General features: G+C 73.1%; 86 protein-coding genes and 1 pseudogene. 40 read left to right on the top strand and 47 right to left on the bottom strand.

The window, feature by feature from the left end:
- Positions 1–50 precede the first annotated feature (50 nt).
- Positions 51–989, top strand: a complete 939-nt coding sequence (locus tag WME96_RS46290) for a hypothetical protein (RefSeq protein WP_437287933.1) — start codon at positions 51–53, stop codon at positions 987–989.
- Between the two features lie 11 nt (positions 990–1000).
- Positions 1001–2920, top strand: coding sequence for an NAD(+) synthase (gene nadE, locus WME96_RS46285; RefSeq protein WP_061618956.1), 1920 nt, complete (start codon positions 1001–1003; stop codon positions 2918–2920).
- A gap of 42 nt (positions 2921–2962) precedes the next feature.
- Here the strand turns inward: nadE and add are convergent, their stop codons facing one another.
- Both add and WME96_RS46275 read right to left on the bottom strand, forming a co-directional pair.
- The gene (gene add / locus WME96_RS46280; RefSeq protein WP_437287932.1) at positions 2963–4138 is read right to left on the bottom strand and encodes an adenosine deaminase; all 1176 of its coding nucleotides are present in this window, start codon (positions 4136–4138) and stop codon (positions 2963–2965) included.
- Positions 4139–4214: 76 nt separating this feature from the next.
- Positions 4215–5597, bottom strand: a complete 1383-nt coding sequence (locus WME96_RS46275; RefSeq protein ID WP_437287931.1) for a vitamin K epoxide reductase family protein — start codon at positions 5595–5597, stop codon at positions 4215–4217.
- 91 nt (positions 5598–5688) lie between these two features.
- Here WME96_RS46275 and rnr point away from each other — a divergent pair, with 91 nt between their 5' ends.
- The 9 genes from rnr (at position 5689) to WME96_RS46230 (ending at position 15128) form a co-directional block, all read left to right on the top strand.
- Complete coding sequence (gene rnr, locus WME96_RS46270; protein WP_437287930.1) at positions 5689–8079, top strand: ribonuclease R; 2391 nt, start codon at positions 5689–5691, stop codon at positions 8077–8079.
- Positions 8080–8442: 363 nt separating this feature from the next.
- A complete protein-coding gene (locus WME96_RS46265; RefSeq protein WP_012241614.1) occupies positions 8443–8925 on the top strand; it encodes an MSMEG_0572/Sll0783 family nitrogen starvation response protein in 483 nt (160 codons plus the stop codon).
- A 14-nt stretch (positions 8926–8939) separates the two neighbouring features.
- Entirely contained in the window at positions 8940–9977 is a 1038-nt protein-coding gene (locus WME96_RS46260; RefSeq protein ID WP_437287929.1) for a Nit6803 family nitrilase, read from the top strand.
- Entirely contained in the window at positions 9922–11229 is a 1308-nt protein-coding gene (locus tag WME96_RS46255) for an MSMEG_0568 family radical SAM protein (protein WP_437287928.1), read from the top strand. Before WME96_RS46260 ends, WME96_RS46255 begins: the two co-directional genes overlap by 56 nt.
- Positions 11126–11632, top strand: a complete 507-nt coding sequence (locus WME96_RS46250; protein ID WP_433932232.1) for an MSMEG_0567/Sll0786 family nitrogen starvation N-acetyltransferase — start codon at positions 11126–11128, stop codon at positions 11630–11632. Before WME96_RS46255 ends, WME96_RS46250 begins: the two co-directional genes overlap by 104 nt.
- Positions 11632–12630 carry a sll0787 family AIR synthase-like protein gene (locus WME96_RS46245; protein WP_437287927.1) on the top strand — a complete coding sequence of 333 codons (999 nt, stop codon included), beginning with the start codon at positions 11632–11634 and terminating at the stop codon, positions 12628–12630. Before WME96_RS46250 ends, WME96_RS46245 begins: the two co-directional genes overlap by 1 nt.
- Positions 12627–13895: an MSMEG_0565 family glycosyltransferase gene (locus WME96_RS46240; RefSeq protein ID WP_437287926.1), complete on the top strand. Its 1269-nt coding sequence runs from the start codon at positions 12627–12629 to the stop codon at positions 13893–13895. Before WME96_RS46245 ends, WME96_RS46240 begins: the two co-directional genes overlap by 4 nt.
- A gap of 8 nt (positions 13896–13903) precedes the next feature.
- Positions 13904–14191: an MSMEG_0570 family nitrogen starvation response protein gene (locus WME96_RS46235; RefSeq protein ID WP_061615634.1), complete on the top strand. Its 288-nt coding sequence runs from the start codon at positions 13904–13906 to the stop codon at positions 14189–14191.
- Positions 14192–14216: 25 nt separating this feature from the next.
- Positions 14217–15128, top strand: coding sequence for a methylenetetrahydrofolate reductase (locus WME96_RS46230; protein WP_437287925.1), 912 nt, complete (start codon positions 14217–14219; stop codon positions 15126–15128).
- 64 nt (positions 15129–15192) lie between these two features.
- Here the strand turns inward: WME96_RS46230 and WME96_RS46225 are convergent, their stop codons facing one another.
- The 5 genes from WME96_RS46225 to WME96_RS46205 all read right to left on the bottom strand — a co-directional run bounded on the left by WME96_RS46225 (position 15193) and on the right by WME96_RS46205 (position 20353).
- Positions 15193–16356 carry a flavin reductase gene (locus WME96_RS46225; RefSeq protein WP_437287924.1) on the bottom strand — a complete coding sequence of 388 codons (1164 nt, stop codon included), beginning with the start codon at positions 16354–16356 and terminating at the stop codon, positions 15193–15195.
- An 85-nt stretch (positions 16357–16441) separates the two neighbouring features.
- Positions 16442–16810 carry a cupin domain-containing protein gene (locus tag WME96_RS46220; RefSeq protein WP_437287923.1) on the bottom strand — a complete coding sequence of 123 codons (369 nt, stop codon included), beginning with the start codon at positions 16808–16810 and terminating at the stop codon, positions 16442–16444.
- A gap of 13 nt (positions 16811–16823) precedes the next feature.
- The gene (locus tag WME96_RS46215) at positions 16824–17273 is read right to left on the bottom strand and encodes a 1,2-dihydroxy-3-keto-5-methylthiopentene dioxygenase (protein WP_437287922.1); all 450 of its coding nucleotides are present in this window, start codon (positions 17271–17273) and stop codon (positions 16824–16826) included.
- A gap of 70 nt (positions 17274–17343) precedes the next feature.
- Complete coding sequence (locus tag WME96_RS46210) at positions 17344–18336, bottom strand: FHA domain-containing protein (protein ID WP_437287921.1); 993 nt, start codon at positions 18334–18336, stop codon at positions 17344–17346.
- 34 nt (positions 18337–18370) lie between these two features.
- Entirely contained in the window at positions 18371–20353 is a 1983-nt protein-coding gene (locus WME96_RS46205; protein WP_437287920.1) for a methyl-accepting chemotaxis protein, read from the bottom strand.
- 408 nt (positions 20354–20761) lie between these two features.
- Here WME96_RS46205 and WME96_RS46200 point away from each other — a divergent pair, with 408 nt between their 5' ends.
- Positions 20762–22516, top strand: coding sequence for a sensor histidine kinase (locus tag WME96_RS46200; RefSeq protein WP_437287919.1), 1755 nt, complete (start codon positions 20762–20764; stop codon positions 22514–22516).
- 85 nt (positions 22517–22601) lie between these two features.
- Here the strand turns inward: WME96_RS46200 and WME96_RS46195 are convergent, their stop codons facing one another.
- Positions 22602–26486 carry a DUF4215 domain-containing protein gene (locus WME96_RS46195; RefSeq protein WP_437287918.1) on the bottom strand — a complete coding sequence of 1295 codons (3885 nt, stop codon included), beginning with the start codon at positions 26484–26486 and terminating at the stop codon, positions 22602–22604.
- Between the two features lie 453 nt (positions 26487–26939).
- On the opposite strand from WME96_RS46195, the gene WME96_RS46190 reads away from it, so the two are divergent.
- On the top strand, positions 26940–28415 hold the full coding sequence (locus tag WME96_RS46190) for a Do family serine endopeptidase (RefSeq protein ID WP_437287917.1): 1476 nt from the start codon (positions 26940–26942) through the stop codon (positions 28413–28415).
- A 52-nt stretch (positions 28416–28467) separates the two neighbouring features.
- Here the strand turns inward: WME96_RS46190 and WME96_RS46185 are convergent, their stop codons facing one another.
- From WME96_RS46185 to WME96_RS46115, 15 genes are all read right to left on the bottom strand, one after another.
- Positions 28468–29394, bottom strand: coding sequence for a phosphatase PAP2 family protein (locus WME96_RS46185; protein WP_437287916.1), 927 nt, complete (start codon positions 29392–29394; stop codon positions 28468–28470).
- Between the two features lie 57 nt (positions 29395–29451).
- Positions 29452–31656: a beta-propeller domain-containing protein gene (locus tag WME96_RS46180; RefSeq protein WP_437287915.1), complete on the bottom strand. Its 2205-nt coding sequence runs from the start codon at positions 31654–31656 to the stop codon at positions 29452–29454.
- A 289-nt stretch (positions 31657–31945) separates the two neighbouring features.
- Positions 31946–33145: a lanthionine synthetase C family protein gene (locus tag WME96_RS46175; RefSeq protein ID WP_437287914.1), complete on the bottom strand. Its 1200-nt coding sequence runs from the start codon at positions 33143–33145 to the stop codon at positions 31946–31948.
- Positions 33142–33975, bottom strand: a complete 834-nt coding sequence (locus WME96_RS46170) for a DUF4328 domain-containing protein (protein ID WP_437287913.1) — start codon at positions 33973–33975, stop codon at positions 33142–33144. The genes WME96_RS46175 and WME96_RS46170 overlap by 4 nt, the downstream gene beginning before the upstream one ends.
- Positions 33976–34036: 61 nt before the next feature.
- Positions 34037–35662 (bottom strand): carboxylesterase/lipase family protein, encoded by a 1626-nt coding sequence (locus WME96_RS46165; RefSeq protein WP_437287912.1) that lies wholly within the window; start codon positions 35660–35662, stop codon positions 34037–34039.
- Positions 35663–35740: 78 nt separating this feature from the next.
- The gene (locus WME96_RS46160) at positions 35741–36751 is read right to left on the bottom strand and encodes a UDP-glucuronic acid decarboxylase family protein (RefSeq protein WP_437287911.1); all 1011 of its coding nucleotides are present in this window, start codon (positions 36749–36751) and stop codon (positions 35741–35743) included.
- The gene (locus WME96_RS46155; RefSeq protein ID WP_437287910.1) at positions 36744–37895 is read right to left on the bottom strand and encodes a CgeB family protein; all 1152 of its coding nucleotides are present in this window, start codon (positions 37893–37895) and stop codon (positions 36744–36746) included. Before WME96_RS46155 ends, WME96_RS46160 begins: the two co-directional genes overlap by 8 nt.
- The gene (locus WME96_RS46150) at positions 37892–39106 is read right to left on the bottom strand and encodes a CgeB family protein (RefSeq protein ID WP_437287909.1); all 1215 of its coding nucleotides are present in this window, start codon (positions 39104–39106) and stop codon (positions 37892–37894) included. Before WME96_RS46150 ends, WME96_RS46155 begins: the two co-directional genes overlap by 4 nt.
- Positions 39097–40287, bottom strand: coding sequence for a glycosyltransferase family 4 protein (locus tag WME96_RS46145; RefSeq protein WP_437287908.1), 1191 nt, complete (start codon positions 40285–40287; stop codon positions 39097–39099). The genes WME96_RS46150 and WME96_RS46145 overlap by 10 nt, the downstream gene beginning before the upstream one ends.
- Entirely contained in the window at positions 40274–41566 is a 1293-nt protein-coding gene (locus tag WME96_RS46140; RefSeq protein ID WP_437287907.1) for a TIGR04295 family B12-binding domain-containing radical SAM protein, read from the bottom strand. Before WME96_RS46140 ends, WME96_RS46145 begins: the two co-directional genes overlap by 14 nt.
- Positions 41563–42660, bottom strand: coding sequence for an SDR family NAD(P)-dependent oxidoreductase (locus tag WME96_RS46135; protein WP_437287906.1), 1098 nt, complete (start codon positions 42658–42660; stop codon positions 41563–41565). The genes WME96_RS46140 and WME96_RS46135 overlap by 4 nt, the downstream gene beginning before the upstream one ends.
- Positions 42661–43104: 444 nt before the next feature.
- Entirely contained in the window at positions 43105–44460 is a 1356-nt protein-coding gene (locus WME96_RS46130; RefSeq protein WP_437287905.1) for a hypothetical protein, read from the bottom strand.
- 208 nt (positions 44461–44668) lie between these two features.
- A complete protein-coding gene (locus tag WME96_RS46125; protein ID WP_437287904.1) occupies positions 44669–45769 on the bottom strand; it encodes a hypothetical protein in 1101 nt (366 codons plus the stop codon).
- A gap of 33 nt (positions 45770–45802) precedes the next feature.
- A complete protein-coding gene (locus tag WME96_RS46120; RefSeq protein WP_437287903.1) occupies positions 45803–48058 on the bottom strand; it encodes a substrate-binding domain-containing protein in 2256 nt (751 codons plus the stop codon).
- A 110-nt stretch (positions 48059–48168) separates the two neighbouring features.
- Entirely contained in the window at positions 48169–50415 is a 2247-nt protein-coding gene (locus tag WME96_RS46115; protein WP_437287902.1) for a substrate-binding domain-containing protein, read from the bottom strand.
- A gap of 258 nt (positions 50416–50673) precedes the next feature.
- On the opposite strand from WME96_RS46115, the gene WME96_RS46110 reads away from it, so the two are divergent.
- The 3 genes from WME96_RS46110 (at position 50674) to WME96_RS46100 (ending at position 53234) form a co-directional block, all read left to right on the top strand.
- Positions 50674–51867 (top strand): hypothetical protein, encoded by a 1194-nt coding sequence (locus WME96_RS46110; protein ID WP_437287901.1) that lies wholly within the window; start codon positions 50674–50676, stop codon positions 51865–51867.
- A 299-nt stretch (positions 51868–52166) separates the two neighbouring features.
- Complete coding sequence (locus tag WME96_RS46105; RefSeq protein ID WP_437287900.1) at positions 52167–52679, top strand: DoxX family protein; 513 nt, start codon at positions 52167–52169, stop codon at positions 52677–52679.
- A gap of 111 nt (positions 52680–52790) precedes the next feature.
- Complete coding sequence (locus WME96_RS46100) at positions 52791–53234, top strand: VOC family protein (RefSeq protein WP_437287899.1); 444 nt, start codon at positions 52791–52793, stop codon at positions 53232–53234.
- A 127-nt stretch (positions 53235–53361) separates the two neighbouring features.
- Here WME96_RS46100 and WME96_RS46095 read toward each other — a convergent pair whose 3' ends face one another.
- The 5 genes from WME96_RS46095 to WME96_RS46075 all read right to left on the bottom strand — a co-directional run bounded on the left by WME96_RS46095 (position 53362) and on the right by WME96_RS46075 (position 61413).
- Positions 53362–53697: a hypothetical protein gene (locus WME96_RS46095; RefSeq protein ID WP_437287898.1), complete on the bottom strand. Its 336-nt coding sequence runs from the start codon at positions 53695–53697 to the stop codon at positions 53362–53364.
- On the bottom strand, positions 53694–54077 hold the full coding sequence (locus tag WME96_RS46090) for a phage holin family protein (protein WP_437287897.1): 384 nt from the start codon (positions 54075–54077) through the stop codon (positions 53694–53696). Before WME96_RS46090 ends, WME96_RS46095 begins: the two co-directional genes overlap by 4 nt.
- 383 nt (positions 54078–54460) lie before the next feature.
- Complete coding sequence (locus WME96_RS46085) at positions 54461–55657, bottom strand: glycosyltransferase family 4 protein (protein ID WP_437287896.1); 1197 nt, start codon at positions 55655–55657, stop codon at positions 54461–54463.
- The gene (locus WME96_RS46080) at positions 55654–56955 is read right to left on the bottom strand and encodes a phenylacetate--CoA ligase family protein (protein WP_437287895.1); all 1302 of its coding nucleotides are present in this window, start codon (positions 56953–56955) and stop codon (positions 55654–55656) included. The genes WME96_RS46085 and WME96_RS46080 overlap by 4 nt, the downstream gene beginning before the upstream one ends.
- Before the next feature lie 468 nt (positions 56956–57423).
- Positions 57424–61413, bottom strand: coding sequence for a protein kinase domain-containing protein (locus WME96_RS46075; protein WP_437287894.1), 3990 nt, complete (start codon positions 61411–61413; stop codon positions 57424–57426).
- A gap of 673 nt (positions 61414–62086) precedes the next feature.
- Here WME96_RS46075 and WME96_RS46070 point away from each other — a divergent pair.
- The 3 genes from WME96_RS46070 to hisC (WME96_RS46060) are packed head-to-tail and all read left to right on the top strand — an operon-like array spanning position 62087 to position 65173.
- A complete protein-coding gene (locus tag WME96_RS46070) occupies positions 62087–63199 on the top strand; it encodes an AAA family ATPase (RefSeq protein ID WP_437287893.1) in 1113 nt (370 codons plus the stop codon).
- A complete protein-coding gene (locus WME96_RS46065) occupies positions 63196–64044 on the top strand; it encodes a hypothetical protein (protein WP_437287892.1) in 849 nt (282 codons plus the stop codon). Before WME96_RS46070 ends, WME96_RS46065 begins: the two co-directional genes overlap by 4 nt.
- Positions 64045–64090: 46 nt before the next feature.
- Complete coding sequence (gene hisC, locus WME96_RS46060) at positions 64091–65173, top strand: histidinol-phosphate transaminase (RefSeq protein WP_437287891.1); 1083 nt, start codon at positions 64091–64093, stop codon at positions 65171–65173.
- A gap of 18 nt (positions 65174–65191) precedes the next feature.
- Here hisC (WME96_RS46060) and WME96_RS46055 read toward each other — a convergent pair whose 3' ends face one another.
- Positions 65192–65944 carry a hypothetical protein gene (locus tag WME96_RS46055; RefSeq protein WP_437287890.1) on the bottom strand — a complete coding sequence of 251 codons (753 nt, stop codon included), beginning with the start codon at positions 65942–65944 and terminating at the stop codon, positions 65192–65194.
- A 297-nt stretch (positions 65945–66241) separates the two neighbouring features.
- Positions 66242–67426, bottom strand: coding sequence for a cytochrome P450 (locus WME96_RS46050; protein WP_437287889.1), 1185 nt, complete (start codon positions 67424–67426; stop codon positions 66242–66244).
- Positions 67427–67468: 42 nt separating this feature from the next.
- Here WME96_RS46050 and WME96_RS46045 point away from each other — a divergent pair, with 42 nt between their 5' ends.
- The 4 genes from WME96_RS46045 (at position 67469) to WME96_RS46030 (ending at position 71116) form a co-directional block, all read left to right on the top strand.
- On the top strand, positions 67469–68224 hold the full coding sequence (locus WME96_RS46045) for a helix-turn-helix domain-containing protein (RefSeq protein WP_437287888.1): 756 nt from the start codon (positions 67469–67471) through the stop codon (positions 68222–68224).
- Positions 68225–68282: 58 nt separating this feature from the next.
- Positions 68283–69455: an aminotransferase class V-fold PLP-dependent enzyme gene (locus WME96_RS46040; protein WP_437287887.1), complete on the top strand. Its 1173-nt coding sequence runs from the start codon at positions 68283–68285 to the stop codon at positions 69453–69455.
- A gap of 86 nt (positions 69456–69541) precedes the next feature.
- Positions 69542–70225, top strand: coding sequence for a hypothetical protein (locus tag WME96_RS46035; protein WP_437287886.1), 684 nt, complete (start codon positions 69542–69544; stop codon positions 70223–70225).
- Between the two features lie 261 nt (positions 70226–70486).
- Positions 70487–71116 (top strand): hypothetical protein, encoded by a 630-nt coding sequence (locus WME96_RS46030; RefSeq protein WP_437287885.1) that lies wholly within the window; start codon positions 70487–70489, stop codon positions 71114–71116.
- A gap of 81 nt (positions 71117–71197) precedes the next feature.
- Here WME96_RS46030 and WME96_RS46025 read toward each other — a convergent pair whose 3' ends face one another.
- Together WME96_RS46025 and WME96_RS46020 are read right to left on the bottom strand one after the other, a co-directional pair.
- Positions 71198–72442: a phosphatase domain-containing protein gene (locus WME96_RS46025; RefSeq protein WP_437287884.1), complete on the bottom strand. Its 1245-nt coding sequence runs from the start codon at positions 72440–72442 to the stop codon at positions 71198–71200.
- Between the two features lie 106 nt (positions 72443–72548).
- A complete protein-coding gene (locus tag WME96_RS46020) occupies positions 72549–73628 on the bottom strand; it encodes a hypothetical protein (RefSeq protein WP_437287883.1) in 1080 nt (359 codons plus the stop codon).
- 174 nt (positions 73629–73802) lie between these two features.
- Here WME96_RS46020 and WME96_RS46015 point away from each other — a divergent pair, with 174 nt between their 5' ends.
- The gene (locus tag WME96_RS46015) at positions 73803–74498 is read left to right on the top strand and encodes an HAD family hydrolase (RefSeq protein ID WP_437287882.1); all 696 of its coding nucleotides are present in this window, start codon (positions 73803–73805) and stop codon (positions 74496–74498) included.
- A 21-nt stretch (positions 74499–74519) separates the two neighbouring features.
- Here WME96_RS46015 and WME96_RS46010 read toward each other — a convergent pair whose 3' ends face one another.
- Positions 74520–75239, bottom strand: a complete 720-nt coding sequence (locus tag WME96_RS46010; protein WP_437287881.1) for a sigma-70 family RNA polymerase sigma factor — start codon at positions 75237–75239, stop codon at positions 74520–74522.
- Between the two features lie 207 nt (positions 75240–75446).
- On the opposite strand from WME96_RS46010, the gene hisZ reads away from it, so the two are divergent.
- On the top strand, positions 75447–76811 hold the full coding sequence (gene hisZ / locus WME96_RS46005; RefSeq protein ID WP_437287880.1) for an ATP phosphoribosyltransferase regulatory subunit: 1365 nt from the start codon (positions 75447–75449) through the stop codon (positions 76809–76811).
- 112 nt (positions 76812–76923) lie between these two features.
- Positions 76924–78207, top strand: a complete 1284-nt coding sequence (locus WME96_RS46000; RefSeq protein ID WP_437287879.1) for an adenylosuccinate synthase — start codon at positions 76924–76926, stop codon at positions 78205–78207.
- A 112-nt stretch (positions 78208–78319) separates the two neighbouring features.
- Here the strand turns inward: WME96_RS46000 and WME96_RS45995 are convergent, their stop codons facing one another.
- The 5 genes from WME96_RS45995 to WME96_RS45975 all read right to left on the bottom strand — a co-directional run bounded on the left by WME96_RS45995 (position 78320) and on the right by WME96_RS45975 (position 86078).
- The gene (locus WME96_RS45995; RefSeq protein WP_437287878.1) at positions 78320–80722 is read right to left on the bottom strand and encodes an FAD-dependent oxidoreductase; all 2403 of its coding nucleotides are present in this window, start codon (positions 80720–80722) and stop codon (positions 78320–78322) included.
- Between the two features lie 8 nt (positions 80723–80730).
- Positions 80731–82293 carry a patatin-like phospholipase family protein gene (locus WME96_RS45990; protein ID WP_437287877.1) on the bottom strand — a complete coding sequence of 521 codons (1563 nt, stop codon included), beginning with the start codon at positions 82291–82293 and terminating at the stop codon, positions 80731–80733.
- Positions 82290–83666, bottom strand: a complete 1377-nt coding sequence (locus WME96_RS45985; protein WP_437287876.1) for an esterase/lipase family protein — start codon at positions 83664–83666, stop codon at positions 82290–82292. Before WME96_RS45985 ends, WME96_RS45990 begins: the two co-directional genes overlap by 4 nt.
- 76 nt (positions 83667–83742) lie before the next feature.
- Positions 83743–85245: an MBL fold metallo-hydrolase gene (locus WME96_RS45980; RefSeq protein ID WP_437287875.1), complete on the bottom strand. Its 1503-nt coding sequence runs from the start codon at positions 85243–85245 to the stop codon at positions 83743–83745.
- 500 nt (positions 85246–85745) lie between these two features.
- Positions 85746–86078, bottom strand: coding sequence for a hypothetical protein (locus WME96_RS45975; RefSeq protein WP_437287874.1), 333 nt, complete (start codon positions 86076–86078; stop codon positions 85746–85748).
- Positions 86079–86704: 626 nt separating this feature from the next.
- Between WME96_RS45975 and WME96_RS45970 the strand changes: the two genes are divergently transcribed.
- The 4 genes from WME96_RS45970 to WME96_RS45955 all read left to right on the top strand — a co-directional run bounded on the left by WME96_RS45970 (position 86705) and on the right by WME96_RS45955 (position 91117).
- Positions 86705–87703: an SDR family oxidoreductase gene (locus tag WME96_RS45970; protein WP_437287873.1), complete on the top strand. Its 999-nt coding sequence runs from the start codon at positions 86705–86707 to the stop codon at positions 87701–87703.
- Positions 87704–88023: 320 nt separating this feature from the next.
- Positions 88024–88764, top strand: coding sequence for a type 1 glutamine amidotransferase domain-containing protein (locus WME96_RS45965; RefSeq protein ID WP_437287872.1), 741 nt, complete (start codon positions 88024–88026; stop codon positions 88762–88764).
- 342 nt (positions 88765–89106) lie between these two features.
- Complete coding sequence (locus tag WME96_RS45960) at positions 89107–89892, top strand: methyltransferase domain-containing protein (RefSeq protein WP_437287871.1); 786 nt, start codon at positions 89107–89109, stop codon at positions 89890–89892.
- 448 nt (positions 89893–90340) lie between these two features.
- Positions 90341–91117: a DUF4142 domain-containing protein gene (locus WME96_RS45955; RefSeq protein WP_437287870.1), complete on the top strand. Its 777-nt coding sequence runs from the start codon at positions 90341–90343 to the stop codon at positions 91115–91117.
- Positions 91118–91264: 147 nt separating this feature from the next.
- Here WME96_RS45955 and WME96_RS45950 read toward each other — a convergent pair whose 3' ends face one another.
- Positions 91265–91933: a hypothetical protein gene (locus WME96_RS45950; RefSeq protein WP_061619356.1), complete on the bottom strand. Its 669-nt coding sequence runs from the start codon at positions 91931–91933 to the stop codon at positions 91265–91267.
- Between the two features lie 194 nt (positions 91934–92127).
- Between WME96_RS45950 and WME96_RS45945 the strand changes: the two genes are divergently transcribed.
- From WME96_RS45945 to WME96_RS45935, 3 genes are all read left to right on the top strand, one after another.
- Positions 92128–93366 (top strand): hypothetical protein, encoded by a 1239-nt coding sequence (locus WME96_RS45945; RefSeq protein ID WP_437287869.1) that lies wholly within the window; start codon positions 92128–92130, stop codon positions 93364–93366.
- Positions 93363–94379: a tetratricopeptide repeat protein gene (locus WME96_RS45940; protein WP_437287868.1), complete on the top strand. Its 1017-nt coding sequence runs from the start codon at positions 93363–93365 to the stop codon at positions 94377–94379. Before WME96_RS45945 ends, WME96_RS45940 begins: the two co-directional genes overlap by 4 nt.
- A 127-nt stretch (positions 94380–94506) precedes the next feature.
- Positions 94507–95601, top strand: a complete 1095-nt coding sequence (locus WME96_RS45935) for a hypothetical protein (protein WP_437287867.1) — start codon at positions 94507–94509, stop codon at positions 95599–95601.
- Positions 95602–95614: 13 nt separating this feature from the next.
- Here the strand turns inward: WME96_RS45935 and WME96_RS45930 are convergent, their stop codons facing one another.
- Positions 95615–96457 carry a Uma2 family endonuclease gene (locus tag WME96_RS45930; RefSeq protein WP_437287866.1) on the bottom strand — a complete coding sequence of 281 codons (843 nt, stop codon included), beginning with the start codon at positions 96455–96457 and terminating at the stop codon, positions 95615–95617.
- A gap of 456 nt (positions 96458–96913) precedes the next feature.
- Between WME96_RS45930 and WME96_RS45925 the strand changes: the two genes are divergently transcribed.
- A complete protein-coding gene (locus WME96_RS45925) occupies positions 96914–98752 on the top strand; it encodes a TolB family protein (protein WP_437287865.1) in 1839 nt (612 codons plus the stop codon).
- A gap of 278 nt (positions 98753–99030) precedes the next feature.
- Positions 99031–101514 (top strand): beta-propeller domain-containing protein, encoded by a 2484-nt coding sequence (locus tag WME96_RS45920; RefSeq protein WP_437287864.1) that lies wholly within the window; start codon positions 99031–99033, stop codon positions 101512–101514.
- A 60-nt stretch (positions 101515–101574) separates the two neighbouring features.
- Here the strand turns inward: WME96_RS45920 and WME96_RS45915 are convergent, their stop codons facing one another.
- A complete protein-coding gene (locus WME96_RS45915) occupies positions 101575–102312 on the bottom strand; it encodes a glutathione S-transferase family protein (protein WP_437287863.1) in 738 nt (245 codons plus the stop codon).
- An 85-nt stretch (positions 102313–102397) separates the two neighbouring features.
- Here WME96_RS45915 and WME96_RS45910 point away from each other — a divergent pair.
- Together WME96_RS45910 and WME96_RS45905 are read left to right on the top strand one after the other, a co-directional pair.
- Positions 102398–102505: pseudogene (locus WME96_RS45910) on the top strand (HTH domain-containing protein); the annotation flags it as partial.
- A gap of 137 nt (positions 102506–102642) precedes the next feature.
- Entirely contained in the window at positions 102643–105111 is a 2469-nt protein-coding gene (locus WME96_RS45905) for a substrate-binding domain-containing protein (RefSeq protein ID WP_437287862.1), read from the top strand.
- 57 nt (positions 105112–105168) lie between these two features.
- On the opposite strand, the gene WME96_RS45900 is transcribed toward WME96_RS45905, so the two are convergent.
- The 3 genes from WME96_RS45900 to WME96_RS45890 all read right to left on the bottom strand — a co-directional run bounded on the left by WME96_RS45900 (position 105169) and on the right by WME96_RS45890 (position 106750).
- Positions 105169–105600: a Uma2 family endonuclease gene (locus WME96_RS45900; RefSeq protein ID WP_437287861.1), complete on the bottom strand. Its 432-nt coding sequence runs from the start codon at positions 105598–105600 to the stop codon at positions 105169–105171.
- 6 nt (positions 105601–105606) lie between these two features.
- The gene (locus tag WME96_RS45895; RefSeq protein WP_433932124.1) at positions 105607–105876 is read right to left on the bottom strand and encodes a DUF2277 domain-containing protein; all 270 of its coding nucleotides are present in this window, start codon (positions 105874–105876) and stop codon (positions 105607–105609) included.
- A gap of 85 nt (positions 105877–105961) precedes the next feature.
- Positions 105962–106750 carry a Uma2 family endonuclease gene (locus tag WME96_RS45890; RefSeq protein WP_437287860.1) on the bottom strand — a complete coding sequence of 263 codons (789 nt, stop codon included), beginning with the start codon at positions 106748–106750 and terminating at the stop codon, positions 105962–105964.
- A 178-nt stretch (positions 106751–106928) separates the two neighbouring features.
- Here WME96_RS45890 and WME96_RS45885 point away from each other — a divergent pair, with 178 nt between their 5' ends.
- Positions 106929–107711: an HAD family hydrolase gene (locus WME96_RS45885; RefSeq protein ID WP_437287859.1), complete on the top strand. Its 783-nt coding sequence runs from the start codon at positions 106929–106931 to the stop codon at positions 107709–107711.
- A gap of 121 nt (positions 107712–107832) precedes the next feature.
- On the opposite strand, the gene WME96_RS45880 is transcribed toward WME96_RS45885, so the two are convergent.
- Both WME96_RS45880 and WME96_RS45875 read right to left on the bottom strand, forming a co-directional pair.
- Positions 107833–108771 (bottom strand): hypothetical protein, encoded by a 939-nt coding sequence (locus WME96_RS45880; RefSeq protein WP_437287858.1) that lies wholly within the window; start codon positions 108769–108771, stop codon positions 107833–107835.
- Between the two features lie 108 nt (positions 108772–108879).
- Entirely contained in the window at positions 108880–109437 is a 558-nt protein-coding gene (locus WME96_RS45875) for a glycine cleavage system protein R (RefSeq protein ID WP_433932117.1), read from the bottom strand.
- A gap of 217 nt (positions 109438–109654) precedes the next feature.
- On the opposite strand from WME96_RS45875, the gene hisC (WME96_RS45870) reads away from it, so the two are divergent.
- A complete protein-coding gene (gene hisC / locus WME96_RS45870; protein WP_437287857.1) occupies positions 109655–110743 on the top strand; it encodes a histidinol-phosphate transaminase in 1089 nt (362 codons plus the stop codon).
- A gap of 266 nt (positions 110744–111009) precedes the next feature.
- Positions 111010–113049: a DUF4832 domain-containing protein gene (locus WME96_RS45865; RefSeq protein WP_437287856.1), complete on the top strand. Its 2040-nt coding sequence runs from the start codon at positions 111010–111012 to the stop codon at positions 113047–113049.
- A 69-nt stretch (positions 113050–113118) separates the two neighbouring features.
- On the opposite strand, the gene eutB is transcribed toward WME96_RS45865, so the two are convergent.
- On the bottom strand, positions 113119–115338 hold the full coding sequence (gene eutB, locus WME96_RS45860) for an ethanolamine ammonia-lyase subunit EutB (RefSeq protein WP_437287855.1): 2220 nt from the start codon (positions 115336–115338) through the stop codon (positions 113119–113121).
- Positions 115339–115343: the final 5 nt, after the last annotated feature.

Genomic DNA, 115343 nt, shown 5'->3' with positions numbered 1-115343 from the left:
GTAACGTCGCCCGGGTGATGCGGTCCGTTCGCCAAGGACTCTCCGCCGCGATGCGCCGGGCGCCGCTCGGGCTCCTCGTCATCGCCCTCGCCCTCCTCGTCGTCTCGTGCGGCTCCGCGTCGTCGGGGACGCCGGTCGACGCGGAGATGCCGCCGCCGCCGAAGCCGCGCAACGCGGCGGCGATCGCGCAGTCGATCGCCGGGGGGAAGGTCTCGGTGCTCGTCTTCGCCGACAGGACCCGGGGCCACCCCATCATGGCGCGGCTCGCGGCGCTCGATCTGTGGGGGCCCGTGCTCGGCGGCACGGGGCTCGATCCGGAGCGGGACCTCGAGCGCGCCTTCGTCACCGCGCCGCGCGCGGACGCGGCGGGCGAGGCGGTGATCGTCCTGGAGCACAACGTGCCGCCCGAACGGCTGGCGTCGGGGCTCGACGCGCTGCTGTCGCGCAGCCAGCCGCCGGGCTCCCGGGAGGAGGGGCTCGGCGTCCCCGCGGTGCGCGTGACCATCAAGGGGCACACCCGCGTGGTGGCGACCGTGGAGCCAAACTTCCTCGTGGTGCTGCCGGTCTCGAGGGCGCGCGAGGCGCGGCGCTTCGTCGGGACCGGGGGCTTCCCGGACCCGACCGGCGACGAGGCCGCGATCGCCGCGGCGGTCGACCCGGCGCGGACCCTGAAAGGGCCGCGAGAGGCGCCCCGCGTGCCGCCGACGCTGAGGTCGCTCGAGGCCACCGTGACGCTGGCCAAGGACGGCGGCGCCCTCCTGGCGCTCGACGGGCCGAGCGAGAGCCCCGAACAGGCCGCCCGCGACGCGGAGTTCCTCAACGACGAGGTCGAGCGCACGACCTCGTTCCGCATCGCCATCGTCACCGTCCGCGTCGTCGACCCGATCGGGTTCTTCGCCGCGGGCGACCGGGTGAAGGCGAAGCGGCGCGTGACGCCGGGGGAGCTCGACAAGCTCTTCGGCCTGCTCAGCGCCGTGCTGCCGCGCTAGGCTGCTGCGCGATGCGACTCGTCAAGATCGGAATCGCCAACGTCAACGCGACCGTCGGCGCCGTCCGCTCGAACACCGACCGGTGCCTCTCGCTCGCCCACGCCATGGCGCGCGACGACGTCACGCTGGCGGTCTTCCCGGAGCAGGTGATCGGCGGATACGCCTCCGAGGACCTCGTGCAGTGGCCGGCGTTCGTCGCGAGCCAGCAGCGCGAGCTCCGCCGGTTCGCCGAGGAGACGGCGGCGCTCCGCACCGCGTTCGTCATCGGCGTGACCGTCGGCGTGGGGGGCGACCTCTTCAACGCCGGCGCGATCGTCCACGCCGGCCGGGTGCTCGCCTTCTCCCCCAAGGAGAAGCTGCCGACGTACAACATCTTCTACGAGGCGCGGACGTTCTCGCGCGGCATGCCGTTCATGGAGCTCGACGCCGACGGCGTGATCTGCGGCGACCGCATCCTCGCGTTCGACTTCGGGACGATCGCGGTCGAGGTGTGCGAGGACATCTGGTCGCCCGACGGCCCGATGCGGCGGCGCTGCTACGCGGGCGCGGAGATCATCTGCAACATCTCGGCGTCGCCGTTCCGCGCGGGGGTGACGGGCACCCGGCGCGAGATGATCGCGACCCGCGCGGCGGACAACCAGTGCACGATCGCGTACGCGAACCTCGTCGGCGGCAACGACGGGCTCGTCTTCGACGGCGGCGGGTTCATCAACCAGAACGGCCGGCCGATGCTGGAGGCGCCGCGCTTCCGCGAGGGGTTCTCCGCGGCCGTCGTCGACCTCGACCGGACGACGCGCTGCCGACGCGAGGCGAGCACCTGGCGCAGCGACCTCGAGGAGTTCCGGCGCGCCTCGCCGCACATGGTAGAGGTCCTCCGCGTCGACGGGGAGACAGCGGACCGCTCGCGCCTCGCCTACCCCGCCCCGCCGCCCGGCACGACGCCGTTCCTGCCGTCGGCCGCGCTGCCGGCGATCTCCCCGCGCGACGAGCTGCTCGACGACTTCTACGAGGTGCTCGCGCTCGGCGTCGCCGACTACTACCGCAAGATCGGCGCGTTCAAGAGCATCGGCCTCGCGCTCTCGGGCGGCCGCGACTCGCTGCTCACGCTGCTCGTCGCCTGGCGCGCGGTGCGGCTCCTCTACCCGGATCTCGAGGGCCAGGCGCTGCGCGACCGGATGAAGACCTCGCTCCACGCGTTCTTCATGCCGTCGCGCTACTCCAGCGACGCGACGCACCGGGCGGCGGCGCAGATCGCCGACGATCTCGGGGTGTCGTTCGCGGTGATCCCGATCGAGGACGCGTTCCTGCGGGAGATGGAGGCCGCCCAGGCGATGGTGGGCGGGGACCGGCAGCTCACCGAGCTCACGAAGCAGAACGTGCAGGCGCGCATCCGCGGCGGGCGCATGTGGAACTGGTCGAACACGAGCGGCGCGCTGTTCCTGCAGACCGGGAACATGAGCGAGAAGGCGCTCGGCTACACCACCGTGGGCGGCGACCTCGAGGGGGCGTTCAGCGTGATCGCCAACCTGCCGAAGACGGTGGTCATCGCGCTGATCGAGCGCCTCTCGCAGCGCTTCGGGTTCAAGGGGATCCAGCAGACGCTCGCCACCACCGCGGGGCCGGAGCTCGCCGAGAACCAATCGGGCGAGGCCGAGCTCATGCCGTTCGAGGTCCTCGACGCGTGCCTCTACCTCTACGGCGCGGAGAAGCTCGCCGCCGACGAGCTGGCCGCGGCGCTCCCCAGCCTGTTCCCCGACAAGGACCCCGCCGCGCTGCGGTCCTGGGCCGAGAAGTTCGCGACGCTGTTCACGCGATCGATCTTCAAGTGGGTGCAGTCGCCGATCGCCATCCACCTCGGCTCGCTCGATCTGGACCGGGAGCGCGCGCTGCAGCTCCCCGTGGTGCAGCGGACCGAGTGGAAGGGCGGCTGAGCGCCGCCTGGTCTCCAACCAGCGCCCCAGCGCGCCAGCGCGTCAGTTGGCGGCCTCCTCGACCGACGCCGGGGTCCTGCCGTCCTTCCCGTCCCTCGGGGCGAGCTCGAGGACCTCGTGGCCAGGCGCCGCGGGGGGCGGGGCGGGCCGGATCGCGCCGTCGGCGGAGAAGCGCTCGAGCTCCTCGGTCACGCGGCGGAGGTACGCCTGCTTGATGTGGAACGGCAGGAAGGCGCTCTTGAAGCCGGCCACGATGGTCGACTTGATCTCCTTCAGGCCGAATCCCATCTTCGTGTGGCAGTGCCAGAGCTCGTGCGACACCGTCGTGTCGGTGACGAGCCGGTTGTCGGTGTTGACCGTCACCCGCAGGCCGAGGCTCTGGTAGAGCTTGAGCGGGTGCGACGCGAGATCGCGCACGGCGCCGGTCTGCACGTTCGATGACGGGCAGCACTCGAGCGGGATGCGGTGATCGTTGATGTAGTGGAGCAGGCCGCCGTCCTCGCGCAGGCGACAGCCGTGGCCGATCCGGTGCGCGCCGCAGACGTGGAGCGCCTGGGCGATCGACTCGGGGCCGTACGCCTCGCCGGCGTGGATGGTGCAGTTGATGTTGTTCTGCCGCACGAGCTGGAAGGCGGCCCTGTGGTGCTTCGCCGGGTGGTCGTACTCGGCGCCGGCGAGGTCGAACCCGACGACGCCGCGGCTCTTGTAGGCCACCGCGAGCTCCGCCATCTCCAGCGACGACTCGGGCGAGATGTTGCGGATGCCGCAGACGATGACGTTGCTCTCGATGCCCAGCGCGTCGCGCGCCGCCCTGAGCCCCGAGAGCACCGCCTCGACCACGCTCGTGAGGCGCAGCCCGAGGCGGGTGTGCAGCATCGGCGAGTAGCGGACCTCCATGTACCGGACGTTCTCGCGCGCGGCGTCCTCCGCGAGCTCGTAGGCGACGCGGTGGAGCGCCTCCTCCGTCTGCAGGACGCGCAGCGTGATGTCGAACGCCTTGAGGTACTCGACGAGCGAGCCGCAGTTCTGCCCCAGGTTCATCACCTTGCGCAGCTCGCTCGGCTCGTAGGTCGGGAGCTCGACGCGGTGGCTGCGGGCGAGCTCGATGATCGTCTCGAGGCGCAGCGAGCCGTCGAGGTGGACGTGCAGGTCGGTCTTGGGAAGCTGGCGGAAGAACTCCAGGGGGAGCTTGCCAGCTAGCTCGGGATGATCAGTCATGAGCTATTCTGTCACCCGCTGACCAGCCGCGAAAGGCAGCGGCGGGCGCGATGTGGCTCACCCTCACGGGCCGCCCCTACGAGGACGGCGCGGACGACGAGGGCGGCGAGGCGGATGACGGAGACGCGCCGCCGCCGTCGTCCACGGCGCCGCCGCGCGAGCGATCCCGGCCGCCCACGAGCACGGCCGCCGCGGCCACGCCGAAGAGCGCGACGAACAGCCACGGGAGCGGCAAGCTCAGGGGATCGCCGGCGACCTCGCGGCGCAGCCCATCGCGGATGCGCTCGGGGTTGTACCCGACCACGAGCCGCCGCCCGACGTAGGTCAAGGGGAGCCCGCGCGCCTCCATCCGCCCATAGAGCGCGACGTCGGCGTCGATGGCGGCCTGCGTCGACGGCGCGGCGAGGCACGCCTCGAGCTCCGTGGCCGAGAGCCCGAGCGGCGCGAGGACCGACGCGACGCGCCCTCCGGTGAGCCTGCCGGGGTGCGCGCTGTAGAGCAGCGCCGCGGCCTGCTCGCGCCTGTCCTCGGGGGTGCAGACATAGGCCTTCGCCGCGGGGAGCGCGCCGGGGTGGTTCGGGAGCGGCATCATCTTGCGCACGTGGCGCACCCGGTCGCCGTGGGCCTCCTCGATCTTGCTCAGCTCGGGGTGCAGCTTGCGGCAGAACGGGCACTCGAAGTCGGTGAAGGCGACGATCGTGACCTTGCCCGGCTCCTGCATCGCCGCGATCTCCGGCGGGAGCGGCGGGATCACCGGGTGGCTGCCCCAGAGGAACGGCAGGCCGATCGCGGCCACCGACGCCGCGCCCCACACCGTGGTGGTCGGCAGGCCTCCCTGGGCGGCGCGATCGAAGGCCGCGCGCGGCATGCGCCACGCCTGCCACGCGACGAGGGCCGCCGTGACCGCCGCGGTGAGCGCCGCGAGGTCGACCGCGATGCACCACGCGCAGAACGCGCCGATCGCGAACGCCTGCAGCCCGAGGAGCACCGTGGCGCCGAGGCCGCCGAGCGCCGAGGCGGCCGCGATGGCGACGTGGTGCCAGCGCTCGCGCGCGAGCAGCGACGCGGCGATGAGCGTCGTGTAGGCGGCGAGGCCGAGGTTCGGCAGCGGGACGCCGAAGAGCCGGCTGTACGGCGATACCCGGACGGCGAAGCAGCCCGAGCCGACGCCGCAGAACGCCGGGTCGCCCGCGTTCTGGTACTCGACCACGAGCGCCGCGCTCGCGGTGATCGCGACGAAGAGCGCGAGCCGGAAGAGCGTGACGAAGAACCGGGCGCGCCCGGCCTGCCTGTCTCCGGTCGACGGCGCAGCCGCCTCGGGGCTCGCCCGAGGCGCGTCCGATGTTCCTCGCCCAGCCTGTCTGTCGCTGGACGGACGCACCGCGAAGAGGTTGCCCCTCGCGGCGAGGGCGACGAGGAAGATCAGCGCGAGGAGCAGGGCGATCGAGTTCAGCAGCATCGGTCGTGGCGGCTCGAGTGGCGTGGGCTCGAGGCATACCGGACCCGGGCGGAGACAGCCAGCGAGAGGATACTCGTGCTAGTCGAGTTTCATGCGTTCTTCATCCCGCGGAGATTCTCCGACGACCGGCTCCGGCGCGCGCCGCCGGGAGGCCGTGGTCGACCTGCTGTCCTCCTTCAAGCGCGCCCTGCACGCGAACGAGATCGCGGAGCGCCTCGGCGTCGAGCCGAGCCGCTACGCGAAGCTGCAGCGGCTGCTCGAGGAGCTGTCGACGGAGGGCAGCATCGTCGCGCTCCCCGGCCAGCGGTTCCGCATGAGCGCCCAGCAGGTCGAGGCGCGCGGCGCCGAGCGCGATGGGACGCTCACCGTGCACCCGCGCGGCTTCGGCTTCGTGTCGCTCGGCGGGGCGGCCGAGGACGTCTACATCTCGCCCGAGGCGATGGGCGGCGCGCTCCACGGCGACACCGTCGCGGTGCGCATCGCGGCGCGCTCGCGGCGCGGCGTGGAGGGGGAGGTCGTCCGCGTCATCAAGCGGCGCCACGCGCGCGTGGCCGGCGTGCTGCGGCGCCGCGGCAAGAGCGCGTGGCTCGAGCCCGACGACGGGCGCGTCCGGGGGCCCATCGTGATCGTGCCGCGCGAGAAGGGCGGGCCGCTCGCGCCGGCCGACGCCGAGGACGGCGCCGCGGCGGTCGTGTCGATCTCCCGCTTCCCGGACCTGCCCGAGGAGAACCCGGAGGGCGTGCTCGAGGCCGTGCTCGGGACGCCCGGCGATCCGAACGTGGAGGTCGCCAAGATCCTGATGCGCGAGGGGATCGAGGAGGAGCACGCGCCGGAGGCGATCGCCGAGGCCGAGGCGTTCGGGGGCGAGGTGCCGGCCGAGGCGCTCGAGGGGCGCACCGACCTCACCCACCTGCCCATGCCCACGATCGACCCGGAGGACGCGCGCGACCACGACGACGCGGTCTGGGTGATCCGCGAGGAGGACGGCTCGTACCGCGCCTGGATCGCGATCGCCGACGTGTCGCACTACGTGCGGCCGGGCAGCGCGCTCGACCAGGCGGCGCTCGCGCGCGGCAACTCGATCTACCTGCCCGACAGGGCGATCCCGATGCTGCCGCGGGCGCTGTCGTCGAACCTCTGCTCGCTCCTGCCGGGGGTGATCCGGCTCTGCCTGTGCGTGGAGGTCGAGCTCGACGCGGCGGCGACAGTGCGGCGCGCCCGCGTCATCGAGGGCTACATCCGCTCGGCGGCGAAGCTCACCTACCCCGGCGTGGCGCGCGCGCTCGGCTTCACCGCCGAGCCGCCGCGCAGCCCCGAGGCCGAGGCGTACAGGAACGACCTCCAGGTGATGTGGGATCTCGCGCGGCTGCTCCGCGGCAAGCGGATGCGGCGGGGCGCGCTCGACCTCGACCTGCCCGAGGCGAAGGTGGTGCTCGACCCGGAGACGGGCGCGCCCGTCGACGTGCAGAAGCGCAGCCACGACCCGGGCGTGGCGAAGGCTTACCAGCTCATCGAGGAGCTGATGCTCCTCGCGAACGAGACCTGCGCGCAGTTCGTTGTCGACCAGAGCATCCCGACCGTGTTCCGGTACCACGCGCCTCCGGACCAGGCGAAGCTCGAGCGCTTCGCGACGATGTGCGGAGAGCTCGGGCTCGCGTTCGATCCCGAGGACGCGGCCGACCCGAAGAAGCTGTCGGTGTTCCTGAAGAAGCTCGACGCGCACCCGCAGAAGCACGTGCTGCACATGCTCCTGCTCCGCGCGATGAAGCAGGCGGTGTACGACGTCGCCAACGTGGGCCACTTCGGCCTCGCATCGAGCGCGTACCTGCACTTCACCTCGCCCATCCGGCGGTACCCGGACATCACCGCGCACCGGGCGATCCGCGCGGTGCTGCGCGGCGAGCGCATCGACCGCAGCGAGGCGGCCATCGAGCGGCTGCGCGAGGCGGCGATCACGGCGTCCGAGCGCGAGCGCAAGGCGATGGAGGTGGAGCGCGAGGTGGTCGATCTGCACCGCGCGCTCCTCATGCGCTCGCGGCTCGGGGACATCTTCGAGGGGACCGTGACGGGCCTCGTGGGCACGGGCGTCTTCGTCAACGTCGAGGATCCGTTCGTCGACGTGCTCGTCCGCATGGAGTCGCTCGGGCCGGATCAGTACGAGATCGACGACGAGGGGCTGCGCGTCATCGGCCTCCGGTCGGGGGACCGCATCGCGATCGGCGACGCGATGCTCGTGCAGATCGAGGACGTGGCCATCCTGCGGCGCACCATCTACGGCCGGCGGCTCGCGGGCGCCGATGTGTCGGATGAGCCCAAGCCGCGCCGGCAGCGGCGCGACGCGGCGGACGCACGGGGCAAACGTCGTGTCAAGAGCAGCAAGAGCACCATGACCGCCAAGGGCGGCAAGGCGATCAAGGGCGGCAAGGGCGGCAAGGCCAGCAAGGGCGGCAAGAGCACCAAGGTGCGAAAGAAGCAGCGGTAGCCGTCGCCGCGACGACGGCGCGCCCCGGCGCGCGATCCGCTTGCCTGCAGTCGCCGCTCGGCCCCGCGAGCGCGCCCCCTCCCGGGCCACACTCCCTCTCGCCAGACGCGCGAAACATCTCGGAATCATCGAGGAATCACCCTCGAATAACCGGGGACATAACCTCGAAACGATCGACGTGAGTCGCGCCGATTGGCGATCGACCTCGGCGCGACCTGCTCGTGGCGCGCGTCGGCGCGAGATCCGCAATCGCACCTTCTCCGCAACGGACTCCAGATCAAAAAAAGGAGCGCGCCTGCATTTTTGTTGCGCTCAGAAAATCGCTATGGTCTCAACTAATCCATTCTAGGAGAGAGGTAGCCAATGCCGAAGCCGACGTATCCCGCCTACAACGCTGGTGACTTCCTGGTCGATTACGAGGAGAAGGTCTTCGAAGACGTCAAGGCGAAGCCAGGAGAGAAGGCGCTGGTCACCTTTCACACGGTGGCCTTCGAGGGTTCGATCGGCCTCGTCAACGTGCTGACGGCGATCCGCCTCCAGCGTAAGGGGTTTGAGACATCGATCCTGCTCTACGGGCCGGGCGTCACGCTCGGGCTGCAGCGCGGCTTTCCGAAGCTCGGCAGCGAGGCGTTCTCCGGGCACCTCGCGGTCAACCAGCAGATCGGCCGGTTCATGGAGGAGGGCGGCAAGGTATACGCGTGCCGGTTCGCGCTGCAGGCGCTCTACGGCCACGGCGAGCACGCGCTGATCCCCGGTATCAAGCCCATCAGCCCGCTCGACGTGCTCGATATCCAGCTCATCCACCGCCGGGACAACGCGTTCATGGTCCACTCCTGGACGCTCTGAACCCGGCGCCGGCGATGGACTATACGCGCAGAGTCAGGGCGGCCGCGGTGCAGGCCAGTCCCGTCCTCGGCAGCAGGGACGGGACGACCGAGCGCGTCATCGCCGCGATCGCCAGGGCCGCGAAGGAGGGCGCCGAGCTCTGCGTCTTCCCCGAGGCGTTCGTCCCGTATTACCCGTACTTCTCCTTCGTGCTCCCGCCGCCCGCCATGGGCAAGGAGCACATGCGCCTTTACGACGAGGCGGTCACCGTCCCCGGCCCGGTGACGCAGGCCGTGGCGGCCGCCGCGCGCGCGCACGGGGTGGTCGTGGTGCTCGGCGTGAACGAGCGCGATCACGGGACGCTGTACAATGCGCAGCTCGTCTTCGACAAGGACGGCACCCTCGCGCTCCATCGGCGCAAGCTCACGCCGACCTACCACGAGCGGATGATCTGGGGGCAGGGCGACGGCTCGGGGCTCAGGACCGTGGACACCGCGGTCGGGAGGATCGGGGCGCTCGCCTGCTGGGAGCACTACAACCCGCTCGCGCGGTTCGCGCTCATCGCGCAGCACGAGCAGATCCATTGCAGCCAGTTCCCCGGCTCGCTGGTCGGGTCGATCTTCGCCGAGCAGATGGAGGTGACGATCCGGCACCACGCGCTGGAGTCGGGCTGCTTCGTGGTGAACGCCACGGCCTTCCTGACGCCGGAGCAGGTGCGGGAGGTCGCGCCGAGCGAGCAGATGCAGGGCGTGCTGCGCGGCGGGTGCATGACGGCCATCGTGACGCCGGAGGGCATGCACGCGTGCCCGCCGGTGACCGACGGCGAGGGGATGGCCGTCGCGGATCTCGACTTCGCCCTGATCACGAAGCGAAAGCGGATGATGGATGCCGCCGGGCACTACGCCCGGCCCGACGTGCTGCGGCTCTGGCTGGACACGGCGCCGCGCGCCATCACGCTCGGCGCGCTCAACGCGAGCAGCCCCAAGGCCTCTTCCCTCGATCCTGCGGCGGTGGACCATGGATACCCAGACGCTGATCACCGAGCTCCAGTCGTTCGGCCTGAGGCTGGCTGAAGCCCCCGAGGGCGCCCCGGACGCGGGCGCCGCGCCGGACGCGGAGGCCGGCGAGGGCCGCCGCGCGGCGTGGACCTCGCGCCGCGGCGGGGCGGGGCCGACACAGCACGTGGCGGCGACGCTCGGCGGCGCCACGGTGATGATCCCGATCCACACCGACAAGGCCGCGGCGTCGCCGTTCGTGGCGCGGATCGGGCGCGACGGGGCCGGCACCGTGGCGCGGGACGGCGAGGAGCTCGCGCCGATCGCCCTCGTGAAAACGCCGCGCTTCTACGCCCTCTCGACGCGGGACGGGATCCCCTACCCCAAGATCGCGCTCCTGCACGGCGCGGACGTCCTCGCGTCGACGGTGCTCCAGACGTGCGTCCGGTACGCGGAGCGCGAGAAGGCCTGCACCTTCTGCGCGATCGGGCAGTCGCTCGCGGCGGGGCGCACCACCGCGAAGAAGACGCCGGAGCAGCTCGGCGAGGTCGCCGAGGCGGCGGCGCGGCTCGACGGGGTGCGGCACGTGACGCTGACCACCGGCACGCCGCGATCGGCCGATCGCGGGGCGGCGCACCTCGCGGACTGCGCGCGCGGCATCAAGGCGCGCGTCGACCTGCCGGTGCAGGCGCAGTGCGAGCCGCCCGACGATCTCGCCTGGTTCGAGCGGATGCGCGCGGCCGGCGTCGACAGCCTGGGCATGCACCTCGAGGCGGTCGAGGACGAGGTGCGCGCCGCCGCGATGCCGGGCAAGGCCGAGGTGAGCGTGGCCCGGTACTTCGAGGCGTTCGAGGCGGCCGTGCGCGTGTTCGGGCGCGGCCAGGTGTCGACCTACCTCATCGCGGGGCTCGGCGACTCGCTCGGATCGCTGCTCGACGCGAGCGAGCGGCTCATCGCGATGGGGGTGTATCCGTTCGTCGTCCCGCTCGTGCCGATCCCGGGGACGCCCTCGGCCGACCGCGCGCCGCCGTCGGGGGACTTCATGCGAGCGATCTACACGCGCATCGGCCCGCTGCTCGCGCGGGCGGGGATGCGCTCGACCGACGTGAAGGCGGGCTGCGCCCGCTGCGGCGCCTGCTCGGGGCTCTCGGGCTTCGAGGCGGCAGGAGAGGCCGCGGCGCCGCCGGGATCCGGCGCGGCATGGACATCCACCCCGGGGAGCTTCGATGACGCCACCGTACAGCTTCGAGCTCGTGCAGAGCAGGGAGACCTATCTCGCGTACCTCCGCTTGCGCCAGGCCATCTTCTGCGACGAGCAAGGGCTGTTTAAAGGCTCGGACGAGGACGAGTGGGACGCCGCCGCGTTCCCCATCGCCGCCGTGCAGCCCGGGGCGCGCGAGGGCGAGGAGGTCGTCGGCACGGTGCGCATCTACGAGGCGGAGCCCGGCCTGTGGTACGGCGGCCGGCTCGGCGTCGCGCGCGGCCACCGCAAGCAGGGCCTGGTCGGCCGCGGGCTCGTCCACAAGGCGGTCACCACGGCGCACGGCTGGGGGTGCCAGCGGTTCCTCGCGCTCGTCCAGGTGGCCAACGTCCCGTTCTTCGAGGGCATCCACTGGCGCTCCCTCGAGGAGCGGTCCTACCGCGATCACCCGCACCACCTGATGCAGGCCGACCTCGAGAGCTACCCGCCGGGCGACGAGCCTCGCCCGCCGCCCGGGCAGAGGTTCCGCTGATGCTCGCCGGCCTCGCGGCCCAGCTCCGCGGCGCGCTCGGCATCCTCGCGAAGCGGGACGTGCAGATCCCGGCGCGGTTCCTGGCCGGCGCGGGCGTCGCGGCCGGCGCAGACGCCGCGGCCGACCGGCGCGTGGCGCTCGGCGACGACTGCGCGGCCATCCCGGACGGGGACGGCTACCTGCTCCTCGCCGCCGAGGGGATCTGGCCGGCGTTCCTCGAAGGGGACCCGCGGTTCGCGGGCTACAGCGCCGTCATGGTCAACATCAGCGACATCCACGCCATGGGCGGCCGGCCCATCGCGGTCGTCGATGTCGTCTGGGGGACCTCGGCCGGCGCGATGGAGCCGGTCTGGGAGGGCATGGTCGCCGCGTCGCGCGCGTACGGCGTGCCGATCGTCGGAGGGCATACGAGCGCACGCAGCCCGTACAACGCCCTCGCCGTCGCCATCGCCGGGCGGGCGCGGCGGCTCATCACGAGCTTCGCGGCGCGCCCCGGCGACGTGCTCGTCGCGGCGATCGATCTGCGCGGCCAGATGCACGCGGAGCACCCGTTCTGGAACGCGTCGACCGGCGTGGATCCGGCGCGGCTCCGCGGCGACCTCGAGATCCTGCCCGCCCTCGCCGAGGCGGGCCTGTGCGACGCGGGCAAGGACATCAGCATGGGCGGCGTCGTCGGGACGCTGCTCATGCTCCTGGAGACCTCCGGCGCCGGCGCGGTGCTCGACGTCGAGGCCGTCCCGAGGCCGAGCGGGGTGCGCGATCTGTCGATCGCGCGCTGGCTGCTCGCGTTCCCGAGCTACGGCTTCCTGCTCAGCGTGCGGCCCGAGGCCGCCGGCGAGGTGCTGTCGGCGTTCGCGCGGCGGGGGATCGCGAGCGCGGCGGTCGGCTCGGTCGACGGCTCGCGGCGGCTCACGCTGGAGGCCGCCGGCGAGCGGGAGACGCTCTGGGACCTCGCCGCGGAGCCGCTCACCGGGTTCGCGACCGAGGGGGCCCGATGAGCCCCGCCGCCTTCCCAGGCGCCACCGGCGCCCCCGACGGCGCGACGAGCGCCGGCACGCGCGCGCGCGTGCCGGATGACGCGCCGCTCTCTGTCGCGCTCCTCACCTACTCGACCAAGCCGCGCGGCGGCGTCGTGCACACGGTGGAGCTCGCGGAGGCGCTCCACGACCTCGGCGTGGAGGTCTGCATCTACGCGCTCAACAAGGACCAGGGCGGCTTCTACCGCGCGCCGCGCTGCCCCCACGTCCTCGTGCCCGCCGCGCCCGCCCCGGCGGGGATCGACGCGGTGGTGGAGCAGCGCATCGCGGAGCTCACGATCGGGCTGCGCCGCCTCGGGGCGCGGCACGACGTCTGGCACGCCCAGGACTGCATCAGCGCGAACGCCCTCGCGGCGCTGCGCGCCGAGGGGCGCATCCCCCACTTCCTCCGGACGGTCCACCACCTCGACGACTACGACAGCCCGTACCTGCGCGCCTGCCAGGAGCGCTCCGTGCGCGAGGCGGACGCGTGCCTCGCCGTCAGCGAGGCGTGGCGGAGGGTGCTCCGGGCCGATCTCGGCGTCGACGCGGCCATCGTCCCGAACGGGGTGAACCTGCGGCGCTACGCGCCGGCGCCGGACGGCCACGAGGTGGCGCTGCGGGCGCGGCTCGGCGCCGCGGGGTCGCCGCTCTACGTGACCGTGGGCGGCGTCGAGCCGCGCAAGAACTCGATCGGCCTGCTCCGGGCGTTCCTCGAGGTGCGGCGGCGGCTGCCCGGAGCCCAGCTCGTGATCGCGGGCGGAGAGACGCTGTTCGACTACGCGCCCTACCAGCGCGAGTTCGAGGCGATCGCCCGGGAGAACGGCGTGTGGCCCGCGGGCGCGTCGCCGTCGCCGGAGCGCGCGCCGCCGCCGCTCGTGCTGGCGGGCGTGCTCCCGGACGCGCTGATCCCGGCGCTCTACCGCCTCGCCGACGCGTTCGTGTTCCCGTCGGTCCGCGAGGGGTTCGGGCTCGTCCTGCTCGAGGCGATGGCGTCGGGCGCGCCGGTGGTCAGCTCTGCGCAACCTCCGTTCACCGAGTTCCTCGAGGACGGCAAGAGCGCGCTGCTCGTCGATCCCTCGAGGACAGACGATCTCGCACGGGCGATGGAGGCTATCCTGGACGGAGGCGTGAGGCGGCGCCTGCGCGCCGCGGCCCTGGAGACCGCGGCGAGGTACACGTGGGAGCGCTCGGCCCGCATCGCGGCCGGCGTCTACCGAGAGTTCCTGGGAAACCGCCGGAGCTAGAGAGACCCATGCCGGAGATGCGCTTCGTGGTCGAGTGGCCGAGCGGCGAGCAGCAGGTCTGTTACTCCCCGTCGCTCGTCGTGAAGGACCACATCGAGGTCGGCGAGAGCTACGACATCGACGACTTCGTGTCGCGGTGCCGGAAGGCGCTCGACATCGCGAGCGAGCGGGTCCTCAAGAAATACGGGTTCCCCTGCAGCCTGGCGCGGGCAGAGGCGGCGCGCATCGCGAGCGCGGCGGCGCGGTTCCGCGGCCAGAGCGGGGTCAAGGTCCGGGTCGTCAGGTTCGTCGAGTGATGGCGAGTGATGGAAGGAGCAGCACATGGTGACGAAATCGAAGATGGAGCGCCTCCTGAGTGAGCGCCGGTTCCTCGTGTCCGCCGAGCTGACGCCCCCGCGTCATCACGATCTTGAAAAGCTGCTGAAACACGCCCGAAACATGGCGGACCACGTCGACGTGGTGCAGATCAACGATCACCTGCTCTCCCAGGCGCGCTGCGCCAACATGGCAGTCGGCCACCTCGTGAAGCAGGAGGGGCTCGAGCCGGTGCTCCAGTTCTCGCTCCGCCACAAGAACAAGATCGCCCTCCAGGGCGACCTGCTCGGGATGGCGGCGCTCGGGCTGTCGAACATCATCGTGCTGGGGGGCTATCCGTGCGCGATCGGCTCGGACCCCGACGCGAAGGAGGTGAGCGACGTCGACAGCATGAGGGCGATCGAGCTGACCCGCCGGATGACGCGCGAGGGGAAGCTGTTCAACGGAGACGTGATGTCGCCGGCGCCCTACTTCCATGTCGGCACCATCGATTTCCCGTGCGCCGAGCAGGCGATCGCCGGGGCCATGGACCGGCTCAGCGCGAAGATCGACGCGGGCGCGAGCTTCATCCAGGTGCAGGCGGTGTTCGAGCTCGCGTCGATGCGCCGCTGGATGGCGGCCGTGGTCGAGCGCGGGCTCCACGAGCGCGCGCACTTCATCGCGGCGATCTTCCCGTTCGCGGGCGTGGATCGGCTGAGCTTCCTGCAGAAGGTGCCGGGGCTCGTGGTGCCCGATCATCTGATCGAGCGGGTCCGCCAGAGCGGCGACGCCGAGGGGGAGAGCTACCGGATCACGCTGGAGCTCATCCGGGGGCTCCGCGACGTCCCGGGGCTGTCGGGCATCCACATGCGCTCCATCGGCGCGGAGGACTGGGTACCCCGGCTGGTCGAGGAGGCGGGGCTGCGGCAGGCGGCGTGAGCGCGGCGTGAGCGGCCGTGTGCCGCAGCCCGGCAGGGGCCGTGTGCCGCCGCCCGGCAGGGGCTCACGGCCTGTGGGCGACCCAGAGCAGCGCGAGGCCGTTCATCCGGCGCTCGCGGCGGTCGACCTGGAAGCCCGCGCCGCCCATATCGGCGGTGAGCCGGTCCTCGGTGTGGCGGTAGGTGACCTCCGCCGCGTCGGCCCAGGCGAGCATCGCGTGGGCCGTGGGCGGGTTGTACCGGTGGCCGCGCAGGTAGCCGGCCATGGCGATGCGGTTCATCACGGGCGCCGGCTCGAGGATCGCCAGGCGGCCGCCCGGACGGAGCACGCGCGCCGCCTCGGCCAGCACCGCGCCCGGCTCGGGCACGTGCAGCAGCAGGTTCGACGAGGTCACCACGTCGAACGACGCGTCCGGGAACGGGAGCCGCGTCGCGAGCGCCTCCCGGAACGTCACGTTGTCCAGGCCGAGCGCCTTCGCCCGCTGCGCGGCGCGCTCCACCATCGCCGCCGCCGCGTCGATCCCGACCGCCTCGTGGCACCGGCGCCCCATCTCGCGCGTCAGCCGGCCCGTGCCGCAGCCGAGATCGAGGCAGCGGTCCTCCACGCCCGGATCGACCAAGGTGACGAGCTCGTCGATGAGCGTCGCATAAGGGCCCTCCGCCTGCATGCGATCGAAGAAATCGACCAGCTCGTGAAACGGGGTCGCCTGCTCCTTCGCGGCATAGCGGTCGCGCCAGCGCCAGGCGTCGTCGAGCGCCTGGTACGTGCCCCGGTAATACAGGAGCGGCGCGCCCGCCTCGCCCCGGCCCGACGCGAGCACGCGGCCGACATAGATGACGTGATCGCCCCCGTCGTACGCGTGCTCGACCTTGCAATCGATGAAGGCCAGCACGTCCTTGAGGATCGGGCTGCCGGACTCGGCCACATGCGCCTCGGTGAGGACCGCCTGCCGATCGAGGTCCGTCCCCTTGCCGGCGAACAGGTCCGAGATGTCCCGCTGCTGATCCCGCAGGACGTTCACCGCGAAGACGCCCGACGCCTCGATCGCCGCGCTCGTGCGCGACCGCTTGTCCGCGCAGAACAGCACGAGCGGCGGATCGAGCGAGACGGCGCTGAACGAGTTCACCGTCATCGCCAGCGGCGCGCCGTCCTGCACCGTGGTCACGAGCGTGACCCCGGTGGCGAACTGGCCCAGCACCTTCCGGAACTCCGCGGGATCGAAGAGCATGGGACATAGTACGCGCTCGACGCGCGCCGCGGATCCACGATCTGCGCCGCGCCCCCGCGCTCGCTCGCGCCGCGCGGCGCGCTGCTCACCCGGCGTCGCGCCGCGCGAGATCCGGCGCGAACGCCGGTATGCAGAGGGCGAAGTACTCGCTCTCCTCGTCGAACGGATTGCTGTAGCGGACGCGCTGCTCGGGCTCCGTCCAGAGGGCCTGACCGGCAGAGAGGTCGACCGTCTCGCCCGCGATCTCGATCCGCATGCGGCCGCGGATCATCAGCGTCAGCTCGCCGAACGAGGGCGTCTGCGCCGGCTCGCTCCACCCGGGCGGGGCCACCATGTGCGCGAGGCTGAACCCGTCCGTGCCGGTGTTCACGCGGCCGAAGAGCTCCTCGATCAGCTTGCCGCCCGGGACAGGGATCCGGGTCGCGGACGTGACGAGACGGTAAGGACGATCCATGGGGGGCCTCGAGTCAGAACGCGCGGGTCCGGTCGTCGGACACGCGGTAGAGCTGCATGAGCAGGTGGCGACCGCCGTACGGCTGCACGTAGCGGAGCGCGCTCGACTTGCTCGCCACGAAGCGGTGATAGCGCTTCGCCGGCACGACCACGAGATCGCCCGCGCCGACCCAGATGCGCAGCCACTCGTCGTTCAGGCAGCGGATGTCATAGAGTCCCTGCCCCTCGAGGAAGAACCGCACCTCGTCGCCGAGGTGGCAGTGCTCATCCGCGTCTCTCGCGCTATCGGCCTCGTCTCGAGGTCTGCTGAGGTCGCGACGCACATCGTCGTGCTCCGTCCATCCGCGCTCCGCCTGGAAGCGCTGCACCGCCGGCGCCGCTGCGCCCGGGTCGAACGTCTCGCACCGGATCCCTTCCGCCTGAAGCTCCGCCTCGGTGTACTCGATCTCGTCTTCAGCTCTCATTCGGATCGCACGCATGCGCACCCTCCGGGCCTGCGCTCTTCGAACTCTGCGCGCGCGCGACGTCAAGACGCTAACCGCGTCCAAGCAGCCACATCAGACCTGCAATGCTGAGAGCCAGCACACCGAGCGAGAGCAATGCAATGAGCGCCTCCGTGAACCCCCACCCGCCGCCCTGCGGGGCGACCTGACGCGACGACACCGGAGGTCGCGCCAGCGGCGACAACGTGCTCGTGGAAGCGGGCGAAGGCGTCGGTGTGGAAGGCGCCGGCGGGGGCTCGGGCGAAGGAGGCTCGAACACCGCGTCTGGACGGAGCGGCTCGCACGGACTGCGCTCGATTTCCGCGAGCGCCTCCGCGGTCGGGTGCTCGCACATCAGGCGATCACCGGAGAGCGCGAGCACCTGTCCAGGACGCCAGATGGTATCGAACTGAGGCACCGGGGCGCCGTCCAGCAAAGCCCCTGTGCGGGATCCGAGGTCCTGAACTGAGAATTGATCGCCCCTGCGCGTAATGGCCAGATGACGACGCGAGATGTCCGGGTCGTCGAGGACAAGGTCGGTGTCCTTGGCGCGACCGAGGATGTAAGGACGCCCCGACTCCTCGATGCGCAGCGCGCGGCCGCGGTCCGGGCCGTCGACGACGACGACGCGCGGCGCGGGGTCCTCGCCCTGCGCGGCCAGGCCGCGCGCGACGAGCTCGAGGGCGAGCTCCTTGGCCGCGGCGGCGGGGGCGGCCCTGGGGACCGCCGGCTCGATGCGGAGCGCGAGCCAGACGCGGCCGACGCGGATGCGGTCGCCGCTGCGCAGCGGCATCGCCGTGCGCGGGGCGATGCGCGTCTTGCCGAGGTAGGTGCCGTTGTCGCTGCCCTCGTCGAGGAGCAGGTAGGTCGCGCCGCGCTGCCGGATCGACGCGTGGCGGTGGCTCACGCTCGTGTCGGGGAGGCGGACCTCGCAGCCGTCCGCGCGGCCGATGATGATGCGGGGGGCGTCCAGCGTCAGGGAGAGCTCGCCGCCGTCCTCCTTGCCCGCTTCGGCCGGCGCGAGCACCACGATCGTCAGCGCCATCGTTGCTGCCTCTGCGCGGAAGGGCGGCGTTCGGTCAAATGGCCGCCGTGCGACGCATCCGCTCGGCGGCGCTGACGAGCTGCCGCACCGCCTGGTCCTGCTGGCGCGCCGCCTCCTCGATGCGCTTGCCCGCCTCGACGAGCTGCTCGCCGCCGCGCGTCTGGCTGCGGTGCGAGGCGTTGAGGCTGTGCACCATGTTCGAGATCTGCTCGATCGCGCTCGTGATCTGGCGCCCGCCGCGCGCCTGCTCCTGGCTCGACCGCTCCACGTGCTGCGTGATCGTCCGCATCTTCTCCGCGCTCTTCATGATGAGCTCCGAGCCCCGCGCCTGCTCGGCCGTGGCGGCGGCGATCTGCTGCACCGTCTCGGCGATGCGGCCGATCGCGTCCGTGACCTGCTTCGACCCCTTGGCCTGCTCGACCGTGGCGCGGGCGATGGCGCGCACCATGTTCGTCGACTTCTGCGAGCTCTCCAGGATCTTCTTCAGGGCGCGCTCGGCCTCGTTCGACACCTCGACGCCGCGGTCGACGTTGTGGGCGCCGCGCTCGACGGCGGCGATCGCGTTCTTCGACTCGGACTGGATCGTCTTGATGAGCTCGGCGATCTCCTTCGTGCTGCCGCCGGCGCGCTCGGCGAGGTCCTTGATCTCGTCGGCGACGACGGCGAAGCCCTTTCCGTGCTCGCCCGCCTGGGCGGCGATGATCGCGGCGTTCAGCGCGAGCAGGTTCGTCTGCTCGGCGACGTCGTCGATGACGGCCAGGATCTGCCCGATCGCCTCGATGCGGAAGCCGAGGTTCGAGATGACCGCCACGGCCTCCTGGCTCGACTCCTTGATGCGGTAGATCTCACCGATCGTCTTCAGGATGGCCTCGGCGCCCTTCTCGGCGTCGGTCGCCACCTCCTCGGAGAGCCGCGCCGTCTCGTTCGCGTTCGACTGGACCTGGTCGATCGAGACGTCCATCTGGTTCATCGAGGAGCTCGTCTCCTCGGCCGTCAGCGCCAGGGCGTCGACGTTCTTCGCGACCTCGCGGATGGAGTAGGCCATCTCCTCGATCGACGAGACCGTCTCGCGCACGCTCGACCCGAGCTCGCCGACGTTCTCGGCGACCTCCTCGTTCGTGGCCGTCATCTCGAGGATGCTCGAGCTCGACTCCTCGGCGCTCGACGCGAGCGACTCGACCGACTGCGCGATGTTCGCGAGCGCGGTGATCATGTCGCGGATGTAGACGATCGCCTGCTCGCTCGCGTGCATGACGCTGCTCACGCCGTCGCTGAGCTTGGGGAGCTGCTCGTCGAGGAGCATGGTGGCCTGGGCGAGCTCCGTCCGGCGCTGCTTGTCGCGCAGCTCGGCCTGGGAGATGCGCTCGGCGATGCCGGTGAGCTCGCTGTAGAGCCGCGAGAGCTCCGCCGGGGCGCCGGGCGGGACGCGCACCCGCTCGCCGGTGGTGGCGCGCAGCACGGCGTCGACGAGCGCGTCGACGTCGATGTCGGGCCCCCGCTGCGCGAGATCGTTCACCTTGCGGGTGAGCGCCGCGCAGTCCCGCTCGAGCGTGTCGCGCTCCTTCAGGAGCCCGTCGCGCTCGCGGCTCAGGTTGTCCCGCTCCTTCTCCAGGGCGTCGCGCTGCCGCTCGACGCCGTCGCGGTCGCGGCTCAGGCCGTCCCGCTCGCGGGCGAGCTTGTCGCGCTCCTCGGCGAGCGCGTGGCGCTCCTCCGCGAGCTCGGCCTGGCGGCCGGCGATCTCGGCGATCTGCTCGTAGGTCTCGGCGAGGTCGGCGGGGGCGCCCTCGGGGAGCTTGGGCCGCTTGCCGCGCGCGGCCGCGCGGAGCGCGTCGCGCAGGCCCCCGAGGGGGACGCCGCCCTTGGCCGAGAAGCTCGCGTACAGCACCGCCCCCATCGCGGAGACGCCGAACAGCATGAAGAGCTGGCCCGTGTACTCCGCCAGCCACTTCGACGCGAAACTCAACCCGAGGCCGACGAACAGGAGGATTCCAGCGATGGAGAGCTGCTTGGAGTTCATTTCGTGCGTTCCAGCGCGGCCCCGCGACGCGCGCGTTGGCCAGCGCGCGCCCGGCGACCTCGAAGGACGACCGAGCGTAAGAGGCGAGTGCCCCCCGGTGCAAGGAGAGCGCGAGGCAGAAACGCCGCGGGCAGCCGGCAGCGACGGCGCGCTCCTGGGCAGAGGCGCAGGGGCGGCTGGGGAGAGCGCGACGAACTTGGACGCGCTCGGCCCGATCGCGTATTCACGGAGGATGAGGCGGAGAAGGTCCGCGGCGCGGGGGGCTCGGCACAGGCGAAGTTTCCTCTAGTATCGTCACGCACCGCCGCCGCGGACCGCGGCGGCCGCCCGGCCGTCCAGGCGGCCAGGCGGCCTGGCGGCCGCGCCGCCGCGCCGCCGCGCCGCCGCGCGGCCAAGACGGACCCCTCCATGCCCCTCGCCGCTCGCCTCCTGCTCGCCTTCGGGCTCGTCGCCATCATCGCGACGGCGTTCGTCGGGGTGACCCTCCGCGAGGCGTCGCGGGAGGTCATCGAGAGCGGCTTCGCCGACCGGATCGACGCGGCGCACGCGGGCGTGCGGCAGCAGCTCGCGTGGGAGGCCGACGCCCTGCGCGATCTGCTGCCGCCGCTCTGCCGGCACGACACGTTCGTGGACAAGGCCCACGTCGAGCTCGAGCGGGCCAAGGGCGACCCGGACGCCATGGATCCGGGGAGCCGCATCGCGATCGGCCGGCAGGTCCCGAGCCAGGCCAAGGCACTGCGGCTCGACGAGCTCTCGCTCGTGGCGGGCAACGGGGCCGTCCTCGGGGCCGAGGACGGCGCGCGCATCGGGGCCCGCGACCGGCGGCTCGCGGAGCTGATCAAGGCGCCCGGGGGCGCGCCGCGGCTCCGGCCGGCCAGGGCGGGCGGCGAGCCGTCGCTGGAGGTGCACTGCGCGCTGACGGACCACGGGGTGACGCTCGGCCTCGTGGGCGCGCGGCGGATCGGCCCGGTGCTCGCGCGCATCGGCGAGGCGTACGACGTGCGGCTCACGGCGGCGCGCGAGGGGCAGCCGGCGCCCCGGAGCGGCGAGGCCGAGGTGGTGCGCGTCCTGCACTTCCCGGAGATCCCGGGGCTCGACGTGGTCGCGTCGGTGTCGCGCGATCCGCTGCGGCAGGCGCTCGGGCGGCTCGACCGGTCGATCGCCCTGACCGGCGCGACGGTGCTGGCGATCGCCCTCGCGATCGCCGTGGTGCTGGCGCGCAGCCTGTCGCGGCCGCTCGTGGCGCTGGCCCGCGAGACGCGCGAGGTGATGAGCGGCGCGCCGCGGCGGGTGGAGGGGCGCGGGGGGCGGGAGATCGCGGATCTGGCGGCGGCGTTCAACGCGACCATCGACGAGCTCGCGGCGATGCGCAAGCGCCTGGCGGCGACCGAGCGCATCGCGGCGCGGCGCGAGGTGGCGCGCCAGATCGCCCACGAGATCAAGAACCCGCTCGCGCCGATCCGGGCGGCGGTGGAGACCCTGCGCCGGCTGCGGCAGCGGGACGACCCGGCGTTCGACGACTACTTCGAGGAGGCGACGTCGACGGTGCTGGACGAGGTGCACCGGATCGCGAACATCGTGACCGAGTTCACCCGGTTCGCGCGCCTGCCGCCGCCGAACCTGGAGCCCGTCGATCTGGTCGCGATCGCGCGCGGGGTGGTCACGCTGCACGCCGCGCCGGCGTCGGGCGAGCCGACCGCCGGTGGGACCGGCGGGGCGGCGCCGCGCGTCGAGCTCGTGGCCGACCCGATCCCGAGGGTGTCCGCCGACCGGGACCAGATCATCCAGGTGCTCACGAACCTGGTCCAGAACGGGCTCGACGCGGCGGCCGCCGTCCGGCGCGACCCGCGCGTCTCGGTGACGATCGGCCCGCTGCCGAGCGACCGCGTGCGCATCGTGGTGCGCGACAACGGGCCCGGCGTGGCGGAGGAGATGGTGCCGCGGCTGTTCGAGCCCTACGCGACCAGCAAGGAGAAGGGGACGGGGCTCGGGCTCGCGATCGCGCAGCGGATCGTGTTCGAGCACGGCGGGGAGATCAGCTACCGCAAGGCCCAGAAGGGGGGCGCGGTCTTCGAGATCTGGCTGCCGGTCGCGGGGCCTCCCCTCCTGGAGAAGCCGCTCGGGGAGACCACGGTGCGGCCGAGGGGGCCGGAGGCGCCGTGAGCCGGGGCGCGCGCCGGGCGACGCGCGCCTCCGTTCAACCGCTCGCCTGACGGGCGCCGGGGTTCGGGGCGGAGCCCCGGGGGGACTAGCGCGGCTGGTTGTCGTACTCGCAGGCCGAGCTGCAGCCGTCGCCGCTCGTGTTGTTCCCGTCGTCGCACTCCTCGTAGACGCTCTGCCGCTCGCCGTCGCCGCAGTACGGCCCGTACACGCAGCCGGGCGCGCACTTGCCGTAGCCGCCGGTGTTGTTGCCGTCGTCGCACTGCTCGCGGCCGTTGACCACGCCGTCGCCGCAGCGCGGCCCGTAGAGGCACCTCGGGCCGCACTCGCCGTAGCCGCCGTCGTTCACGCCGTCGTCGCACTGCTCGCCGAGGTTCGCCTGCACCACCGCGTCGCCGCACTGGGCGCCGAGGCGGCAGTTGTCGCTGCAGCCGGTCGCCGCGTTCGGGGGGTCGCACTGCTCGCCCCACGCCTCGTCGACGCGGCTGTCGCCGCACCGGGCGGCCGGCGTGCAGTCCGGGAAGCAGCTCCCGTAGAAGCCGTCGTTCACGCCGTCGTCGCAGGTCTCGGCGCCGTTCCTGACGCCGTCGCCGCAGTACGGCCCGTACGAGCAGCGCTCATCGCAGCCGTTGTACGCGCCGGTGTTGCTGCCCTCGCCGAGATCGCACGCCTCCTCGTCGGGCTGCACCACGCCGTCGCCGCAGCGCGGCCCGTACAGGCACATCGGGGCGCACTCGCCGTAGCCGCCGTCGTTGCGGCCGTCGTCGCACTCCTCGCCGTAGCTCGCCTGCACCACCGAGTCGCCGCAGTGGGCGCCGACCTGGCAGCCGACGCAGCCCAGGTCGGCCGGGTCGTCGCACGCCTCGCCCCACTCCGCGTCGACGCGGCCGTCGCCGCACCGCGGGGCGCGCGTGCAGTTCGGGTTGCACGTGCCGTACAGGCCGTCGTTGCGGCCGTCGTCGCACTGCTCGGTGCCGTTCACCACGCCGTCGCCGCACGACGGCCCGATCTCGCACGAGGTCGTGCAGCCGCCGTAGCCGGTCGCCGTGTTGCCGGCGCCGAGATCGCACGCCTCGTACGGGGCGTTGACCGCGCCGTCGCCGCAGCGGGGCGGGGCCACGCACCCCGGCGCGCAGGCGCCGGACGCGTTCGCGTACGTGCTGTTGTTGACGCCGTTGTCGCACGCCTCGGGGCCGTTCCGGACGCCGTCGCCGCAGTAGGGACCGAGCTGGCAGTTGTTGCACTCGCCGTAGCCCGTCCCGTTCTCGCGGCCGTCGTCGCACTCCTCGCCCGGCGTCACGACCGGCGGGTCGACCCCGCACTGCGGCGTGCAGACCGACCTGCCGGCGGTGAAGCCCGCCAGCGTGAGCTGGTAGTTCGACCCGGTCACGTGGCGCTCGGCCTGGAACACGACGATCTCGTAGACCCGGCCCGCCTCGAGGTTGAGGTCGACGGTCCTCGCGGCGTGGCGCGTGCAGGCCGCGTTGTCGCAGGCGTTCACGCGGGCGTCGCCGTTGTCCAGGATGGTGACGCTCTCCTCGGCCTGCCCGTGGATGCCGCCGATGTCCGCGGTCAGCGTGTTCTTGATGAACACCCAGACGTCGTCGTCACCGTAGAAGGTGAGCACCGGGTTGTTGGAAGCGACGGAGTCCGGGGTGAACTGGAACCAGTACCGGACCTCGCTCGTGAAGTAGAAGTTGTGCCCGCCGTCCTGCGCCCTCTCCAGCCCGGCGGTGACGAGGTTGTCGAGCGCGGGGTCGGCGCCGGGCGGGTCGCGGTCCACCGGCCAGAACGGGTTCCGCTCGTAAACGAACGTGCCGGCGCCCTCCTCGACCATGTTGATGGTCGTGACGAGCGTCCTGTTGAAGTCCGGGTTGTCCCGGTACCACCACTGGAAGTTGTCCTGCCCCGAGGTCCAGCCGTTGTCGGCGCTCGGCGTGGAGAAGCCGGCGCCGTGCGCGTTCACGGGCTTGCCGTCCGCGTCGAGCGTCGCCCGGACGGTGCCGTCGATCTGCCCGCCGGACGTGGGCGTGATCTCGAAATCGAAGTGGCCGATGAGGCGGTCGGACAGGTTGGCGTCGCACGCGGAGTTGCTCGAGGCGCGGCTGTACGTCGTCGGGCACCAGCCGATGAAGTCGCGGATGACCATCGGCAGCCGCATCGTGCTGGGCGCCACGGAGCAGGCGTAGCCCGGCTCGACCCTGCACGTGGCGGAGCAGCCGTCGCCGCTCACGTTGTTGCCGTCGTCGCACGCCTCCGTCGCGTCGCCGGGCAGGAGGATGCCGTCGCCGCACGCCGAGGAGCACGCGCCGCCGACGCACGCCGGCTCGCGCTTGCAGTCCGGCGTGCAGCCGTCGTTCCAGCTCGCGTTGCCGTCGTCGCAGACCTCGGTCCCCTCGCGCCTGCCGTCGCCGCAGACCGAATAGCCCCGGCAGTCCTGGGGCGCGGCGTTGTTGCACACGCGGCCCGGCTCGATCTTGCAGGTCGCGTCGCAGCCGTCGCCCGCGGTGGTGTCGCCGTCGTCGCACTGCTCGGCGCCGCGCTTGATCCCGTCGCCGCAGACCGTCTTGCAGGGGAACCCGACCCGCGAGCAGTCCCACCCCGGCTCGATGGTCCGGCAGTCGGCGCTGCAGCCGTCGCCGCTCGCCGGCGGGCGCTGGCCGTCGTCGCACACCTCGTCGCCGCCGATCACCCCGTCGCCGCAGACGGGCGGCGCGGGCGGCGTGCAGGCGCCGCCGGCCCGCGGGCACGTCCAGCCGAGCTCGATCCGGCACTGCGCGGTGCAGCCGTCGCCGCCCTCGGGCGTCGTCCCGCCGCCGTCGTCGCACTGCTCGCCGGCCTGCACCGCGCCGTCGCCGCAGAACGTCCGCCGCGTGCAGGCCTGGCCGGGCCTGCAGACCCAGCCCTCCTCGAGCCGGCAGTCCGCGGTGCAGCCGTCGCCGGACGCCGGCGGATCGTCGCCGTCGTCGCACTGCTCGGCGCCGTTCACGCGGCCATCGCCGCACCGGTACAGCAGGATGCACGGCTCGCCCGGCTCGGGGCACACGTACGCCGGGTCGCGCACCCGGCAGTCGGCGCTGCAGCCGTCGCCGTCCGCGCTGTTGCCGTCGTCGCAGAGCTCCCCCGGCTGCACCTCGCCGTCGCCGCACTCGATCAGCCGCACGCACGGCGATCCGGGGGTCGGGCAGGAGTAATAGGGCTCCTGCCGGCACAGGCTCGAGCAGCCGTCGCCGCTCGTCGTGTTGCCGTCGTCGCACCCCTCGCCGGTCTCCCTCAGGCCGTTGCCGCAGACCGGCAGCCGGGTGCACGGCTGGCCGGGCCGGCTGCACTGATACCCCGGCTCGCGCTTGCACTCGGCGTCGCAGCCGTCGCCGGACGCGGGCGGGTCGTCGCCGTCGTCGCACTCCTCCGAGCCGTTCACGCGGCCGTCGCCGCAGTCGTAGAGCAGGACGCACGGCTCTCCCGGCCTCGGGCACACGTACGACGGGTCGACGTAGTAACAATCGGCGCTGCAGCCGTCGCCATCGGCATTGTTGCCGTCGTCGCAGAACTCGCCGGGATGGAGGATGCCGTCGCCGCACGCGATGGTGAGCGCGCAGGGCTGGCCGGGGGTCGTGCACTCCCAGTACGGCTCGACCTGGCAGAGGCCGGAGCAGCCGTCGCCGGGGAGCGTGTTGCCGTCGTCGCAGGCCTCGCTCTCCTGGTTGCGCGCGCCGTCGCCGCACGCGGGATCCGGAGGCAGGTAACACTCGGGGGGCGGCTCATCGACGTCGCACGGGTCCGGCTCGCCGGCGCCGCTGCCGCCGAGCCCGGGGCCGCTGCCGACCGTGAACTCCGGCTCACCGCCGGCCCCTCCGGAGCCGGGTCCGCCCGCGCCGCTGCCGGAGCTCGCCCCGCCCCCGCCGCCGGTCCCGCCGCTCGGCGTCTCGACGCCCCCGCCGCAGGCGACGGCCGCCTGGAGCAATCCCACCATCAAGGCCAGATAAGAGGTTCTCAAAGCCACGACCCACCTCGATGACGCGCGTTGCGCTGTTCGCAGGCAAACGGCGTCACTGTGCACTGTATCGCGAACAAACGTCGCGCCTCCAGACGGAATTTGCTTTCCGGGACACAATCTTCGGCGCCCGGTGCGGGCGGGGCCGCGCGTGCGCCACAGCGCTGCGGGCCGCCGGGAGGGCCTGAGACAGAACGCCCCGGCGGCGAGGTGGGAGGCGCGGTGATCTCCTGTCGTCTCGTGGAGAGAAGAGGCGGAGAGCGGCGACCGTGCAGCGACGTGGAGCCGGGGGGCGGACAGCGCCGCTCGACGCCGCTCCGCGGGGCGCCGGCCGGCTCATCCGTGCTGTTGGACGAGGCCGGACGCGGCGCCCGGGGCACGGGACATGAATGGCGCGCCGGCATGCACGCACGCTGGGCTCTCCCTCTCGCCGTGATCGCCGCGCTTCCGCTCGGTTGCCTGGACCGGAGGGAGCATCGCTCCGGGGGCGAACAGATCGCCGAGGCCGCTCCGCCGCCCGCGCCGGGGCCGCTCGACGTGCCGCCCTCCGCGCGGGACGCGGTGTCGCTCCAGGCGGGCTTCGCGCCGATCGTGTCGCGCGTGAGCGCCGCTGTCGTGAACGTCTCCTCGGTGCGGTTCGTGCGGCCGCCGACGCCGGAGCGCATCCCGTTCTTCTCGGACCCGCTCTTCCGCGAGTTCTTCGGGCCGCGGCAGGACGACGGGAGCGACGGGCAGCCGCTGCCGGGCCCGCGCGTCCAGCGCGAGCAGAGCGTCGGCTCGGGCGTGATCGTGTCGCGCGAAGGCCACGTGATCACGAACGCGCACGTGGTGCAGGACGCCAGTCAGGTCCGCGTCGCGCTGCCGGGCAGGCCCGAGATGAAGGCGAAGGTCGTGGGCGTGGACGCGCGGACCGACGTCGCGGTGCTCAAGCTCGAGGGGGGCGAGTTCGCGTTCACCCCGTTCGGCGACTCGGGCGCGGTGCGCGTGGGCGACTTCGCGCTCGCGATCGGCAACCCGTTCGGCATCGGCCAGACCGTCACCCAGGGGATCATCAGCGCGGTCGGCCGCGGCAACATGGGGATCGTCGACTACGAGGACTTCCTCCAGACCGACGCGGCCATCAACCCCGGCAACTCCGGCGGCGCGCTGATCAACATGGCGGGGGAGCTCATCGGGATCAACACGGCCATCCTCGCGCGCGGCGCGCAGGGCAACCAGGGGATCGGGTTCGCCGTGCCGTCGAAGCTCGCCCGCGCGGTGATGGAGCAGATCCTGGAGCACGGCCGCGTGATCCGCGGCGCGCTCGGCGTCGCGATCCAGGACGTCACGCCCGCGCTCGCCGAGGCGCTCGGGATGCCTCCGGACACGCGCGGCGCGGTCGTCAGCGACGTGTCCGCGGGGAGCGCCGCCGAGAAGGCGGGGCTCCGGCGCGGCGACGTTGTCGTCGCCCTGCGCGGCGAGCACCTGACCGACGGCCGCGACCTGCGGATGCGGATCGCCGAGGCGAAGCCTGGCGACAAGATCGAGCTGCGCGTGCTCCGCGACGGGCGGAGCGTGGAGCTCACCGCGACGCTCGACGAGCTGCCGGAGCCGAAGCCGGAGGAGCCGGTGCAGGCGCCGGCGTCGACCGGCGCGCTGGGGGTCGAGGTCGCCGCGCTCTCGGACGACCTGCGGCGGCGGTTCGGGATCCCCGACGACGTGAAGGGCGCGCTCGTGGTGGGGCTCGGCCCCGGCAGCCCGGCGGCGAGGGCGGGGCTCGGCCCGGGCGACGTCCTCCTCGAGGTGAACCGAAAGCCGGTGGCGAGCCCGGAGCAGCTCAAGCAGGAGGTCGACGCGACCGGCGCCCGGCCGGTGCTGCTGCTGGCGTGGCGGGGCGGGCAGACGCGGTTCGTGCTCGTGGAGCGGTGAGGCCCGCGGCGCGGTGAGCCACGGCCGCGCGCGCCGCGGCCGCGCGCGCCGCTCAGGCCGGGATCGGCTGGTTGGCCCTGCCGGGCCTGCGCCGCGCGACCTCGATCCCCGAGATGCAGACGGCCAGCCACATGCTCCCGGCCGCGAACCCCGCGAGCACGTCGCTCAGGTAGTGCACGCCGAGGTACATGCGGCTGAAGCCCATCGCCACGGTCCAGCTCATCGCGAGCGCGAGGAGGGCGAGGCGGACGCGGAGCGTCCGGACGAACAGGAGCCCGAGGTACGAGAGCATCCCGAAGGTCACGAACGTGCCCATCGAGTGCCCGCTCGGGAAGCTCCAGCCGGCGGCGAGCGCGAGCGGCTCGTCGAACGTCGGCCGCGGCCGCGCGAACAGGGCCTTGAGCGCGTAGTTGAGGAGCCCGCCCCCGGCGAGCGCGATCAGCCACCCCACCGCGAGGACGCGCTCCCGCCGCAACAGGAGCGCCGCGGCCACGGCGATCGCGACGACGGTGAGCGCCCAGCCGCTGCCGAGGTGGGTGAAGGCGCGGAGCGCCGCCACGCCGGCGCTGCTCGTCGCGCCGTGGAGCGCGCGCGCGAGCGCGCGGTCGACCTGCACGATCGACGCGCCCCCGCTCACCGCGTCCGCGAGCGCGACGAACACGAGCGCGGCCATGCTGAGCGCGAGGCCGAGGGCGAGGTGGATGACGAGGTACTCGGCCGCGGAGAGCTCGCGGAGCACCCGCGCGACCGAGGGGAACGTGGTCGACAGCCGCCGCGTGATCGGGTGCTCGGCCGCCGCGCGGTAGGCCCGGACGGCCCGCCCCCACAGCGCGCGCGCGTGGCGATCGGAGAGGCGGGCGACCGCGACCAGCCCGAGGAGCACCCCGACCGTCCCGGCCAGGAGCAACGCGAGCAGCAGGAACGGCCGCGCGCCGACCGCCGCGGCGAGCTCTTCGGCGCCCATGTCCAGCGCGTGCATCGCGCAGCTCTAGCACGCGGCCCTGCCGGTCCGACGCGCCCGCGCCGCCGAGCTCGCTCAGGGGGTGAGCGGCACGACGGCCAGGGGCGACGCGAGGTCGCTGACGTGGGCGACGCGGATCTCCCCCGCCGACACGGAGTAGACGTAGTCCTCCAGGAAGACGCTGCGCTTCACGTACGAGTTCGACTGGGTCCACCAGCTCGAGCAGCCGGAATAGTACGGGTCGGAGCTCGCGTCGGGCAGCGGGTGGGGGAGGCCGCCGACCGAGGTGAAGCCCTCGGCGACGTCGACCTTGTAGACGAGCAGCCCGCTGAACGTCATCGTGTCGCCGAAATTGCCGCCGCTCCCGCCCTCGCAGATGACCATGGGGAGCCCGAGCAGCCCCCGCTGGGCGAAGTAGTTGAACGCGAGGTGGTTGGTCGCGGCGTCGCTCGTGGAGCCGCGCGTCCCGATCACCTCCTTGTGCGTGAGCTTCGGCTCATCGAGATCCGTCACGTCGAAGATCTGGAGCATGATGCCCTGGAAGAACGCGAAGTCCCCCTGGTCGTCGGCGTCGTAGCCGATGCTCAGGACGTGCCCCTCGTCGATCATGTGCATGTAGGTCGAGAACCCGGGGATCTTGAGCTCGCCGCGCACCTTCGGCGCCTCGGGCTCCGAGAAATCGAGCGTGAAGAGCGGGTCCGTCTTCTTGAAGGTCACCATGAACCCCACGTCGCCATAGAAGCGCACGGACCGGATGTCCTCGCCCGGAGCGAGGTTGTCCACGATCCCCTTGACCACGAGCTCGCCGCCCTCGAGCTTCATCGAGGCGACGGTGTTGTGCGTGGCCGGATCGGGCAGGTGGCCGGTGGTGGTCGCGACGCGGAGATAGCCGTCGTGCTCGCTCAAGGCGAACTGGTTGAGCACGCGCCCCTTCACCGCGCCGCTCCCCATGTACGCGCTCGGCAGCGCGCGCTCGTTGAGGGCGAACTTGTGGACCGTCGTGGCGTCCGGCGTCGTCGCCCCGTCCTCGTAGAACCAGCCGTACGTGGCCCCGTACGCGTGCCGGCTCGCCACGTAGAGCGCCTCGGAGGTCGCGTAGACGGCGCCGGGCTTGCCGACGACCGTGGTCTGGCCGAGGGCATCGCTGCCGAGCTCGGTCGAGACGATCGAGAGGAAGCTCTGGCCGTCGCCGGTGTTCGACAGGTAGTAGTTCTCGCAGCCCGCGAACGGGTCGTCGCTCCGCGGGTGCGCCACGCCGTCCCGGTAGATCGTGTCCTCCACGGTGGGCAGAGCGAGGTCGAGCGGGGCCGCGTCGATGACCTCGAGGTTCTCCTGCAGGAGCGCGTCGAACGCGTCGTTCACGGCGTCCACGGCCCCCGGGGTGACCCCCGCTGCGGCCAGCGCGCAGACGTCGATGGCCTGCGGCCAGAACGAGAGTCCTTCCACCGTGGGCTCCGGGGAGGACACGACCGTGTGCACCGCGCTGCCGATGCGCCGGGCGTTGATGAACGAGCCGGAGAACTTCATCGTGCGCACGACGGTCGGGGCGGAGAGGTCGCTGAGGTCGAGCTCGGTGATCACGAGGGGCGCGCCGTCTCCCGTGAACTCGCAGTCGTATCCGTACGTGCACTCGCTGTAGTACTCGGAGGAATCGCCGACGAACTCCGGGGTCAACGACGAGTACACGAGGGCGCGCTTGTCGTGGACGAAGAGCTTCTTCGGCTCCCCCTCGATGGCGACCGACGCGACGCGGTGCGTGTCGGCGGCGGGCCACGCGTCGAAGATCTGGAGTTTCCCGTGGGCGAGGAGGTAGACGTGCCCTCCGTCGTTCTTGATGAAGTCCGCCTCGTCGACGTCCGCTTCCTGCGTGTTCGTCGTCGAGTAGTCCTCGGCGGCCCCGCCGCCGTCGTCCACCCCGCCCGCGCCCGGCGAGGTGGGGAAGCCTCCCGCGCCCGTGCTCGCGCCCACGCCGACGCCCGAATCGTAGTCCACGGTGCACCCGTGCTCGAGCTGCTCCAGGGCGATCTCTCGATACCCCTCGAGATTCTTGGTCATGTTCTGCTTCAGCCGCTCGCGGACCAGCGACTCGACCTCATCGCAGCTCGCCGCGGGCGTGAGGGCGCTCTTCGCGACGGCCGTCTCCACGGGCTCGTCCGGCTCATCGGGGGTGCCTGGTCCGCCCGGGATGACCGAGCCGCCCGGGGCGACCGAGCAGGCCGCGAAGCTGACGCCGAGCGCCAGCAGAGAAACAAGCGTACATGTCCTGGGGATCGAGCGCATGGCAAGCCTCCGTGACGAGTTCGTCGTCCAGTCGATGGCCGGCCGACAGGCACGGGGCGTGCCTCGAGATTCATCAATCATTTCATGGGGTTGATGGCGAGCGCGATGGCACATGGCGGCACACGCGTGCGCCCTGTGGCTCACCGGCTCAGATGGGTGCGCGCGCCGATGGGCTCGGTGGAGGCGTCCGAGGAGCAACGGTGCACCAGGGGCGGGGCGGCGAGGGGGCCCGGCGCTCGACGCCGGGCCCTGGAGATCGATGACCATCAGTCCAGGATCGGCGTATCCATCACCACGCGCTGTCGATCCCCGGCATGCCGCGGCTGCGCCCGTCGAGGCAGTCGATCAGATAACACGCGAGCCCCGCGTCCCCCGTCCACAGGCTGTAACGCCACTGCCCCACGCGGGTGAACTCGGCCTCGGACTGCGCGAGAGCCCACATCGCGAACTCGCGGGCACGCTCGAGCCAGAAGGCGTCTCCGGTGCGCCGGTGCATCTCGAGCAGGGCGGCCCCGTTGCCGTCGGTGCCGTGGCACAGCGCGACTCCCTTCTCCAGCGGACCGGCGGCCACGATCAACCGCGCGCCCCGGATCAACAGCGGCAGCGCCTCGGGCAGCGCCGCGTGGCGCAACGACGTGATGATCCCCGGCGCGCCGTGGCACCACTGCAGCAGCGGCTTGGGCGGTCCTTCCAGCAGCGGGGGCCAGTTGGCCAGCTCGCCGTCGATCTGCGCGAGGCGGCCGAGCCCTTGCAGCGTCCGCGCGCGCAGCTCGACCCGCTGCGCGGGGCTCAACAGGGCCTGTCCGCGCCACAGCGAATAGAGATTGCCGGCCCAGCCGTGGCCGGCGCCGACATGGCGACTCCGGCGGCCATACAGGTCCTGTTCCCACAACCAGACGTCCCGGTCCTCGTCGTGAATCCAGCTCTCCCACAGCGCCGCCGCGCTGTCGCGGACTAGCTCGGCCCAGCGCTCGTCCCCCGTCGCCTCGTGCAGGAACAGCGCCGCGAGCATCGTCCCGGGCGCGCCCCACAGCGCCTCTCGGGTGGGGTTCGCGCGGTTTCCGCGGATCATCTCGGCCAGGCGATCGGCCTTGCGGGCGTCGTGCTGGGCCAGACAAGAGAGCGCGAGCGGCGCGCTCTCGCCGAGGAACCACGACGGCACGCGCTCGCCGGTGTCGGGCCAGCGCGCGTAGTCGTCCAGCACCTCCTCGAAGATCTCGGGCAGGCCCATCGGCAGCGCGCAGAAGCCCGCCGCCGCGACGCGGGCGAGGGCGAGCCAGACGCCGCACGCGCCGAAGTACAGGCTCTGGAGCGGACCGGGCGGCTCCGGCCCATCCTCGATGTCGCGCGGATGTATCGGCCAGGCCTGGCCGGCCGCCCGGATCGCCAGCGCTTCCGCGGACCAGCGCCCTAACCACGCTTGCACCCGCCCGGGGTCCCACGCCTCGCGCGGCAGCGCGACGTGCCGTGTCGGGAGATAAAGGGTCATTGCAGGCCAGCGTCGAATCCGGTGAGCTTCGCGAGATCCTGACGCAGCTGGCGATCCCGCTCCACGAGCCGGCCGTCGAGCTCCTCGTCGGACGCGTGCCGCAGCCGTCGATGGCGCTCAGCGACGCGGCTGTCGATCGCCCGCACCACGCGCATCGCGAGCAGCGCGGCGGCGATCGACGCCGCGTCGGACAGGATGAAGACGGCCCTGGCCTGGGTGAACTCCGCGACGGTCTGGTCGCGCATGCCCGAGGCGATCCAGCCGAGGAAGCGGCTCGCGACGTAGAGCGCCCACCACACGCCGATCGCCGCGTGGTGCACCGCGCCCGCCGGCGGGGCGTGCACCACCTCGACGCGCCGGTAGCCGGCCGCGCCGTCCAGCACCGGGCGCGGCGCAGGCTCGGGCGCCCCGTCGGGGGCGAGGCCGTCGTGGAGATCGCGCACCACCTTGTAGGGCTGCACCAGGTTCACGACGGGGATGAGAAAGGCCATCACCGCCTCGGAGGGCGTCCAGGGAAAGCCGCGCACGAGCTCGAGCGCGTCGGCCACGGTGACAGCCTTGACCAGCCAGCGCAGGAACAGCACGCCCGCCAGGAGCCCGAGCACGAGTTCGCTGAGGCCGCCGGCTTCACGGAGCGAGTTGGCGAGCTCCCAGGCCCAGCCCGGGACCTCCGTCCGGCGGAGCAGCGCGATGTGCAGCGCCCCGACCAGGCCCGTGAACGCCCCCACCGCCGCCATCGCGCCCAGCCCGACGGTCGCCGCGCGAGCGCGCCTTCGCGCCGCGCGGACGTCTCGGTCCCACGCCGCCCGAGCCTCGATCCAGCCGCTCATCGGCAGGAGGCTAACAGCGCGGCGCGGCGCGTGCCAATCAGCGCGGCCGGCGCGCCGCGGCTCATAACGTCGACCAGAAATCGAGCTGGTGCTCGGCCACGACATCGACGTTGCGGATCCCGCCGTCGCCTGGCGCGAGCGATTGCACGTACTGCGCGTCATCCCCACGGAACTGCGGCCAGGGCGGCAGATCGGGGCGGCTCGGATCCCCCGCGCGCGCGAACTGGGACCAGCAGGCGATCATCTGCTGCGACAGCCGCTGCTGCTCGGGCGCGAGCCCGGACGGCTCCCCGACGAAATCGAGCAGGTACACGACGTCCGAGGCGTGGTGCGCGCCGAGGGGAAACCCCTCGGGCGCGGGGACGGCCGCGGGGGCGTCGCGGTCGGCGAACTCGAAGGCGTACACCGGCGTGTGCGCCGCCAGCGACAGGCTCTGCTCGTGCGTCGCGCGCCACCAGACGCGATCGGTGATCACGGCCGCCCACGCGAGCGCCGGCGAGCCGTATGCGTCGATTGGATACCGCGCCTCGACCTGCTCGGCCGCCTCGCCGAACGCCTCGGCGAGCAGCTCGCGATAGCGCTGCTCCGTCACCGACGCGCCCGCGAGCTCGTAAAACAGCGCGACGAACAGCCGGCCCTCGTCCTGCGTGGCGCCCGAGAGCACCGGCACCCGGTGGAACCGGCCTGCCCGCAGCGCCTCGGCCGGGCTCTCGGGCAGCACGGCGCCGCCGAACGCGGGCATGACGAAGCGCGCCGTGTGCGGCAGCAGCTCGTCCACCGGCGCGCCGCGCAGGCGCTCGAGCGCGACGTCCGTCTCGCTCGCCGGCTCGACCCACCCCTGCTCGGACGCGAGCGCCTCCCCTGTCGCCTGCACCTCGGCGGCCGGCGACCAGAACGGCGGCAGCGCAGGCAGGCCCGGATAGAACGTGCCCGCCGGGTAGTCCGCCAGGGCGAAGCCGCTCTGCAGCGCGACGCGGTGGAACAGCCCGGCCGCGTCCGGCGAGGTGAGCTGCGCGCTCGCGGCGAAGGCGCCCCACGACTCGCCGAACAGGGTGACGTTGCCCGGATCGCCGCCGAAGGCCGCGATGTTGCGCTGCACCCAGCGCAGCGCCGCCTGCTGATCCTGCAGGCCGAAGGTCCCCGATCCGTCGAGCCCCGGGTACCCGAAGAACCCGAAGATGCCGAGACGGAAGTTGATCGTCACGACGACGACATCGCCGCCGACAGCGAGCCGACGGGCGTCGAAGACGCTGCCCGCGCCGGTGGCCTCGCCGCCCCCGTGCAGCCAGACCATCACGGGCCGGAGGCGCTCTGGATCGACCGACCGCGGCGTGGTGACGTCGAGGGTGAGGCAGTCCTCGTCGACGCTGCCGATCGGGCTGTACGCCGTCGGCGCCTGAGGGCACGGGCTCCCCGGCCGCGTCGCGTCCCTCGGCTCGGTCCAGGGCGCCGCCGGCTCCGGCGCGCGCCAGCGCAGCGGGCCCACCGGCGGCGCAGCGTATGGAATGCCCTGAAACAGGCGATGTTCGTCGTGGATCGCGCCCCTCACCGGCCCGGCGTCGGTCCGCACGAGCTCCGGCGAGGCCTCGTCGTTGCTCGGCGTGCTGTCGCCGCTCCCTGCGCAATGGGTCGTCGCCAGCGCGCACATCAGCGCGGCCACGCTCGTCCTTCGTCCGTGCGTCGTCATGGCTGCCTCCGGTCGCGCGGTCGAAGCACGAAGCGCGCCGGCGGCGGAGCGGCTCGGCGAGGGCGCCGCGTCGGCCGCTCAGCTCGCCATCGCCGTCTCCCCCCGGCGCGACCCCTCCCCCGCCCCGGCGAGCGCCGCCCGGAAGCCCTGGATCGTCGCGTAGAGCCCCTGCCTGAGCGCGACGCGCGGCTCGAAGCCCAGCGTCCGGCGGGCCAGCTCGATCATCGGCCGCCGCTGCCGCGGGTCGTCCTCCGGCAGCGGCCTGAACACGATCCGGCTCGCGCTCCCGGTGAGCCGCACGATCTCCTGCGCCAGCTCGAGCACCGTCACCTCCACCGGATTGCCCAGGTTCACCGGCCCCACCTCCACCGGATGCTCCATGAGCCGCAAACACCCCTCCACCAGGTCGTCGACGTAACAGAAGCTCCGCGTCTGCGATCCGCTCCCGTAGACCGTCAGGTCTTCCCCCCGCAGCGCCTGGACGATGAAGTTGCTCACCGCGCGGCCGTCGTCGACGGCCATCCGCGGCCCGTACGTGTTGAAGATCCGCGCGATGCGCCCCGACGCGCGCCCCTGACGGTGGAAGTCCATCACCAGCGACTCCGCGCAGCGCTTGCCCTCGTCGTAGCAGGCGCGCACGCCGACCGGGTTCACCCGCCCGAGGTAGCCCTCCGGCTGCGGGTGCACCTCGGGGTCGCCGTACACCTCGCTGGTCGACGCCTGCAGCATCCGCGCGCCGTGGCGCTCGGCGCACGAGAGCGCGTGCAGCGCGCCGAGCACGTTCGTCATCGTGGTGCGCACCGGATCGCCCTGGTAGCGCGCGGGGCTCGCCGGACACGCCATGTTGTAGATCCGGTCGACCTCGTGATCGAAGGGCGCCGTCACGTCGTGCTCGACCAGCCAGAAGCGGCTGCTCCGCATCAGGTGCGCCACGTTGGCCGGCGAGCCCGTCGAGAAGTCGTCGAGCGCGATCACCTCGTGGCCCTCCGCGAGGAGCCGCTCGCACAGGTGCGAGCCGATGAAGCCGGCGCCCCCCGTCACCAGGATGCGCATGCTCCTCCCCAACGTCCTTCCGTTCGCGTCACCCATCGGAACACCTCCGTTGTCGCAATACCGCCCCTCGCTGGCCGCCGGGGCCACCTCCGCCCCGGCGGCGGCTCCCCGCGTCGAGCACCTCGCGCGTGAGGCGCTCGAGCGCCTCGGCGCGGTGCGCCGCCGTGTGCTCGGCGAGGACGCGCCGGCGCGCGCGGCGGCCGACCGCGGCGCGCGCCCGCTCGGGCATGTCGCAGAGCAGCCGGAGCACGTCCTCGGTCGACCGCGCGATCAGGATCTCCTCGCCCGGATGGAAGAACGCGTCGATGCCCGGCCAGCCGTCGCTCACGACCGTCGCGCCGCACGCCGCCGCCTCGAACAGCCGGGCGCTCGGCGAGTAGCCGACGTCCGCCGCGTCCCGCGGCGTCACGTCGAGCGTGAACCGCTGCGCGACGTGGAAGCCCCGGTGCGCGCCCGCCGGGATCCGCTCGATCCACGACACGTTCCCCGGAACATCGAGGCCCGCCGGGTACCGCGCCCCGGCGACCGCGAAGCTCGACCGCGGCAGCAGGCGCGCCGGCCGGAGGAGCAGGCGCTCCAGCGGGCCGTGGCAGTCCTCCCGGTAGTCCCCGAGGTGGCCGAGGTCCCAGACGCACGCCGTCGGCTCGGGGAAGTAGATCTCCGGGTCCACGCCGCAGTGGAGCGGGCGGGCCCTCACCGCGCCGTGCCGGCGCTCCAGCAGCTCGATCGCCGGGCCGCCGGTCGACGACAGGTAGAGATCGTAACGGGGGACCAGCGCCGGCGTGATGTGCTCGTGCTGCCCGGTCGCGAGCTCCCGGAGCGTGGCCGGCGTGTCGAGGTCGTGGAACGCGGCGCGGCCGCCCGCCTCGCCCGTCACCCACGCCCCGATCGCCGCCCCCTCCGCGATGCGCGAGCCGACGATCACGAGATCCGCCCGCCGCACCGCCCCGGAGAACCGGTCCTTCAGCTCCTCGAGGCTCGCGTAGCGCGCCACCTCGCCGCGCCGGCTCGACAGGGGATCGCCGTCCGCAGGGGGCTCGTCGCGCTCCAGGAACAGCGCTGTGTGCCCGCGCTCGACAAGCGCCCGGAGCAGGCCGCGGTAGGTCGTCGCGCGCTCGTCGCCCCGCGGCGACGTGATGGACGGCCCGAGGAAGACATAGCTGTAGCCGGAGGCGGTCATGCGAGCGGGCTCCGGTGGTGCGCGGGGCGGCAGCGGCGGACGCCGGACGGCGGGCCGCTCCGCTCCAGGTCGTCCTCCTCGCCCTCGGTGAACCAGAGCGACGGCGACAGGAGGAGCTCGTCGACGAGGTCGAGCAGCGTGTCCACGCGGTGCGCGCACGTGTGGCGCGCGAGCACCGTCCGGCGCCCGTGCTCGGCGACGCCGCGCGCGAAGCCCGGGTCCGCGAGGAGCGCGCGCAGGTGCTCCGTCATCTCCGCGCCGGTGCGCGCGGCGAGGTAGTCGCGGCCGGGCGAGAGCAGGCGCTCGGCGTCGGCCCACGGCGCGCTCACGAGCGGGATCCCGCACGCGAGCGCCTCGAAGGGCCGCGTCCCGGGGGCGCCGGGGAGCAGCGCGGACCCCGGCCGCCGCGGGATGTGCACCGTGACGCGGGCGCGCGCGAGGGCGTCGGGGACGAGGTGGCCCGGCAGCGAGCCGCAGACCTCGACGCCGGCGTCCGCGAGCGCCGCGCGCGCGCGCTCGGGGTAGCGGGCCCCGTGCACGCGCGCGCGCAGCCCGAGCGCCCGCGCCGGCTCGATCAGGAACTCGCGCAGCGCCGCGGCCCGCTCGCCGTCCTCCCAGTCGCCGATCCACACGAGATCGCGCTCCTTCTCGACCTCGGGCAGCGGCCGGAAGAGGCGCGCGTCGGCGGCCTCGTGCCACACCACGGCGCGCCGCGCGACGCCGCGGCTCAGGTACAGCTCGCAGAGGCCCTTTCCAGCGCCGAGCACGCAGTCGTACCCGGAGAGATCGCGCCGCACGATCGCGGCCGGATCGGCGAGCAGGCGGCGGTGCGCGCCGTGGAAGAAGAGGTGGTAGCCCTCCGTGCGCGCGCGGTGCTCGCCGAGGCGCCGGACGAGCTCGGGGTCGCTCCGCGCGTCGACGAGCGCGAGGTCGACGCCCTCGAGCGCGGCGTCGAGGTCCAGCGTGGAGAGCGCGTAGCGGCGCGGCAAGAGGCGCGGGTAGACGGCGGCCGCGTCGATCAGCGCGGCGGGGCCGCGGGCGGCGGGGCGGTGGGCGCCCGAGGCGCCGCACGGATCGAGCGGGTCGAACGGCTCGAAGGCGAGGACGTCGTGGCCGCGCGCGTCGAGCTCCGCCGCGACGCCGCGGAGGAAGCGCGCGCTCCCGTGGTCCCGGTCGGAGAGCAGCGAGCGACAGAAGAGCGCTATTCGCATGGTGTCCCGCAGGGCGTGGGAGGAGGGCTGTCCCGCCGGGGCGCCGGCGGCCGGGCCGCGAGCGCGACGGCGTAGAGGTCGAGGTAGCGGCGGGCCATGACGCGCGGGCTGAAGCGCACCGCGCGCCGGCGGGCGAGCGCGCCGAGCGCGTCGCGGCGCGCGGCGTCCCGGATGAGCTGGTCGAGCGCGCCCGCGAGCGCGGCCGGGTCGTCCGCCGGGACGTAGACCGCGGCGTCGCCCCAGACCTCGCGCAGGCTGGGCAGGTCGCCGAGCACGAGCGCGCAGCCGGAGAGGCCTGCCTCGAGGACCGACATGCCGAACGGCTCGTACCGCGCGGGGAAGGCGTAGATCGCGGCGCGCCCCATCCACCACGCGAGCTCGCCCTCGCTCATCCACCCGAGCGAGCAGAGGCTCTCCCCGGTGCGGCGGCCGACGCCGCCCGGCGCGACGTCGCTCCCGGCCACGAGCACCGGCCACGGGAGGCGGGGCGCGACCTTCTCGAGGGCGGCGAGGTTCTTGGCCTCGTCCCAGAGCCGGCCGGCCGCGAACACGAACGCCTCCTTCGCCGCCGGCGCGAACCGCCGCCGGTCGCGCGCGTGCGGGATGACGTGGCCGCGGCCGACGCCGAGCGCGCCGTACTCGCCGGCGAGCGCGCTCAGCATCGCCGCGCTCGGCGCGATCACCGCCTCGGCGGCGCGGAGCCCCGCCGCGACCCGCGCGCGGTACCGATCGTGGCGCACCGGCGGCGGGAGGCGGTGGACGGCGCGCCACCACGACAGCACGCACGCGTGCGCCACGACGACGCGCGGCGCCCGGAACGGCAGGGCCGCGTGGCAGTAGCCGTTCAGGTGGATGAGGTCCGGCCGCGTCCGCTGCTCGAGGTCGAGCAGCCAGCCGCCCGCCGCCGCGACGTCGTCCCAGGGGTCGTCCATCCACTCGAGCCGGTAGGCGCCCTCGACGAGCTCGAGGCCCTGTATCGCGGCGGCCGCCGCGCGCGCCGCGTCCGACAGCGGCCCGCCCATCGTCGCGAGGACCGTGGCCACGCCGGCGCGCGAGAGCGCCCCGGCGAGCTCGATCGCGTAGGTCCACACGCCGCCGTGCGCGTCGGCGGTCATCAGCACGCGCCCGGGCCGCGGCCGCGGCGCCGCCGCGCTCGGGGGGCCGCCGTCACCGCGCGCCATGCTCGAGCTCCGCGAGCGGCAGCGGCCGGCTGTCCTGGAGGTCGCTGAACTTCCGGTGCTCGGCGATGTAATGCGCGTGCGCCCGCTCCCAGGCGCCGTCGTCCGGCGCCCCCCACCGCGCGGCGTACGCGGGCGAGCCGGGGTACGGGAACATCGGGACCGGCTCGTTGGCCCACACGCCGAGCCCGAGGAGCCGCTGCCGCCACGCCTCGACGGCGTCCGCGTCGTCGGCGCTCGAGGGGAGCAGGTTGGCCTGCACGAACGGCACGCTCCTGCGCGCGTGGACGAGCAGCGCGGTGAGCTCCTCGGCCGACGCGCTGCGCCGCACGGCGGGCGCGCCGCCCTCCTCCCGCGACGGGCTCTCGACGCCGGCCTCGATGGAGACGCAGCCCGCGCGGCCGAGCAGATCGAGCATCTCGCGCGACCAGCGGTCGATCCGGAGCTGGACGCCGAACGCGACGTCGCGCGCGCGGAGCGCCTCGAGGAGGTCCCGGTCGGGCAGGAAGCGCTCGTCGACGAAGTAGACGTACCGGACCCCCTCGACGAGGAGGCCGTCGAGCTCGTCGAGCACAGTCTCGAGCGGACGGCGCCGGATCCAGTCGTGGAGGGGCTCCTTCCCGCGCGGGGCGCCGCGGTAGGGGCCGCCGCGCGAGGCCTCGAGCTCGGCGCCCGGCCCCTCGGGCACGGCGTCGAAGCGGTGGTGGTGGTGCAGGTGCCGCGCGATCGCGGCGCCGTCCCACCGCAAGGCCGGCAGCGTCCTCAGGTTGGCGGCGTGGGGGCCGCCCTGCACGTGGTCGATGCCCTTCCTGCGGTAGGCGATCGACGGGATCTGCCAGAAGCGCGACTCCGGCACGCCCGCGAGCAGGACGAGGATCTCCTCGCACTCGCCGAGGATCACGACGTCGACGCCGAGCTTGCGGAGGGCCGCGCGCGGCGTCGACGAGCCGTGGGGCCCGACGGCGACGAGCAGGCCCCCGTGGCCGCGCAGCGCGGCGGCGGTCGCCATGGGCACGCGCAGCTCCGGCGGCGGGCAGCGCCAGAAGAGGTAGCTCGGGGCCGTGGCGATCGCCGTCATGTCCGGGCGGAACGCGGCGATCTCGGCGCGCAGCGCGACGAGGTCGATCCCGCGCGCGTGGGCGTCGAGCAGGGCGGCCTCGTGCCCCGCGCGCTCGAGCAGCACCCTCGCGTACCCGAGCTCGAGCGGCAGGTGCGGCTCGCGGCAGCCGAGGTAGATGCTGCCCTGGAAGCTCCAGGGCGGGTTGACCAGCGCGACCTTCATGAGGCCATCCCGAGCCGGCCGTGCCGGCCGAGCCGGGCAGACAGGGGGGCGTCCGGGTAGGCGGCCTCGAGGCGCTCCTCCACGCCGAGGCGCCATTGGTAGAGCGCGCGCAGCCCCTCGCGGAGGTCGACGCGCGGCGCCCAGCCGGTGAGCGCCTGGAAGGCGCGGCAGTCGGAGACGTAATACCGCGGATCGCCGGGCCGCCACCCGGCGAGCGAGACGGCCGGGCGGGGCCCGTCGAGCTCGGCGACGAGGTCGAGCAGCTCGACGAGGCTCACCGCCCTCGCCGGCCCGCCGCCGACGTTGAAGGCGCGCCCCGACGCGGGCTTGATGTCGCGCCGCGCGAGCAGGAGGGCGTCGACGAGGTCCTCGACGAACAGCGCGTCGCGGACCTGGAGCCCGTCGCCGTGGACGGTGATCGGGTCGCGGCGGATCGCGCGCGCGACGACGTGGGCGATCCACCCCTGGTCCTCGCTCCCGAACTGCCGGGGGCCGTAGGTGCAGCTCACCCGCAGCACCGCGGCGTCGAGGCCGAAGGTGCGCGCGTAATCGATGACGTACTGGTCCGCGGCGCCCTTGGAGCACCCGTGAGGGGTCCGGAGATCGATCGGCCGCTCTTCCGAGATGCCGTGTTCGCGCGTGCGCTCGCAGCGGGGCTGATACCGCTCGTCGCCCCGATCGAGCGGGAGGTCGGCGAGCGCGCCGTAGACCTTGCTCGTGGAGGCGAAGAGCAGCGGCGGGGGCCGGCTCATCTTCCGGAGCGCCTCGAGCACGTTGAGCGTGCCGCGCGCGTTCACCTCGAAGTCGAGCGCCGGGTCCGCGACGCTCCGCGTGACGGCGGCCTGCGCGGCGAGGTGGAAGACGAACGAGGCGCGCCGCACGGCGTCGCTCACGGCCTGCTCGTCCCGGATATCGCACTCCATGATCGTCACGCCGCCGCCGTGGCGCTCCTTCAGGAGCGCGACGTTCCGCTCGACGAACGCGCGCGCCAGGTTGTCGAACACGAGCACCGGCTCTCCCTGGCGGAGGAGCCGGTCAGCGAGGTGAGAGCCGATGAAGCCGGCTCCCCCCGTGATCAGGACATGGTCAGGCATCACTTGCTCCGTTCCGGTCTGGACGAGCAGCCGTGGGCGAGAGATCGCACCTCGGGAGCGGGCGGCGCAGGGCGGCGCGTCAGGCAGAGCGTCTGCCCGTCGCGCGGTGTCCCCCCCGACCCGCGCCGCGCTGCGCGGGGGTCTCTGAGGAGACACCGATTAACATGCGACCTGGAGACCCGCAATCCGATCAGAGGCGCTTTGTCTCATGCGCTGTGTCGAGCCGGGAGCGCTCCCTGGACCGCGTACGGCGCCGCCGGATGGCGTCGTGGACTCGATGGGACGCAAAGCGATCTCGACGCGAGATCCGGTGTTCGGAGGCGCGATGAGAGCGGCCGGGGACAGGGGCGTGAAGGAGGGGGCGCGCTCGGCGCGGGGCGGAAGCGGCGGGGGCGAGGCGGAGGGCGGCGCGGACGCGCCCTCGCGGCCCACGCGAGACGGGGCTCAGCTCGCGATCGGCTGGCCGGTCAGGCGCAGGTAGATATACGCGTACCCGAGGGCGGTGATCGGCGCGGCCACGATCGTGCCGAGGCAGCAGGCGAGCACGCCGCCGAGCATGAGCGCGAAGGCGAGCAGGGCGTAGACGAAGAGGCCGCCCTTGTGTCCAGTCGTGATTCGCCAGCTTTCCTTCATCGCGTCGATCGTGCCCAGGTTTTTATCGACGATGCACATCGTCGTCATGCTCAGGCCGAGCCCGAGGATGACGCCGGGGACGATCAGGAAGATCGCGCCGACGAAGACGGCGATCGAGGTGAGGAGCTGGGCGCCGAGGATGGGGAGGAACCACTGGCCGCCGGCGAGGATGTCGTTGAACGAGTACGGCTGGCCGCGCGCCACCTTCAGCAGGAGCAGGGAGAGGCCTCCGGCGAAGTAGCTGCTGATCACGAGGCCGACGAGCTGCATGAGGCCCTGGACGGCCGACCCCAGGCCGGGCGCGTCCGCCGCGAGCGACGCCTGGATGCCCCCGCCGATGACGTTGGGGAAGCCCGCCGCGAGCCCGACGACGAACATGGCGCCGATGATGACCGCCGGATCGCGCTTCAAGCGCTCCCAGCCGAAGGACGCCGCGTCGCCCGCTCCCCACGAGGTCGAGCCGCCCATGCCCGGGGGCTGACCGTAGCCGCCCCCGCCCGGGGGCTGACCGTAGCCACCGCCGCCCGGGGGCGGACCGTAGCCGCCCCCGCCCGGAGGCGGACCGTAGCCGCCCCCGCCCGGAGGCTGCCCCCAGCCGCCGCCGCCCGGGGGCTGTCCCCAGCCACCGCCGCCGCCGGGGGGCGGGCCCCAGCCGCCGCCGCCGCCCGGTGGCGGGCCGTAGCCCGCGCCGCCCGGCGGTTGACCGTAGCCGCCGCCCGGAGGCGGGCCGTAGCCACTGCCACCCGGCGGTTGCCCCGGCGGCTGACCGTAGCCCCCGCCCGGCGGTTGCCCCGGCGGCTGACCGTAGCCCCCGCCCGGCGGTTGCCCCGGCGGCTGACCGTAGCCCCCGCCCGGCGGCTGCCCCGGCGGCTGACCGTAGCCCCCGCCCGGCGGTTGCCCCGGCGGCTGACCATAGCCCCCGCCCGGCGGCTGACCGTACGCGCCCCCCGGCGGCTGCCCCGGCGGCTGACCGTAGCCCCCGCCCGGCGGCTGACCGTACGCGCCCCCCGGCGGTTGCCCCGGCGGCTGCCCCTGACCGGCGCCTCCCGGAGGCTGGCCATGGCCGCCGCCCGGAGGCGGACCATAGCCGCCGCCGCCCGGAGGCTGGCCATAACCACCACCGCCCTGACCGCCCCCTGATCCCCCGCCCCAGCCACCTTGGCTCATCTTGTCTCCACCGGTGCAAGCACCAATTACCCCCCAGCCAACCAACGCCACTATACGTGGAGCGGGTCGACGCGAAACAACGAACGCGCCGCTCGCGCGAGCCGAGAGCCCCTGTCCAGGACCGGCTCGCTCCACCTGCCCGCCGCGCGCCAGAGCGGCACGAAATTCACGGGCGCGACACCGGAGAGCACGAAACCGAGCACGATCATCACGGCGGCGAGCCGCCCAGGCAGAGGCCAGCGATGCTGCTCGTGAACGACTTCCCATCCCCGCCGCGGACCACGGCGGAGTTGCCCGTGAGCGGCGATGAGAACACCTCCTCCACGACGCCGGCCCCCGCCTTCGCCGTCACGAAGCGGCCGACCAGCGCGCCCGGCGACACGGCCTCGATCGGAGCGCCCGGCGCGAGCGCCTGCTCCTTGGGCAGCTCCGCGCGCCGGAACCCGCCGAACCGCACCACCGCGCCGCCGTCCGGTCCGTGCGCAATTTTACCGACACACTGTCCAGCCGCCGTGCTGACGGCCGCGTAGCTCACGGCGGGGTCGACCGGCAGCCGCATCGATTCGCCGACGAGGACGGCGGCGACGGCGAGGACGAAGACGGTCACCGGCACCACCAGCGCGGTCGCCACGACCGCCGCGGCGGCGCCGGAGGTCGCCCGGCCGAACGAGGCGAGATCGGCGCTCACGGCCTGCTCGAACGACTGCAGGATGACGACCTGGCGCGCGCGCACGCGCTCGAGGACGGCGGGCGCGACGAGGTTGTCGGCGGCGCAGAAGCCGCAGCGGGCGATCCCGTCGTCGCTGCCGCCGTCGAGCGGCGCGCCGCACACGTGGCACGCCGCCGGCTCGCCGGGGGCCGCGGGCGGGCGCGCGGCGCACGCCTCCTCGAGCCGGCGCTGCCGGCGGCGCACGAGCGCGAGCACGGCCGCGCCCGCGCCGACGGTGCCGAGCCACGCCGCCACCACCATGCCGCCGGTGACGAGCCGCCCGTCGTCGTCGGGGGTGACCCAGATCCCCAAAAGGACGAGCGCGGCGAACCCGGTGATCGGCACCGAGGCCAGCGCGAACACCACGAGGAGCCGCGCGTGTCGCCGCGACGCCGTGACCAGCGTCCGCCGGAGCGCGTCCGAGAGCTGGCGGCGGCGCACGTCGGCCTGGAACACGACGTGCGCCGCGGCGCGCAGGCCCTGGGCCGCCTCGCCGGGCGGCGGTCCGCGGTGGTGGCACGCCGGGCACGCCATGAGGTCCGGGCTGGCGAGGGACACCGGCGCAGGTCGCCCGCAGCGCGGGCAGTGCACGGCGAGCATCGGCCGATTCTACGGCAGGCGCGTCTCCGCACGTCAAGGCGCGTCGCGCGCGCGCCTGCCCGCCGGCGCGAGCTCGCGGAGCGCCGCCGACAGCGAGGCGAACGTCGCCAGCTCGCCGAGATCGACGCCGACGAGGCTCACCGCGATCTCGGGGCGCACGCCGACCAGATGGACCCGCGCCCCGAGCAGCGCCGCCGCGCGGCTGATCCTGCCCAGCGTGCTGGCGACCTGGGCGTCCACGAACGGGACGCCTGTGAGGTCGAGCAGCACGCGAGACGCCCTGTGCCGGCTCACCCCCTCGGACACCTTCTCGAGCACCTGCTGCGCGCGGCCGCCGTCGATCATCCCGATCAGCGGCACGAGCAGCACGCCGCGCAGGAGCGGGATGATCGGACAGCCCAGCTCGCGCACCGTCTCCGACAGCGCGCGCTCGATCTCGAACGCCTTTTGCAGATCGGCGTGCTGCGACGACAGCGACTCCAGCAGCGCGTCGCGCTCGAGCGCCGCGCCGAGCAGCGTCCCCCAGATCGCGACCGTCCCCTCGTCCCCGGCCATCTCGACCTGGGTCGGGCCGATGAGCACCAGGATCCCCCAGTCGCGCCGGACAGAGCGTATCGGCAGCAGCAGCACCATGAACGTGCCGTCGGCGGCCGACGCCGGCAGCATCTCCGCCGGCGGAAACTCCTCCGGCGCGCAGCGGCTGCCGAGCGGGGGCACCGGGCTGCCGTCGCGGCTGTAGGCGCCGGCGACGACGAGGCGCTCGCGCGCGGCCGGGTCCTCCCACAGCGCGAGGCAGCCCCAGACCACCGGGGTCGCCTCGAGCCACGCCAGCGACCGCGGCTCCTGGCAGGTGCCGCCGAGCAGCGCGAAGCTGACGTCGTGGTTGATCCTCGCCAGCACCCCGAGCTGGTGGACGACCTGTGTCTCGGCCTCGAGCCGCGCCCGCGCGAGCGCGAGGCGCGACCGCTCCAGGAACGCCTCCACCCGCCGCCTGGACGCGGCGTCGACGGGCGCGCCGCGCCGCTCGTGGAGCTGGCCCAGCAGGCGGAGCGCCGCCATCAAGGTGCCCAGATCGGGCGTGATGTCGACGGCCTGCCGACAGGCCCGCTCGATCTCGACCGCCGGGACCGGCGCTGCGCCCCGGAGCGCCGCGAAGTAACCGTCGACCACCTGCGCGACCGCCGGCCACACGTCCGCCGGCGCGACGTCGGGCGGGAGCGGCCGGGGAAGGAGCAAGAGCTCGACCATCTGCCGGGCCACGGCGCCGCCGGCGTCCTCCTCGCCGGGGGCCGCGCTCTCCCTGTCGAGGAAGTCCGCGATCGTGTCGCACCCACACGAGCTCCGCACGACGAGCACGTTGTCCGTGTGCACGCCCTCGGGCGGGAAGGCCTCGCCGGCGATCATCGACGCGAGGAGATCGCCCGCCGCGCTCCCCATCATCTCGAACCGCTGGCGCACCGTGGTCAGCGGCGGATCGACGCCCTGCGCCTCCACGACGTCATCGAACCCGACGATGGCGAGGTCCTCGGGGATGCGGACGCCCGCCGCCTTCAGCGGGGGCATCATCCCGAGCGCGTTCTTGTCCGTGCCGAAGACCGCCGCCGTGCACGCGGGCAGCTTCGCGAGGAGCGCCGGCGCGGCGGCCTGGCCGCCGCTGTACCAGTTGTTGTCGCTCTCGACGACCAGGTCGGGGTCGAAGGGGATCCCCGCCTCGGCGAGCGTGTCCTTGTAGGCCGCGAAGCGCTCGCGCACGTCGTACGCCGCGAAGTAGCCGACGAACGCGATGCGCCGGTGCCCGTGCTCGATCAGGTGGCGCACCGCGCTCCGCATGCCGCCGTGGTTGTCCGGGATCACGGCCGGGCAAACGACCTCGGAGGCGCGGGTGCCGACGGTGATGAACGGGACCCGCGCGCGCGCGAGCGCCTCGATGCCGTGCAGCTCGATCACGACGATCCACCCGTCCACCTGCTCCCTGGCGAGCGCGGGCGCGTGGACCTCGGCGGGCGTGCCGCGCAGCACCAGCGTGCGGATCCCGTGCTCCTGCGCCGACGCGTGGATGCCCCTCAGGACAGGGTTCCAGAACGAGCCGTCGAGAAAGGGGGTGATGACGCCGACGGTGCGAGGGCGGGCTCCCGCGCCCTGGAGCGGCGGCGGGGCGAGCGTCCGGCGCGCGGGCGGGAACGTGGTGCGGCGCGCGGGAGGGACCGTCGAGCCGGACCTCCCTCCCGAGGGCAGCTCGCCCCACTGCTCCGGCACTGCGACGCCGCTGCCCTGCCCCCCGTCCCCCATCGCTGTGCTCCTGTCGGCCTGCGTGCCCACGTCCAGCCGAGCCGCCTCGTGCAGGGGCCCGCTTCACCCATAGTCCGCTCTCGGGTGGGCGGTGCACAAGGCGAAGCGGCTCAGCGCGCGCCCCGCCTCGCCTGGAGCCCGCGTCCCCCTGCCGGCGCGAGCTCGCGGAGCGCCGCCGACAGCGAGGCGAACGTGGCCAGCTCGCCGACGTCGATGTCGACGAGGCTCTTCGCGATGTCGGGGCGCACGCCGACCAGATAGACCCGCGCCCCGAGCAGCGCCGCCGCGCGGCGGGTCATGCCCAGGAAATGGGCGACCTGCGCGTCCAGGAACGGGACGCCCGTGAGGTCGAGCAGCACGCACAGGGCCTCGTGCCGGCTCACCCCTTCTGCCACCTTCTCGAGCACCTGCTGCGCGCGGCCGCCGTCGATCATCCCGATCAGCGGCACGAGCAGCACCCCGGGCAGCAGCGGGATGATCGGGCAGCCCAGCTCGCGCACCGTCTCCCACAGCGCGCGCTCGATCGCGACCGCCTTTTGCAGGTCGGCGTGCTGCGACGACAGCGACTCCAGCAGCGCGTCGCGCTCGAGCGCCGCGCCGAGCAGCGTCCCCCAGATCGCGACCGTCCCCTCGTCCCCGGTCATCGCGACGATGGTCGGGCCGACGAGCGCCAGGATCCCCCAGTCGCGCTGGGCGGAGCGAATCGGCAGCAGCAGCACCATGAACGTGCCGTCGGTGGCCGACGCCGGCAGCATCTCCGCCGGCGGAAACGCCTCCCGCGCGCAGCGGCTGCCGTCCGGGGGCACCGGGCTGCCGTCGCGGCTGTAGGCGCCGGCGACCACGAGGCGCTCGCGCGTTGCCGGGTCCTCCCACAGCGCGAGGCAGCCCCAGACCGCCGTGGTCGTCTCGAGCCACGCCAGCGACCGGTATTCCTGCCGGGTGCCGCCGAGCAGCGCGTAGCTGACGTCGTGGTTCGTCCTCGCGAGCACCCCGAGCTGGTGGACATGCTGTGTCTCGGCCTCGAGCCGCGCCCGCGCGATCGCGAGGCGAAGAAGCTCCAGGAAGTCTTCCACCCGCCGCCTGGCCGCGGCGTCGAGGGGCGCGCCGCGCCGCTCGGGGAGCTGGCCCAGCAGCCGGGCCGTCGCCAGGAGGGTCCCCAGATCGGGCGTGATGTCGACAGCCTGCCGATAGGCCCGCTCGAGCTCGGCGGCCGGTGCCGGCGCGGCGCCCCGGAGCGCCGCGAAATACAGGTCGACCACCCGCGTGACCCCCGGCCATACAACCGCCGGCGGGGTATCGGGCGGGAGCGGCTGGGGAAGGAGCAAGAGCTCGACCATCTGCCGGGCCACGGCGCCGCCGGCGTCCTCGTCGGACGCCGCGCCCTCCGTGTCGAGGAAGTTCTGGATCACGTTGCATCCGCACGAGCTGCGCACGACGAGCAGGTTCGCCGTGCGGACGCCCTCGGGCGGGAAGGCCTCGCCGGCGATCATCGACGCGAGGAGATCGCCCGCCGCGCTCCCCATCATCTCGAACCGCTGGCGCACGGTGGTCAGCGGCGGGTCGGCGCTCTGCGCCTCCACGACGTCGTCGAAGCCGATGATCGCGAAATCCTCGGGGATGCGGACGCCCGCCGCCTTCATCGCGGACATCATCCCGAGCGCGTTCTTGTCCGTGCCGAAGACCGCCGCCGTGCACGCGGGCAGCTTCGCGAGGAGCGCCGGCGCGGCGGCCCGGCCGCCGCTGTACATGTTGTTGTCGCACGGGATGATCAGATCGGGGTCGACGGGGATACCCGCCTCGGCGAGCGTGTCCTTGTAGGCGTCGCGGCGCTCGCGCACGTCGTACGCGGCGAAGTTGCCGACGAACGCGATGCGCCGGTGCCCGTGCTCGATCAGGTGGCGCACCGCGCTCCGGATGCCGCCGTGGTTGTCCGGGAGCACCGCCGGGCAGTCGATCTCCGCGGGCCGGGCGCCGAGCGTGATGAGCGGGATCCCCGCGCGCGCGAGCTCCTCGAGGCCCTCGAACTCGATGATCACGATCCACCCGTCCACCTGCTCCCTCGCGAGCGAGGGCGCCTGGACCTCGGGCGGCGTGCCGCGCAGCACCAGCGTGCGAAGCCCGCGCTGCCGCGCCGACTCATGGATGCCGATCAGGACAGGACCCCAGAAGGCGCCGGACAGAAAGGGGGCGATGACGCCCACGGTGCGAGGGCGAGCCGCCCCGCCCGGGACCTCGGCCCGGCGCGCGTCAGGGCCCGAGACGCCGGCCTTGCCCCTGGCCTGCCGCCCCGCGGTGCCGGGCAGCTCGCCCCACTGCTCCGGAAGCGGTACCCCACTGCCCTGGCGACCCTGACCCATGTTCGACGGCCTCCTGCTCGTGTCCTGACCGCCCTCCCCACGCTCTGCGCAGACGGTCTACAGCGTACACGCTGCGCCGGCAGCCCGGGCGAGAAGACTGTTGATCTGCCGCGGATCCTCGGCAATTCGTCAGTCTGCGAACAGGGCTCCCCCACCGCGTGTCGCCGGCGAGCCCGGGCGCCGTCGCCAGGCGACGCGGGCGCGGGGCGATCCGGCCCCGCGCGCGTCGGGCGAGCCTCGCGGTGGTAGCGTTGTGCGATGCGATACCGCGACGAACGGGACGCGCTGCGCGGGCGCGTGGACAGCCTCGAGGAGCAGCTCGCGACGGCCAGGAAGCAGCTCGACGACCACCGCGACGACGATCGGGCGGCGCGCGTCGAGCAGCTCGAGCGTCAGATGGCGGACGCCCGCCGCGTGCTCGACCAGCTCGGCCGCGAGCTCGACGCGGTGCGCGGCCGGCCGAGGCGGTCGCTGTTCGCGCCGGTCCTGGCGATGGTCGCGGGCCTCGGGATCTGCGGCGCGGTGCTGGGTCATGTGCTGCTGCGGCCCGCGTCCGAGGCGCCGGTCGACGCGGCTCCGCAGCCGGTTCCGGTCCTTGCCCCGCTGCCGGAGCCCACGTCCATGGCCCCCGAGCCCGCGCCGACGCCGACCGCGCCGGCCCCCGAGAGGCCGTTGCGGACGGCGACCGCGACCTGGGAGGCGGCCGTCGCGCGCGCCACGGGGCTCCCCCTCGCGGCCGGCGCGCGGTGCACCGTCCAGGCGGAGCTCGCGAGCGCGGGCGACGACATCCGTGTGCCGTCGCTCCAGGTCGTTTGCGGCGGGAAGCCGATCTATCGATCGAGCGATGCGCTCAACGGCATGTCGATGTTCAGCAGCGGCGTGGAGGAGGACTCCGGCGCGGAGCCTGGCACGCAGGTCTATGCCATCTCGTACCAGGACAAGGGCTCGCGCGCCGGGGAGCGGGCCGAGGTCTCGCTCGACAGCATCCGCAGGGCCGGCGCCGTCTGGAGCGACTCGGCGCCCGCGTACCGCGTCGAGCTCACGCTGGCTTACCAGAGCCCGCCCGTCGCGGGGGAGCCGCTCCTCGACGCCACGAAGATGACGCTGCGCCGGTCCGCGGCCGTCACCGAGTCCACGGGACCGAGCCCGGTGAAGGCGGGCGTGAGGTGCGCGCTGCGCGTCTCGCCGCTCCCGCGAGGCGGCAAGTGCCTCACGCGCCTCGCCTGCGCCGGCCGCATGCTCTACGGGGCGGGCACGACCGGCGTCTCCGAGTGCACGGTGGAGGGCGATCGCGTCGTCCGCGTCCACGACGGGAACACGACCCGGGACGGGGGCGATCCGGCGTTCGATCTCGACCTCGCGACGGGGCGGGTGACCGTGCGCGATGAGACGGAGCGCGGCGCGTGGAGCGTCGGCGTGCAGCTCGATCCGGCCGCGGGAGAGGGCCAGTGACGCCCGGAGCTCGACGTCGTTCGACGTGAATTGAGAATTCCGAGCAAGTAAACGCAATGATCTACAGCGCGGGATGCGGGAGAAGCGCTGCGCTCCGCGCGCTCGAGCGTGCCTCGCGGTGGTATGTTCGCGGCGCTCGTGGCCGATGAAGTGACCTGTCGCACCGCAGGCAGCCGGCGCCGAGGTCGGACGCGTGCCCGGTGGTCGGGTGGCGGGGTCGGTCGATTTTTTTTCAGGGCACCGATGATTTCGATCAGGTGCGGCGGTCTATGACTTCGAACCCGGACAGAGAGGCCCCCATGACCGCGATCTCCCCCGACATTCTCCACGCCGCACAGACCCGAGACGAGAACGAGGCGCCCCGGACCGGCGCTGCCCCCGGCGCCGTGACCGGCGCGCCGAGCGAGGTCCAGCGCTCGGTCCCGAGCTCCAGGAAGGCGCTGTGGGCTGGCCGTATCCTGAGCGGCCTCGCCGTCCTGTTCCTGGGCTTCGACGCCACGGGCAAGCTGCTCCAGCCGCCCGAGTTCGTGGAGGGCACGACCAGCCTCGGGTATTCGGCGAGCGTGATCTTCCCCCTCGGGGTGCTGCAGGTCGTGTGCCTGCTCTTCTACGTCATCCCGCGCACGGCGGTGCTGGGGGCCGTGCTCTGGACGGGCTATCTGGGTGGCGCGATCGCGACGCACGTGCGCGTCGGCAGCCCGCTCTTCAGCCACACGCTGTTCCCGATCTACGTGGCGGCGCTGATCTGGGGCGGGCTCTGGCTGCGCGATCGGCGGCTCCGCGCCGTCCTCCCGCTCCGGGCGGCGGAGTGAGGAGAGCCGGCGTCCGCGAGGACCGATGAGCTGGAGTCCCTCGCGGCGTCAGGGCATCGAGCGCAGCGCTGAGTCAACGATTTTCGCGGCGCGGGCCGCACGGAGGAAGACATGTCGATCAAGAGCCTGAATCCTTATCTGATCTTCAACGGAACGGCCGACAAGGCCATCAAGCTCTACGAGAGCGCGCTGGGCGCGAAGAGCGACGGCCCGCCGATGCGCTTCGGCGACATCCCGGGCGACAACCCGGCTCCCGAGAGCAAGGAGCGGATCATGCACGCCACGCTGCGCATCGGCGGGGGCGTCCTCATGATCAGCGACACCATGCCCGGCATGCCGGCCCCGAACGAAGAAGGCCACACCGAGGTCTGCTTGCACTTCGACGACGCCGCGGAGATGGCGAGGGTGTTCGACGCCCTCGCCGCGGGCGGCAAGGTCACGATGCCCCTGCAGGACACGTTCTGGGGCGCGAAGTACGGCACCCTCACCGACGCGTTCGGCATCCGCTGGATGTTCAACTGTCAGCGCGAGAACTGCCAGGACCAGCAGGCGTGACGCCGAGCGGCGCTCGGCGCCGCGGCCTACGTGCAGCGCCGGGCTGGACGGCGCGATGACGAGAGCCGCGCGATGACGAGAGCCCGCTCCGCGGCGCGGTGAGCCCGGCCGGGGCGGGCGCGCGGCGTTACCGCCGCAGCGACTTGTAAAACATGTAGCCGAATCCGAGCGTCAGGGCGACGAGGACGGCCCCGCCGAGCGTGACGTACGGCAGGATCTTCTCCCGTGCTTGCCGCTCCATCTCGCCGACGCGGCTCACGAGGTCCTCGCGGACCGCGTCGGCCCGCTGCTCGAGGCGCTCGCGCTCTGGCGAGTCCTTCGCCTCGCTGTCCCTGACGGCGGGGTGCGCGCCGCCGGGGCTCACGGCGATCCGATCGAGCTCTTCCAGGTTCGCGCGGACGTGGGATCGGAGCAGCGCGGCGCGTTGCTCGAGGTCGTCGATGCCGTTTGCGTTGGTGCTCATGCGATCTCTTCCTTCAGCAGGTTGGCCTGGGCCTGGGCGTGCTCCTTGGTGGCGTCGAGCGGCGGCTCCCGCGGGATGGCCCGGTAGCCGACCAGCCCGGCGATCGCTGCCGTGATGAGGAGGGCGCCTGCGATGACGAGCGCCGGCACCGCCCCGCCGAGCGCGAGGGCCGCCGCGACGAGGAGCATCGCGAGCATCAGGATCGCGGCGGCGAAGGCGACGCCGAACGCGATCGCCGCGCTCTTGAGCCTGGTGATGTCCTGCTGGGTCTCGTTCTTCGCGAGCGCGATCTCGATCTTGATCAGCTCCTGTGTGTCCTGGATGGCGTCTCTGACGAGATCGACGAGCCCGCTCTCCTTGGGCTGGTGGTTGTTCGCCATGGCTTCCTCCCGTGGGATGGGTCGTCTGGACCCCTCATCCGGCGTTCCGCCGGCGGGTTCGTCCGTCGTGCGCACTGGCCAGCTCCGTCCACCGCCAGTTCGTAGGACCTCCAAATGCATCGATCGGACCAGGCAGCGCCCACGCCCGCGATCTCCGGGGCGCCGACAGCATCAACAGCCCGGCCGAGAGGACGATCGACGCCCATCACGCCACATGTGGCGAGCCTGCGCGCGCGATGTGAGGCGCCTCTACGCCCCTGTTTCCGCGCTCACGTAGCTTGTTTCCGCGGCCACGTCCCGTGGTTGAAGAGCCCGTCGCGCAGCGCCGCGACGACTGTTGTCCTGAGGCCCCCTTGCCGCCCCGCCCCCCCAGCGACCCGGAGCTACCCGCCGAGGACCTCGGCGTAGAGGTCCTCGTACGCCCGGATCATCCGGTCCATCCCGAACCGCTCGATCATCCGCGCCCGCCCCCGCATCCCCATCTCGGCGCGGTCTTCCCGCACGGCCACCGCCTCCAGCGCCGCCGCCAGCGTCTCCGGCGCGCCCGGCGACACGAGCAGCCCCGTCTCGCCCTCCTGCACGATCTCCGGGTTGCCGCCCACGCGCGTGGCCACGATCGGCAGCCCCGCCGAGGCCGCCTCGATGAGCGTGAGCGAGATCCCCTCCGTCAGCGACGCGAGCGCGAACGCGTCGAACGCCGGGAGCAGCTCCGCCACGTCGCCGCGCGTCCCCGTGAAGGTCACCGCGCCGCCCAGCCCGAGCCGCGCCGCCTGCTGCTCGAGCGCCGGACGGACCGGACCGTCGCCGATCAGCGTCAGGTGCGCGTCCGCCCGCACCTCGCGGAGCCGCGCGAACGCCGCGAGCAGCGTCGCGTGGTCCTTCTCCGGCGAGAGCCGCGCCACGCACCCCACGTGGTAGCCCGCGGCGGGCACGCCGAGCCGCGCCCGCGCCGCCCCCGCCTCGCCCGGCCGGAACACGTCCGTGTCCACGCCGTTCAGGATCGTCACCACCTTGGCCGGGTCGACCCGCTCCACCTCGATCGCGACAGCGCGCGCGTCGTCGCTCACCGCCACCACCCGGTCCGTGAGCGCCGCCGCCAGCCGGTTGACCAGCACTTTCCGCTTCTGTTTCGGGTAGTTACGCCCGTGCTTCGTGTGGATGACGCGCGGCCCGCCGCCGCCGCCACCGCCAGCCAAGCCCGCGGCCCGCGCGAGGCCCGCCGCGAGCGCGCCGTAGAGGTGCGGCCCCGGGTTGTGCGTGTGGACCAGCCCGATCCCCTCGCGCCGCAGCCACGCCGACAGCCGCACCGGGAGCCCGGGGTCGAGGCCTGGCCTGCGCGGGATCACGACCAGCGGCACGTCGAGCCGCGCGAGCTCCTCGGCGAGCGCGCCGGGCTCCTGCAGCGCGCACACGACCGGCGCGAACCGGTCGCGCGCCGTCCGCTCCAGGAGCCGGAGCACCACCCGCTCGAGCCCGCCGACGTTGAGCGACAGCACGACGTGCGCGACCTTCGCCGGCCGGCCCGGCGCCGCGCGCGGCCCTGCTCCCGGCGTCGGCGGAGCCTCGGGGGCTCCGATCACGCCGCGACCTCGCGGCCGAACTCGATGGGCACCTCGGACACCGTGAACCGGAACTTGCCGCCCGACGTGACCGGGATCTCGTCGACGAGCTGCACCCGGATGGCCGCCCGCTCCCCGAGGAACCGGCGGAGATCGCGCTCGATCGCCTCCGACGTCTCCGGCTTGTAGCCCTCGCCGGGGATGATCCTGATCGTGATCGCCCGCGTCTTGTCCTGGTGGACCTGGTAGCGCTCCACCGTCGGGTTGTCCTTGAAGAAGTACGGGAAGAACACGGACGAGAGGAGCTGGCCGTCCGGCCCGACGATCATGTCGAGCACCCGCCCCTCGACCGAGGCGAGCAGCGGGAGCCCGCGGCCGCACGAGCACGACGTGTCCGCGGCGACCACCACGTCCTCGTTCTTGTAGCGGATCAGCGGCATCGACCGGCAGATGAGGTCGGTCAGGATCACCTCACCGGGCTCGCCGGGCTTCGCGTGCCGGCCGCCGCACTGCACCTCGACGAAGATGTTCTCGATGTTGAGGTGTTTGCCCTCGCGGCGCTCGCACTCCGCGCCGATCAGCATCATCTCCCGACAGCCATAGCGATCGTAGACCGGCGCCTGGAACGCCTTCTCGATCGTCTCGCGCTGGTGCGGGAAGAGCCGCTCCGCCGTCGCGATGATCCCCTTCGGCGTCGGCAGCCTGTGCCCCGTGTCGAGCGCGTAGCGCGCCGTGTAGTAGAGCGGGCTCGTATATCCGACGACGAGGTTCGGCGCGTACCGGCGGATCTCGTCGACCACCCCCGCGAGCCGCTCCTCCGACAGGTTCCACGCGCTGACCGTCTTCTTCCGGATGGCGGCCTCGTGGAGCGTGCGCTTCACCTTCTTCCAGCGCGGCTCCTTGGTCGGGATGCCCCAGATGTAGAGCTCCTTCTCGCCGATCCGCCCGCCCGCCCACGCGTCGGCCCGCAGGGCCGCCGCGCTCCTACACTCGTACGTCGTGTGATCGTAAAAGAACCGCGCCGGCTCGCCGGTCGAGCCTCCGGTGCCGCTCCGGAAGAGCTTGCCGCTCCACCCGTCGGCGATCATCTCGCTGCCGTGCGCGCGGAGATCCGCCTTCGTGAGGACGGGAAAGCGCACGAGATCCTCGGGCGCATGCACGTCCTTCACCCGCACCCCGTACTCGGCGAAGCGGCGCCGGTAGAAGGGCACGTGCTGCTCCGCGAACTGGAGGGCCGCCTGCATCTTTCGCCAGTTGAGCTCGCGGAGCTCGCGCTCCGGCCGCCACTGGGACCGCTCCATCTCCTCGAGGTACGCCAATGTCGCCCTTCTTCGGAGTTTCGTCTCATAAAACGGATAGAGGACATTCCGAAAGAGTGCTGAGTACATAATAGGAGCTGATTCTTCCGAACCTTCGACAGGCCGTCAAGCCGCCCGCAGCCTGGCGTCGCGCCGCGCGCGCCCACGCTCCGGTAAGCGATCTGTGGAGGTGCCGTGATTGAACTCTACATCACACCTGCTTCTGCGTCCCGCGTCGCAGGCGCAGGCGCAGGCACACGGGCGCGCGCGCGCAGCGCCGCGCCCGCAAGGCGCCTCGCCCTGGGCGAGATCCGTCCGGGCGCGCCGCCATCGGGTGATCGGTTTGAAGCACGAGAGGGCAAGCCAGGGAGAGGCCCGGACAGAGAGCCAAGGAACTTCCTGGTTTTTGAAGCCGCCGCGGGAGCTCCGGCGGCGAGCGCGACCATGACCCCGCCGCGCGCGCGGCGGCCGACCGCGGCGCGGCGCCTCTCAGCCCGCGGTGGGCTCCGTCTCCTGCTGCCAGAGCGCCGCCAGCGCGAACGTCTTCGCGTTCTCCGGCACGGCCTGGCAGAAGCTCTGTCGCCGCGCCGGGTCGTGGATCCACTGGGCCCGCGTCACGAGCCGCTGCATCGCGACCGCGATCGCCTCGCGCGCCGCGTCGTGGTGCCCGGCGGCCCGGAGCGCCTCGGCGTACACGAGCCGGATCTGCGCCTCGCCCTCCTCGGTCCCCCCGACCGACACGAGCAGCCCGAGCCCGCGCCGCGCCGCCTCGAGCGCCTCGTGCGCGCGCCCCTGCTCGAGCAGCACCCGCGCGCGCACCGCGAGCGCGAGCGCCTGGAGCGTCGGCACGTGCGCCAGCATCGCCACGGCCGCGCCCGCCTCGTTGTCCGCCGCGCCGAGGCTGCCGAGCCGGATCAGGATCGCGGCGAGGTACGCGCGCGACCGCGCCTCCTGCCGCCGGTTCGCCTGCGCCGAGAACGCCTCGACGGCCTCGGCCGTGACCGTGCGCGCCGCGGCCAGGTCGCCCTGCTGCGTCCAGAGCAGCCCCAGGTTCTGCTTCGCGAACGTCGCGACGTTGTGCAGCCCCATCCGCTCCGCCTCCGCGAGCGCGTCGCGCAGCTCCGCCTCGGCGCGGTGGTACATCCCGAGCTGCACCAGGCAGTGCGCCGCGTTCACCCGGCTCAGGCACGCGTTCCGGAGATCGCCCGTCTGGAGGTACGCCGGGATGCTCTGCTCGGTGCACTCCAGCGACGCCGCCGGGTCGCCGTAGCAGAGCGCCCGCGACGCCCGCAGCGCGTGGATGCGCGCCGCCACCGCCGCGTCGCGCTCCGCGAGCGGCATCGCGACGCGCGCGAGCTCCTGCACGATCTCCTCCGCCGCGGCGTACTGGCCGCCGTGCAGGAGCGACCCGGCGATGCGCGCCAGCGCGCTCACCGAGGCGCCGGTCGCCTCCTCGACGTAGCTCGGGGGGCCGCCGCCGTGGCTCGGGGGACCGCCGCCGTGGCTCGGGGGGCCGCCGCCGTGGCCCGGGGGGCCGCCGCCGCGGAGCTCCTCGACGAGGTCCGCGAGCCGGTCGCCCATGCCGAGGCGCACGCGCATCGACGCCGCCTCCGCGGCCGCCGCGTACCAGAGCGCGCTCTTGCGCGGGAAGCCGCGCATCGCCATGACGGCGCACCGCTCGGCCTCGGCCGCCTCGCCGAGCCACTTGTGCGCCTCGGCCTGCACGAGGCGCAGCGCGGCGAAGAACTCCCCGTCCGCGTCGGCGCTCGCCACGCCCTGCTCGGCCCGCTGGATCGCGGCGCGGAAGTCGTTCGCCCCGAGCGCCTGCTCCGCCGCGCGCCGGAACCAGACGACCGCACGCTCGGCGTCGCCGCCGCGCTCGAAATGCTCGGCCAGCAGCGCCGCGTCGCGCTCGCCGGCCGCGTCCAGCCACTCGCCGGCGAGCAGGTGGCCGAGCGCGCGGTCCGCGTCGGTCAGCGTCTCGTACGCCGCCTCGCGCACGAGCGCGTGCCGGAAGGCGTACTCCTCTTCACCCCGGAACTTCCCCTCCCCCCGCCGCGCGATCAGCTCGCGGTCGACAAGCACCGCGAGCCACCCGTCCACCTGCGGGGCCCGCCGCTCGCCCCCGAGCAGCGCCATCAGCCCGCCGCGCCAGAACTTCTGGCCGAAGACGCTCGCCGCCCTGAGCACCCGCCGCGCCTCGGCGTCGAGCGACTCCAGCCGCGCCTGCACCATCGACAACACCGTCTCGGGCAGCGCCTCCGTCCGCCCCGAGGCGGCCGCGCGGATGAGCTCTTCCAGGTAGAACGCGTTGCCGCCGGCGCGCTCGCACAGCCGCGCGCACACGTCGGGCGTCACCGAGTCGCCGAGCACCTCGCGCACGAGCCGCTCGCTGCCGCGCCGCCCGATCTCGCGCAGCCGGATCTCCTGCACGCCGCGCGAGACCCACACCTTCGGGAAGACCGTCTCGACCTCGGGCCGGGCCAGCGCGAGCACCATGAGCGGCTGGTCCCGGTGCGCGAGCGCCGCGTCGATGAGCTTCACCGTGGGCACGTCGCCCCACTGCAGGTCCTCGAGCACGAGGAGCACCGGCTCGCCGCGGCACTCGGCGAGGACGAAGTCCTCCCAGGCGCGCCGGATCTGGTCGCCCATGAGCATCGGGTCGCTCCGCGCGGCGCGCAGCTCGACGCGGCCCTCGTCGGAGAAGCGGATGCGCGCCACCTCGCCGAGGAACTCGGTGACGCGCGCGCAGTCGGCGCCGCTCAGGTAGCGGCCTACCCGCGCGCGCAGGCGCTGCTCCCGCACCTCCTGCGGCTCGCCGCCGGAGAGCCCGGCCTCGCGGCGCAGCATCTGGCGCAGCATGCCGAAGGGCGAGCCGGCGCTCATCGGGTCGGCGTGGCCGAGCCAGACCTGCACCCGCTCGTTGCGCTCCTCGACCCGGCGCAGGAACTCGTAGCGCAGCCGGCTCTTGCCGAGCCCGGCGGGCGCCGTGATCACGACCGCGCGCGCGGTCGGCTCGGAGAGGCACTCGTCGAGCACGGCGTCGAGGATCGCGAGCTCGTGGTCGCGCCCCACGAACGGCGTCGCCCGCCCGAGCAGCGTCCGCGCCGCCTCGACGAGGTCGCGCTCGGCCCGGAGCACGAGGCCCGTGGCGTCGCCGCCGACGTCGAAGCGCGCGTCGAGCAGGCCGGCCATCACCTCGTCGAGGCGGATGAGCCCGTCCTCGGCGACGTCGAGCAGCCTCACGGCGCGGTCGATGGTCGGCCCCATCGGGAGCCGGTCGTCCGCGGCGGCGCGGCCGGCGACGAGCGCCATCTGGACGCCGGGCAAGAGGTCCCGCACCTCGATCGCGCAGCGCGCCGCGCGAGCCGCCTGGTCGGTGATGAGGCCGCGCCCCTCGAGCGTGATGAGCAGGAGCCCGTCGCCGGTCGTCGGCAGCGTCTGCAGCGCGCCGCCGAAGCGCGCGGCCACGCGCTTCACCTCCTCCTCCGGGACCACGCGCGCGAGCGGCATGGTCATCGGGAGGGTCATCGGCATGGTCGGGCCTTGCCAGGCGGCCTCCTGCGGGCCCATCCGCGCGAGCATCAGGCAGAGCGTCCGCCGCTCGCCGGTCGTGAGCGCGCTCGGGCGCCGGCTCACGGGCGCCGGGGGGGTGCTCTTGATCTCGCCCACCCGGAGCAGCTCGAGCGCCACGGCGGCGCCGTTCGCGGGGCGGCTCGCCGGGTCCTTCGCGAGCATGCGCGCCACGGCGGCGTCGACGGTCTCGGGGATGTCGGCGCGCAGGTCGCGCAGGCGCGGCGCCTCGTCGAGCACGACGCGCAGCAGCGCGGTGTGGATGTCGTCGCCGACGAACGGCGGCCGCCCGGTGAGGCAGTGGAACAGCACGCAGCCGAGCGCGAACACGTCGGCCTGGGGCCCCACGGCGCGCTCGCCGCGGGCCTGCTCGGGCGCCATGTAGAACGGCGTGCCCATGACGACGCCGGTCATGGTGAGGGGCGCGAGCGACGTGAGCCGCGCGATGCCGAAGTCGAGGAGCTTGACCTGCTCGACCGCCTTGTCGACGAGGTACAGGTTGCTCGGCTTGAGGTCGCGGTGGACGACGTTGTTGCGGTGCGCCTCGGCGAGCGCCTCGGCGACGCGCAGGCCGAGCAGGACGCTCTCGCCGACGGTGAGCCCGCGCCGGCGCAGCCGGTCGGCGAGGCTCTCGCCCTCGAGCCACTCCAGCGCGAGCCACGGCTCGCCGCTCTCGGTCGCCCCCTGCGCGATGTACCGGACGATGCCCGGGTGCCGCAGCTCCGCGAGCACCTGCGCCTCGCGCGCGAAGCGCTCGCCGTGCTCGAGGCCGCGGCCCGACATGACCTTGAGCGCCGCCGTCTCGCCGGTGTGCCGGTCGAGCGCGCGGTAGACGGAGCCCATCCCCCCCGACCCGGCGAGGCGCTCGATCAGGAAGCGGTCGGCGACGATGTCCCCGGGTTTCATCGGGACGGCGAGTATCACATGGAGGACACACGAAGAGACCAGATCGCGGCGCGCTGGGCGCCGGCGATACCGCCGCGAGGCCCTGCCGGAAGCCAGGAGGGGCGGGACCCTGCGGCAGTGGAGGAGATGGTGCGAGGAGAGCCATGCCATTGCGGGGGGATGACGCCGCGTGCGCTCTTCCGTCTGCAGGAGGGCCTCCCCAATGACACTACGTGTGTCCGAACGTTTACAGCGGGGCCTCCCAAATGACACTACGTGTGTCCGAACGTTTACAGGAGGGCCTCCGGAGTGACACTACGTGTGCCCTGACGCCTCCGGGTCGGGGTGCTGCGGGGCTCCCGGGGGGCCAGCGCGCAACGGGACGAGCTCCCTGGCCGCCGGGCCGACGTCCGTGGAAGCCAGCGAGCTCTGCTGAGGCGTCGTCTGGCTCTTGGGAGATCGTCGCGCGGGCATCGGCGGAGCATTCGCGAGCGCGCGAGCTGGCCGACCGCTCGGCAAGACGGGCCGTGGCCCGGAGGCCGAGGTCGCGGCTACGCCCGCTGAACCGTTGTCGAGGAAGCCCTAAGGGCGCCATGGCAGCGCGCCCCGAGCTCGCGAGGCGCTCCGCTGGTAGGCGGCTCCGATCGAGCATGGTAAGACCTCGCGCCGCCGGTCCCCGTGACGAGGTTCTCCCATGAAGATCAGCCGAGCGACGATCGAGAACTTCAAGAAATTCGCTCCTCCCGGCATCGAGCTGGACTTCAAGAACAGGGCGACCGGCGACGTGGCCGATCGTTATTTGATCCTCGGCGACAACGCGTCGGGGAAGACGACCATCCTGCAAGCCGTCGCCCTCACGCTGTCGCTGGCGCAGCGGAAGATCCCCGATGTCCGTCATTTCGGCTGGACCGGTTGGGCGCCCGAGCGTTACTTCGTGCACGGCGATCCGATCGTCGAGCTGACGGTCGAGTTCGAGGCGGACGAGATCGCGGCGACGCAGGAGGCCGCGAGGCGCTGGTGGGATCTCGCCAACCCCACGAGCCGGGAGCTGTTCCGGGAGCCTGGAGACAGCCGGGTCGTGACGCTGCGCCTCGAGGGAGCGCGGGTGAGGACGACCGGCTCCCCGCGGGAGCTCTATCAGTTCCGCGGGCGATCGTACGTCGCCAGCTCGCTGAGGAACGACTCCAAGCTTCGCGCCCTCTTCTCTCGGTTACCGGGGGTGTTCTGGTACGACCAGTTCCGCAACATCGCGCTGTCCGGCGCGCGCGAGCCGCCGGATCGCGAGGCGCCCGACCACGCTCCGCCGAACGAGATGGGTGTCCGGTTCGCGACCGCCGTCGAGCGGCTCGACAAGATCCTCAAGATCTGGCACCGGAACCGCGAACAGCACGGGCCTCATCCGGAGCACGACTACCTCGGTGATCTGGAGACGCTCTACAGGACCGCGTTTCCGGGTCGCGGGTTCGCGGGGCTGGAGACGATATTCGACGGTCCCACGCCGGCGGACGACCGCTTCGTATTGAAGGATGGAGACCGCACCTACACGCTGAGCGAGATGTCTGCGGGCGAGCAGTCCGTCTTTCCTCTCCTGTTCGAATTCGTGAGGCAGCAGATCCACCGTTCGGTGGTGCTCATCGACGAGATCGATCTGAACCTGCACCCGCCGCTCGCGCAGACGCTGCTCGGCCTGTTGCCCCGCCTCGGCGAGGACAATCAATTCCTCTTCACGACGCACGCGCGCGCGGTCTCGACGCTCGTCAGTCCTCACACCATCCATCGGCTCCCGGAGGGACGCCTGTGCCTGTGAGCGTGCTCCTGTGCGAGGGAGAGGACAACAGCCCCGACGTCCGACTCCTCCACGCGATCCTCCGAGGTACCGGCGTCCAGGTCGAGCCCTCGGGCGGCAAAGACGCCTTCGCGGGCCTGATCCGTGGCCGGCGCCGGCAGAACCCCGGCGTCTGCGGGATCACCGATGGTGACTTCCCCAGGGACCCCGGCGCGTGGACGGTGGCCACCGACCCCGGCCCTCGTCAGTGGACCGTGCGCCACGGCGAGAAGCAGCTCGTGCTCGGATGGAGGTGGCGGCGCAAAGAGGTGGAGAATTATCTGCTCGACCCCGACGTCCTGGCGCGCGCCCTCCGGTGGGATCCAGCCGCGAAGAGCCGTTACGTGGCGCAGCTCGAGCGCGTCTTCAATGCGCTCGGCCACGTCACCGCGGCGCGCATCGCGTTGACCTGCTGTGCGCCGCGCCGGAACCGGCTCGAGACCCAGGTGCGCCTCGACGCCACCAGGGAGGAGCTCGCGCAGGAGCTTCGAAAGAAAGCCGGCGAGTACACCGATGGCGCTCGGCTCGACACGGACAAGCTGCTCGAGGCCTTCGAACGTCACGTGCCGGATTGCCTGAGCGGCGGGCGCTTCCGCCAACACGCGCTCGAGGTGTTCGCGGGGAAGAACATCCTCGCGAAGATCCAGAGCACGCCAGGCTTCGCCTTCGACCCGTTGCTGAAGAGCCGACCCGAGCTCGAGGAGCGGATCCTCAACGCGCTGGAGCACGACGCGGAGCCCCATGCGTGGCTCCCCGAGTGGGCGGCGCTCCGGTCGGCCGTGGAGACGTGGATACCTGCCGCCGAGGCGACGGGCACGAGCGCCTGATCCAGCCGCTCACGCACGCAGCGGAGGCGTGGTAGGATGCGCCCCCATGTCTGCGCTTGTTCTGCCCACCGTCGAGAACCTCGTCCCGTACGAGGGGGGGAAGCCGCTCGATGAGCTCGCGCGCGAGCTCGGCGTGACCGACGCCGTGAAGCTCGCGTCGAACGAGAACCCGATCGGGCCGAGCCCGCGCGCCGTCGAGGCGGCGCGCCGGGCGCTCGAGAGCATGAACCTCTACCCGGACGGGGCGGCGTACCGGCTGCGCGAGCGGCTGGCGGCGGTCCACGGCGTCTCGATGGACGAGGTCATCCAGGGCAACGGCTCGAACGAGCTGCTCGACCTGATGGTGCACGCCTTCGCGACGCCCGGGTCGCACATGGTGTTCGCGGATCCGGCCTTCATCGTCTACAAGATCTCCGCGCTGGCGTACGGCGTCCCGTACACCGCCGTGCCGCTGCGCGACCTGCGGCACGACCTCGAGGCGATGGCCGCGGCGGTCACGCCGAAGACGCGCCTCCTGTTCGTCGCGAACCCGAACAACCCGACCGGCACGCACGTCGGCCGCGCCGCGGTCGAGCGCCTGCTCCGCGAGGTGCCGCCCGAGGTCATCGTCGTCATGGACGAGGCGTACATCGAGTACACGGACGCGGCGGACTACCCGGACTCCATGCGCCTCCGCGGGCTGCGGGAGCGGCTGCTCGTGGTGCGCACCTTCTCGAAGATCTACGGCCTGGCGGGCCTGCGCGTCGGCTACGCGGTCGGCCCGGCCCAGCTCATCGACTACATGAACCGGGTGCGCGCGCCGTTCAACGTGAGCGCGATCGGCCAGGCGGCCGCCCTCGCGGCGCTGGACGACGCCGAGCACGTCGAGAAGAGCCGCGCGCTGAACCGCCGCGAGCGCGAGCGGCTCACGCGCGAGCTCACCGCGCTCGGGCTGTCGGTGGCCCCGAGCCAGGCGAACTTCGTGCTCGTGGACGTGAAGCGGCCGGCGCGCGCCGTGTACGACGCGCTGCTGCGCAAGGGCGTCATCGTGCGGCCGTTCGGCAACCTGCCGACCAGCCTGCGCGTCACCGTCGGCACCGAGCGCGAGAACCAGCGCTTCCTCGAGAGCCTGTCGGCCGTGCTGGCGTGAGCGGCGGCGGAGGGCCGGCTACGCGCGCCGCGCCTCCGGCCCCGCGGCGCGCGCCGCCGCGCGCATCATGCCGCCGAGGCTCAGCGGCACGAGCGCGATGAGCCCGTGCCCCTCCGCGGGCCCGGCGTGCGCCGAGACGAAGCACCGGACCGCGGGGTTCTCGTAGAGGTGGAGGAAATCGCAGCTCCCCGCGGGCGCGCTCTCCCGCCGCGCGACCTCGAAGGCGAGCAGGCCGCCGTGCTCGCTCAGCTCGCGGGCGAACGAGGCGGCGAGCGCGGCCATGCGCTCGTCCGCGCCCGCGGGCCTGCCCTCGGCGGGGCTCGTGTGGGTCACGTCGACGAAGCGCGAGAGCAGGGCGTAGCTCGACGGATGGGCGAGCGAGCACAGGCAGTACACGGCTCGACCCGGGCGGGCGAGCATGTAGCGGATGAGGCGCTCCAGGGCGAGGCGGAGGACAACATCGCTGCTCGCCGGGTGCTCGCCGAGCGCCCCGGACTCGCCGCGGACGACGGCGACCCTCACGCCGGCGAGCTCCCGCTCGACGATCTGCATCGCGAAGTAACCGACGATGCGGCCGCCTGCGCTCCGCTGGAGGATGAGGGCGCCGTGCTCCGCGTCGGCGTGGAGCACGTGGGCGGCGAAGCTCCTCTCCCGCCGCGATCCCTCGAAGATCAGGCGGCGGGCGGTATGGAGCTCGCCCTCGAGGAGCCGTCTCTCCTCCGGGGTCATCTCGCGTGGAACACGGACCTCGACCGAGGTCTGCTCGTTCATGGACTCCTCCATGCGCGCCGCTGCTGCCGTCATCTCGGCCGCGGGACGGCCGTTCGCCGGGCATCGCTGGCGCCGCTGGCGTCGCCAGCGTCGCAGCGTGGTCAGCAATGGAGGTGCCAGCGGTGTGCGACATGCGACGACCCCGCGGCGGGCGCCGCCAGCGCCCCGGCGCGCCGGCGCGGGGCCGCCGGGGCGGGCGGGGTGAGGCCCGCGGCCATCAGACCGACAGCCCTCAGCAGAGCCCGACGAGCCGCGCGCCCGAGCGCCGGCCGCCCTGATCCGTCCGCGCCCCCGGCTTCACCCCCCGACGCGCTGCCCCGGCGCGAAGCGGATCGGCAGGCGGGTCGGTCCGTGCACGTGGATCGCCCGGCGCGGCTCCCACGGCGCGTCGCTCGCGAGCGAGAGGTCCGTGAGCCGCGCGAGGAGGTCCGGCAGCGCGACCCTGGCCTCGAGTCGGGAGAGCGGCGCCCCGATGCAGAAGTGGATGCCGTGCCCGAACGCGACGTGCGGGTTCGGGTCGCGCGCGATGTCGAAGCGGCCGGGATCGCGGAACTGCCTGGGATCTCGGTTCGCGGAGCCGATCATCGCCAGCACCGGCTTGCCGGCCGGGATCACCTGGCCGTGCATCGGGACGTCGCGCCGGGTCACCCGGAACATCGCCTGGACCGGCGAGCGGTAGCGCAGGACCTCCTCGATCGCCGAGGGCAGGAGGTGGGGCTCGGCCCGGAGGCGGGCGAGCTCGGTCGGGTGCTCGAGGAAGCACAGGATCGCGTTGCTGATCAGGTTCGTCGTCGTCTCGTGGCCGGCGACGAGGAGGAGCTGGAAGAAGCCGAGGATCTCGTCCTCGTTCAGCCGCTCGCCGTCCACCTCGGCCTCGACGAGCCGGGTCAGGAGATCGTCCCGCGGCGCCGCCCGCCGCTGGGCGATCAGGCCTCGCAGGTAGCCCTGCATCTCGACGCTCACCGCGGAGAACTCGGCGATCGCCCGGGCCGCCTCCTCGCTGCCCGAGACGGTGGTGCTGAGGTCCAGGATCACGTCGCTCCAGCGCTTGAACCGCGGCTGGTCCTCGGTCGGGGCGCCGAGCATCTCGGCGATCACGAGCAGCGGGAGCGGGAGGGTGTAGTCCTCGACGAGGTCCATCTCACCGCGCTCGATCGTCCGGTCGAGCAGCCCGCTCGACAGCGCGCGGATGCGCGGCTCGAGCTCCGCGACGGCGCGCGGCGTGAAGGCCCGCGTGACGATCGCGCGCAGCTTCGTGTGGCGCGGCGGGTCCGAGAAGATGAGCCACTCGGACGTCCTGTTGCCCGGCGGCGACACGACGGAGCTGAACGCCTCGTGATCCTGGAGCGCCCGCTTCACGCCGTCGTGATCGAAGATCATCCACGAGTCGGACGGCGGATAGTGGAGCGCGGGAGACCCGCTCCGCAGCTGGTCATACAGGGGATAAGGATTGCGGCGCATCTCGTCCGAGAACAGGTTCATCGCTCACGACCTCCTTCGCGCGCCAGGGTAGGATTCCGATCCGTGGGCGGCTTGAACGCATCCAGGATCGGCGCCGTGATCGGGGAGGCGTTCGCGGTGCGCGCCTCGACCGCGATGACATCGACGCTCCACGCCGAGCACGGCGCGGCGATCCTGGTCGGGCTGGACAGCGAGGTCACCGTGACCTTGCCCGGGCCGGGCGGCGCGGCGGTGCGCGGGCGCATGGTCGTGGTGCCCCCCGACGTGTGGCACGCCGCCTCCTGCCCCGGTCCCACCCTCGGGCTGCTGTACGACCCCGAGCTGATGCCGCACGTCGCTGGCCACGCCCGCCTGCGCGGCGGGCCCTGCCCGCTCGACGGCGACCTCCTCTCGCGCTTCGACGGGGCGTCGGCGGCGCACGTCGCGTCCCTGTCGCGCCCCGAGGTCCTCGACGGCCTCGCGCGCGAGCTCGCGGGCTGGCTCGCGGCGGCGTCGCCGCGCCGCGCCCCGGACCGGCGCGTGGCCCGCGTCCTGGAGGCGCTGCGCGAGCCGGCCGCGGACCGGCGCCTCGCGATCGCGCGCGCGGGGCTCTCCGAGGCGCACCTGCAGGCGCTGTTCGTGCGCGACGTGGGGCTGCCGATCCGCACCTTTCAGCTCTGGCGCCGGCTCCTCGTCGCGGTGGCGGCGCTCTCGCGCCTCGACGCGACGGGCGCCGCACACGCCGCTGGGTTCGCCGACCTGGCGCACTTCTCGCGGACCTGCCGCCGCATGCTCGGCTACTCCCCGACCGAGCTGCGCAGCGGGCTGCTCTTGACGTAGAGTCTGCCGGCGCTGCTGCAGTCCTGCGGCGGATCGGTCTCCCGAGGAAGAGGGCTTCATGACGATGGATATCGCCGCGCTGCGCCGCGACACCCCGGCCTGCGCCCGGGTCGTGCACTTCAACAACGCGGGGGCCGCGTTGCCCCCGACCGTGGTGGTCGACACGGTGGTCGATCACCTGCGCCGCGAGGCGGCCATCGGCGGCTACGAGGCCGAGGCGGAGGCGGGCGAGCGGCTCGAGGCGGTCTACGGCTCGGTCGCGCGGCTCCTCGGCGCGGCGCCGGACGAGATCGCCCTGGTCGAGAGCGCCACGCGCGCGTGGGACATGGCGTTCTACTCCCTCCGCTTCGGCCCGGGCGATCGCATCCTGACCGCGCGGGCCGAGTACGCCTCCAACTACATCGCTTTCTTGCAGATGGCGCGGCGCACCGGCGCCGAGATCGTCCCCATCCCGAGCGACGAGAGCGGCGCCGTCTCGCTGCCCGAGCTCGATCGCCTGCTCGACGAGCGGGTCAAGCTGATCGCGGTCACCCATATCCCCACGAGCGGCGGGCTGATCAACCCGGCGGAGGAGATCGGCCGCCGCGCCAGGTCGGCGGGCGTGCCGTTCCTGCTCGACGCGTGCCAGTCCGTGGGGCAATTGCCGATCGACGTCGAGGCGATCGGCTGCGACATGCTGTCGGCGACGGGGCGCAAGTACCTGCGCGGGCCGCGCGGCACCGGCTTTCTCTATGTGCGGCGCGCGTTGCTCGAGCGGCTCGAGCCGCCGTTCCTCGATCTGCACGCTGCCTGCTGGACCGCGCCGGACCGCTACGAGCTGCGGCCCGACGCCCGGCGCTTCGAGAGCTGGGAGAGCCACGTCGCCGGCCGGCTCGGCCTCGGCGCGGCCGTCGACTACGCGCTCCGCCTCGGCCTGCCCGCGATCCGCGACCGCGTCTGCGCGCTGGCCGAGCGCCTCCGCGCGCAGCTGGCCGAGCTCCCCGGCGTCGCCGTGCGCGACCTCGGCCAGCGGCGCTGCGGCATCGTGACCTTCACCAGAGAGGGCGAGGACGCCGCGGCCATCAAGGCGCGGCTCGGCGCGCAGGCGATCCACGTCAGCGTGTCGACCGCGTCCGGGACCCTGCTCGACTTCGAGGCTCGCGGGATTCCTGATCTCGTGCGCGCGTCGGTCCATTACTACAACGACGAATCCGAGATTGACCGCTTCGTCGCCGCGCTCGCCGCGGCCTGAGGAGCGAGGTCCGGCGCTGCGTCTGCTTCTTGCTCGCCGTTCTGGGCGATCGTGGATCGAGCTAGAATCGGGAGATGCAAAGACCCTTGAACTTTCTCGCTAAAACGCTGTTTATCGGCGCGATGGGCCTGCTCGCCGCGTGTAGTTCTGCCGATGGGAACAACGGCCCTGGCGGCGCGGGCGGCGCTGGCGGTGGCGGGGGCCCACGCGGCGATGGCTCGGGCGGCGCTGGCGGCGACGGCGGCTCGGGCGACGCTGGCGGTGCCGGCGGCTCGGACGACACGGGCAGCTCGGGCGCCTTGCAGGCGTGCCTGGATTACTGCGACGAGGTGAGCAACTGCGCCGATCCCGACGCAAGTTGCGCCGACGGCTTCTGCGAAGAGCAGATCCAGCGCGCTGGCGCCGAGTGTGAGGACGAGCTTGGCGCGGCCTTCGCGTGCTTCCTGCCGTTTGCGACGGTCCAGTGTGGTTTCGAGCCGCCCGACGCGTGCAGGGACGAGATCGACGCGCTGGAAGCGTGCACCGAGCTCCACGGGTGCGGCGGGCAGCTGTGCAACGGCGGTGGCGGCGCGGAAGGCGAGACGTGCGGGTGCACGTCGACGTGCCAGGGCAAGCAGTACGAGACGCAATGCGATACGCCCGCCGGCGGCGAGACGACCTGCGCGTGCCTCGTGGACGGCGTCGAGGTCGGGACGTGTGAAGGAGAGAGCGCCACCGCGTGCGGCGTGAAAGAGAGCTGTTGCCAGGCTGAGTATTTCAACATCCCCTGATCCGGCCGGCGAAGGCGACGAGATCATCGGTCTGAGCTTGCCGCCTTCAGGCGCTCTCCTCCCGAGATCACCGGGAGCTGCTCACAGGCATGTCTCGACCCGCAGGGGTGCCGGCAGGACGTCGTTCAGCCGCGCGAGATCGCGCAGCATCTCGAGGCGCCGCGGCTCGCGGCCCGGGTCCGGCGCCGCGTCTGCTTCCTGCTCGCCATCATCGGCGAGCGTGGACCCGGTTAGCCTCGGGCGATGCGAACATACCTGGATGTGATCGATAAATTACTCTTCGTGGTCGCGATTGGCTTGCTCGCCGCGTGCGGCTCTGTCGATGTGGAAGACCGGCCTGGCGGCTCGGGCGGCTCGGGCGGCTCGGGCGGCTCGGGCGGCGCTGGTGGCGCGGGCGGTGCTGGCGAGGTTCCGACCGGCGAGCAGGCTTGCCTGGACTTCTGCCATCAGGTCGAGGTGAACGACTGCGGGTTTCCGCACGATGACTGCGCCAGCTTCTGCAGCGAGCAATTCGAGCGCGTCGGCGAGGCGTGCGACGACGCGCTGGGGGCGCTCTACGCGTGCGCCCTGCCGTTCGCGCCCTCGTGCCAGGACGGAGCGCCCGACGCGTGCGACGAGGAGGCGGAGGCGGTGACCGCGTGCACAGCGCTCCACGGGTGCGGCGGGCAGCTGTGCGAGGGCGGAGGCGGCGCGGAAGGTGAGACGTGCGTGTGCGCGTCACCGTGCCAGGGCAAGCGGTACGAGACGCGATGCGAGACGCCCGCCGGCGGCGACACGACCTGCGTGTGCCTCGTGGACGGCGTCGAGGTCGGGACCTGTGAAGGAGAGAGCGCCACCGCGTGCGGCGTGAAAGAGAGCTGTTGCCAGGCAGAGTATTTCAACATCCCCTGATCACGCCGCGGAAGGCGACGAGATCATCGGCCTGCCCTTCCCGTCTTCAGGCGCTCTCCTCCCGAGATCTCCGGGAGCTGCTCACGCGGCCGTCTCGACCCGCAGGGGTGCCGGCAAGACGTCGTTCAGCCGCGCGAGATCGCGCAGCATCTCGATCCGGCGCGGCGCGCGGCCCTCGTGCGACGGGAACGGGACAGCGGCGAACGCCGCGAGCGCCGCCTCGGCCACGCGGGCCGCGCCCTCCGGGCCGAGGAGGCCGAGCTCGAGCGCCTCGCGCGCCGCGCCGATGTACGTGTCGAACAGGCGCACCCCGCCGACCGCGAGCTCCAGCCGCGCTGTGTCGGGTGTCGCGACCACGTCGTGGATGAGGACCGCTCTGACGGCCTCCGGCGCGAGCTCGAGCATACGCTGGCCGAAATGAATGTCGCCCTGCCCGCTGTCGCCGACGAAGATGAAGCCGTACTCGGGGTACAGCCGCCGGTACTCGAGGAAATTCTCGAGCTTCTTCTCCGCGATGGCGCGGTTGCCGAGGAGGCGCATGAACGAGCCCGCGAGGACGGTCGCGGTGAGCTGACCGCGCTCGGCGAGCGCCTCGAGGGTCGCGCCCTCGACGAGGCCGAGGCGGTCGCCGGGGCGCGCGGTGACGAAGGTCAGGTCGCCGGGCCGGCCGGGCTCGAGGTCCGGCCCGCGGTCGAGCTCCGCGTAGAACTGCAGGACGCCGGGATAGACGGTCTTCTTCGGGTACCGGGCGTCCTTCCAGTTCGCATAGAAGGTATCGTCGATGTCGGAGAGGATCTTCACCTCACGCGTCGAGACCGCTGTCGCTTCATGCGCGATGTGCGCGAGGAGCTCCTCGCGCAGGGCGTCATCGTCGATGTCGTGATAGAAGAGCTGGTGAAGATCGTGGTAGCTGCCCCGGCCGTCGAGCGCGTTCTTGAGCCGCGTGACGTCGGCGCCGCGCGTGCCGAGCCAGATGCGGCGCAACGCCTGCTCATCGAGGCGCCCGGTGCGGCCGCGCTGCAGCGCCGAGGCGAGCGCCGCGCGGGCCGGGATGCCGAGCTCACCGAGGCGATCCGCGGTCAGCAGATCGAGCAGCGCCGTGCGGTTGTCAGGGCCGATGAGGCGATCGTCGATGTCCCCGAGCAGCGCGCGGAGATCGAGCTGGAGGAGGAGCTGATCGAGCTCGACGGCGCTCGCTCCCGCGAGGATCTCGAGGATCCGCCGCTCGTCTCGCCGGTCGGTGTGGGAGGCCATGCGCTGCCGGATCTCGTCGAGCTTTGGCAGCACCGAGGGGATGGACGCGTCAGGGGCGGTGTCGATCGCCATGGCGTCCCCGCAACATAACGGATCTGCCGGCGCCCTGTCCGGCTGTCCCCCGCACAGCGGGCGGCGAGGACGGCGCCGGGGGCAGCGAGGACGGCGCCGCCGGAGCTCACCTGGAGCGCCACGCCCTGCCGCCGAGCACCTCGACCAGCGCCGCGAGGACGCCGTCGAGCCGCGGCGCCGCGCCGCGCAGCGCGCGCAGGAAGCTCACCAGATCGGGCGCGAGCAAGTGCGCCGGAGAGGTGTAGTCGCCGGCGGTCATGTAGACCTCCGCGGTTCCCACGCGAACCGCGAGGTACAAGGCGACGGAGCACTCGACCTCGACGCCGCGGTCGGACTCCGTATACACGATGTGCCCCGGCAGCTGGGCGAGCGTGAGGAGCTGCATCTCTCCCATCCTGCTCGACGAGCTCGATTTGCGGACGACGGTCCCCCGCTCGAGCGGCGACAGGACGACGACCGCCGTCGGCGGGAGCGCCGCGGGCCACGGCACCCGCGAGGGCGCAGCGCCCGAGTCGAGGAGGGCCAGCCCGTCGATGGAGGCATAGAGCGCCTCGATCTGCGGGTGAAGCGCCCCGTGGCGCGCCTCGACCTCGGCCACCTCGCGCCGGCGATCCGCAGAGGGGGCCTTCACCGCGACAGACCAGCCGGCGCGCGGCGCGGAGGAGGCGAAGCTGCCCCGCACGAGGGCGCTGCGGAGCGTGTCGTCGAGCCGGTCGTGCCGGTCGTGCCGGTCGTGCCGGTCGTCCAAGCGCGCCGCGTCCCGCCCGCCCGCGCCGGGCGCGGCGCGGCGCGGGTCGAGGCAAGCGTCGATGAGCTGCGCGAGCGCCTCGTCGACGGCCGGGTCGGCGCGGAGGGGGTCGCGGTCGAGGAACGGCGCGTAACGGAGGTCGGCGGCGATGCGGGCGACCTCCTGGCGACCGCGCGCGCCGTGGCGTCGCTCGAAGTGCGCGCGCCAGGCCTGCGCCGCCTCCGCGAGCGCCGGGAGCGCCGCGCGCACGAGCGCGTCGACGTGCTCGCCGGCGAGGGACATCCCGAACACCATCCCGCCGCCTCGCTCCACCGCGATCAGGCCCTTCAGCACCGAGATGAAGCGCGCCTGCGCCTCGGTGAACGAGACCGCGTCGTCGGGCTGGTGGCGCGCGAGGGTCTCGTGGAACCACGCGAGCAGGCGTTCCGCACCGTCCATCCTGCCTGGCATTCTACTCCTGGCATGAAGCCGGCCCAGCCTGTACGAGCCCTGTACGAGCTCTGCCGTGGCGGGGCGCTCGAGCCGCCTCCCCACCTTTTCACGCCGCCACGTGCGATCTGGGTGCTCGTCGCACCTTCCGTCAGCGAGGGCACCGGCGTACGCTCCCAGGCGATGGTCTCTCCTACCGCAATTGTGTTCGACCTCGACGGCACGCTGATCGACAGCCGAGGCGACATCGTGGCGGCGGTGAACCACGCGCTGGAGGTCACGGGGCGCGCGCCGCTGCCCGGCCAGGTGATCGTCCGGTACGTGGGCGACGGCGCGCGCGCGCTTGTCGCGCGCGCGGCCAGGCTCCCCGAGTCGTCCGAGGACGTCGACGTGCTCCTCCGGCACTTCCTCGCGTACTACGAGCGGCACCCGCTCGACTTCACCCGCTGGATGCCGGACGCGCAGGAGATGATCGAGAGGCTCTCGGACCTCGGCGATCTCTCGCTCTGCGTCTGCACGAACAAGCCGCGCTCGACCACCGACGCGGTGCTCGCCGCGCTCGGGGTCCGCGGTCTCTTCCACGCCGTGGTGGCGGGCGGCGACATCGCCGAGAAGAAGCCGTCGCCGGCGCCGCTGCTCCACCTCGCCGAGCACCTCGACGTCCCGCCGCGCAGGATGGTCATGGTCGGCGACGGCCCCCAGGACGTCGAGTGCGCGCGCCGCGCGGGCGTGCGGTCGATCGCCGTCCTCGGCGGCTTCGGCTCGCACCAGGAGCTCGTCGACGCGCGGCCCGACGTGCTCCTCAACACCCTGGGCGAGCTCTGGGACGTCCTCCGCCGCTGGCGCGACGCGACCGTCAGGATCTCCGCCGTCCGCTAGCCTCGCCCTCCCGCGTCGCCCTCAGGCCGCGACGCCCTCCGCGATCTCCCGCCCGAACGCGGTCGCGTTGAGGATCGCCCGGAGGCGCACGCGCGCGCGGTGGAGCCGCGAGCGCACCGCGCTCTCGCTCACGGCGAGCTTCTGCGCGATCTCCTGCAGGCCGAGGTCCTCGTGGTAGTGCGCCAGCACCACGTCGCGGTAGTCGTCCGGCAGCTCGCACAGCGCCTCGCGGACGTACGCCTCGCGCTCCGCCGCCGACGCGGCGTCGTCCTCGCCGATCGTGCTGCGCATCGTCGGCAAGAGGCCGAGCTCCTCGAAGTCGAGCCCCTCGACGATGCGCGCGCGCTGCCGGCGCTGCGACCGCATCAGCATGAGCGCCTCGTTCGCCGTCACCCGGAACAGCCACGTCGTGAAGCTCGAGTCGCCCCGGAACGAGCGGATCGTCCGCACCACCTGCAGCAGCGTCGACTGCACGAGGTCGAGCCGATCCTCGTCGGACACCGGGTAGCGCGCGAGCTGCCGCTCGACGTGCGGACGGATGAGGCGCGTGAGCTCGTCGAGCGACTCCCTGTCGCCCTCCTTCGCCCTGCCGATCACCTCGGCCAGCGGGCCCGCGCTCGCGGCCCGGGACGGCGGGCGCGACCCGACCGCGCCGGGCGGGGTGAGACCGCACGGCGCCAGAGGAGTCTCGGGCCTCGTGCTGGCGCTCGGAACATCGGTCGGAACGGCGGTCAGAGCCATGAGCCATCTCTCCGTCGAGGGCGCCGCGTGCGCTTCCGGCCCACGGGCCCGGTGGTGCGCTCCGATCAGCAAACGCCTTGCCACGGCAAGCTCAACGGACGTGCGCGCCGCGTGCGCACCGCGTGCTCAGCCGGTATAAGCGGGGCCATCATGTCCAGCGACGCTCCGCGATGGGAAGCCCCCCGAGGGGGAGACCGCCATGTTCCGATGCCCGAGGTGGACCGCGCAGCGCCGGCCGCCTCGGCGCCGCCGCGCGCGCTGGCGCACCCGCTGCCCGCCGGCATGCGCGACCTGCTCCCCGAGGAGGCGCGGCGCCGCCGCGCGCTCAACAAGCGCGTGCTCGACCACTTCGTCCTGTACGGCTACCAGCCGGTCGCGCTGCCGGCCTTCGAGTTCGCCGAGGTGCTCGAGCGCGGGCTCGGCACCCTCGACGCCGCCGACGTGCTGCGCTTCATCGAGCCCGAGTCGGGCGAGGTGGCCGCGCTCCGCCCCGACATGACCCCGCAGATCGCGCGGCTCGTGGCCACGCGGCTCGCCGACGCGCCGCGCCCGATCCGCCTCTGCTACGAGGGCACCGTCCTCCGCCGCCGCCAGGGCCGGGCGCGCCGCCACCGGCAGATCCCGCAGGCCGGCGTCGAGCTGTACGGCGTCGGCACGCTCGGCGGCGACCTCGAGATCCTCCGCCTCGCCGCCTCCTCGGTGCGCGAGGCCGGCCTCGATCGGTTCGTCGTGGACCTCGGCCACGCGATGATCGCGCGCGCGCTGCTCGACTCGGTCCCGGCCGGGCTCGCGGCCGAGCTCTCGGAGGTGCTCGAGCTGAAGGACGCGTCGCGCCTCGCCGCCGTGCTCGCGAGCCCGCGCGCCGCCGACGTCCCGCGCCGCATCGTCGCGGCCATCGCCGCGCTCCCGGACCTCGCGGGCGGCGGCGAGGCCGACCCGGACGGGTCCGTGGTCTTCGACCGGGCCGCGAGCCTGCTCTCCGGCACGCCCGCCGAGGCGCCGCTCGCCGAGCTCCGCGCGCTCTGGGACGCCGCCAGGGCGAGCCCCGAGCTCGGCCCGGCGCTCCGGGTCGACCTCGGCGAGCTCCGCGGCCTCGCCTACTACACGGGTGCAATTTTCCACGTGCTCGCCGAGGGCCCCGGGGAGGCGATCGCGGCGGGCGGGCGCTACGACATGCTGCTCTCGCGCTTCGGCCTGCCCATGCCGGCCGTCGGCTTCGCCCTGAACCTCGACGCGGTGGCCTGGGCGCGCGACGCGGCGGGCGCCGCGGACGAGCCGGCGCCGCGGGTGCTCCTGGCGGTGCGGCCGGAGCGGGCCGAGCCGCTCGCGGCGGCGCTGCGGGGGCTCGGCGTCCCGGCGGTGGCGCACCCGCCGGACCAGGATCCCGAGGGGTACGCGCTGTCCTGGCGGTTCTCCCACCTGGTGCGCGAGCGGGACGGGGCCATCGTCCTCGAGGCGCCGCCCGGCTGCGGGGAGCCCGGGGCGGCGACCGTCCCGGCGACCCTCGACGACGTCGCGGTCGCCCAGGCGATCGTGCTGAAGACGAGGGCGACCCCGCCGAGCGAAAAGTAGACGCTCGCTCGGCGCGCGAGCCTGGGGTAAAGGCGAACCTGAACCCGGACGGAGCCGCTCGGAATGACGAGCGGGCAGAGGACGGGCCACGTGATTCGGGAGGAGCTTCGGAATGACCGCGATCGTGATCGTCGGCGCGCAGTGGGGCGACGAGGGCAAGGGTAAGGTCGTCGACCTGTACACGGAGAGCGCCGACCTCGTGGTGCGCTACGCCGGCGGACCCAACGCTGGACACACGCTGGTGGTGGGCGGGGAGAAGCTCATCGTACGGCTCATCCCGAGCGGCATCCTCCGCTCGAACGCCCGCTGCGTGATGGCGCAGGGCATGGTGGTCGACCCGGGGGTGCTCGTCTCCGAGATCGACGCGGTCGAGGCGCGGGGCTGCTCGACGGAGGGGCGGCTGTTCGTCTCGGATCGCGCGCACCTGATCCTCCCGTTCCACCCGCTGGTCGACTCGCTCCGCGAGGCGAGCGCGGCGGACGGGGTGCGGCTCGGGACGACCAAGCGCGGCATCGGCCCCTGCTACGAGGACAAGGCGTCGCGGCGCGGGGCGCGGCTCGGCGACCTGCGCGACATGAAGCGGCTCGCGCAGCTCGTCGCGCGCGCTATCGAGGCGTGGACGCCGACCTTGCGCGCGCTCGGCGGCGAGCCGCCGTCGCTCGACGCGATCCTCGACGAGCTCGCGCCGCTGGCGAAGCGGATCACGCCGCTGCTCGCCGACACGTCGCAGCTCATCGACGGGGCGCTCCGCCGGGGTGAGCGCGTGCTCCTGGAGGGCGCGCAGGGGACGCTGCTCGACATCGACCACGGCACGTTCCCGTTCGTCACGTCGTCGTCGGCGATCGCGGGCGGCGCGTGCGTGGGGGCCGGGGTCGGCCCGACGCGCATCCGCCGGGTGCTCGGCCTCGCGAAGGCGTACTGCACGCGCGTGGGCGAGGGCCCGTTCCCGACGGAGCTCGGCGGCCCGCTCGGCGAGCGGCTGCGGTCGGTCGGCGGGGAGTACGGCTCGGTGACGGGCCGGCCGCGGCGGACCGGCTGGCTCGACCTGCCGGCGCTGCGCTACGCGGCGCGGGTGAACGGCCTCGACGGCATCGCGCTCACGAAGCTCGACGTGCTGACGGGCATGCCGGAGCTCAAGGTGTGCGTCGCCTACGAGACGCCCTCGGGGCTCACGCGGGAGTTCCCGATCGACGATCTCGGGACGGCGAAGCCGGTGCTCGAGCAGGTGACCGCGTGGAGCGAGCCGATCGACAGCGCCCGCTCGATGACCGAGCTGCCGGCCGCGGCGCGCCACTACGTGGAGCTGGTCGAGAAGGAGACGGGCGTGCCGGTGGACGTCGTCTCGGTCGGCGCGGATCGCGAGGCGACCATCGTCCGGCGCAACGCGTTCGCCTGAGGGCGGGCGCCCCCGCGGCGGCCTCGCGGGCCGGACGTCGCTTCCGGCCCGGAGCGCCGCGCGGCCGGCCCGGAACGTCGCCGCGCGCCGGCCGGGGGCAACGCCGGCGCGGCTACGCTCCGGGCGGGGGGACGCTGGGGGCGCGCCCCAGGGCGACCTTCGCCAGGTTGCCGACGTAGAGCTGGAGGAGCTCGAACCGCGCCTGCACCTTCTCGACGGGGCTGTAGCGACCGAGGTCGTGGACCGACGTCGCCGTCCGGAGGACCTCGTGCAGGCCCACCCGCAACACCCCTCGCCCTCTCACGGCCCCCCGCGGATCGGCCCCCTCGTGGATCTGGAACTCGAGCGTGGTGTTCTCGTCCCAGAGCTCGATCCCGGAGCGCGGGGTGAACACCTTGGCGCCGTGGAGCGTGTAGGGCCGGCCGTCGCCGCCCTGGAAGGGGAGCGTGTACCGGATCTGCCGTGACCGGCCGTCGCCATGGGGGACGAACAGGTTCCACACGCCGTTCGTGATGTCGGCGGCCCCCTTGGTGAGGCCACCGACCACGAGGATCCCGGTCACGGCGCCGACGTGCGCCGGATCCGCGACGAACTCGGCGATGTCCGGGATCCTGATCTCCAGGTCGCATGCCACGTCCGAGCGGTGCCCGGTCGTGGCCTCCCAGGAGCCGCTCAGTCGCTCGCGCAGCCCGAGGCCCAGCGCCGGCTTCACCGGGGGCGCCGTGCCCTCCGGCGGGACGGAGACCTGCGACAGCGCGTCCACGAACGGCCGGACGTCCCTGCGCTCGGGCGGCGACCAGTCGGGCTGCCCGGTCACGCGGCGGACGATGCGCTCGATGTTCCGCTCCGCCACCGCGGCGATGGTGTGCGACGGGTTCACCCCCGTCGCGCTCGGCAGGACGGCCCCGTCCATCACGAACAGACCGGCGTGGTGGAAGACCTCGCCGAGCTCGCTGGTGACCCCTCCGGCCTCGCTGTCCGCCATGCGGCAGCCCCCGAGGTTGTGCACCGTCACCGGGAGCCGCGCATAGCGCCAGAACGGGCTCGGCCCGTAGGTGCCGCCGAGCTGGCCGACGAAATCGTGAATGAAGCGCTCTTCGAGGCTGTAGAGCTGGAGGTTATTGCACACGCTCCATTTCACGCACAGCGTCTGATCCGAGCGCAGCTCGAGCTGTCCGTTCGCCATGTCGCGCCCCATGGCGAGGAACACGGCCGACCGGGCCATGCGCGCCGGCACGGTGGGCGTCACGGGTCTGCTGGAGGCTCCGTCCGACGCGATCGGCAGCGATCTCACCGCCTCTCGCCGGTAGGTGTCCTGGATGTCCGGCGTCAGCGGGGGCTCGGCCGGCGCGGCTGCCGCCGCGGCTTCGGCCGTTTCGTTCGTGACGCGCGCGGGCGCCGCGGTCGCCGCGCCGTGGTTCCACCCGTTCGTGAACGGCGAGGTGCCCGGGAGCGCCGCCGTCAGCCACACCTGCTTCGGCGTGGCCAGCTTGACCAGGGACCAGAGGTGCTGTGAATAGCCGCCTTCCTCGAGCAGGAACCAGCCGCGATCGTCGTCCTTCCGACCATCGTAGAGGACCGCGGAAGTGATGGTGGGTCCCCTGTCGGGCGCCCACTCGTCCGCCACGTCGAACGCGAAGGCGAGGAGATCGCCGTTGCCCGAGTAACCCATCCCGAGCTGGGCGCTGACGCGCGGGAGCCCCCCGGCCGCGCGCGATCGGAGGAGGAGCTCCGTGGAGTTGACCGCCCCCGCGCAGACGAACACGTACTCTGCCTTGATGGATCGACGCGCGCCGCGGGCCCAGTCCATGTAGTCGACCCGGTATCCCTCGCCGGGGCCGAGCGACCAGATCAGCTGGACCTCGCACTCGGTCAGCATCGCGGCGCCGTGGCGCTCGGCGACGGCGAGGTAGTTGCGATCGAGCGAGTTCTTCGCCCGCGCATCGCAGCCGATCACGCACTCGCCGCAGTAGGTGCACCCTGCCTGAGGCACGCCGAACTTGTTGGGCTGAACGCCGGGCGTGTCGCTGAAATTCACGGCGATCGCGGGGTAGAAGAACTGGTCCTTGCGGCCCAGCCCTTCGGCCGCGTCGCGCATGCGGCGCGCCTTCAGGGGCACGCCCTGGGGCGACGACGTGATCGGCTTGATGTCGAGCATGTACGCGACGAGGTCGTAATACGGATCGAGCGCCTCGCGGCTGTACCCCTCCGGCCAGCCCTCCGCGAACACCTCCTCCGGCGCGCGGAGGTGCACATTGGCGTAGATCAGCGATCCGCCGCCGTAGCCGGCCGCCTGCACGATCTGGATCTCGGAGATGAGCCGGACATCGAAGAGCCCACGCGACGGCTCCCAGAGCCATTGATCCAGGACCGTGCGCGGCAAGCCCGAGGGAGCGCCGTCGTAGCGCCGCCCGCGCTCGAGCACGGTCACGTCGAGGCCCGCCTGCGAAAGCCGGCACGCGGCGACCGCGCCGCCGAACCCCGTCCCGATGACGATTGCACGCTTCTGCGCCATGGTTCACCTCAGAAGGGGCCGTACGCGAGGACGTCGCGCCCGTACACGTCCCAGAGCTTGCCCAGGAACAGCCTGCCAAAGCGCAGGAGCGCCTCCCGGCGATCGGCCGCTGTCCCTCCGTGGGCGCGGAAGGTCGTGAGTTGCCGCATGAAGTCGAGCAGGTGAATGCGGAGGATCCCGGACGCCACGACCTCCGCCGCAGACTCCAGCGCGGCGGAGATGTGCCCGCGGTAGATGCGGGTGGTGAGCGTCGACGTGTCGTCCCAGAGATCGAGGCCGGGCTCGTCGCGGACCTCCTTGCGCCCGCTCAGCGTGAGCGCGCGTCCCCTGCCATCGCGGAAGAAGAGGCGATACAGCATGTGCTTGCCGGTGGGGTCCAGCGCGCCGCCCGTCCGCTGATCGACGAGCAGGTTGAACGTCCCGCGCTCGATCCGGAGCGCGCCGCCGAGCGCGTCGCAGAGGATGTTCCCCTCGACCTCCGCCTCGTGCTCGGGCGACGTCACGAAGCGGCCCACGGCATCCACCGTGATCGTGAGGTGCGCCTCGAGGGGCGTGCCCTCGCGCTTGCCCCTCGCGAACGCCTCGTCGTGAGGGTGGTCGCCGCGCGCGATGTAGCCCTTCATGACCTCGCTGAACGAGAGCCCGTAAGACGCCTCCGGCGCGCGCTCGTCGGGCGCGAGATCGCGCCCGGGCTTCCGCGGGATGCCGTTCGCGTCGCACCACGCGCGCGCCTCGCGCACGCCGAGGTTCACCGCCTCGGCGAGGCGGTCGGCGCTGAGCGCGAGCACGTAATGAACGGGGACCTCGGCCCGGAGGATGTGCAGGCGGATGACGCGGTTGAACTCGCCGGGCTCCCCTCGCGCGATCGCCGCGTTGCTGTCCTCGATGCGGCGCACGATGCGGCGGAAGTTGCTGTTGGCCGCCATCTCGATGATCTGGAAGTAATGGGCGATGAAGCCGTCCTTCCAGTCGCCGCGCTCGCTCACCGTCCAGATGACCCAGATCTCGTCGGCGCCGCGCCGGATCGCCTCCTCCAGGTTGGCGTCGGTGCTGTAGACCGAGTCGACGTAGGTGTCGCCGCCGATGACGACCGGCGGGAACCACATGGGCAGCGAGATCGCGGCCATCAGGTGATCTTCGGTCATCACGGACGGCGGCAGCGCCTCGAGCGCGTGCTTCGTGAAGTTGTACACGTTGAACGTCGCGTCGAGCGGGCTCTCGCGGATCGCGCCGAAATCCAGCCGCCACGCCTCCCGGATCGCCATGCGGAAGCGATCCAGCGTCGCTATCGACTCGGCGTGGAGGGGCTTGATGTACTCCTCGAGGTTCAGGTCGAGGCCGAGGCTCGGGTCGAACCTCCGCCAGCTGTCCGCGATCTGCGAGCCGTTGAGCCCCTGGCAGAGCATCGCGAGGTTGAGGGTGCCGCCGCTGGCGCCGTCGACGTGATCGAAGGAGAGCCCCGCCTCGTCAAGCCACACCTCGAGGACGCCGGCCTGGAAAGCCACCTTCATCCCGCCGCCGGCGAGGATCAGCGACCGTTTCGTCGAGCGCTCGCTCCGCTGGGTGCTCACGGGACGGCTCCTTCCGCGCCGAGGCTCGACGAGGGCGCGTCCGCCTCGGCGCGAGGCGAAGGCGCGCTGTCCGCGGCCGCGGCGCGATCGGCCTCGGCGTCGGGGATCCGCGCGGAGAACGCCGGCAGGACGACCCGGGTGAGCGGCGCCCGGCGGTCCCGGCCCGACTCGGAGGCGAACGCGAAGCTGCGCACCGACCGCCACACCTGCAGGAAGCGCTCGCGATCGAAGCCCGAGCTGGACAGGAAGATGTCGTACCGCTTGTGGGCAGGGCTCACGACGTCCTCGTCCGGCGCGCCGGGCCCGCCGTGATGTCCGAGGATGTCCGCGTGATCCGCGTCGACGAAGACGCTGTCGTCCGGCGTGGGCCACACCATGGACACACAGTTGACGATCCCGTCGTTGTGCGCGCGGCCGAGCGCCACGCTCCCCGCAGCGTCGAGCCTGCGGACCGAGCAGTCCGGTCCGAGCTCCTGTCCAGGCTCGCGCGCGGTCCACCGGTGGAAGATCTTGAACAGGTCGTGATCCGGCGCGCCCGGGAGCGGCTCGGCCCTGGTCACGATCGAGCGCAGGCGCACGTGCGCGTAGGTCGTCCTGAAGAGCTCCTCCGCGCGAGCGGCGTCCGCCGCATAACGGGCCGGATCGAGGTCTGCGACGACGCCGAAATCGTCCGAGGCGTCGTTCAGCCATTTCAGCGTGTCGAAATAGACGCCCCTCGCCCGCGCGCGGGCGAGGCCGTCCCGCTCGTCGCAGGCGCTGAACAGGCTCATCGTGTCGAGGATCGCGTGGACCCAGCCGGCCGACCACCCGAGCCGCTTGAGCGAGCTGGCCAGGAGGCGCGCGCCCGGCTGACGCAAGGTGCGGCTGGTCTCGTAGAGCACCGTCACGAGCGCCTGGAGCTTGCTGGACCATCCGCCGACGACGTGGGCCAGGTTCGAGCCGCGGTGAGGCGTGGAGAGGAACTGGACGGAGCAGATGCTCTTGATGATCGCCTCCGCGGGGAACTTCTCGATCGGCTCGTTCCTGACCGCGTGCTCGTGGAGGCACTTCATCATCCACCGGATATCCATCCCACCGGTGGAATGGCCGACGAAGTGGATGGCGTCGCCGCGGTCCAGGCGGAGGAGCCCCCGCTTGTACCGCTGCAGGAGCCAGTCCAGGAGGAGCTTCGCGCGCGTCTCGATGCGCGCCGTGGGCAGGTTCGGGAAGTAGTGCAGCGTGAGCGGGGCCTCGTACATGGCGCCCTTCCATCCGCGCAGCGCCTCGGTCACGCCGTGGTAGTAGTGCAATGAGCCCAGGGCATCGAAGCCCGCGAACCCCGGCACGAGGATGAAATGAGTCCTCGGCTCGTCTGTGCGAGTCATCACGTTCATGGAAGCGTCTCCTCCGCTCTGCGATCGCCCTACGCGCGCTCCGGCGTGTGGGCGTGGACCGTTGTGGAAGTAGCCATCATCGACGAACCGTGCTGTCGATCATCGAGGGCGCCCCCGTGATGACGTTCGCAGCGCCGTTCATCGAGCGCGCCGGGGGCCGAGGACCGTCGTCCCGAGCGCGGCTTTTGACGAGCTCGTACATCCAGCGGATGTTGCTCTCCGCGCTCGTCCAGACGAGCCGCCCGCGATGCGACACGGGCAGCTTCTTGAAGCTCCACGGCGAGAGGTCGATGAGCAGCACCGCGTCGTCGGCGCTGGCGCCGCGCCTGACGACCGCCTCCACGGAGGCCTTGAGCGACTCGAGGTAATCGGCGTAGCGCGCCAGATCTCCGGCCCGGGCGACCGGGCCGTGGCCGGGCACGAAGGTCGCGGTGGGGTGAGCGGCCGCGAGGCGGCGGATCACCGCCGCGAGCGCGTCGACATCGGCGCCCACCGGGGAGAGGTCGAAGAACGGATAGTGGGCGTGAAACACGAGGTCGCCCGTGGCGACGACGTCCGCGTCGGGGACATGGACCCACAGGTCTCCGTGCGTGTGCGCGGCTCCCGGGTGCCCGACGCGGACCTTCCGCCCGCCCACGTCGAGCTCCGCGCCCTCGTCGCCGATGAGGACGACGGGCACACCGTCGCGGTGCGATGACCAGAACTTGCCGTCCTCGGCATGCATCGAGGCGGGGACGGTGCGGTACGCGACGATCGCGGCGCGAGGATAGAGATCGTTCCCCTGCGTGTGATCGTAATGGTAATGGGTATTGACCACCGTCTTCACCGGCGTGGACACGTGCTTGCGGATCCAGCGCCGCAGCATGTGCGAGCCGGGGAAGAACTTGGTATCGACGAGGAGCGACTCCCCGCGCCCCTCGACGATCAGCGAGTTGCCGCCGCCGCCGAGCACGACGCGGACGCCCGGCCCGAGCTCGACGACCGACTGGCGCACGTGAGAGCGGTAGAACGAGAGCGCCGCCGCCACGGGCGACGCGGCCTCGCGGAGCGATGGATGCGAGCCCGGAAGGAGCTCCGGGGCGAGCCGCCCGTGCTGCTTGTACACCGCCTCGAGCAGCCGCGCTCCCTCCAGCGATCTGTCCTTGACGAACGTAAAATGGGCGAGCCAGAAGTCGCGCATCGCCCGGAAGGTCGGCCCCGTGGCCTGCTCCCAGGAGCCGAAGCGAGAGCGGCCGTTGCCGGCGTCCTCCACGAGGTAGCTGTGCCGCGCGTGGAAGCCCGGCAGGGCCGTGACTTCCCAGGTGACCTTCCTTCCCGGCTCGACCTCGACGATGTCCGCGACGGCCGGCAGCACGTACGGGTAGAAGGGGTGGATCGGACGGAAGCACCAGGTCAGCCGCTGACCGAGGGCGAGGCGCTCGTTGTGCACCCAGAGGAAGCAGGGGTTCCAGCGCGGCCAGTGGCGCGCCCGTGTGAAGAAGCCCCAGAGAACGTCGACGGGGATGTCGACCTCGATCGCGCCGGCCACGGGGATCATGTCGTGCGACGGCTGAAAGGCCGCGGTGTCGTGCGTGCTCATGCGATGATCTCCTGCGCTCAGCGCTCAGCGCCGCGCGCGCACACGTCGGGCTGTACAGGCGGAGCGCACCTCGCCCCTGACGCGTCACCCTGGAGTGAAGCCGCGAGTGGAGAGGATGGTACTGCGGGACACCACCCTGAGCTTCCTTCCGACAGGCTCGGACAGGACAGCTCGCCGGATGGCGAACCCTGTCGCCATCGTCGTCGTCATCGCAGGCATCTCTCGCGCCATCCGGGCTCAGCGTGCGATGCGGGGTGGATAGACGGCCGGAGCGCGCTGAATGCAGCGGTCGCGGTCAGAGCGCTCACGCCGGGGGTTCGGCTGCCTTTTGCGCAAGCACGCAGGAGCTTGCGTAGCGCCCGGTCCTGCGAGGGGAGATGAGGTGAGGAGGGCTTGAACGCATGTACCCGGGGGTGTTTGTCCGGGGTGGACCTGGCGCTCTCACGCCCCGCGCTCGGACGGCGGGGGAGTCTTGCCTTTCAGTCCCTGTCAGCGAAGGCTCACCGACCGGAGCCGCCACCTGGTGTGCGGGCCCCGCCGCCCTGCGTACCGGTCCCGCCGCCCGGCGTGCCGGTGCCCTGCGTACCGGTCCCGCCGCTCGGCGGCGTGAGAGAACCACCACCGGGCGTGCCCGACGTGCCGCTGCCCGGCGTGCCGCCCGTCGTGCCGCCGCCTGTCGTGCCGCTGCCCGGTGTACCGCCCGGCGTGCCGCCTGGCGTGCCGCCCGTCGTGCCGCCGCCCGGCGTGCGGCTGCCCGGCGTGCCGCTTCCCCACTCCTGCGTGCCGCCCTGGGTGCCTGTCCCGCCGTGAGCGCCTCCTTCAGGCGAGCCCATATCGCCGCCTGGCATCGTGTCTGTGCCGGGACTTCCGCTCTCCGGTGTTCCCGTTCCCTCGGTGGTACCAGGGGTCTCCCCGCCCGTCTGCCCGGCCCCGGGCGAGGTCGTTTGTTCGCCGCTCCTGCTTCCCCCACAGGCCATGAGCGGCAGCGCGGCCACGACTACCAGAAACATGCTTCGCATCTTGTCTCTCCCAGGTCGTCTGCGTTCGCGGCTCGTGCCGAGCCGCCGGCGATGCGGACGCGTCCGCGCGCATGAGGCCGCCCAGGGCCCGGCGCAGCGTCCCACGCTCGACATGCTGGAGCCGTCCCCGGACCTCGGGATCGAGACGAGGCCGGAACGGCACGTCGGGCCACGCCCGATCGAGCAGCGCTGCGCTCTCGCACGCAAACAGGCCTGCTGAGCCATCGTCCGCACGCGCGCTCGACGAGGAGCCGTCGGCCGGACACCGAGCGAGCGCGTCGATCCATCACGTCAGGCGCCAGCCACCCTCGCGGCGGACGGCTCCAGCTTCGATCCGGCTTGCCCGGCGCTTGCATGAGGTCACGACCACCTGTGACCGCGGAGCACGCCGCGCGCCGCGCGCGGCCGCTCGCCGCAGGGTGCAGCAGAGGGGGTGAGGCATGCGCGAAAACATCCGGAACACGGTCGTCGTCATCACGGGCGCTTCGAGCGGCATCGGCCGCGCAACAGCGCTGGAGTTCGCCAGGCGCGGAGCCGCGGTGACGCTGACAGCCAGGCGCGAGCAGCCGCTGCGCGAGCTCGCCTCCGAGTGCGAGCAGGCCGGGGGCAAGGCCCTCATCGTGCTCGCCGACGTGACGAACGAGGCCGCTGTCCTGGAGGTCGCGCGGCGCACCGCCGAGGCGTTCGGCCGGATCGATGTGTGGGTCAACAACGCGGCGGTGACGCTCTTCGGGCTGTTCGAGCAGACGCCCTCCGAGCCCTACCGGCGCGTCATCGAGACCAACCTGTTCGGCTATGTCCACGGCGCCCGCGCCGCGCTGGCCCAGTTCCGACGGCAGGGTCGCGGCGTGCTCATCAACGTCGCCTCGATGGTCGCCAGGCTCTCGGAGCCCTACGTCAGCGCCTACGTCGCCTCCAAGCACGCGATCCGCGGGCTCTCCCAGAGCCTGAGGCAGGAGCTCACGGTGCTCGGCGTCCGCGATATCCATGTTTGCACCGTGATGCCGGCGACGATCGACACGCCGTTCTTCCAGCACGCCGGCAACTACACGGGGCGGACGCCGAGGGCCATGCCGCCGGTGTACCCACCGGAACGCGTGGCGCGCGCCATCGTTCGTCTGGCACGGACACCGCGGCGGGAGGTGTTCGTGGGCAACGCGGCCCGGCAGCTCGCCTTGCTGGCCTTCCTGGCCCCGGGCCTCGCGGAGCGCCTGCTCGCGCGGAGCGTCGACAGGCTGCACCTGCAGCACGACCGGACAGCGTACGCGACGAACGGCAACCTGTTCACGCCGCTGCCGGAAGGGACCACCGCGAGCGGCGGGTGGAAGCCGCGCGGGAAGAAGCGGCTCCTGCGCACCGCGGTCGTCGGACTGGCTGCCCTCGCGCCGGCCGTGCTGGGGCTGCTGTGGCTCCGCCCGAGGCTCCTTGCGTCGCGGTGACGGCGCGCTCTCCGTCTCATGATCCCCCTGCGTCATCGAGCCGTGGTCTGCCTGTCGCAAAAAGACACACTGGCCATGCCGGCGGCTGGGCTCGCGGACTCCACGAAATCTGCTCTGGCCTCGGTTGCGGCGCGGGGCGCCGGCTCTAGGGTGGGTCAGAGGAGACATGCCCGAAGGAGACACCGGGCTGTACGAACAGGCCCCTTCTGGCGCGCCGATCGCCAGGGATCTCACGCGGCACGTCACCCGCGCGCAGGGCCGGCGGACGAGGGCGCCGCGGCGGCCGCAACGACACGCATCGACCAACCGTTGAGGGCAGCATGAGGGAACGAAAGAAGCTCGCAGGAAAGCGAATCGCAGCGCTCGTGGCGGACGGGTTCGAGCAGATCGAGCTGACGGTGCCGATGAAGGCGCTCCGCGCCGCCGGCGCGGAGGTGGACGTCATCTCGCTACGCCACGGCAAGATCCGCGGGATGAACCTCCACGAGCCAGGCGCGAGGGTGCGCGTGGACCGGACCGTCGGCGAGGCGGACCCGGCCGACTACGACGGGCTGCTCTTGCCGGGAGGGTTCATCAGCCCGGACCTGCTCCGGCAGAGCGAGGAAGCGCGCCAGTTCGTTCGCGCCTTCGACACGCTCCGCAAGCCGATCGCGACCATCTGCCACGGCCCCTGGGTGCTCGCGTCGGCAGAGCTCGTGAGCGGGCGGCAGCTCGCGTCGTGGCCCGGGATCCGCGACGACGTCGTGCACGCCGGCGGCGTCTGGCGGGACGAGGAGGTGGTGCGGGACGGCAACTGGCTCTCGAGCCGCGGGCCGCAGGATCTACCGGCGTTCGTGCGCGAGATGCTCGATCTGTTCACCGAGACCGCGCCCATCCAGGCGGCCGTGGCGTCGCCGCTCGCCGTCCAGTCGGCGCCGGCGCGCACGTCGCCCCCGCTGGCGGCGCTCGGCGCGACGGCGTTCCTGCCGGCGCCTTCCACGGCGCGGCGGCTCCTCAGCGGCGTGGCCACGCTGGCGGTGGGCGGGCTCGCGGTGATGGCGTTGCGGAGGGCGATCGCGTAAGGGGCGGGCTCCAGGCGGGTCCGAGCTGCCCGGCCCCCGGCGACGCCGCCGCCCCCGATGAGCCCCCTCCGGGCGACCCCGCACGGCAGCCGACACGCCGACCTGTGTGCGGCAGGCGCACGGACGCGGCGCGCTGACCACCCCGATGCGGCGCCGCGTCCCCTCGGAGATCCACGTCCGGACATATCCGCGAGAGAGCGCTGCTGTTCAGCTTGGATCGAACGGCTCCGGCTGTGTGTCACTCAACAGATCAACGCGTTCACGGGAAGCCCGACGGCAGAAGTTCGCTTCTTCGCCCATGGAATTCGACTATTATGTCCATCTATGGCCGAGAGTAGCTATGTGTTTGCGGGTTCGGAGCGCGCGCGAGAGCTCGATCGCCTGCGGCGGATCGAGGGCTTCTTCGACCCCGGGAGCCGGCGGCTGCTCAAGGCCGCGGGGATGGGCCCCGGCTGGAGCTGCCTCGAAATAGGCGCCGGCGCCGGGTCGATCGCCGCCTGGATGGCCGAGCGCGTCGGCCACGAGGGCGAGGTGGTCGCGGTCGACCGCGACGTGGGGTTCCTGGACGCCTCTCGGCTGCCCGGCGTCCGGATCATCGAGGGCGATATCCGTCAGCTCGACTTCCATGCAGCCCGGTTCGACCTGGTCCACGCACGCTACGTGCTCATCCACAACGCGGATTTCCAGGTGATCCTCGACGCCATGCTCGCGGCGCTGAAGCCCGGCGGGCGCCTGGTCCTCGAAGAGCCGGACTTCACCGCGGCCAGGGGCGCCTCCGGCGCGGATATCGACGCCTTCAACCGGGTCAATCAGTCGATCCTCGCGATGTACGAGGCCGGCGGTCAGGACCCGGGCCTGGGCCTGCGCCTGCCCGCGATCCTGATGTCGCGGGGGCTCGCCATCGAGGCCGTCGAGAACGAGGTGCCGCTGTGCCCGGGGGGCCACCCGCTCTCCGGGATCATGAGCCTGTCGGCCGCTCAGCTCCAGGACAGATACCTCGCGACGGGGCAGATCAGCGAAGAGGATCTCGCCGGCTACGCCCGGTTCGCGTCCGATCCCTCGGCGTGGGGAATCTACTACGGCACGGTCGGCGTCGTGGCCCGCAAGCCGGCCAGAGCCGCGGACTGACGCGCCGCCCGCGCCCCTGTCGCCGGGCGCCCGATACCCAGCCTTGGGCCCGTCCTCCAGCAAAGCGACGATATCCATCCTGCCGCCTCCGTCGCGCCCGCCCACGCCAGCGCACCGCCCCTCCGGATGCGCCGCCCCCTGGACCAGGCCAGCCCTGCCCTGAGGGCGCCGGCGCCGCCGCCCGGGCGCGCGCGCGTCCGTTCATCGACGTGAGGATGTGGCACCTGCGCGCCGGTCCGTCGCGCGGCGCGGAGGGTTCAACCGATCCTGTGCGATGGTGAGCATTGGCTATTTCGATGAGATCGCGCTTGCGTCTCCCGGCGCCGGTTCAAGATACATGGCGGGGCGGGCCAGGCATCACCGCCAAGCGCTTCAGCGCCGGACCCGCTTCCGTCAATGACATGGGGGGATCATGAGCATTCGAATCAATTCTCTTCGTTTTGCATGGATGACAGCCCTGGCGCTCGCGGGAACCAGCGCCTGCTCCGTCGCGGCGGAAGACGGTGATCTGGCGGCGGCGGACGAGGACACGTCGGAAGAGGAGGTCCAGGCCACCTCGCAGGCCTTCACGCTCTCGATGCCAGAGCTCGCGGCGGTGCTCGGCGCCTTCGACGCGAACGAGTTCGTCATCGCGCAGCTCGCGCTGAACCACGCGACGGACCCGCACGTGCGCGAGTTCGCCCAGGAGCTGCTCGATTATCATTCCCTCTCGAACCAGCGGCTCCGGGCCGCGCTCACGCAGATCGGCATGAGGCCGCTGGACAACCAGATCAGCCTGGCGCTGGCCGAGCAGGGCGCGTCGGATCAGCAAACGCTCGAAGGTCTCACGGGGGCTCACTTCGACTGGACGTTCGTCGACATCCAGATCTACCGGCACCGGGAGTTCCTCGCCCATCTCCAGGAGCAGATCTCCGTCGTCGGGCCCGAGCTGCAGCCGGGGATCTCCCACCTCGTTCCAGAGATCCGGAACGCCACGTCGCGGCACCTCGCGTTCGCCACGTCGCTCCCCGCGCTGATCGGCAGCCCGTACGTCCGGGATTACGGCGCCCTGCCTGGCGCATCGTACTACGGTTACAACACGCCTTATTACGGCCCCGTTTACTCCGGCGCGAACGGGCTCTACTCTCCCGCTCGCCCCTCGTACCCCTGGTATAACGGGCGCAGCGGGTCGTTCGGCTCCGGCGCTCAGGACCCGAACGCGCCTTTCGGGGGCCGTCGCCCGTGAGCCTGCCCAGGTAGCGATCGGGCGCCACGCTCGCCCGCGCCGCGGCGCCTGCGCTCGACGAAGCGTGGGCGCCGCGGCGCTCCCACCTGGTGCGCGGGATCGGCCGGCGCGCCCACAGAGGGCGGCCGACGTGGACGGCGCGGCGCGCTACAACCGGCGCCGCGCGCGGCCGCGATCCGGGATGACGCCGTGGATCTCCGCCTCGCTGAAGCCAGCCGCCTTGTAGAGGCGCTTCAGGTGCACGAGCTCGATGTGCGCGCTCTTCGCCACCGCGCCGCGAATGCGATCGAGCACGCTGAGCCGCTCGAGCGGGAGCCGGGTCGCCTCGACCGTCGAGCGCAGCGCCGCGGCGGCGGATTTGACCTCGGCGGCCGCCGCCTGCGCCTTGTCCAGGCTGAGCTTCGGGTGGATCCCCGAGCCGAGGAGCTGCGCGAGCACCTCCAGCCGATCCGGCTGGCCGGTGATGTCGCCGTCCTCATGGTCGGCGAAATAGGCCATGCCGCCGGGGAACAGGATCGACAGCGCCGGATCGGCGGTGGGGCGCCCGACCGCGTTCCAGACGTCGTCGGCCACCTTGCCGAGCGCGTCGTCGGCGCGCGCGGACTCGGCCTCGACCTTGGCGAGCAGGGGCTCCGCCTCGGACCGCGCGGCGTTGCGCTGGGCCTCCACCCCGTCGAAGAGCGTCAGCACGGGAACGAGCCGCTGCTCGGCGAGCTCCCGGAGGGACCCGCCCTTCGCAGAAGCGCTGTGGAGCGTCGCGCGCACGTCACCGATGATGTCGTCCGCTGGCGCATCCTTGCGAATCACCTCGCCCATGATGTCGATCCTCCTCTGGCCTCACGAGGCTCCAAGGCTGCGGAGTCCAGCGAAACACGACCCGCGAACGCCCCCCGTGGCGCTGTCACCTCGGGCACCATAACGGAGCATCGACCGCGCGATCAACCGGATCGCAGCCCCGCGCCCCCGGCCGGGCGTGAGCCTCTGGTGCGCGGCGCTGGTACACTCGCCGCGTGCACCTCGGCTCGCTGCTGTTCCCGGCCCTGCTCGCTCTCCCGCTCGCCGCGCACGGCGGACAGAGCAGCGGCGATCTCGTCGCCGCCGCCGCGGCGGCAGGGAGGCCGCCCGAGTGCTCGGCGCGGACCAGCCGCGCCATCGCCCGGGGGCCCACCGTCTGGGAGCGCGCGCGCGCGCCGGAGCTCCCGCGCTACTGCGACCTCCTCGCGCGCGGCCAGGCGCAGCTCGGCGGCAACCCCGAGGCGGCGCGCGAGTCGGCGCGCCTCGCCGACCAGATCCTCCCGGGGCACGCGGCGCCGCAGGTCCTGCTCGCGCGCGCCGCCCTCGCGCTCGGCTCGCCCGGGGACGCCGCGCGCGCGTTCGACCGCGCGCGGCACATCGACCCCCGCAGCGTCGAGGACCCGCCCACATTGCACGGCCTCGCCCGATCGCTCGCCCGCACCGGCAAGCGCGACGAGGCGCTCGCGATGTACCGCGCGCTCGTCCCGCGGATCGACCTGCTCGGCACCGCGGACCAGCGCGCGCTCGTGCTGCTCGAGGCAGCGCACCTGTCGATGGCCGCTGCCGGCGCCGCCGCGGGCGCCGCCGCGTCGACCGCCGACGCGGGCGCGAAGCCGCAGGGCGGCGCGCGCGGAGAGGGCGCCCGCGCCGATCTCGACGAGGCGATCGCCTACCTGCGCGAGGCGCGCCAGCGCTCGCAGTCGCAGCTCGCCCGCGACGTCACGCTGTCGCTCGCGCTCGCGCTGGACCGCGCCGGCGACCGCGCCCAGGCCGACGCCGCGCTCGAGGGCGAGGTGGCCGGCGCCGCTCCGGAGGCGACGCGCGCGCGGGCGGCCGATCCGCACGCCGGAGCCGCCGCGCGGGCGCGCGCCGCCGGCCAGCAGGCCGGAGCCGCCGCGCAGGCGGCCGATCCCCACGCCGGAGCCGCCGCGCGCGAGCACGCCGCGGACGACCTCGCCAGCGCGGCGGCGCGCCTGCGATCGGTCGACTACCTCGCGGCCCCGGAGGACAGGCTCGCCCTGGAGGCGCTCGCGCTCGAGCGGACCTCGGCGGCGGCGGCGATCGCGCGCTGGGAAGCCTACCTGTCGGGCGCCGGTGGAGAGGGGCCGTGGGCCGCGGCGGCGCGCGCGCGCCTCGACGCGCTCCGGAAGGGCGCAGGCGGCGGGGGCCCCCGGCCGGCGCGCGCCCCGCGGGAGCGCGTCGCGGCGCCCGCGCGGGCAGGAGGGGCGCCGTGAGCCGGCGGTCGCCCCTGCGCGGCGCTGCGGCGCTCCTCGCGCTCGCCCTCGCGGCGACGCGCGCGCCCGGCCCCGCCGCCGCAGCGCCGACCGTGTGGTCCCGCGCGCTGGATCCGGCGGCCTACGAGCGCGCGGCGCTCATCGCCCAGGCGGACGGGCTCCTTGTCCGTTACGACCGGCTGCGGCGCAGCCCGCTCCTGGAGCGGGTCGAGGAGATCGGCCCGCTCTGGCTGCGCGAGGCGCGCACCCTGTACGAGCGCGCCGGCGCGGCGACCTCGCGCGACCCCTCGGTGCGGCTCCGCTACGCCGACATCCTGGAGCACCTCGGCGACGTGCAGGGCGCCGTCGCGACGCTCGAGGGGCTCCTGCGCATCAACCCGCCGGCGCCTTCGCGGGCCGACGCGTGGCACGCGCTCGCGGTCTGCTATGCGCGGCTCGGCAGGTACACGGACGAGATCGAGGCGTACGACGAGGCGCTCGCGCTCGAGCCCCACGCGGCCTCGCGGGCCCTGCTGCTGGCCAACCAGGCCGAGGCCTACATGGCGCTCGGCGACATCACCTCCGCGGTCGAGGGGTACCGGGCCGCGCTGGCGACGCTCGGGTCGCTCGACATGTTCCGGTACGGCGTGACCACGCTCTGGGGGCTCGCGGTGGCGCTCGATCGGTCGGGCGACCTGGAGGGCGCCATCGAGCACATCCGGCTCGCGAGGACCTACGATCGGAGCGACCAGCAGATCAACGGCGCGGGCTGGTTCTACGTGCCCGCCCACGACGACGACTGGTACGCCGCGCTCGGCCACTGGGCCGCGGCGCGGAGCGCCGAGCTCGGCGCCGCGCGCGCGGAGGCGTACCTCCAGGCCCTGGCTGCGTGGGAGTCGTACATCGCGCGCGCTCCGGGGAACGACCACTGGCTGCCGCTGGCGAAGGCGCGGCGCGCGCAGTGCGAGAGGGAGCGGGAGCAGACGATGAAGCGCCTGCGGAAGCCCGCGCCCGCGGCGCCGCAGCGGCGCTGAGCGCGTCCGGCGCGCCGGGCCAGGACGCCCCTTTACGACCCAGCCCGGCGGCGTCACCTTATCCCGTCGTCGCTCTCGCGCGCGGGGGCGGCGCCGGCCAGCTCACCCCGAACGGAGATCCGTCGAGATGCGCGACTCGGTGTTCAATGAGACCGTGCTCTGGTCCGGACGTCCCAAGGTCGTCGCGACGCCGCTCCTCTACATCGTGGGCGCGGCCGTCTGCGGCGTGACCTCCGCGATCAGCACGGCGTCGGCCATCGTCGTGAGCAAGGCGCTCGGCGCGTCGCCGAACCAGCTCCTCGCGTTCGCGGCCTGGATGGCGAGCCTCGCGGTCGCGTTCAGCTACCTGCCGCGCTGGTGGCGCTCGGAGCTCGAGTACACGCTCACCGACGGGCACATCGTGGTGCAGCGCGGGAAGCTCCGCCGCTCCATCGAGCGGCGGTCGATCAGCTACGCGCGCATCCACTGGCACCCGAAGCACCCGGGCGTCGGCGACCTCGAGCTCGTGAGGGCGGTGCCGACCGGCGCGCTCCGGCGGCGGCTGTCGATCGTGCTGAACGGCGTCGTCGCGCCGGACCGCGTCTGGGCGATCCTGCGGGGCGTCGTGCCCTCGGCGCCCGCGGGGGACGGCCACCGGCTGCTCTCGCAGCGCCTCGACGAGGGCGAGCGGGTGCTCTGGTCGGCGCACCCGGCCGACGGCTGGCACAAGTGGCTCCCGAGCGGCCTGCGCGGCCTCGGCTCCGTGCTGATCGGCGTGCTCCTCGGCGGCTTCGCGGTGGTCTCGGCGGTGCACGCGGTGCGGAGCCTCCGCATCGTGACCGCGGCGGGCATGGACCCGGAGAGCGTGTCGTTCGTGGCGCTGGTCGCCTCGCTGTCGCTCACGATCGTGCTGCTCGTCGCCGCGGGGGCGGCGATGCTCTACGTGTCGGTGGTGCGCCCCGCGCGGCTCGCCGCGCGCACGCGGTACCTCATCACCGATCGGCGCGTGCTCATCCAGCGCGGCGACGAGGAGCTGCACCTCGATCGCTCGCGCATCGTCGACGTGATCGACGCGCCGGGCGCCGGAGGCCTCCGCGACGTGTTCCTCGTGCTCGACGGCCCCCGCGCCCGCGCCGTCGCCGCGAGCGGCGCCTTCGGCGAGGCCGCGGGCGCCGGGCTGCAGCCGGTGCTCCACCGGGTCGCGGACGTCGACTCGGTGCGCCAGATCCTGCGGCCGGCCTAGCTCCGCCCGCCGCTCACCGGCGCGTCACGCGGGACTCGAGGTCGCGCACGCGCGCCTCCAGCTCGCGCACGCGCGCCTCGGCGGCGACGCGGGCGCGCTGCTCCGCGGCGCGGGCGCGCTGCTCCTGGGCGCGCGCCTCGCCCTCGGCGCGGAGGGCCTCCTCCTCGGCGGGCACGAGATCCGTCGCGCGGGAGGTCCGCGCGACGCGCAACGTCGGGTGCGGGCCGTCCTTCAGCACGACGAGGTGCGCGTCGAGCGCCTCGATCCAGAGAGGATCGGCGCCGGCGTGGACGCGCAGGTACGTGCCGTCGGGGTCGCGCCGGTAGAGCTGGAGCGGCACGCGCTCGTCCGCGAGCGGCGCGCGCGCGGCGGCGGCCTCGGGATCGAAGAGCAGGAGCTCGGGGCAGCCGAGCTGCCAGTACTTGGCCGGCGTGTCCTCGTAGATCCGGCGCCAGTCGCCCGCGACGATCTCGAGCGCGAACCGCGGCGGGCGATGGCCCGGCAACCACGTCTGCCACTGCCGCGGCAGCGGCGGCAACGGGCGGTGATCGAGGACGTAGAGGTCGGGCAGGACGCGCACGAGCGGCTCGCTCCGCACCCACGCGAAGGCGTGGTCGGCGCCGGCGTACCAGTCGACCCAGCCGCGCTCGCGCGCGAGCTGCGCGACCACCGAGAGCAGCAGGCGCACGATCCCCGAGCGCTCGGCCTTGCCATGGCGCTCGGCGTCGTCGGGCAGGTACCAGCCGGACCAGTCGATGGCTGCGCTGGCCTCCTCCGGCGACAGATCGCGGAGCACGAGCGCGCGGGGCGGCCGCCGGGGGTTGAGCGGGAGCCCGAAGCGAGTCGGCGGTGCCACGCGATCAAACTAGCACCCCGACCGAGCCCGCGGGGACGCCGCGGCGCGCTGCTGGAAACTCGCGGCACATGGCCTCTTCGTCTGGAGTGCGATCAGGGAGCGCGAGGCGAGCAGAGGCCAGGCGACATGGCCCTGCGCGGAGCTTGACGAAGCAAAAGTTCCATGTCCCTATATCTGCTCACAACTTTCTTCACATCATCAACGGCGACCACGGCGTCTGCGGCAGCGAGCTCGCGCGGAGCGATCTCGCCATCCGCTGCTGGCGCTCCTGGAGCCCGGCGCGACGGATCCGCTGCACCACGGTGATCACGCGGCCATCGCGTCAGCTCGGTGACGGGCACGTCGATCACGCGTCCGGAGTGAACGCCGACCGTGGGCTCGAGAACACGCTCTCGGGCGGCGGCGTCCGCGCTGGTCTGGGCGGGACGAGCCGTGCGCGCGCATGGAGGAACCTGAATGAGAACCTTGCAACAACGGATCGGGACCCTGTTGATCGGCTCGCTGTGCGCTGTCGCCTGCTCGTCAGGCCCGGAGCCCTCCACCTCGCCAGGGCAGGGCACCGGCGGCTCGGGCGGGATCCCGGACGACATCGGCGGAGGCACGGGGAACATCTTCGACGTGGGGAGCGGCGGCCCCGTGGAGCCGCCCCCCTGCGAGGTCTGCGAGGATTTCCCAGCGGCCCCGGTGTTCGACGAGAGCGGGACGCCGCCGCCGGCGAACGCGCCCGAGCTGTTCGGCGACCCGGGCAGCGGGGCGCAGGGCGGCCCGTGCCTCGCGGAGCCAGAGATCGGCGCGCTCTTCCCGAACAACTGGCTGCGACCGAGGTTCCGGTGGACCGCGCCGCAGGGACAGGACCTGTTCGAGATCCGCGTGCACGCCGACCGGGAGAAGAACGACCTGGTCGTGTACACGACGAACAGGGAATGGAAGATGCCCAAGGACATGTGGGAGAAGCTGGCCGCCCACGTCCGCGACGAGCCGATCACGATCACGATCCGCTCCGTGTCGACGAGCGCGCCGGGCGCGCCGCTCCTGGGCAGCTCCGGGCCGATCACCATCGCGCCGGCCCCGGCCGGCGGCAGCATGGTGTACTGGGCGGCGATCGGCGAGGGGCCCGCGGACGCCTGGCTCGCGGGCTTCGGCGTGGGCGAGGAGGGCGTCGTCGACGCGCTCAAGGTCGACCAGGTCCAGCAGGGCGGCCGGCGCGACGAGAACGGCAACGTGCGGGGTGACGGCCAGGTGCGGTGCATCGGGTGCCACACGTCGACGCCCGACGGCGAGGCCGTCATGTTCATGGATCACTGGCCGTGGGACCTCGCCATCGCTTCCGTGAAGGAAGACTCGGTAGGTGAGGTCCCCGCCTACGTGACGCCGGGCGGCTCGGAGGCGATGAACCAGGCGTGGCTCGGGCCGCCCAAGATGTCGCCGGCGCACTTCGCCCCCGGGGACCGGGTCTTCATCACCTCCTATGGCCGACACAACGGCGGCGTCTGGGATGGCCAGTCGCACACCAGCATGCCGAACGCGCGCCTCGCGTGGTTCGACCTGGAGGCGCCCGCGCCGACCTACTCCGAGGCGACCAACGCCACGATGGCGAAGAGCGAGATGGCCGCCGCGGAGGGGACCGCCTTCGGGTTCATCGCGCGCGACGGCGACACGCGCGGGGCGATGATGCCGGACTGGAGCAACGACGGCGCGACCATCGTTTACGTCTCGACCGACGCCGGCAAGGACGGCCGGCTGGCCGCCGGAGCCGGCGATCTCTACACGGTTCCCTACAACAACAAGCAGGGCGGCGCGGCCACACCCCTTCAGGGCGCCGCAGAGCCGAACTTCAACGAATATTATCCGGCCTTCGCGCCCGACGATCGGCTCATCGCGTTCAACCGGACGCCGAGCCCGGGGGAGATGTACTATAACCCCAGCTCCGACATCCACGTCGTCCCCGCGGCCGGCGGCGCGGCGACGCGGCTCGCGGCCAACGACCCGCCAGCCTGCCTCGGCGTCACGAGCCCGGGCATCCACAATAGCTGGCCGCAGTGGTCGCCCGAGGCCACGACCGTCGACGGCAAGACGTATTACTGGGTCATCTTCTCTTCGTCGCGCGACGGCTACACGCTCCAGAAGGACCCGGGCAAGAAGGCCTCGCAGCTCTACGTGACCGGCGTGGTCGTCGAGGGCACGACCGTGCACACGTACCCCGCGATCTACCTCTGGAACCAGGATCCGGGCACCAGCAACCACACGCCCGCGTGGGACGTGTTCAAGATTCCACCCGCGCCCGTTCCCCTCTGAGCCCGCGCGCGGGCTCCCCTCGGCCGGGAGTGCCCCGTGAGCCCCGGACAGGCACGCGCACGCCGGGTGTGCGGTTCAGGCTCGATGAACGGCCACGTCATCTCGTGTTGACGGAAGTAGCCAATCACACCACCCGCATGGCACACCTGTGCCAGAAGGCCCTGGCGAGTACAGGGGATGTCGTGCTTCCGCGGCGCCGCGGGGTCCGGCGTGCGGGGAACCGCGCCGCAACGGGCGAGCGGACGGCTGGCGCGGGCCTTGCCGCAGTGGCGGGCACCATGCGAACACACCGTGCCCTTTCCTCCCTCTGGCTTCTCCTTGCAACAGGCCTCCTCGCCGCCGGATGCGACCCGGAGTCACCGCGTGACGGCTCGCAGAGCGGGTCTCAGAGCGCGGCGCTCCACCGGGCCCAGTCCTGCGAGGACCTCGAGGCGCTGCTGAAGCAGGACGCGCTCACCAAGATGAACGCCCAGATCGACGCCATGATCGCGAGCTACTCCGTGTACGGCGACATCCGCGGGGGCGGCGGCATCGGCGTCGACAACGACCTCGGGGGCGGCGTCGGCGCGCCGCCCGGCCAGAGCGCGGACCCGACCGCGCCTTCCCCGGTGCCGGCCAGCGGCGACGGCGCGGCCGCCCCGGAGGACGGCAGCGGCCCCCCGACCCACTCGGACACGAATACCCAGGTCGCCGGCATCGACGAGGCGGATATCGTCAAGACCGACGGCAACAACCTCTACGTGCTTCACGGTCAGACCTTCTACACGCTGGCCGCGTGGCCGGCCTCGTCGCTCGCGGTGGGCAGCTCGCTCGCGATCGAGGGGCAGCCGCACGAGATGTTCGTGACGGACGACAAGGTCGTCGTCTACTCGGCGGTCAACGCGCCGTCGATCTACGAACGAGCGGGCGTCGAGCCGCGGCCGAGCTACTACGATTACGTGATCGCCGGCGGCGTGGCCGGCGGCGGCATCGCCCAGCCAGCTCCCGCAGGCGGCGCCGCGCCGGACGTGGACGGTGGGCCGCGCGACACGCCCATGCAGCCGTCCGGGAGCGACACGCCCACGCCGCCGTCCGACGGCGACCCCGATGCGCCGGCGAGCGACGGCGACCCGGGCGGCGCCGACGAACCGGCGAGCGACGGCGCGCCGGACGCCCCCGATGCGCCGGCGGGCGGCGACCCGCCGGCCGGCGACCCGGCCCCCAACGGCGAGCCTCCTCCCCTGGATCCCGGCGCGCCCGAGGTCTACGCCCCGCTCACGAAGCTCACCGTCCTGAGCCTCGCGGGCGGCGCGCCCAGCGTGGTCAAGGAGCTCTACTTCGAGGGAGGCTACGCCTCGGCGCGCCGCGCCGGCGAGGACGTCCGCACGGTGCTGACCGGCGGCGCCCACGGCCCGGCGCTCGGCTACTGGCCCGAGAGCCTGACCGAGTACCCCGAGACCGCCGACGCGTGGACCGCGGCGTTCGAGCAGCTCCGCGCCGAGAACACGGCGATCATCGAGGCCGCGCCGCTGTCGACGTGGCTGCCGTATCGCTTCGAGAAGCAGGGGGACACGGTCACGGAGCTCGGGGCGAGCTGCTCGGACTTCTATGTTCCGGGGGCGGGCACGACGTCCTACGGCCTGACGCAGGTCGAGTCGATCGACCTCGGCGATCTCGGCGCGACGCCGGCGTCGACCTCGATCATCGGCGCGACCGACACGGTGTACTCGAGCCACGACGCCCTCTATGTCGCCGCGCGGGGCTGGCAGGAGCCGGCGTCGCCGGGAGCGCCCGGCGAGGCGCTCGTGAGCAGCGACGTCACGCACCTGCACAAGTTCGACCTGACCGCCGACCCGAGCCAGCCCAGGTACGTCGCGTCGGGCTCGGTGCCCGGTCATATCCTCAATCAATTCTCGCTCGATGAGCACAACGGCAAGCTCCGCGTCGCCACGACCGCGATGGTGCCGGCGGAGCCCAGGTGGACGACCAGCAACAGCGTGTTCGTGCTCGAGGCGCAAGGCTCCGAGCTCGCGCGCGTCGGCGCCGTCACCGACCTGGCGCCCGGCGAGCAGATCCGCTCGGCCCGGTTCTTCGGGGATCGCGGCTATGTCGTGACGTTCCTCCAGGTCGATCCGCTGTTCGTGCTCGACCTCTCCGACCCGGCGGCGCCGTCCGTCGCGGGAGAGCTCAAGATCCCCGGCTTCAGCGAGTACCTGCACCCGCTCGACGACGGACACCTGCTGGCGATCGGCAGGGACGCGGACGAGAACGGCAGGGTGACCGGCCTGGCGCTGCAGATCTTCGACGTCACGGACCCGTCGGCGCCCGCGCAGCTGCACAAGGAGACGATCGAGGGGCCGTACGCGTCCTCGGCGGCCGAGTACGACCACAAGGCGTTCACGTACTACGGTGAGCACGGCGTGCTCGCCTTCCCGCTCGTGAGCTACGACGTGGAGACCGGCGCGATCGCGAGCACGCTGGAGCTCTTCAACGTCGATATCGCCGACGGGTTCAGCCGGCTCGGCGCGGTCGACCACAGCGGCTTCTTCACCCCGACGCCGGATTGCTACTACTACGGCGGCGCCAACGTGTGGCGCGGCCTGTTCATCGAGGATCACGTCTACTCGATCTCCGACGGCGGCGTGCTCGTGAACGCGCTCGACGACCTCGCGACCCCCGTCGCGTCGGTGGCCCTGCCTGCCTCGACCTCGTGGTACGCGTGCGGCGGCGACGTCGCCGAGCCCGCGCCCACGCCCGCGCCCGCGCCCGACGGCAAGGAGTAGCGCCGCGCGGCAGCGATCCTGGCGCGGCGCCCCGCCCTCCGAGGCGGGGCGCCGCGCCGCTCACGCCCCAGGCCGCGCCGCCGGGGGCGCCTCCCACGGGTGCTCCGGATAGAACTCCCGCATCCCCCGCGCGGCGTACGCGACGAGGTTCGCGAAGCCCTCGGCCCTGCGCCGCAGCGGCGCGTCGAAGAACGGCGTGAGGATGCCGGCCAGCATCGCGAACGCCGTCGCGTCGACCCCGGCGGGGCGCGCGCCGAAGAGGTACGGCTTGTCCCCGAGCAGCACGGAGAGCGCCTCCAGCGAGCGCACGCCGAGCTCGACGACCTCCTCGTCCGAGTGTCGCCCGACGCCGATCGCCCGGAAGCTCTCGCGGACCCGCGCGAGGAGCTCCTCGCGCAGCTTCGGGCGCAGCTCCTCCGGCGCGCCGTCGACGAGGTGCGCCGGGCCCTTCGCGAAGTTCTCCGGGATGAACCAGCGCGCGTGGCGCGTGGCCGCGGCGAAATGGTTCTCGAGCATGCGCTCGACGGCCCACGCCTCGGCGCGCTGGCGCGCGTCGAGCCCCGCGTCGAGATCCTTGCCGTGCTTCCTCTCGAGGTGCTCGCGGATGAAATGCGAGTCGGCGATGCGCGCGCCGTCGTCGTCGATGAACGGGACCTGCCCCTTCGGGGACTGCTCGGGCCGCCCGCGCTCCTTCCGGTAGGGGAGGCCCAGCAGCTTGAGCTGGACCTCGGTCTTGGTCACGAAAGGGCTGGCTTCGGGCAAGCCGAACATGGGGCCGAGGCCGTAGAGCGTGATCATGAGCAACCTCCGAGGGTCTGGGTCCGTCGTGGACCGCGCTCTGGATGTAGCCCCGGCCTGCTGACACCCTGATGTCAGCATCCTCGTGCGACGCGCCGATCGCCTGTTCGAGATCTTTCAGATCCTGCGGCGCCAGCGGGCGCCGATCACCGCGGCAGCGCTCGCCGAGGAGCTCGAGACCTCGACGCGCACGGCGCGCTGAGCGCGCCCGCCGGCCTGCGCCCCGCGGCGCGAGCCTCGCGAGGGACGCTTGACAAGCGGCGGGTCGATCGCGCCTGCTGGGGTCAGCCCTCGCCGTGCTCGGTCGGGTGGGTCGAGGATCGAACGCGCATGAGCACCGGTCTGGACCTCGTCGCAGCGCTGCACCGCATCGTACAGGACGCCACGGACAGCGTGCCTGGGGCGCGGCGCGGCAGCCTCCTGATAGAAGACGGAGATCGCCTGATCTACAGGGCCGCCGTGGGCTTCGACGGCCTGCTGGGCGGCCCGCTGCGCGTCCCCTCGGACGCGGGGCCGGCCGGCGCGGGGCCGCTGCTCGACCCGGCCGGGGGCGCGCAGGTCGTCGCGGCGGCCGCGTGGTACGGGGCGCGCCTGCCAGGCGCGGCGGCGCTCGATCGGCTGCCCCAGGGCGCGGTCGTCCTCCTCGCGCCGGTGCGCATGCACGGGCGGTCGATCGGCGTGCTCGCCGTCGAGCAGCCGGCCGCGGATCCGCTCCCGGACGAGCGCTGGGGCCCGCTCCTGGCGCTCGCCGCCAGCGCCAGCGCGGCGCTGGAGCGGCGCGAGCTCTACGACGACACGGCGCGATCGGCCCACGAGAACCGCGTGCTCGAGGAGGTGCTGAACGCGGTGTCCGCGCAGGCCAGCCCGCACCAGCTCGTGGAGATCATCTCGATCGGGATCAAGAGCATCCAGCTACGGCCGCAATGGAGCGCCGTGGAGCTCATCCTGCTGGAGGACGCCGCCCGCGGGGGCGCGCCGGCGAGCGACCCCGGAGGGCCCCGCGACGTCCGCGTGTACAGGGTCCCGCGGCGCGCGCCGACGAGCTACTGGAACAACCTCCGCGACGGCGCGCTCGTCGCGGGGCGCAACCTCGGCGTCGACCTGACGTTCTGCTTCGGCGGCGCGGGCGGCGAGGGCAGCCAGGGCGCGCTCCTCGACGAGGGCATCCGTCGAGGCGTGCACGGCATCGCGGTGGCGCCGATCGACCCCGCAGGCCTCGAGCCGATGATCCGGCGCGCCAGGGAGGCCGGGATTCCGGTGGTCACGTTCGATTCGCCGCCGGTCGAGGGCAGCGGCGCGCTGGCCTATGTCGGCACGGACAACGTGGCGGCCGGCCGGCTCGCGGGCGAGATGATGGCGCGGCTCCTGCCGAACGGCGGCGCGGTCGGCGCGCAGATCGCCTCGGTCCGCGCTCCCAACGGGAACGAGCGCGTCGCGGGGTTCCGCGCGGCGGTCGCCGGGACGGCCATCGCGGTGCAGCCTCCCTCCGAGAACGTGTACGACACGTCGCTCGCGCTGCAGCTCACCCTGGAGGCCCTGCGGACAGGCGATCTCGCGGGCGCCTTCGGCGCCTGCGCCGAGAACGGCCCGGCCTGGGGCGCGGCCGCGAGGACCATGGGCCGGGAGGGTGACCTCAAGATCGTCGCGTTCGATCTCGTCCCGGAGACCATCGCGATGCTCAGGGAGGGGACGATCCACGCGACCGTGGTCCAGCGCGAGTACGACATGGGCTATCGGGCGGTCGAGGTGCTCCACGATCTGGTCTCGAGGGGCGTCGACGAGGCGCTGGCCGAGCTCCCTGCGCCGAGGCGGGGCGAGGATCCGCGCGCGACGCGCTTCATCGACACGGGCGCCGACGTGGTGACCCTCGAGCGCACGCCGTGGTCGCGCCCGCTGTCGGAGCACCTGGCCCTGGAGACCGCGCGCAAGACCGCGAACCGACGGCGCGGGCGCGCCCGGGCGGTCCGCCCGATCGAGCTCCTCGCCGTCGGCGTGGACGCGAAGGAAGAGGGCTTCGTCGAGGAGAGCGCCCGCCTCGCCCCGGACTCCCTGGTCGGGCGGGTGCTGAGCGCCGGCCGCTCGCTGATCGTCGACGCCGTCGACGGAGCGGAGGGCGAGCTCCACCGCTTGCCCGATGTGGTCGAGGCGCGCCGGAGGGGGACGCTCACGCTGGTGGGCGTCCCGCTGCTCGCCCGGGGGGTCGCGCTCGGCGTCCTCGTCCTCTGCAGCGAGCGCCGCGCGGCGTGCTCGGCCGAGGATCTCACGCAGATCGAGCGCATCACCGACACGCTGGCCGTGGCGCTCGAGAACGCGCAGCTCCTGCGGCGGATCACCGAGCGGACCGACGAGCTCGAGCACGCGAACGACCGGCAGGCGGCGCTGCTCGGCACGATCCAGGAGCTCTCCAGCCCGGTCGTGCCCATCGCGCGCGACATCGTGGTGATGCCGATCATCGGGGCGATGGATGCGCAGCGGACAGGCCGCTTCCTCGAGTCGATGCTGCGGGAGATCGCCGAGCGCCGGGCGAGCGTGGTGTTGATCGACGTCACCGGGATGGCGGTGGTCGATGCGGTAGCGGCCGATCACCTCATGGCGGCGGCGCGGGCGGCGAGGCTGCTCGGGGCCGAGGTCGTGCTGGTCGGCATCACCCCGGCGGCCGCGCAGCTCATGGTGCAGCAGGGGCTGGACCTCGGGTGCGTTGTCACGCGCTCGACGCTCGAGCTCGGGTTCGCGTACGCCCTGTCGCAGACGGGCGGCCGCGTCGTGTACAGCCGGTCGTCGGGCGCCCGGCGATCCTGAGCCGCGCGGCGCGGGCGGCGCTCGGGCTCCGCGCGCGCCGGCGACGAGCCCGCGCCTTCAGCCAGCGTCGAGCTCGAAGGCGCCCTCGTAGATGGCGTCGACAGGAAGGCTGGCGCCGTTCGCCAGCGCGATCGCGCCGCCCGCCTCGATCACGCGATAGCGCCACGAATCATCCGCCTCGCGCCGGTAGTGCTCGACGCGCACCGCCCCCTGCGAGACGAGCAGGTAATCTGTCAGCGAGGGAATGCGCTGATAGGCTTCCCATTTCTCGCCGCGGTCGTACGCCTCGGTGCTGGGCGACAGGACCTCGACGACGACGCTCGGATTCGCGAGGACGTCGCTTGTGCCCGTCTCCAGCCGCACCCCGCCGCACGCAACGACGGCATCCGCGTAGACATAGCGTTCCCCCTGCTTCGCGGAGATCCGCTGGTCGGACGACAGCACATGACACGGCTTCCCGCGCACCGCCGCGCGGAGCTCCGCCGCCACCGCGCGTCACGAGCCGAAGCGGCGCGCGTTGCGCAGGCGGGCCTTGGCCGCTTCGACTTCCTTGTTCTTGGGCGGAGCCGTGGTCTCGAGCGACTCGACGAGCCGGCGCGTGATCTCGGCGATGTCGTCGACGGCTCGCTCGAAACAGGCGACGTTCTTGCCGCTCGGGCTGCGGGTTCCGCTCACCTTGCGCACGTATTGCAAGGCCGCCGCCCGGATCTCTTCCTCCGTCGCCGGCGGCTCGAAGTTGAACAGAGGACGGATGTTTCGGCACATCGCGCCAGCGTACCGCCGAACGCTGCGCGAAGCCAAAGCGGGCGGGCGTCCGTCGCGCGGCGCGCCGCGCTCCGTGCACCAGGCATCACCCCTGCGCGAGCTGCTCCAGCTCGCGCACGCGCGCCTCGAGCTCGCGCACGCGCGCCTCGGCCGCTTCCCTGGCGCGCGCCTCGGTCGCCGCGACCTCCTCCTGGGTGGGAACGAGCTCGCCCTTGCCGCCGGGGCGCGCGAGGCGGAGCCGGGCCTCGGCCCCGCTGCCCACGACGCACAGCCAGCTATCGAGGGCGGGGCTCCACACGGGGCCGGCGCCCGCGTGAACGCGCACGTACGCGCCGTCGGGGTCGCGCCGGTAGGCCTGGAGCGCGACCCTGCCGGCGGGCGGCCGCTGCGCGGCGGCCTGCGGGTCGAAGATCGCGAGCTCGGGGCAGCCGAGCTGGCAGTACTTGAGCGGGATGTCCTCGTAGGCCTTCTGCCAGTCGCTCGCGATGATCTCGAGCGCGAACCGCGGCGGCCGGTGGCCGGACAGCCACGTTTGCCATTGCTTGGGCAGCGGCGGCGTGGGCCGGTGGTCGAGGAAGTAGACGTCCGGCGAGACGCGCACGAGCGGCTCCTCGCGCACCCACGCGAAGAACCGATCCGAGCCGGCGTGGTGGTCGGTCCAGCCGCGCTCGCGCGCGAGCTGCGCGATGGAGGACAGGAGCAGGCGGGCTATCTCGTCGTGCTCTCCCCACGCGCCGATGCCGTCGGTGTCGTCGAGGTACCAGTCCGACCAGTCGATGGTCGCCCGGAGCTCCTCGGGCTCCGGATCGCGGACGACGAGCGCGCGCGGCAGGCGCGTCGCGGTGGGGCTGGCTCCGGTGCGGACAGGGGGCACGTGGCTCCAAGGTAGCACCGCCGGCGCGGCGGCGGGAGCCGCAGGCGGGCGCGGTCGGGCGCCGCGCGATGCCCGCGGGCAGGCGCGGCGGCGCAGGTCGCGGGCAGGCGCGACGGCGCACCGCATCGACGCGTCGCCCGGGGCTCCCGGTGCGGCGCGCCGGCGCCATGTCGGCGGCATGCGTTTCGAGGGGGTCCTCTTCGACATCGACGGGGTGGTGGTCGACTCGCCGCACGAGCGCGCCTGGCGCGAGGCGCTGGAGGCGCTGATGGCCACGGAGTGGCGCGCGATCGCGCCGCAGACGCGCTACGCGCCCGAGCGGTTCACGACGGCCGTCTACCAGGGCGAGGTCGCCGGCAAGCCGCGCGAGAGCGGCGCGCGCGCGGCGCTCGACCACTTCGGCGTGCCCGACGCCGCGGCGCGCGCCAGCACGTACGCCGAGCGGAAGCAGGAGGCGCTGCTCCGGAAGATCGACGCGGGCGAGTTCGTGGTCTTCCCGGACGCGATGCGGCTGGTCCTGGGGCTCAAGGCGCGCGGCGTGCTCCTCGCGACGGCGTCGTCGTCCAGGAACGCCAGCCAGCTCCTCCGCCGGATCCGCGCCGACACCTTCGCCGAGCAGCAGGGCATCCGCCGTCCGCCCATCGCGCCGGGCACGACGCTGCTCGACCTGTTCGACGCCGACCTCTGCGGCGCCGAGGTGGCGCGCGGCAAGCCAGCGCCGGACCTGTTCCTGGCCGCCGCGGACGCGCTCGGCGTCCGGCCGACGGGCAGCCTCGTCATCGAGGACGCTCCTGCCGGGGTGCTCGCCGCGAAGGCGGGCGGGATGACCGCGCTCGGCGTGGCGCGGCACGCCGACCGCGCGCTGCTGGTCGCCGCCGGGGCGGATCGCGTCGTGACGACGCTCGACGAGGTCGATGCGGACGCCCTGGTCGAGGGGCGGCTCGCGGCGCGCGCGGCGTGAGCCGGGCGCGCGGCGCTGACCTGGCTCACGTCACGTCTTCAGGTACGTCTCCGCCCCGTCTGGCGCGTCCATCGCCAGCCCAGCGGAGCTCCTGAAGCCCAGGTGCAGAGCGCGGCGCGCCTCAGCCGCCCTGCTTGCGCACGATGGAGAGGCTCCAGATCTCCCCGGCGCTCGTGCCCACCCACAGGCTCGGCGACCCCTTGCCCGCGACCGCGAGCACGGTGGGCTCGCCGCGGGCGCCGAGCGCGACGCTGGCCGTCGGCGCGGGCGGCGCGGCGGAGGCGGCCTCGATGGCGGCGCCGTCGAACAGCGCGACCCGGCCGTCGGCGAACGCCGCGAACAGGCTGGACTCGAGCACGGCCACATCCGCGACGGGCGCGCCGAACTCGAGCAGCTTGGCCGTCAGCTTGCTCGACGACCGGACGACCGCGCAGACCGCGCTCGCGCCGCGCTTGTACACCGCCGTGAGCTTCGCCCCGGCGCGCACGCGGTTCAGGTTCTGGGCCGCGCGCGGCAGCGAGGCGCGCAGCGTCGGGCCGGGCTCCGGCGTCGCGCCGGGGTGGACGCGCAGCTCGCCCCCCTCCCCTGCCCCGTCCATGACCACGTGCGTCTCGGCCTCGGTCAGGTCGAACGCCCGCGCCGCGCCGCGCACGGCGAACGTGCGGCCGTTCACCTCGTTCTTGTCCAGCTTCAGCTCCGTCGCGCTGCCGTCCCAGCCGAGCGCCAGCGCCGTCTCCCCCGTCGGGCGCATCGCCAGCAGCCGCGCGTCCCGGCCGACCTGGTCGAGCTTCGGTCCGTGCGTGATCCCGAGCAGCGCCCACACCGCGTCCTCGCTCCGCACGACGGCCACGTCCTTCGAGAGGAGCGCCACGTCCTCGGCGGAGGACAGCGACAGGTTCGTCGTCTTCGCGCCGGAGCCCCCGACGGGGCAGACGCCGAGCCGCACCGGATCGGTCGAGATCATGGCGACGAGGCCGGGGCTCGCGAGGAACGCGGCCCCGCGGATCTCCGCGTCGACGCTGTGCACCTTGCGGGGAGAGCTGAGGTTGCTGAAGGGCATGGCACACGAAGATAGCGCTTCTTCCAGCCGAGTGGCCCGCGTTCTCGCGAGGCGGCCGGCGAGCTCCCCGGTGCGACGTCCGTCCCTGCGGCGCCTACCCTCGCGGCGTCACGCCTTGATCAGCGAGCGGACGTCGATATCGAGGTTCTCGGACTCCGCGACCGCGTCCATCGCCTTGCGGAGCTGGGCGAGCGTCACCCCGGTGGGGACGTCGACGCGGGCCTCCATCCGGAAGAGCTGCGACCCGGTGACGGGCGCCTCGTAGGCCGAGGTCTCGAGCGAGACGATGTTCACGCCGGCGCCGTGGAGCGCGCGCGACACGGCGCGGACGATCCCCTCGTGGTCGAGCGCGTCGACCGAGATGACGCACGGGATGGTCGCCGCGCGCCGGTGCGACTCGGGGCTCTTGGTCCTGCGGCTCTGCACCGTGAGCCCCGTCGCCTGGGTGAGCGACGCGGCGTCGCGCTCCACCGCCTCGATCGCGCCGGGCGGGCCCGACGCGAGCAGGAGGATGCCGAACTCGCCGCCGAGCACCGCCATCCGGCTGTCCTCGACGTTGGCGCCGCGCTCGGTCAGGTAGTGCGTCACCTCCGCGACGAGGCCCGTCCGGTCAGGGCCGAGGCAGGAGAGGACCAGGAAGGTTTCGGGCTCGGGCGTCGTCGTCATGCGGCGCATCTTAGTCCGATCGGCGCAGCCGGCGCGACCAGCGCCCGCCGCCGCGCGCGCCCTCTCGAGGGCCGGATCGCCGGGCGCGCCACCGCAACCGGGCGCCACCTCCGCGCGGGGCGGAGCTTCCCCGGAAGGAGCGGGGCCGGATCGGGCGGCCGCGCCGGACGAGGCGCTTGTCTCCGGCGAGCCAGTGGGCGAGAGGACGGCCATCCCCATGCCGTACGAACGCGACAACATCCATCGCCTCACGCCCTACACGCCCGGCGAGCAGCCGCAGCGGGCCGACGTGGTCAAGCTGAACACGAACGAGAACCCCTATCCGCCGCCGGGCGCCGTGCTGGAGGCGATCCGCGGCGTCTCGGCCGACCAGCTCCGCCGGTACCCGCCGCCCCGGGCGCAGGAGTTCCGCGAGACCGCCGCGAGGCTCCACGGGCTGTCGCCCGAGCAGGTGATCGCCACGAACGGCGGCGACGAGCTGCTGCGCATGGCGGTGACGGTCTTCTGCGAGCCCGGCGGCAGCGGCCTCGGCGAGACGTACCCGACCTATTCGCTCTATGACGTCCTCGCGGAGATCCACGGCACGACGATCACCCAGGTCCCCCTCGAGGAGGACTGGTCGGTCCCGGAGGATTTCGCGAGCCGCCTGAACGAGCGCGGCTGCCGCCTCGCGCTCCTCGTCAACCCGCACGCGCCGTCGGGGCGGCACGAGCCGCTGGACAAGCTCGAGCGGGTGGCGCGGGCGTTCCGCGGCGTGCTCCTGATCGACGAGGCGTACGTCGACTTCGCGGAGACCGACGCGACGCCGCTGCTCGACCCGGCGCGGGGGCTCGACAACGTGCTGCTGCTGCGGACGCTGAGCAAAGGGTACTCGCTCGCGGGGCTCCGGTTCGGGTACGGGCTGGGGCACCCGCGGCTCATCGAGACGCTCGACAAGGCGCGCGACAGCTACAACACCGACATCCTCTCGCAGGCCGCGGCGACCGCGGCGCTGTCGGCGCGGGACGAGGCGAGGAAGAGCTGGGAGAAGGTGATCGCGGAGCGAGCCCGGCTGGCGCGCGCGCTCCAGGAGAAGGGGTTCACGGTGGCGCCGAGCCAGAGCAACTTCGTCCTGGCGGCGCCGCCGGCCGGGGGGCTGTCGGCGCAGGCGATGTACCGGGCGCTCCACGATAGGGCGATCTTCGTGCGCTACTGGGATGCGCCGCGCCTCCACGACAAGCTGCGGATCACGGTGGGCACGCCGGAGCAGAACGACGCGTTGCTCGGGGCGATCGACGAGATCTCTCGCGCTGCCGCGAAGGCGTAGCGAGCGACTCGGCCGCGACCACCGGCCCGCCCCGCCCCCGCGGACGGCTCATCCGACGCCGTCCCGCTGACCGACTCACCTGCTGTCCGCTTCGTGCGCAAGTGTACGAACCTTGCGCAACTCCCGGCCTCTGCGCCCCGCGCTCACGCGGGCTGCTCCGGTGGCCTCAACCGTGCATCGAGGCTGCGCCAAACGTGGGCTCGACGGCGCGACCCAGAGATCGTGCGGTCCAGCCTCGATTCTTCATCGCCAGGAGGACATCGCTTATGCGTCACCAGAGCTACCGGTCATCGCTCCACGCCCTGTCGCGCTTTCTTCGCGGCGGCAGCGTCCCCTGCCTATCGCTGGCGCTCCTGACCGCGTGCGGCGCGGGCGCCGGCGACGGCAGCCCGGTCGACGCGCTGACCTCCAGCGCGACCAGCGCGGGCTTCCGGCTGACGTGCTCGCAGTTGACCATCGAGCGGGGCAGCATCGGCGACGGACAGACCGCCGCCGCGCTCTCGGCGCGCGAGCTCACCGGGGAGCAGGACGACTGGAGCAAGTACGTCGAGTTCGCTCCGGGCTCATCCGCCACGTGCGATTATGCGCTCCCGGCGGGGGTGTCTGGAGCGGACCTGGCGTCGCTGTCGCTCGACGTGAGCTACCGCGGCCCGCGCAAGTCCGACATGCGCTGGACGCTGGAGGCGTGGGACGCCGACGCGAACGCGTGGGTGACGATCGGCGACAATGCGTTCGCCGCCGCGTGGTCCTGGTCGAGCGCGACGCTCGCGCTCCCGGCGCCGTACGGCCGCTTCGCCCCCGGCGGGCGGATCAAGATCCGGTACGCGACGCGGAGCCGCGCCGACGCGTCGCTGCTGGACGAGCTGGTCCTCACCGGGACCGCCAGCAGCAACGGCAGCAGCAGCGGCAGCGGCGGCGGCGATGCCGGCAGCGGTGGCAGCGGTGGCAGCGGCAGCACCGGCGTCAGCAGCGGCAGCGGCAGCGCCGGCGCCGGTGCCCCGCCCGGCGCCTGCGGGCTCGGCGGCGCCACCGTGGCGCGCTCCTACTCGCCCAGGCTGTTCGCCGCGGGCGCGGATCCCTCCGGCGACGCCGAGTGCCGGGGCGTGCTCAACCCCGAGCGCGGCGTCTTTCGTTTCAAGGACCTCCGGAGCCTCGACGCGCTCTCGAACCTCCGGGCGGATGGCTACACGCTGATCTACGGCAAGGTGCTCCTCGACGACTACCGCACGCGGGACATCGACCAGCCCCTCATCGACCAGCTCGACGCGAGCTTCGCCGCCGTGCGCTCGGCGGGGCTCAAGGTGCTCCCCCGCTTCTACTACGCGGACACGGGCACCGCGCCGGACGCCCCGCTCAGCCGCGTGCTGTCCCACATCGCTCAGCTCGAGCCCGTGCTCCAGCGAAACGCCGATGTCATCGCCGTACTGCATCCAGGCTTCGTCGGCGCCTGGGGCGAGTGGCACTCCTCGACGAACGACCTCACGAGCCCTGACAGCCGCGAACAGATCTTCGACGCGCTGCTCGAGGCGATCCCCGGGAACCGGATGATCCTCGCGCGCCGCCCCTCTCACAAGCTCGAGGCGTACGGCGGCCCCCTCACCGAGGAGACGGCGTTCTCCGGAGCGCCGCTCTCGCGCGTCGGCCACCTGAACGACTGCTTCCTCGCGAGCGCCGACGACGTCGGCACCTACCAGCTCCCCGGCGAGAAGGCGTACGCCGCCGCGGACTCCGCGTTCGTGCCCGTCGGCGGCGAGACGTGCGGCCGCAACCCGCCGCGCAGCCAGTGCGACTCGGCGCTCGCCGAGCTCTCCACGCACCACTGGAGCTTCATCAACACCGACTACCACCCTGACGTGATCGCCGACTGGCGATCCGAGGGCTGCTTCGAGACCGTCGCCTGCCGGCTCGGCTACCGCTTCGCCGTGATGGGTCACGAGTCCCCCGAGCAGGTCGCGCGCGGGCAGTCTCTCTCTCTCCGGCTGCGCGTGTTCAACGACGGCTATGCCCGGGCCTACAACCCGCGCCCGGTGTATCTCGTGCTCCAGCAGGGCGCGACGCGGCGCTTCGTCCAGGTCGACGCCGATCCGCGCCGGTGGGCGCCGGGCGAGGAGAGCGATCTCTGCCTCGCGGCGCAGCTGCCGGCCGATCTTCCCCCCGGGGACTACCAGCTCGGCCTGTGGCTGCCGGACGAGGCGGAACGCCTGCGCGACGATCCCCGCTACGCGATCCGGCTCTCGAGCGGCGCGACGTGGGACAGCGCCACGGGCGTGAACCTGCTCGACGCCACGGTCCGGGTGGTCGAGTGACTGGCACGTAAAAGAATTGGTACAGCGAGGTACCGTGGCGAGCACCTCTGCGCGCGGCGCAGGCGGCGCTCAGGCTGCATCGCCGGCCAGCAACGCCTCCAGCCGGTTGCCGGCCGCGCGGCGCGCGAGCACCTGCAGGACCTTCTCGACGAGCACCCCGCCCGCCTCCGCGGCGGGCAGCCCGCCGGCGTGGATGCTGGAGACGACCGTGTACTCGAAGCCGATCGCTGGATTGCCGCTGAAGGCCGCGGCAGCCTCCTGGTCCACGCCGGGCGCGAGGTGGTAGGCGAGGTAGGCCGAGAGGCTGCGCGAGGCGAGCTCGCCGCTGCCCGGGCGCTCGCCGAGCAGCATCACGACCAGCCGCGCCCCGAGCCGCTCGGCGACGGCCTCGGCGAGCTTCACCCGGCCGTACCGCGCGAGCAGCGGCCGCCCGACGGTCACGCCGCGCGCCGCGAGGCCGTCCAGCAGGACCGGGAGCAGGTCGGGGACGTTGTGGTGGACGGCCTCGGCGCTCAGGCCGTCGGACACCACGATCTGCACCTGCGCGTCCTCCGGCGCGAGCCAGGCGGCGCTCTCCGGGGAGAGGCGCGCGCCCGCGTCGGCGGAGCCGAGGTGCGCCTCCTTGCTGGCCGCCGTCGTGGTGATGACCCGGAACGCGGCGACGCGGGCCAGCGCCTCCTCGCGCAGCTCGCTCTCGAGGGCCCCTCGCGCGATGGCCTCGTCAAGGCGGCTCCTTCGGCTCACCGCGTTGGCCGGGCGCGGGCCGGCCGTGGCAAAGCCATGAGCCGCGGGCGTCGCCGCGAGCAGCTCGGCCAGCTCGGCCTCGTCGGGGCAGAACTGCCGCACGTCGCCGAAGCGCGGACCGCGGGTGATCGCCCCCGCCGTCCCCCACTTCTCGTCCCCCTCCCCCGCGCGCGCGAGAATGCCCCGCTCGATCGCCCACTCCAGGAACTCGCCGCCGGGCGCGCGGCCATGGATCTCCCGCAAGGTCTGCACGTCGTGCCCGCTCGTATCGAAATAGGCGAGCATGCGATCCGTGTTGAGACAGACGTCCATGTAATAGTTGGCGCCCGCGGCGGTGAGGAGCTGCGTCGCCATCTGCTGGCCCTCCAGCGTGATGCGGGCGTGCAGCGTGTAACAGGGGGCCATGCCCATGGGCACGCCGAGGAGCTTGCCCATGAAGTGGTCCTGGAGGTTCGCGAGGATCATCTCGCGATCGTCGAGGTGCGTCTCCGGACCGATGAACCCGGTGACGTTGTTGACCATGAACGGGTCCCAGCGGCGCGCGAGCCCGTAACAGAGCGCCTCGGCCGTGGCCATGTCGATGCCGTTGTGCTTGCCGTAGGTGAGCTCGCTGCCCTGGCCAGTCTCGAAGTACATGAACTGCTCGGCCTGGCCCGCGAGCGCGCCGCGCGCGGCCATGCGGCGGTAGCCGTCGTCGAGGAGATCCACGGTGATGTCGAACTCGGTGACGTTGCAGGATTCGGTGCCGGCCAGGCTCTGAAAGAGGATCTCCACCGGCGCGCCCTGCTCGAGCGCGGCGAGCTGCACCTTGAGGTGCGACAGACAGCAGATCTGCGTGGGGACGCCGGTCTCGCGGCGGACGCGGTCGAGGTGGCGGAGGATCGCGGCGGTGGTCTCCACCGTGCCGGCCGCGGGGTTGACGCCGAGCAGCGCGTCGCCGGCGCCGAGGGAGAGCCCCCAGTAGAGCAGCAGGGTGATGCCGCGCAGATCGTCGGTGGGGTGGTTCGGCTGAAGACGCGAGGCGAGCGTGCCGGGGGCGCCGAGGAGCGTGCGCGCGCGGGTGGGGCGGCTGATCTTGCGGGCGAGGTAGACCAGCTCATGCACGTCGCAGAGCTTGGCGAGGGCCGCGGCCATGACCCCTGTCAAGGCGCCGCCGACGCGCGCCACCTCCTCGCCGGGGGCGCGGAGCAGCTGGTCCTTGAGCTCGCCGAGGCGCAGGGAAGCGATCGGGGCGAATGCGTCGCGGTCGATGTCGTAATTGACGCGCATCACCGCGTCGACCTCGCCCCGCTCGTCGGTGAGCGGGTGATCGTGAAGATGTTCGAGCGTCAGCTCGCCGAGCAGCTCGCGCGCGGCCTCCCGCGCCGCGTCCCCACGCGCCGCGAGGCCGGCCTGGCGGTCGCCGGCCTTGCTGCAGTCGGCGGCGCCGAGGAGCCGCTTGAGGCCGCGGAACGAGGCGTCGTGGCCGGGCAGGCGGGCCGCGTACGCGACGTCGGGGCGGGGGCGGGGGACCTCGATCCGATCGAGCGGGGTCAACTCTTTCACGGCGC

This window comes from Sorangium sp. So ce406 (genome assembly GCF_051474675.1).
Classification (GTDB): Bacteria; Myxococcota_A; Polyangia; order Polyangiales; family Polyangiaceae; genus Sorangium; species Sorangium cellulosum_G.
The sequence above is the reverse complement of the archived record's forward strand: the minus strand, read 5'-3'. Positions and strand labels throughout refer to the sequence as shown.

Bases quoted from the DNA above. Each gene is read 5' to 3' on its own strand.
- WME96_RS46290 (WP_437287933.1), top strand. From the start codon at position 51: ATGCGCCGGGCGCCGCTCGGGCTCCTCGTCATCGCCCTCGCCCTCCTC.
- nadE (WP_061618956.1), top strand. From the start codon at position 1,001: ATGCGACTCGTCAAGATCGGAATCGCCAACGTCAACGCGACCGTCGGC.
- add (WP_437287932.1), bottom strand. From the start codon at position 4,138: ATGACTGATCATCCCGAGCTAGCTGGCAAGCTCCCCCTGGAGTTCTTC.
- WME96_RS46275 (WP_437287931.1), bottom strand. From the start codon at position 5,597: ATGCTGCTGAACTCGATCGCCCTGCTCCTCGCGCTGATCTTCCTCGTC.
- rnr (WP_437287930.1), top strand. From the start codon at position 5,689: ATGCGTTCTTCATCCCGCGGAGATTCTCCGACGACCGGCTCCGGCGCG.
- WME96_RS46265 (WP_012241614.1), top strand. From the start codon at position 8,443: ATGCCGAAGCCGACGTATCCCGCCTACAACGCTGGTGACTTCCTGGTC.
- WME96_RS46260 (WP_437287929.1), top strand. From the start codon at position 8,940: ATGGACTATACGCGCAGAGTCAGGGCGGCCGCGGTGCAGGCCAGTCCC.
- WME96_RS46255 (WP_437287928.1), top strand. From the start codon at position 9,922: ATGGATACCCAGACGCTGATCACCGAGCTCCAGTCGTTCGGCCTGAGG.
- WME96_RS46250 (WP_433932232.1), top strand. From the start codon at position 11,126: ATGACGCCACCGTACAGCTTCGAGCTCGTGCAGAGCAGGGAGACCTAT.
- WME96_RS46245 (WP_437287927.1), top strand. From the start codon at position 11,632: ATGCTCGCCGGCCTCGCGGCCCAGCTCCGCGGCGCGCTCGGCATCCTC.
- WME96_RS46240 (WP_437287926.1), top strand. From the start codon at position 12,627: ATGAGCCCCGCCGCCTTCCCAGGCGCCACCGGCGCCCCCGACGGCGCG.
- WME96_RS46235 (WP_061615634.1), top strand. From the start codon at position 13,904: ATGCCGGAGATGCGCTTCGTGGTCGAGTGGCCGAGCGGCGAGCAGCAG.
- WME96_RS46230 (WP_437287925.1), top strand. From the start codon at position 14,217: ATGGTGACGAAATCGAAGATGGAGCGCCTCCTGAGTGAGCGCCGGTTC.
- WME96_RS46225 (WP_437287924.1), bottom strand. From the start codon at position 16,356: ATGCTCTTCGATCCCGCGGAGTTCCGGAAGGTGCTGGGCCAGTTCGCC.
- WME96_RS46220 (WP_437287923.1), bottom strand. From the start codon at position 16,810: ATGGATCGTCCTTACCGTCTCGTCACGTCCGCGACCCGGATCCCTGTC.
- WME96_RS46215 (WP_437287922.1), bottom strand. From the start codon at position 17,273: ATGAGAGCTGAAGACGAGATCGAGTACACCGAGGCGGAGCTTCAGGCG.
- WME96_RS46210 (WP_437287921.1), bottom strand. From the start codon at position 18,336: ATGGCGCTGACGATCGTGGTGCTCGCGCCGGCCGAAGCGGGCAAGGAG.
- WME96_RS46205 (WP_437287920.1), bottom strand. From the start codon at position 20,353: ATGAACTCCAAGCAGCTCTCCATCGCTGGAATCCTCCTGTTCGTCGGC.
- WME96_RS46200 (WP_437287919.1), top strand. From the start codon at position 20,762: ATGCCCCTCGCCGCTCGCCTCCTGCTCGCCTTCGGGCTCGTCGCCATC.
- WME96_RS46195 (WP_437287918.1), bottom strand. From the start codon at position 26,486: ATGGTGGGATTGCTCCAGGCGGCCGTCGCCTGCGGCGGGGGCGTCGAG.
- WME96_RS46185 (WP_437287916.1), bottom strand. From the start codon at position 29,394: ATGCACGCGCTGGACATGGGCGCCGAAGAGCTCGCCGCGGCGGTCGGC.
- WME96_RS46180 (WP_437287915.1), bottom strand. From the start codon at position 31,656: ATGCGCTCGATCCCCAGGACATGTACGCTTGTTTCTCTGCTGGCGCTC.
- WME96_RS46175 (WP_437287914.1), bottom strand. From the start codon at position 33,145: ATGACCCTTTATCTCCCGACACGGCACGTCGCGCTGCCGCGCGAGGCG.
- WME96_RS46170 (WP_437287913.1), bottom strand. From the start codon at position 33,975: ATGAGCGGCTGGATCGAGGCTCGGGCGGCGTGGGACCGAGACGTCCGC.
- WME96_RS46165 (WP_437287912.1), bottom strand. From the start codon at position 35,662: ATGACGACGCACGGACGAAGGACGAGCGTGGCCGCGCTGATGTGCGCG.
- WME96_RS46160 (WP_437287911.1), bottom strand. From the start codon at position 36,751: ATGGGTGACGCGAACGGAAGGACGTTGGGGAGGAGCATGCGCATCCTG.
- WME96_RS46155 (WP_437287910.1), bottom strand. From the start codon at position 37,895: ATGACCGCCTCCGGCTACAGCTATGTCTTCCTCGGGCCGTCCATCACG.
- WME96_RS46150 (WP_437287909.1), bottom strand. From the start codon at position 39,106: ATGCGAATAGCGCTCTTCTGTCGCTCGCTGCTCTCCGACCGGGACCAC.
- WME96_RS46145 (WP_437287908.1), bottom strand. From the start codon at position 40,287: ATGGCGCGCGGTGACGGCGGCCCCCCGAGCGCGGCGGCGCCGCGGCCG.
- WME96_RS46140 (WP_437287907.1), bottom strand. From the start codon at position 41,566: ATGAAGGTCGCGCTGGTCAACCCGCCCTGGAGCTTCCAGGGCAGCATC.
- WME96_RS46135 (WP_437287906.1), bottom strand. From the start codon at position 42,660: ATGCCTGACCATGTCCTGATCACGGGGGGAGCCGGCTTCATCGGCTCT.
- WME96_RS46130 (WP_437287905.1), bottom strand. From the start codon at position 44,460: ATGAGCCAAGGTGGCTGGGGCGGGGGATCAGGGGGCGGTCAGGGCGGT.
- WME96_RS46125 (WP_437287904.1), bottom strand. From the start codon at position 45,769: ATGCTCGCCGTGCACTGCCCGCGCTGCGGGCGACCTGCGCCGGTGTCC.
- WME96_RS46120 (WP_437287903.1), bottom strand. From the start codon at position 48,058: ATGGGGGACGGGGGGCAGGGCAGCGGCGTCGCAGTGCCGGAGCAGTGG.
- WME96_RS46115 (WP_437287902.1), bottom strand. From the start codon at position 50,415: ATGGGTCAGGGTCGCCAGGGCAGTGGGGTACCGCTTCCGGAGCAGTGG.
- WME96_RS46110 (WP_437287901.1), top strand. From the start codon at position 50,674: ATGCGATACCGCGACGAACGGGACGCGCTGCGCGGGCGCGTGGACAGC.
- WME96_RS46105 (WP_437287900.1), top strand. From the start codon at position 52,167: ATGACCGCGATCTCCCCCGACATTCTCCACGCCGCACAGACCCGAGAC.
- WME96_RS46100 (WP_437287899.1), top strand. From the start codon at position 52,791: ATGTCGATCAAGAGCCTGAATCCTTATCTGATCTTCAACGGAACGGCC.
- WME96_RS46095 (WP_437287898.1), bottom strand. From the start codon at position 53,697: ATGAGCACCAACGCAAACGGCATCGACGACCTCGAGCAACGCGCCGCG.
- WME96_RS46090 (WP_437287897.1), bottom strand. From the start codon at position 54,077: ATGGCGAACAACCACCAGCCCAAGGAGAGCGGGCTCGTCGATCTCGTC.
- WME96_RS46075 (WP_437287894.1), bottom strand. From the start codon at position 61,413: ATGAAACCCGGGGACATCGTCGCCGACCGCTTCCTGATCGAGCGCCTC.
- WME96_RS46070 (WP_437287893.1), top strand. From the start codon at position 62,087: ATGAAGATCAGCCGAGCGACGATCGAGAACTTCAAGAAATTCGCTCCT.
- hisC (WP_437287891.1), top strand. From the start codon at position 64,091: ATGTCTGCGCTTGTTCTGCCCACCGTCGAGAACCTCGTCCCGTACGAG.
- WME96_RS46055 (WP_437287890.1), bottom strand. From the start codon at position 65,944: ATGAACGAGCAGACCTCGGTCGAGGTCCGTGTTCCACGCGAGATGACC.
- WME96_RS46050 (WP_437287889.1), bottom strand. From the start codon at position 67,426: ATGAACCTGTTCTCGGACGAGATGCGCCGCAATCCTTATCCCCTGTAT.
- WME96_RS46040 (WP_437287887.1), top strand. From the start codon at position 68,283: ATGACGATGGATATCGCCGCGCTGCGCCGCGACACCCCGGCCTGCGCC.
- WME96_RS46025 (WP_437287884.1), bottom strand. From the start codon at position 72,442: ATGGCGATCGACACCGCCCCTGACGCGTCCATCCCCTCGGTGCTGCCA.
- WME96_RS46020 (WP_437287883.1), bottom strand. From the start codon at position 73,628: ATGGACGGTGCGGAACGCCTGCTCGCGTGGTTCCACGAGACCCTCGCG.
- WME96_RS46015 (WP_437287882.1), top strand. From the start codon at position 73,803: ATGGTCTCTCCTACCGCAATTGTGTTCGACCTCGACGGCACGCTGATC.
- WME96_RS46010 (WP_437287881.1), bottom strand. From the start codon at position 75,239: ATGGCTCTGACCGCCGTTCCGACCGATGTTCCGAGCGCCAGCACGAGG.
- hisZ (WP_437287880.1), top strand. From the start codon at position 75,447: ATGCCCGAGGTGGACCGCGCAGCGCCGGCCGCCTCGGCGCCGCCGCGC.
- WME96_RS46000 (WP_437287879.1), top strand. From the start codon at position 76,924: ATGACCGCGATCGTGATCGTCGGCGCGCAGTGGGGCGACGAGGGCAAG.
- WME96_RS45995 (WP_437287878.1), bottom strand. From the start codon at position 80,722: ATGGCGCAGAAGCGTGCAATCGTCATCGGGACGGGGTTCGGCGGCGCG.
- WME96_RS45985 (WP_437287876.1), bottom strand. From the start codon at position 83,666: ATGAACGTGATGACTCGCACAGACGAGCCGAGGACTCATTTCATCCTC.
- WME96_RS45980 (WP_437287875.1), bottom strand. From the start codon at position 85,245: ATGAGCACGCACGACACCGCGGCCTTTCAGCCGTCGCACGACATGATC.
- WME96_RS45975 (WP_437287874.1), bottom strand. From the start codon at position 86,078: ATGGGCTCGCCTGAAGGAGGCGCTCACGGCGGGACAGGCACCCAGGGC.
- WME96_RS45970 (WP_437287873.1), top strand. From the start codon at position 86,705: ATGCGCGAAAACATCCGGAACACGGTCGTCGTCATCACGGGCGCTTCG.
- WME96_RS45965 (WP_437287872.1), top strand. From the start codon at position 88,024: ATGAGGGAACGAAAGAAGCTCGCAGGAAAGCGAATCGCAGCGCTCGTG.
- WME96_RS45955 (WP_437287870.1), top strand. From the start codon at position 90,341: ATGACAGCCCTGGCGCTCGCGGGAACCAGCGCCTGCTCCGTCGCGGCG.
- WME96_RS45950 (WP_061619356.1), bottom strand. From the start codon at position 91,933: ATGGGCGAGGTGATTCGCAAGGATGCGCCAGCGGACGACATCATCGGT.
- WME96_RS45935 (WP_437287867.1), top strand. From the start codon at position 94,507: ATGCGCGACTCGGTGTTCAATGAGACCGTGCTCTGGTCCGGACGTCCC.
- WME96_RS45925 (WP_437287865.1), top strand. From the start codon at position 96,914: ATGAGAACCTTGCAACAACGGATCGGGACCCTGTTGATCGGCTCGCTG.
- WME96_RS45920 (WP_437287864.1), top strand. From the start codon at position 99,031: ATGCGAACACACCGTGCCCTTTCCTCCCTCTGGCTTCTCCTTGCAACA.
- WME96_RS45915 (WP_437287863.1), bottom strand. From the start codon at position 102,312: ATGATCACGCTCTACGGCCTCGGCCCCATGTTCGGCTTGCCCGAAGCC.
- WME96_RS45905 (WP_437287862.1), top strand. From the start codon at position 102,643: ATGAGCACCGGTCTGGACCTCGTCGCAGCGCTGCACCGCATCGTACAG.
- WME96_RS45895 (WP_433932124.1), bottom strand. From the start codon at position 105,876: ATGTGCCGAAACATCCGTCCTCTGTTCAACTTCGAGCCGCCGGCGACG.
- WME96_RS45885 (WP_437287859.1), top strand. From the start codon at position 106,929: ATGCGTTTCGAGGGGGTCCTCTTCGACATCGACGGGGTGGTGGTCGAC.
- WME96_RS45880 (WP_437287858.1), bottom strand. From the start codon at position 108,771: ATGCCCTTCAGCAACCTCAGCTCTCCCCGCAAGGTGCACAGCGTCGAC.
- WME96_RS45875 (WP_433932117.1), bottom strand. From the start codon at position 109,437: ATGACGACGACGCCCGAGCCCGAAACCTTCCTGGTCCTCTCCTGCCTC.
- hisC (WP_437287857.1), top strand. From the start codon at position 109,655: ATGCCGTACGAACGCGACAACATCCATCGCCTCACGCCCTACACGCCC.
- WME96_RS45865 (WP_437287856.1), top strand. From the start codon at position 111,010: ATGCGTCACCAGAGCTACCGGTCATCGCTCCACGCCCTGTCGCGCTTT.